The organism is Thermoplasmata archaeon, assembly GCA_015063285.1.
Lineage (GTDB): Archaea > Thermoplasmatota > Thermoplasmata > Methanomassiliicoccales > Methanomethylophilaceae > Methanoprimaticola.
The window spans coordinates 1-82256 of record SUST01000008.1; the positions used below are offsets into that span (position 1 = coordinate 1).

The 82256-nt window shown below is 51.9% G+C and carries 81 protein-coding genes and 4 tRNA genes; 29 read left to right on the forward strand and 56 right to left on the reverse strand.

All coding sequences use genetic code 11. The annotated features are described in order from the left end of the window. Window positions 1-199: 199 nt before the first annotated feature. Window positions 200-271, reverse strand: a tRNA-Thr gene (locus E7Z62_05795). A gap of 119 nt (window positions 272-390) precedes the next feature. Here E7Z62_05795 and E7Z62_05800 point away from each other — a divergent pair. Beyond that, window positions 391-1008 (forward strand): class I SAM-dependent methyltransferase, encoded by a 618-nt coding sequence (locus E7Z62_05800; GenBank protein ID MBE6522620.1) that lies wholly within the window; start codon window positions 391-393, stop codon window positions 1006-1008. On the opposite strand, the gene E7Z62_05805 is transcribed toward E7Z62_05800, so the two are convergent. From E7Z62_05805 to E7Z62_05815, 3 genes are all read right to left on the reverse strand, one after another. Next, complete coding sequence (locus E7Z62_05805) at window positions 1009-2406, reverse strand: hypothetical protein (GenBank protein ID MBE6522621.1); 1398 nt, start codon at window positions 2404-2406, stop codon at window positions 1009-1011. It lies immediately after the preceding gene. 87 nt (window positions 2407-2493) lie between these two features. Then, window positions 2494-4389 carry a cadmium-translocating P-type ATPase gene (gene cadA / locus E7Z62_05810; GenBank protein ID MBE6522622.1) on the reverse strand — a complete coding sequence of 632 codons (1896 nt, stop codon included), beginning with the start codon at window positions 4387-4389 and terminating at the stop codon, window positions 2494-2496. Between the two features lie 65 nt (window positions 4390-4454). Continuing rightward, on the reverse strand, window positions 4455-4673 hold the full coding sequence (locus E7Z62_05815; GenBank protein MBE6522623.1) for a heavy-metal-associated domain-containing protein: 219 nt from the start codon (window positions 4671-4673) through the stop codon (window positions 4455-4457). Between the two features lie 141 nt (window positions 4674-4814). Here E7Z62_05815 and E7Z62_05820 point away from each other — a divergent pair, with 141 nt between their 5' ends. Next, entirely contained in the window at window positions 4815-5183 is a 369-nt protein-coding gene (locus E7Z62_05820) for a winged helix-turn-helix transcriptional regulator (protein ID MBE6522624.1), read from the forward strand. A gap of 58 nt (window positions 5184-5241) precedes the next feature. Here the strand turns inward: E7Z62_05820 and E7Z62_05825 are convergent, their stop codons facing one another. The 3 genes from E7Z62_05825 to E7Z62_05835 form a co-directional block, all read right to left on the reverse strand. After that, window positions 5242-6060 carry a peroxiredoxin gene (locus E7Z62_05825; GenBank protein MBE6522625.1) on the reverse strand — a complete coding sequence of 273 codons (819 nt, stop codon included), beginning with the start codon at window positions 6058-6060 and terminating at the stop codon, window positions 5242-5244. 62 nt (window positions 6061-6122) lie between these two features. Further along, window positions 6123-6479: a hypothetical protein gene (locus tag E7Z62_05830; GenBank protein MBE6522626.1), complete on the reverse strand. Its 357-nt coding sequence runs from the start codon at window positions 6477-6479 to the stop codon at window positions 6123-6125. A gap of 152 nt (window positions 6480-6631) precedes the next feature. Next, a complete protein-coding gene (locus E7Z62_05835; protein ID MBE6522627.1) occupies window positions 6632-7156 on the reverse strand; it encodes a hypothetical protein in 525 nt (174 codons plus the stop codon). A gap of 130 nt (window positions 7157-7286) precedes the next feature. Here E7Z62_05835 and E7Z62_05840 point away from each other — a divergent pair, with 130 nt between their 5' ends. The 3 genes from E7Z62_05840 (at window position 7287) to E7Z62_05850 (ending at window position 11102) form a co-directional block, all read left to right on the forward strand. Beyond that, entirely contained in the window at window positions 7287-8693 is a 1407-nt protein-coding gene (locus E7Z62_05840) for an MATE family efflux transporter (GenBank protein MBE6522628.1), read from the forward strand. Between the two features lie 9 nt (window positions 8694-8702). Then, window positions 8703-10634, forward strand: a complete 1932-nt coding sequence (locus tag E7Z62_05845; protein MBE6522629.1) for a fibronectin-binding domain-containing protein — start codon at window positions 8703-8705, stop codon at window positions 10632-10634. 84 nt (window positions 10635-10718) lie between these two features. Beyond that, window positions 10719-11102, forward strand: coding sequence for a hypothetical protein (locus E7Z62_05850; protein MBE6522630.1), 384 nt, complete (start codon window positions 10719-10721; stop codon window positions 11100-11102). 60 nt (window positions 11103-11162) lie between these two features. On the opposite strand, the gene E7Z62_05855 is transcribed toward E7Z62_05850, so the two are convergent. Further along, window positions 11163-11239, reverse strand: a tRNA-Arg gene (locus E7Z62_05855). Window positions 11240-11275: 36 nt separating this feature from the next. Beyond that, window positions 11276-11467 (reverse strand): 30S ribosomal protein S17e, encoded by a 192-nt coding sequence (locus tag E7Z62_05860; protein MBE6522631.1) that lies wholly within the window; start codon window positions 11465-11467, stop codon window positions 11276-11278. Between the two features lie 227 nt (window positions 11468-11694). On the opposite strand from E7Z62_05860, the gene E7Z62_05865 reads away from it, so the two are divergent. Next, window positions 11695-11880, forward strand: a complete 186-nt coding sequence (locus tag E7Z62_05865) for a hypothetical protein (GenBank protein ID MBE6522632.1) — start codon at window positions 11695-11697, stop codon at window positions 11878-11880. Window positions 11881-11938: 58 nt separating this feature from the next. On the opposite strand, the gene E7Z62_05870 is transcribed toward E7Z62_05865, so the two are convergent. Both E7Z62_05870 and E7Z62_05875 read right to left on the reverse strand, forming a co-directional pair. After that, complete coding sequence (locus E7Z62_05870; GenBank protein ID MBE6522633.1) at window positions 11939-12598, reverse strand: FAD-dependent thymidylate synthase; 660 nt, start codon at window positions 12596-12598, stop codon at window positions 11939-11941. Continuing rightward, window positions 12588-13307 carry a conjugal transfer protein TraB gene (locus E7Z62_05875; protein ID MBE6522634.1) on the reverse strand — a complete coding sequence of 240 codons (720 nt, stop codon included), beginning with the start codon at window positions 13305-13307 and terminating at the stop codon, window positions 12588-12590. The genes E7Z62_05870 and E7Z62_05875 overlap by 11 nt, the downstream gene beginning before the upstream one ends. Window positions 13308-13416: 109 nt before the next feature. On the opposite strand from E7Z62_05875, the gene E7Z62_05880 reads away from it, so the two are divergent. Then, a complete protein-coding gene (locus E7Z62_05880) occupies window positions 13417-13701 on the forward strand; it encodes a hypothetical protein (protein MBE6522635.1) in 285 nt (94 codons plus the stop codon). Between the two features lie 50 nt (window positions 13702-13751). Then, window positions 13752-14408 (forward strand): HAD family hydrolase, encoded by a 657-nt coding sequence (locus tag E7Z62_05885; GenBank protein MBE6522636.1) that lies wholly within the window; start codon window positions 13752-13754, stop codon window positions 14406-14408. Here E7Z62_05885 and E7Z62_05890 read toward each other — a convergent pair whose 3' ends face one another. From E7Z62_05890 to E7Z62_05900, 3 genes are all read right to left on the reverse strand, one after another. Next, on the reverse strand, window positions 14409-16082 hold the full coding sequence (locus E7Z62_05890) for an acyl--CoA ligase (GenBank protein ID MBE6522637.1): 1674 nt from the start codon (window positions 16080-16082) through the stop codon (window positions 14409-14411). Window positions 16083-16178: 96 nt separating this feature from the next. After that, a complete protein-coding gene (locus E7Z62_05895) occupies window positions 16179-16853 on the reverse strand; it encodes a hypothetical protein (GenBank protein MBE6522638.1) in 675 nt (224 codons plus the stop codon). Beyond that, a complete protein-coding gene (locus tag E7Z62_05900; GenBank protein MBE6522639.1) occupies window positions 16853-17431 on the reverse strand; it encodes an MBL fold metallo-hydrolase in 579 nt (192 codons plus the stop codon). Before E7Z62_05900 ends, E7Z62_05895 begins: the two co-directional genes overlap by 1 nt. Window positions 17432-17503: 72 nt before the next feature. Here E7Z62_05900 and E7Z62_05905 point away from each other — a divergent pair, with 72 nt between their 5' ends. The 4 genes from E7Z62_05905 (at window position 17504) to E7Z62_05920 (ending at window position 20534) form a co-directional block, all read left to right on the forward strand. Then, window positions 17504-17725, forward strand: a complete 222-nt coding sequence (locus tag E7Z62_05905; GenBank protein MBE6522640.1) for a hypothetical protein — start codon at window positions 17504-17506, stop codon at window positions 17723-17725. Window positions 17726-17764: 39 nt separating this feature from the next. Next, window positions 17765-18037 (forward strand): metal-sensing transcriptional repressor, encoded by a 273-nt coding sequence (locus E7Z62_05910; protein MBE6522641.1) that lies wholly within the window; start codon window positions 17765-17767, stop codon window positions 18035-18037. 61 nt (window positions 18038-18098) lie between these two features. Beyond that, window positions 18099-19940: a cation-translocating P-type ATPase gene (locus tag E7Z62_05915; protein ID MBE6522642.1), complete on the forward strand. Its 1842-nt coding sequence runs from the start codon at window positions 18099-18101 to the stop codon at window positions 19938-19940. Window positions 19941-19961: 21 nt separating this feature from the next. Continuing rightward, on the forward strand, window positions 19962-20534 hold the full coding sequence (locus E7Z62_05920) for a methyltransferase domain-containing protein (protein MBE6522643.1): 573 nt from the start codon (window positions 19962-19964) through the stop codon (window positions 20532-20534). 91 nt (window positions 20535-20625) lie between these two features. On the opposite strand, the gene E7Z62_05925 is transcribed toward E7Z62_05920, so the two are convergent. The 5 genes from E7Z62_05925 to gatD all read right to left on the reverse strand — a co-directional run bounded on the left by E7Z62_05925 (window position 20626) and on the right by gatD (window position 24899). Beyond that, entirely contained in the window at window positions 20626-20817 is a 192-nt protein-coding gene (locus E7Z62_05925; GenBank protein MBE6522644.1) for a hypothetical protein, read from the reverse strand. A gap of 6 nt (window positions 20818-20823) precedes the next feature. Next, window positions 20824-21111 carry a hypothetical protein gene (locus E7Z62_05930; GenBank protein MBE6522645.1) on the reverse strand — a complete coding sequence of 96 codons (288 nt, stop codon included), beginning with the start codon at window positions 21109-21111 and terminating at the stop codon, window positions 20824-20826. Between the two features lie 20 nt (window positions 21112-21131). Further along, the gene (locus tag E7Z62_05935) at window positions 21132-21608 is read right to left on the reverse strand and encodes a hypothetical protein (protein ID MBE6522646.1); all 477 of its coding nucleotides are present in this window, start codon (window positions 21606-21608) and stop codon (window positions 21132-21134) included. A gap of 134 nt (window positions 21609-21742) precedes the next feature. Further along, on the reverse strand, window positions 21743-23611 hold the full coding sequence (gene gatE / locus E7Z62_05940; GenBank protein MBE6522647.1) for a Glu-tRNA(Gln) amidotransferase subunit GatE: 1869 nt from the start codon (window positions 23609-23611) through the stop codon (window positions 21743-21745). After that, complete coding sequence (gene gatD / locus E7Z62_05945) at window positions 23604-24899, reverse strand: Glu-tRNA(Gln) amidotransferase subunit GatD (GenBank protein ID MBE6522648.1); 1296 nt, start codon at window positions 24897-24899, stop codon at window positions 23604-23606. The genes gatE and gatD overlap by 8 nt, the downstream gene beginning before the upstream one ends. Window positions 24900-25015: 116 nt before the next feature. Here gatD and hypB point away from each other — a divergent pair, with 116 nt between their 5' ends. From hypB to truA, 3 genes are read left to right on the forward strand one after another with little or no spacing between them, the layout of a single operon-like run. Then, on the forward strand, window positions 25016-25666 hold the full coding sequence (gene hypB / locus E7Z62_05950; GenBank protein MBE6522649.1) for a hydrogenase nickel incorporation protein HypB: 651 nt from the start codon (window positions 25016-25018) through the stop codon (window positions 25664-25666). An 8-nt stretch (window positions 25667-25674) separates the two neighbouring features. Next, window positions 25675-26997: a phosphoribosylamine--glycine ligase gene (gene purD / locus E7Z62_05955; GenBank protein ID MBE6522650.1), complete on the forward strand. Its 1323-nt coding sequence runs from the start codon at window positions 25675-25677 to the stop codon at window positions 26995-26997. Next, the gene (gene truA, locus E7Z62_05960) at window positions 26994-27773 is read left to right on the forward strand and encodes a tRNA pseudouridine(38-40) synthase TruA (protein MBE6522651.1); all 780 of its coding nucleotides are present in this window, start codon (window positions 26994-26996) and stop codon (window positions 27771-27773) included. Before purD ends, truA begins: the two co-directional genes overlap by 4 nt. 28 nt (window positions 27774-27801) lie before the next feature. On the opposite strand, the gene E7Z62_05965 is transcribed toward truA, so the two are convergent. The 4 genes from E7Z62_05965 to pyrF all read right to left on the reverse strand — a co-directional run bounded on the left by E7Z62_05965 (window position 27802) and on the right by pyrF (window position 35592). Then, a complete protein-coding gene (locus tag E7Z62_05965; protein ID MBE6522652.1) occupies window positions 27802-28452 on the reverse strand; it encodes a hypothetical protein in 651 nt (216 codons plus the stop codon). A 163-nt stretch (window positions 28453-28615) separates the two neighbouring features. Next, a complete protein-coding gene (locus E7Z62_05970) occupies window positions 28616-29386 on the reverse strand; it encodes a hypothetical protein (GenBank protein MBE6522653.1) in 771 nt (256 codons plus the stop codon). Further along, window positions 29383-34842 (reverse strand): hypothetical protein, encoded by a 5460-nt coding sequence (locus tag E7Z62_05975; GenBank protein MBE6522654.1) that lies wholly within the window; start codon window positions 34840-34842, stop codon window positions 29383-29385. Before E7Z62_05975 ends, E7Z62_05970 begins: the two co-directional genes overlap by 4 nt. A 105-nt stretch (window positions 34843-34947) precedes the next feature. Beyond that, on the reverse strand, window positions 34948-35592 hold the full coding sequence (gene pyrF / locus E7Z62_05980; GenBank protein ID MBE6522655.1) for an orotidine-5'-phosphate decarboxylase: 645 nt from the start codon (window positions 35590-35592) through the stop codon (window positions 34948-34950). Window positions 35593-35644: 52 nt separating this feature from the next. Between pyrF and E7Z62_05985 the strand changes: the two genes are divergently transcribed. Continuing rightward, window positions 35645-36694 carry a radical SAM protein gene (locus E7Z62_05985; protein ID MBE6522656.1) on the forward strand — a complete coding sequence of 350 codons (1050 nt, stop codon included), beginning with the start codon at window positions 35645-35647 and terminating at the stop codon, window positions 36692-36694. Between the two features lie 80 nt (window positions 36695-36774). Here the strand turns inward: E7Z62_05985 and E7Z62_05990 are convergent, their stop codons facing one another. The 13 genes from E7Z62_05990 to E7Z62_06050 all read right to left on the reverse strand — a co-directional run bounded on the left by E7Z62_05990 (window position 36775) and on the right by E7Z62_06050 (window position 53021). Beyond that, window positions 36775-37203: a NusA-like transcription termination signal-binding factor gene (locus E7Z62_05990; GenBank protein MBE6522657.1), complete on the reverse strand. Its 429-nt coding sequence runs from the start codon at window positions 37201-37203 to the stop codon at window positions 36775-36777. A 5-nt stretch (window positions 37204-37208) separates the two neighbouring features. Beyond that, the gene (locus E7Z62_05995) at window positions 37209-37487 is read right to left on the reverse strand and encodes a 50S ribosomal protein L30e (GenBank protein ID MBE6522658.1); all 279 of its coding nucleotides are present in this window, start codon (window positions 37485-37487) and stop codon (window positions 37209-37211) included. Next, window positions 37484-38926, reverse strand: a complete 1443-nt coding sequence (gene rpoA2 / locus E7Z62_06000; protein MBE6522659.1) for a DNA-directed RNA polymerase subunit A'' — start codon at window positions 38924-38926, stop codon at window positions 37484-37486. The genes E7Z62_05995 and rpoA2 overlap by 4 nt, the downstream gene beginning before the upstream one ends. Before the next feature lie 2 nt (window positions 38927-38928). After that, the gene (locus E7Z62_06005; protein ID MBE6522660.1) at window positions 38929-41745 is read right to left on the reverse strand and encodes a DNA-directed RNA polymerase subunit A'; all 2817 of its coding nucleotides are present in this window, start codon (window positions 41743-41745) and stop codon (window positions 38929-38931) included. Further along, entirely contained in the window at window positions 41742-45356 is a 3615-nt protein-coding gene (locus E7Z62_06010) for a DNA-directed RNA polymerase subunit B (GenBank protein MBE6522661.1), read from the reverse strand. Before E7Z62_06010 ends, E7Z62_06005 begins: the two co-directional genes overlap by 4 nt. A gap of 2 nt (window positions 45357-45358) precedes the next feature. After that, complete coding sequence (locus E7Z62_06015; protein MBE6522662.1) at window positions 45359-45625, reverse strand: DNA-directed RNA polymerase subunit H; 267 nt, start codon at window positions 45623-45625, stop codon at window positions 45359-45361. A 113-nt stretch (window positions 45626-45738) separates the two neighbouring features. After that, a tRNA-Lys gene (locus E7Z62_06020) sits at window positions 45739-45815 on the reverse strand. A gap of 131 nt (window positions 45816-45946) precedes the next feature. Beyond that, complete coding sequence (locus tag E7Z62_06025) at window positions 45947-47761, reverse strand: ABC transporter ATP-binding protein (GenBank protein ID MBE6522663.1); 1815 nt, start codon at window positions 47759-47761, stop codon at window positions 45947-45949. Further along, window positions 47758-49515, reverse strand: a complete 1758-nt coding sequence (locus E7Z62_06030) for an ABC transporter ATP-binding protein (protein MBE6522664.1) — start codon at window positions 49513-49515, stop codon at window positions 47758-47760. The genes E7Z62_06025 and E7Z62_06030 overlap by 4 nt, the downstream gene beginning before the upstream one ends. Then, window positions 49512-49928 (reverse strand): MarR family transcriptional regulator, encoded by a 417-nt coding sequence (locus tag E7Z62_06035; GenBank protein ID MBE6522665.1) that lies wholly within the window; start codon window positions 49926-49928, stop codon window positions 49512-49514. Before E7Z62_06035 ends, E7Z62_06030 begins: the two co-directional genes overlap by 4 nt. 45 nt (window positions 49929-49973) lie before the next feature. Next, window positions 49974-50750: a methyltransferase domain-containing protein gene (locus E7Z62_06040; GenBank protein MBE6522666.1), complete on the reverse strand. Its 777-nt coding sequence runs from the start codon at window positions 50748-50750 to the stop codon at window positions 49974-49976. A 4-nt stretch (window positions 50751-50754) separates the two neighbouring features. Beyond that, window positions 50755-52158, reverse strand: coding sequence for a proline--tRNA ligase (locus E7Z62_06045; protein MBE6522667.1), 1404 nt, complete (start codon window positions 52156-52158; stop codon window positions 50755-50757). Window positions 52159-52160: 2 nt separating this feature from the next. Continuing rightward, window positions 52161-53021, reverse strand: a complete 861-nt coding sequence (locus E7Z62_06050) for a ribose-phosphate diphosphokinase (GenBank protein ID MBE6522668.1) — start codon at window positions 53019-53021, stop codon at window positions 52161-52163. Between the two features lie 86 nt (window positions 53022-53107). On the opposite strand from E7Z62_06050, the gene E7Z62_06055 reads away from it, so the two are divergent. Continuing rightward, complete coding sequence (locus E7Z62_06055; protein MBE6522669.1) at window positions 53108-53710, forward strand: DUF357 domain-containing protein; 603 nt, start codon at window positions 53108-53110, stop codon at window positions 53708-53710. Here E7Z62_06055 and E7Z62_06060 read toward each other — a convergent pair. Genes E7Z62_06060 through E7Z62_06080 form a run of 5 tightly spaced genes read right to left on the reverse strand, consistent with a single transcriptional unit; the run spans window position 53694 to window position 57106 of the window. Beyond that, entirely contained in the window at window positions 53694-54578 is an 885-nt protein-coding gene (locus tag E7Z62_06060; protein MBE6522670.1) for a hypothetical protein, read from the reverse strand. The genes E7Z62_06055 and E7Z62_06060 overlap by 17 nt on opposite strands. Next, window positions 54550-55749 carry a bifunctional phosphopantothenoylcysteine decarboxylase/phosphopantothenate--cysteine ligase CoaBC gene (coaBC, locus tag E7Z62_06065; protein ID MBE6522671.1) on the reverse strand — a complete coding sequence of 400 codons (1200 nt, stop codon included), beginning with the start codon at window positions 55747-55749 and terminating at the stop codon, window positions 54550-54552. The genes E7Z62_06060 and coaBC overlap by 29 nt, the downstream gene beginning before the upstream one ends. Further along, the gene (locus E7Z62_06070) at window positions 55746-56345 is read right to left on the reverse strand and encodes a dTMP kinase (protein ID MBE6522672.1); all 600 of its coding nucleotides are present in this window, start codon (window positions 56343-56345) and stop codon (window positions 55746-55748) included. The genes coaBC and E7Z62_06070 overlap by 4 nt, the downstream gene beginning before the upstream one ends. Window positions 56346-56399: 54 nt before the next feature. After that, window positions 56400-56810 carry a Toprim subdomain protein gene (locus E7Z62_06075; GenBank protein MBE6522673.1) on the reverse strand — a complete coding sequence of 137 codons (411 nt, stop codon included), beginning with the start codon at window positions 56808-56810 and terminating at the stop codon, window positions 56400-56402. Further along, window positions 56807-57106: a YggU family protein gene (locus E7Z62_06080; GenBank protein ID MBE6522674.1), complete on the reverse strand. Its 300-nt coding sequence runs from the start codon at window positions 57104-57106 to the stop codon at window positions 56807-56809. Before E7Z62_06080 ends, E7Z62_06075 begins: the two co-directional genes overlap by 4 nt. Window positions 57107-57159: 53 nt before the next feature. On the opposite strand from E7Z62_06080, the gene E7Z62_06085 reads away from it, so the two are divergent. Continuing rightward, window positions 57160-57975, forward strand: a complete 816-nt coding sequence (locus tag E7Z62_06085) for a hypothetical protein (GenBank protein ID MBE6522675.1) — start codon at window positions 57160-57162, stop codon at window positions 57973-57975. Here the strand turns inward: E7Z62_06085 and E7Z62_06090 are convergent. From E7Z62_06090 to E7Z62_06100, 3 genes are all read right to left on the reverse strand, one after another. Beyond that, window positions 57902-58726, reverse strand: a complete 825-nt coding sequence (locus E7Z62_06090; GenBank protein MBE6522676.1) for an MBL fold metallo-hydrolase — start codon at window positions 58724-58726, stop codon at window positions 57902-57904. The two genes, E7Z62_06085 and E7Z62_06090, sit on opposite strands and share 74 nt — an antisense overlap. A gap of 5 nt (window positions 58727-58731) precedes the next feature. Next, window positions 58732-59190: a CBS domain-containing protein gene (locus E7Z62_06095; protein ID MBE6522677.1), complete on the reverse strand. Its 459-nt coding sequence runs from the start codon at window positions 59188-59190 to the stop codon at window positions 58732-58734. Between the two features lie 163 nt (window positions 59191-59353). Then, a complete protein-coding gene (locus E7Z62_06100; protein MBE6522678.1) occupies window positions 59354-59701 on the reverse strand; it encodes a DUF2188 domain-containing protein in 348 nt (115 codons plus the stop codon). 129 nt (window positions 59702-59830) lie between these two features. On the opposite strand from E7Z62_06100, the gene E7Z62_06105 reads away from it, so the two are divergent. From E7Z62_06105 to E7Z62_06120, 4 genes are all read left to right on the forward strand, one after another. Continuing rightward, on the forward strand, window positions 59831-61480 hold the full coding sequence (locus tag E7Z62_06105; GenBank protein ID MBE6522679.1) for an ATP-grasp domain-containing protein: 1650 nt from the start codon (window positions 59831-59833) through the stop codon (window positions 61478-61480). Further along, the gene (locus E7Z62_06110; protein ID MBE6522680.1) at window positions 61477-62883 is read left to right on the forward strand and encodes an MFS transporter; all 1407 of its coding nucleotides are present in this window, start codon (window positions 61477-61479) and stop codon (window positions 62881-62883) included. Before E7Z62_06105 ends, E7Z62_06110 begins: the two co-directional genes overlap by 4 nt. Before the next feature lie 49 nt (window positions 62884-62932). Next, the gene (locus E7Z62_06115) at window positions 62933-63832 is read left to right on the forward strand and encodes an EamA/RhaT family transporter (GenBank protein ID MBE6522681.1); all 900 of its coding nucleotides are present in this window, start codon (window positions 62933-62935) and stop codon (window positions 63830-63832) included. Window positions 63833-63924: 92 nt separating this feature from the next. Beyond that, a tRNA-Lys gene (locus tag E7Z62_06120) sits at window positions 63925-64001 on the forward strand. 140 nt (window positions 64002-64141) lie between these two features. Here the strand turns inward: E7Z62_06120 and E7Z62_06125 are convergent. Together E7Z62_06125 and E7Z62_06130 are read right to left on the reverse strand one after the other, a co-directional pair. Next, the gene (locus E7Z62_06125) at window positions 64142-65134 is read right to left on the reverse strand and encodes a site-specific integrase (protein MBE6522682.1); all 993 of its coding nucleotides are present in this window, start codon (window positions 65132-65134) and stop codon (window positions 64142-64144) included. Then, window positions 65131-65343 (reverse strand): hypothetical protein, encoded by a 213-nt coding sequence (locus E7Z62_06130; GenBank protein MBE6522683.1) that lies wholly within the window; start codon window positions 65341-65343, stop codon window positions 65131-65133. The genes E7Z62_06125 and E7Z62_06130 overlap by 4 nt, the downstream gene beginning before the upstream one ends. 282 nt (window positions 65344-65625) lie before the next feature. On the opposite strand from E7Z62_06130, the gene E7Z62_06135 reads away from it, so the two are divergent. Genes E7Z62_06135 through E7Z62_06145 form a run of 3 tightly spaced genes read left to right on the forward strand, consistent with a single transcriptional unit; the run spans window position 65626 to window position 66953 of the window. Beyond that, window positions 65626-66249, forward strand: a complete 624-nt coding sequence (locus E7Z62_06135; GenBank protein MBE6522684.1) for a hypothetical protein — start codon at window positions 65626-65628, stop codon at window positions 66247-66249. Next, entirely contained in the window at window positions 66250-66684 is a 435-nt protein-coding gene (locus tag E7Z62_06140) for a type II toxin-antitoxin system VapC family toxin (GenBank protein MBE6522685.1), read from the forward strand. A 5-nt stretch (window positions 66685-66689) separates the two neighbouring features. Continuing rightward, a complete protein-coding gene (locus E7Z62_06145) occupies window positions 66690-66953 on the forward strand; it encodes a hypothetical protein (protein MBE6522686.1) in 264 nt (87 codons plus the stop codon). Between the two features lie 52 nt (window positions 66954-67005). Here E7Z62_06145 and E7Z62_06150 read toward each other — a convergent pair whose 3' ends face one another. From E7Z62_06150 to E7Z62_06170, 5 genes are all read right to left on the reverse strand, one after another. Next, window positions 67006-70197, reverse strand: coding sequence for a class I SAM-dependent DNA methyltransferase (locus tag E7Z62_06150; GenBank protein MBE6522687.1), 3192 nt, complete (start codon window positions 70195-70197; stop codon window positions 67006-67008). 638 nt (window positions 70198-70835) lie between these two features. After that, the gene (locus tag E7Z62_06155) at window positions 70836-72152 is read right to left on the reverse strand and encodes a hypothetical protein (protein ID MBE6522688.1); all 1317 of its coding nucleotides are present in this window, start codon (window positions 72150-72152) and stop codon (window positions 70836-70838) included. A 304-nt stretch (window positions 72153-72456) separates the two neighbouring features. Continuing rightward, window positions 72457-73344 (reverse strand): hypothetical protein, encoded by an 888-nt coding sequence (locus tag E7Z62_06160; GenBank protein ID MBE6522689.1) that lies wholly within the window; start codon window positions 73342-73344, stop codon window positions 72457-72459. Then, the gene (locus E7Z62_06165; GenBank protein ID MBE6522690.1) at window positions 73322-74599 is read right to left on the reverse strand and encodes a hypothetical protein; all 1278 of its coding nucleotides are present in this window, start codon (window positions 74597-74599) and stop codon (window positions 73322-73324) included. The genes E7Z62_06160 and E7Z62_06165 overlap by 23 nt, the downstream gene beginning before the upstream one ends. A gap of 241 nt (window positions 74600-74840) precedes the next feature. Continuing rightward, on the reverse strand, window positions 74841-75800 hold the full coding sequence (locus E7Z62_06170; protein MBE6522691.1) for a site-specific integrase: 960 nt from the start codon (window positions 75798-75800) through the stop codon (window positions 74841-74843). Between the two features lie 261 nt (window positions 75801-76061). Between E7Z62_06170 and E7Z62_06175 the strand changes: the two genes are divergently transcribed. Further along, window positions 76062-76391, forward strand: coding sequence for a hypothetical protein (locus E7Z62_06175; GenBank protein MBE6522692.1), 330 nt, complete (start codon window positions 76062-76064; stop codon window positions 76389-76391). Between the two features lie 133 nt (window positions 76392-76524). On the opposite strand, the gene E7Z62_06180 is transcribed toward E7Z62_06175, so the two are convergent. Beyond that, window positions 76525-77046: an ABC transporter ATP-binding protein gene (locus E7Z62_06180; protein MBE6522693.1), complete on the reverse strand. Its 522-nt coding sequence runs from the start codon at window positions 77044-77046 to the stop codon at window positions 76525-76527. Between the two features lie 40 nt (window positions 77047-77086). Between E7Z62_06180 and E7Z62_06185 the strand changes: the two genes are divergently transcribed. Together E7Z62_06185 and E7Z62_06190 are read left to right on the forward strand one after the other, a co-directional pair. Then, window positions 77087-77362, forward strand: coding sequence for a hypothetical protein (locus tag E7Z62_06185; protein ID MBE6522694.1), 276 nt, complete (start codon window positions 77087-77089; stop codon window positions 77360-77362). A 4-nt stretch (window positions 77363-77366) separates the two neighbouring features. Then, window positions 77367-78029: a hypothetical protein gene (locus E7Z62_06190; protein MBE6522695.1), complete on the forward strand. Its 663-nt coding sequence runs from the start codon at window positions 77367-77369 to the stop codon at window positions 78027-78029. Between the two features lie 578 nt (window positions 78030-78607). Here E7Z62_06190 and E7Z62_06195 read toward each other — a convergent pair. The 4 genes from E7Z62_06195 to E7Z62_06210 form a co-directional block, all read right to left on the reverse strand. Further along, window positions 78608-79144, reverse strand: a complete 537-nt coding sequence (locus tag E7Z62_06195) for a hypothetical protein (protein MBE6522696.1) — start codon at window positions 79142-79144, stop codon at window positions 78608-78610. A 30-nt stretch (window positions 79145-79174) separates the two neighbouring features. Then, window positions 79175-79486, reverse strand: a complete 312-nt coding sequence (locus E7Z62_06200; protein ID MBE6522697.1) for a hypothetical protein — start codon at window positions 79484-79486, stop codon at window positions 79175-79177. Beyond that, window positions 79483-80703 (reverse strand): hypothetical protein, encoded by a 1221-nt coding sequence (locus tag E7Z62_06205; protein ID MBE6522698.1) that lies wholly within the window; start codon window positions 80701-80703, stop codon window positions 79483-79485. The genes E7Z62_06200 and E7Z62_06205 overlap by 4 nt, the downstream gene beginning before the upstream one ends. A gap of 204 nt (window positions 80704-80907) precedes the next feature. Beyond that, window positions 80908-81510, reverse strand: coding sequence for a hypothetical protein (locus tag E7Z62_06210; protein MBE6522699.1), 603 nt, complete (start codon window positions 81508-81510; stop codon window positions 80908-80910). Between the two features lie 540 nt (window positions 81511-82050). Here E7Z62_06210 and E7Z62_06215 point away from each other — a divergent pair. Further along, window positions 82051-82256, forward strand: a 206-nt coding sequence (locus E7Z62_06215) for a hypothetical protein (GenBank protein MBE6522700.1), incomplete at its 3' end; no start/stop codon positions are given.

The window sequence follows — 82256 nt, forward strand, 5'->3', positions numbered from 1 at the left end:
TCGAGGTAGAAATAGACGCCCATAATCACACATGGATACACCACCAGAATCCCTATGACAGGCAGTAAGGCATCCATGAAGTCCACGGACAACAACATGATGACGGCCAATGATATTGCTATAATCGATAGAGTCGCCAGAATGTAGTTGCGCAAACGGGTGTCCATGAAGCTGTATGATATCGGAAAAATAAAAAGAGAGCCGTTGGAGGGAATCGGACCCTCGACCTATGCCTTACCAAGGCATCGCTATACCCCTTAGCCACAACGGCATGTGTATTCGTGGGTAAGTACAACTATATTATAAAAGTGATGGCTGAGTGATCGGTCCCGACGCCAAGATTTGGATTTAACATCAATATTGATATCGTTTCAGGTACATCCCGAAGGCATGACGGAAGACCTCAGCCAATGTGCCTGTCCTCACGGTGACAAAGGGAAGGAGACAATAGACGGGATGAATGAGGAGCATGTCCCTCAGATCACCTGGGGGCTGGTCAATCTTCCGGAAATCGAGCCAAAAAGGATCCTCGATATCGGCTGCGGCGGAGGGATCTTCACCAAGCTGATCCTGGAAAGATATCCCGAGGCCAAGGCCTGGGGGATAGACATCAGCGAGGTCTCCATCGATTATTCGAAGAGATTCAATTCAGAGCTCATAGAGGATGACCGCTTGGAGCTCAGCATAGGGAATGTCGCCGATATGCCCTATGAGGACGACTTCTTCGATCTGATAGTCTCCAACGCCAGCCATTTCTTCTGGCCCAATCTCCCCGAGAATCTCAAGGAGGTCTCCAGAGTACTCAGAAAAGGCGGTATTCTGTGCCTGACAGTCGGAATACACACCACCGACCCCGCCGTTATCAGCGGGTACAAACAACAGTTCCCCTCTATGACCATCGTATCCGACCACACCATGTTGGAATACATGGAAGATGCGGGAATGAGCTCGGAATACAAAGTGAAACCTGACAGCACCTTCTGCTGCTATATCGGAATCAGGAGATGATCAAATCATCTCAGGCCCGTCATCGTGACCGATGTGGGCCATTACATCTTTCTTAAGCTTACTATACTCTCTGTAAGCGAGATAGATCAGACAGACCGCACCGAACACATGGACTGCGACCATGCTGTAGATGATTCCCTCGAAAGGGTCGATACCGAAGTATCCGTATGCGGCCAGAGCATACAGCCCCAGCTTAACGAATCCCCAGAACATATAGTAGTACATCGGGATCTTCGCCCTCTTCATCGACTGGAGCATCGAAGATGCAACACCCATCATGGCACTGAATGGAATCAGGAATACCGATGCACGAAGCGTCCATACGAACATATCGAGAATCTCATGCATGGATTCCTCCTGCGTCATTATGGACATGAACGGTTCGGCGAATATGAACAGGATTATTGCGAATACGATACCGCATCCGATGACCAGCTGGGACGAGTAGATGAAACCGGTCTTCATCCTCTCCAGATCCTTAACACCGTATGCGGCTGAACACACTGGGAGCATCGCCATATCCACAGACCTGGCGGGGAGTCCTACCATTCCGATGTACCTCCATGTGTAGTTGTACAGCATGACGGCGGTGGTCCCTCCTGCTATGATCAGGAAGATCCTCTGGAGGAAGTCTGTGAGGTTGGATATGATCATCTGTATGGCCTTGGGGCCTCCAACACCAAGGACCTCCTTCATCGCCTCCTTGTCAGGGTGCAGAGTGGAACGGTTCATCGGGATTATCGTCCTGTTGCCCACATACCAATAGATTCCGATGCATATCGCGATGAGCGATGAAAGAACGGTGGACAGGCCAGCTCCGAACACGCCCATATCCATAACATAGATGAGGATGGGATCGATAATCATATTCAAAATCGCTGAAATTGATTGTATGATGGTTGACTTCTTCGCCGCCCCTTCTGCCCTCAGTGCCCCTCCCATAATGGCCAGAAGGGTTATGGTGGGGGACAGGACGATATACGGGATCATGTACTGAATAGCCTCTTCGCGAACGGCATCTGCACCCATGACATCTATCACAGGGTTCAGGAAAATAGCGACCAGAATCGAGGAGATGACCGCGAAGATTATTCCGAGTATCATCGAATTGGAGACCAGCTTGCCTGCGGCCTCATATTCTCCGCGTGCAAGACGGGATGCTGCGGTCGCCGTGACACCTGCGGCAACACCTATGCCGGCGCATGCCATGAGCCCATAGATCGGCACTATGGTCGATACAGCTGAAGCGGAGTTCACTCCGAGTCCCGACACCCAATATGTATCGACGAATTGGTTGATTTCCATTACAGCAAGGGCGATGAAGAACGGTAGGATCATAGCTCTGATGGCGGCCTTGGGCTCACCTAGCATCCTTTGAAGATCGCCCTCCTTGCTCATGCATCGTCATTCCAGTATGATATTTATAGTAACACGTTTTTGAAATTAGTAATAACTAAAATTCCCGGGTCTCCCCGGGATTGGTTTTCATCTCTTCCTGTACCTCAAAGCACGGGCCGAATTCAGGACTGCAGCTATCATCACACCGACATCAGCTATGATGGCCAGCCACATGTTGACGATTCCCACAGCCGACAGCCCTAGGAACAGGAACTTGATCAGGAGAGTGAACACGATGTTCTCATGGATGATCAGCATGGTCTTGCGCGAGATACCCATGGCGGTGGCGACCTTCCTCGGATCATCATCCATGATGACGACATCCGATGCCTCGATGGCCGCATCGGAACCGATCGCACCCATGGTGATACCGATATCCGATCTGACCAGAGATGGCGCATCGTTGATTCCGTCTCCCACAAAGGCGACCTTGCCGCTGGTATCCTTGAGTATCTTCTCCAGAAGCTCAAGCTTATCTCCGGGAAGAAGCTGACTGTGAACCTCATCGATCCCGATCTCCGCCGCAACCTTCTGAGCAACGGCATTCTGATCTCCAGTGAGCATGACGGTCTTCTTGATGCCCGCAGCCTTTAGATCCTTCATGGCCTGCGCGGACTCTTCCTTCACGACATCGGAGATTGTGATGCAGCCTGCATATCTGCCATCGATAGCGACATGAACGGTGGTCCCTGTTGCAGGAACATCCACGAACTCCAGTTCGAGCTTGTCCATCAGCCTCTTGTTTCCGACCGCAACAGGGATTCCATCGACCTTTGCGATCACACCCATTCCTGCCACATCCTCGATATCGGTTACCCTTGAACGGTCGATATCCATTCCGTGAGCGCGCACCAGACTGGCCGCAATGGGGTGAGGCGATGAGGACTCTGCCGCTGCCGCGAGCTCGATAAGCCTCTCGCGAGGAACGTCCTTGGTGATTACATCGGTGACCTCGAAAACTCCCTGGGTGAGGGTACCGGTCTTGTCAAAGACAACGGTCTCCACATCGGAGAGCATCTCAAGGTAGTTGGAACCCTTTACGAGTATGCCTTCTCTGCTTGCACCACCCAATCCTGCGAAGAATCCCAGGGGGATACTGATGACGAGAGCACAGGGACAGCTGATGACCAGGAAGGTCAGTGCACGGTAGATCCATTCCTCGACTGCGGTATCGAGGAGCTCGATGTCCGCTAGGAAATAAAGCAATGCAGGGATGACTGCCAGGAGCAGAGCCGAAACGACGACGAACGGGGTGTATACCTTGGCGAATCTTGTAATGAACGCCTCCGATTCAGATTTCCTGCTGCTTGCGTTCTCGACCATATCGAGGATCTTGGATACGGTGGATTCACCGAACTCCTTCGAAGTTTGGATCTTCAGAACCCCAGAGAGGTTGATGCATCCGCTGAGCACCTCATCTCCGACGATGACATCACGGGGGATGCTCTCTCCGGTAAGTGCGGAGGTGTTGAGAGAGGAGCTTCCTTCGACAATCGTTCCGTCGATCGGGATCCTGTCCCCGGGCCTTACCACGATGACGGTGCCGATCTCGACCTCTTCCGGATCCACCTCAACGAGTTCTCCGTCCTCCTCGATGAAGGCCGCATCCGGGCGGATCTCCATGAGCTTTGCGATGGACTGCCTGCTGCTGTCGACCGCGATGGACTGGAAGAGCTCTCCTATCTGATAGAAAATCATGACAGCGACCGCTTCATCATAATCACCGGTGTAGGTGACTCCGAGAATCATCGCACCGATGGTAGCAATGGCCATGAGGAAGTTCTCGTCCATTGCCTGACCGTGTGCGATTCCCTTTACGGCCTTTATCAAAATGTCATATCCGATGATGAGGTACGGAATCAGATAGCAGACGAAATACACCAACTTCTCTGTGTCGGGATCGTCGAACTTGAACAGACCGAATGCCGCACTCGCTGCGAAGAAGATGGTCAGAACTGCTGCGATGATGATCCTTATGAGCATCTTCTTCTGCTTCTTCTTTAGTTTAACCAAGGTTTCACCCCTTCAGGGTTTATTGTTTAGTGATGTCAGATTTCGATCTCGCAATCGCTCTCTACTTTCTTACAGTTCTTGAGAACCTGTTTCATGACGGCATTGACGTCTGCTCCATCCTCGAACTCGACTGACATCTTCTGCATGACGAAGTTCACGGATGCGTTCTTGACACCCTCGGTCTTCTTTGCGGCGTCTTCCATCTTGGTCGCACAGTTCGCACAGTCAACTTCTATCTTGTAGGTCTTCTTCATTTCATTCACCTTTCGCTAACAATTAAGCGTATGTTTAATTGTTATATTCTGTTACATATATAATAATGTGGATAGGAAGATAAATCCATTAAACTAATGCTTAATAATAAGAATAGTAATAACAGTCTGTTCAGTGGTACGATGACGGAGAACACATTGCCCCATGACCATGGGTCGATCAAAGATATTGAAGAATTCAGTAGACTCCTTTCCGAGAACAAAGGGTTCGACAATGTCTCCCGTACCTTGGCCCAAATGGTCGATGGTACGAGGATCCGTATCTTTTGGCTCCTCTGCCACTACGAGGGCTGCGTGATCAACATCTCAGCCATAATGGGGATGTCCAGTCCCGCGGTCTCCCACCATCTTCGCTCTCTGAAGGAGAGCGGGCTGATCGAAAGCAGACGCGTCGGTAAGGAAGTGTACTACAAAGCGGTCGATTCCACAGAGGTCAGATTCCTTCACCACATGATCGAGGACCTAATGGAAATCACCTGTCCCAAACTCTGATATTATCTTAGAATAAGATAGAAAAGTCCAGGGCAGACAGGACCGCCCTGGTTTTAGATCATGCCTTCTTCTTGGCAGGTGCCTTCTTTGCAGGAACTTTCTTAGCTGGAGCCTTCTTTGCTTTTGAGGGCTTATCCTTCTTGAAACACAGGAACCAATCGTAGCAGATCTTATCCGCTTCTTTGGTCTCGACCCTGTCCTTCGCGGTTCCGCAGGATCCGGGTGCGGGAAGGATGACATCATCTCCAGGCCTCCAATCTGCAGGAGTGGCGACATTGTCGGCGTCCGCTTTCTGCAATGCGAGGATGACCCTCTTGATCTCGTCGAAGTTCCTTCCGAGGGACTGGGGATAGTAGATCATTGCCCTGATCTTTCCGGCGGGATCGATGAAGAATACGGCCCTGACCGCCTGTGTGGTGGACACATGGGGTTGGATCATTCCGTACTTCTTGGCGACCTCCATCTTGATGTCTTCGATAAGAGGGAATGTGACCTCGATGTTCTTCATTCCTTTCCACTCGATGTCTTGGATCTTCCTAAGCCAAGCGATATGAGCGTAGATGGAATCCACAGAGAGTCCGACGAGCTGAACATTGAGTGCCTCGAACTCTTTCATCATATGACCGAATGTCATGAATTCAGTAGTACAGACGGGTGTGAAATCCGCAGGGTGCGAGAACAGGATGATCCACTTGCCCTTGAAGTCTCCCGGGAAGTTGATCTCTCCCTGTGTGGTGGTAGCTACGAACGAAGGTGCGTCATCACCTATCATCGGCGGCTTGTTCTGACAGCATTCGCATGTGCATCCGTCACAGCATTCGCATCCCTTGGAGTTGTCGCAGCAGCATTCATCATCACATTTTGCTTTCTTTGCCATGATATTACCTCGAATGCGAATCAAAGAGCATATTAGATATAATTCGCTATAAGAATGTTGGATTATTCATCCGTGTTACGAGGATTATGTATTGGACACTTCAATGCCCTATACACTACCTTGAACTCCGAATAAGAGATAACGATCATCAGCAGACCACCTATTATTTCCGACACTGTGACGCCCCAGTAGACCCATTCCATGTCATGCAGAGTGCACAGCCAGATTATGCCTATGAAGATTGCTTGACGTATGAAGATAGTTATCACGGAAATCTGACTTTTCCTCAGTGCACTGAGCAATGAGGAACCGAAAGTAATCAGCGCATAGAATATCATGAAAGGCACATAGATCCTCAAGACACGCACCAACTCATCATGCTGCTCGGCCATATCCCCTGAATAGCTGAACATGAACATCCAAAAGTAATGAATAATCTGAGTGTATGGTTGAAATCCGTGTCATTGTTCAAAACGTAACGTGCATACTCCACAAGACCAGGTACGCGATCTGACCAATACCTGTCAAAACCTTTCCTCAGTTCAGACACCATACTTGCACGCCCCTATAATTACAATTCCTGATTCATTATTGCATAGAGCCTCATATTCTCATACTCAATATCCATCTGATGGACAACACTCTCTGAGTCGAGATAGTAGATGACATCTACACCTTTATCCGTGCCTTTCCACTTGTCGTAATCGCCTTCCTTTCCAAAATAAGAGAATCTATCGGTCGGGATCCTTTCCGAATCAAACATGATGCTGTAGGAGAATTGATCTATCGGATGGACAGAAGTACTGTTGTTAGCTTTATACGTCATGACCGACGCAACAACCTTCTCTGATGAGAACTTCGACATTATCTTGCCTGAACAGGGAACACTCACGCCATCCTCCGTAATTGTTCCAAAAGCATCGTAAATTCTCTCCATCGAGAAGGCATCTTCATCCTGCATGTTCTGCAATGCAGAAACTATCAGCCAGCCGGAGACCGCCATACCCATGGCGAGAAGTACGACCACTGCTGAAAGGAGTAGCTTCTTCTGTTTCCTCCCGATGGTCAGTTCATACATCTCCGTGTCGTCAATCATAGGAATATATGGAAGCTGGTCGATATATCCACTTCTCTGCCTGAATCAGTGTTAATACTCTTTTTTCTTTGTTGCTAAGTTATTAACCTTGGTGACAAGCCTAAATTAAGCCTCTTTCATTGAAAAGGATATGCAAACTCGGGGCAAGAATATAGACAATCTGATGGGTTCTCCCCGCAGAGCCTTATTGACGATGTCACTTCCCCTATTGTTTGCGCTAATCGTCGAGAATCTACAATCTTTCATCGACGGAGTCTGGTGCTCAGGATTGGGATCGGATGCCATGTCAGCGATCTCCCTGTCCCATCCCATCTATGCAATGATTGCTGGAGTAGGCACCGGAATCGGTATTGGTGCTTCAGCGGCTATCGCCAGATTCATAGGTGCAGGCGACAGCGAATCCGCCGGGAATGCTGCCTCGGTGTCAATACTGCTCTCGCTGTTGCTATCCATATTGATGACCGTCTGTCTCTGGTTCGCGGCAGAACCTATAATCTCATTCTGCAGCAACGGCGAGAATCTTGAACTCTGTATGGAATACACCAGACCTATTCTGACATCTTCTTTCTTCTTAACCATGAACGCGGTTTGGGCAGGGATGCTCAGAGCAGAAGGTGCGGCAAGACGCTCCATGTTCCTGTCAATCACAGCATCGATCGTCAACATAATTCTGGATCCGATATTGATTTACGGCCTTGACCTAGGAGTGACCGGTGCCTCTCTGGCCACATGCATTTCGTTCATCGTGATAACGGCCATAGGGTTCTGGTGGTACCTTTCCGGAAAGACTTATGTCCGTCTCGATACCAGACGTTTCCGTATGCAGAAGGCAGCCCTTGTGGAGGTCCTCATAATAGCCGTTCCCTGCATAATAGAGATGATAATTCAGCCCATTATCATGGTGCCTCAGAATGCTATCATCTATGATGCGGGCGGAGAGGAGGGTTTCGTGTCCTACATCTATTCCTTCCGCTTCGTTACGATCACATTGATCCCTGTCGTGGCAATATCAAAATCACTCATCCCCATAGTTTCTGCTGGAATGGGTGCGAAAAAACCGGATATGATTCTTGAGAGCTGCAGACTGGCGTACAAATACACATTGATATTCGAAGCGTTCTGCACCGTTTTCATCCTGATCACAGCAGATTATCTCGTCATGGCATTCATGGGCTCCGAGAGCATGATGGCCATCCATGATCAGATGGCCTTGGCATTGCGTATCTTCTCCCTGACATGTGTCTTGCACACGTTCCGTATCCTCGGCAATTCTATCATGCAGGCCACAAGGCATGCCGCCACATCCAGTGCGCTCACCATCGCTAGAGAATTCGTATTCCTGATAGGGTTCGCCATAGCCGCCAACATGGTATTTGAAGCCATATACTGGTCATGCATCATCACCAATTTCGTAATGATGTTTATCATCACCCTGCTTGCCAAGTATTACCTGAAGGATATGATAGAAAGGATGCATGAAGATGAGATACCAAAGACTACCGTCCGATGCGACCTTTTATCTTATACATCCCTCTAACCCCCGACCATGAAGAAAGAGATGAGTTCCTTCGATGTCCGTTCCATAGCGACGGAGCTGTCCTCCCTGGAAGGCGCACACATGGACAAGATCTTCCAATGGGGTGCAGGGAACGTTCTGTTCCGCATCAACGTCCAGGGCGAAGGAAAGAAGGATCTCTTCTTCAAAGATAAGAAATGGCTTTATTCCCCGGCGAACAAACCGGAGACCCCAATCCAGCCGACATCCTTCGCCACTTACCTGAGGAAGTATCTGGACAACGCCCGCATAGGGAAGGTCAGACAGATAGGGTTCGACAGGGTCGTGGAGATGGAGCTCCTCAAGGCAGATGCAGAGTACAAGCTCATCTTCGAGATATTCGGAGGCGGTAACGTCCTTCTCGTGAAGGACGGAATCATCGACACCTGTCTCATCCAGAAGACCATGAGAGACCGTAAGGTTCGTCCCAAGGAACAGTATATCTGGCCTCAGCCCAGGTTCAATCCCATAGAGTCCTCCGAGGAGGATTTCAAAAATGCCTTCAAAGAGTCTGAAGCCGACTGCGTCAGGACGCTCGCGACTGCAGTGAATCTCGGAGGACAGTACGCCGAGGAGGTCTGCAAGCGTTCAGGGGTGGACAAGACACTGCCTGCTCCCGAGGTCCCCGACGATATGCTGTCCAAGATGTATGCGGAGGTCAAGGATATCGTCAACCACGTGATCGATGTCCCCGAGACCACAGCCTACTACAAGGATGGGAAGATCGAGGACTTCGCACCTATCCAGATGATCTCCCACGATGACCTTGAATCCAAAGGGTTCGGTAGCATGTCAGAGGTCATAGATGCTTTCGTCCAGCAGATGAAGGATGAGGAGGAAGAGGCCTACGTCGATCCCGAGATCAAGAAGCTCAACAGGAGGATCGCGAAACAGGAGGAGACCGTCCAGGAATACAAGGAGAGATGCGAAGAGCTGAAGAGAAAGGCCGAAGCCCTCTACTCCGACTACCAGAAGACGGCACAGCTGCTGGAGGTCCTCAACGAGCAAAGTCAGAAGCTCACATGGGAGAAGCTTAAGGAGGGAGCCATGAAGATATCCTTCGTGAAGAGCATCGACCCCTCCAAGAACCTGGTCACGGCGGAATTGGCCAATGAGACCGTCACGCTCGATTACACCAAAGGTCTGGATGCCAACGCATCGGACATCTATCAGCAGAGCAAGGACATCGGAGAGAAGGGGAAGCATGCCGAGGATGCCCTCAACGACAGCCGCGCCGAACTGGCCAAGAAGGAGAAGGGCCTTGCCAAGCAGAAGGCGGCCATGACCGGTAAGGCTCAGCCCACCAAACAGTTCTGGTTCGAGAGATTCAAATGGTTCTTCACATCCGAGGGCAAGCTGGTCATAGCCGGAAGGGACGCCCACACCAACGACGGTGTGGTGAAAAAGCACCTCAAGGAGAAGGACCTGTACTGCCATACGGATATCCACGGAGCACCTTCTACGATCATCAAAGACGGTGCATCCGCTTCCAACCAGGAACTTAGGGAGGCATGCCAATTCGCTACCGCCCAATCCAAAGGATGGGTGGGTGCGGTCACCGAAGGAAGCGCATATTGGGTGTATCCCGATCAGGTCAGCAAGACCCCCAACCCGGGAGAGTTCGTTCCCCGCGGAGCTTTCATCATACGCGGTAAGAGGAACTATGAATACCACCTGCCGCTGGAGCTCGTGGTCGGAGAGATAGAATACCAGGGAACCAGGAAGGTAATGTGCGGCCCTGCATCGTGCTTCAAGGACTGCGAGAGATACTTCGTCATCCGTCCGGGGAAGAACAAGAATCACATATCCGGAGAAATGGCCAAGAGGTTCAACGTACCTGAAGAAGAGATCTCGAGAATCATGCCGCCGGGAGAAAGCGAGATCGTCAAAGAGGTCTGGCCCAAGGAAGCGCCTGAAGAGTGATCTCATATCGCGATTCAATACCTGTTACACATTGGTAGATTAACTAAGGTCCATGGATTTATACAAAAGACTAGATTACATCACATGGACGACATAAGATACAAGATCAACGTCGTTGCAGCCATAGCGGCCGTAGGTGCGATCATCGCATTCATTGGGTGCATAATGTCATGGAATCAGTTCCCGAAGGCAGTCGGATTCATAGACATGGTGATCTACGGAGCGATGTCCTTCGTGGCCATTGCGAACATCAGGCCCACTACGAAGGCAAGGTCTGCCATCTGGAATGCATTCCTTGGGATCCTAGGAATAGCCGTCGCTGCAGTGAACTACGTACGCATAAACGATCTGGTCCCTGACGCATCATCCTTCATGGACGTCGGTCTAGGAATCTGGCTGACATTCGCTGGAATCATCGTGTTCACGATATTCAGCTTCTCTGACTTTATGTTCAAGTGGAAGCAGTGAAACAACTTCCCCATTCATCGAATGGGGTAATTTTCTACAATAATTGACATCAAAAGGGTATGGTGCCCGCGCCGGGATTCGAACCCGGGTCAAAAGATCCGCAATCTCACAGGATATCCAAGCTACCCCACGCGGGCAAAATCTGCGGTACCTTATGAAAGGTTAAGGCGTTTTCATGCCTCAGGGTGCGACAGGTAGCGGGTGATGTACCCGGCGATCCTGTTCCTCATCGTCACCGAAGAGACATCTGTGAGGGTTGCGACCATCTCCTTGTTGCCCTCGAAATCCTTGGTGAAAGCCTGAGGATATTTGTTGAGCAACTCGATGGAAACTCTCTTGATGTATGTGGGTCTGATTCTTCCCATATATCTCACCGAATGAACCCGATTAAGCCGATACCCTATATAATACTTATTTAACAAAAAAATGGGTTTTTTCAGGCTTGCCAAGACATTGGCCTGTATAAAACTGACTACTCGGTCGAAGGTCTTTAACATTCCGTTTTTGAACTATTTTTGCTTATCTAAATAAATTTAGGATATCCTATAATTTTAATATCTGCAGACTTATCGCCGTTTAGAAAGGTGATTGTTTGGACAAAGATTCGATAGCGCTACTGAAGTTCGCGATCGCGATCGTCATCATCGCTGCACTCCTCATCGTGTGGTTCGCAACCATCGGTGCACCCAGCAGCGAAGAAGAGGATGCGGTAATCATCGTGAACAGCGTTCTTGATGCTACAGCATCAAAGTCCGCTGCTATTGTCCCGGTATTCTGAACCTAGACGATACACAAACAGGGCCTCTGGCCCTTTTTTCTCCTTTTTCCAGATCTGTTCAGAGATCCTTCCTTGGACTGCCGCAGGTCTTCTTTCCTTCCGGACAGGGGCCTCTCACGCACGGCGGACCTGCGTTCTTGAAAATGATTGGCGAGATCTCCTTGCAGATCCTGAGCATCTGGTCGGACATCTCCCTGATCTCCCACTGTGCACGGTTGCAGCTCCTGAGCGAGAAGAAATGCAGGAGTTCGCGGGCATTCATGGTTATGGTGATGTTGGTCATGCATCCGTTCGGAAGAAGGTATCTTGCATCCTCTGCCGGTATTCCCATGGCCTCGAGCTTCTTGTATGCATCCCAAATCGTATCCATGACGGAATCATAGAGCTCCAGGGCATCGTTGTTGCCCTCCACGCTGTGAGGTGTGACGTATGATGCCTTGTCCATGGACACGTATCTTTGACTCTGCTGTGAGTATGAGGCCATCCTGTGCCTCACCAACTGATGCGTCAATGCACGGGATGCCCCTTCAACTGAGAATGTGAACACGGCATGCTCTATGACGGAATGATGGCCCATACCGACGATCCTCGACAGAGTCTTTTCGGGATCGATATCCTCGACGATGTCCGCTGAAGGCCTTTCGGAATAGCATGAGTTTCCTGCCGCCGCGCAGATCCTGTCCGCGTTCTGTGTGCATGCCAATAGTTTAACTTTCAAACGATTCCCTCCCGTCCCAGACCATCTGGCGTATCTTGTTGAACTTCTCACGGTCCATGATGTCGTTCAATCTTATCTTCCGTATGTGTTCGTCGTTGATAAGCTTACAGAGTCCTTCCACGTGCGCATCGCCTACTACGACGACCATGTTGTGGTATTTGCCCGTCAATGCATTGATCTGATCTGCCATGTAGACGTTCCTCTCATCGATCAGCTTGCGGACCAGAGTAGGGTATCTCTTCCTCATGTTCTCCACATAGTCCTCCTCGTTATCGGCGAACTTCTTGTGCGTGCTACGGACCTTCTTGATCCCTCCGAAGGAATCCTTGAAACTGGAAACCCTGTAACGGAACCTCTCTCCTGCGGACATCTCATCCCACATCTCGTTCATGACGCGCATGGCATCTGTGTCGATTGGGATTATCTCAGCGTTTACCAGCTTCCCTGTGTTGACGGCTGCCAGGAACTCGCTTCCGAGCTTGCTCCCGCTCTGTTCCGACATCTTCTGCTGATATTTGGCCGTATTAGCGTAGATGGTGGACATGTTCTGCTCGCCCTTGGGTTTCACCCCGTTGTAGTCGTTCATCATCGACTCGTAACGTGCCTTGTCCAGCTCTATGAGCACCGCATCGGGCCATGTGTTCTTCACTATGAAGGACACCGGTTCAGCGAGATTGAAAACGTGTCCCGTTCCGATGATGGTGATCATGACCACACGGATGATTGGATGGGATATAAGGGCAACGACAGACGATTAGGAGGACATAACGAAAAACTAAATCGAAAGACCTCCAATCCTCAGTTGGAGATATGGACCGATGGATCCGATCAAGAAGGACAAGATAATCACATTCGCAGTCGTCATCGCAGTCGCTGCCGTCATGATAGCCATGGCCGCGGTAGTCTATCTTCAGTCCGCTGGCAGCATCAAAGAAGAAAGCATGCTCATGATTTGCAGCATGTTTTCTGGCCTGATGTTCCTAATAATAGCTATCTACATGGTCTACAGCTACAAGACCAAAGCCTCACTCCAGATGTATAAGAAGCTGCGTGACGGCGACTTCAAGAATAAGAATGATGAACGCCCGAAATCCGAGGAATGAAGCCTCACCATCCTTTTTTATCGGACATCCTATCTCGGAGCGTGGTTTGAATGATGAAGTACGATCTCGTCTGTTTCGATATGGACGGAGTCCTGACCAAACTCAGGAGCTCCTGGTGCTGGGTTCACCAATGCTTCGATGTGGACAATGAACCTGCCTATCAGGCATACTGCAACGGAGAGATAGACGAATCGGAGTTCATGCGCAGGGACATAGGCCTCTGGACCGCGAAGAAGCCCGATGTGACCATCGACGAGATCACCAAGCTCTTCCAGGATATGCCCTTAATCGGAGGCATACAGGAGACCATCGCCTGCCTTAAGGAGAACGGCATCAGATCCGTGATCGTCAGCGGCGGCATCGACAAGGCCGCGCTTCTGATAAAGAACGAGTTCGGCTTCGATGACTTCGCTGCAGATGAGATATGCACCAACCCGGACGGGACCCTCACCGGAGAGGGCAAACTTATAGTCGATCTCAAAGACAAGGGGATCAACGTACGCGACTTCATCAAGAAGTACAACACGACCCCCGAGAGAACGGTGTCGATTGGCAATTCCTACACTGACATCCCCATGTTCAAGAACACGGGAATGTCCATAGCATTCAACCCCACAGACCATTACACGAGCGATGCCGCGACGTACACGGTCGTTTCAGACAACATCGCCGACGTTCTGGATTACATCCTGGTCGAAGAGGAATGATCATTCCTCGTTCTCGGTAAGGATTCCTTGTTCCAACTTGCGGTAGTCGACCTTCTTCAGCTTGGTCCTGGGAAGGGAATCCACGAACACATATTCACGCGGCTTCGCATAGGCTGCGATGTTCTCCTTCACGAAGGATTTGATCGATTCCAGCGTTTCATCGTCCTTAGGCACGCCACCCTTCAGGACCACGTACGCCTTGACCCTTGATCCCCTCTTCTCATCGGGGACTCCGACCACACATGAGATGTCCACTGCAGGGTGTCTGCTGAGAATCCCCTCTATCTGCGAGGGGTACACATTGTATCCGGATGTGATGATTATGCGCTTAATCCTGTTCTTGAAATAGATAAATCCATCATCGATGTATCCTACATCCCCTGTGTGAAGCCAGATCTTTCCGTCGTCATGCTTCACAAGGACCTCTGCGGTCTCCTCTGGGCGGCCATAATAGCAATCCATGAGGGACGGCCCGTAGATGCATATCTCCCCGTCCTCTCCGTCCGGAGCCTCCTCCGTGGTACCGATCTTCGTGATCTGGTAGGAGAATCCCGGGATCGGGACCCCGATGCTACCGGGCCTCTCATCGAACTTGGGCGTGATAGCAGTGGCCGCAAGGCATTCGGTACATCCGAATCCTATCTTCACCCTCCTCTCGCTCCCATGTTTCATGAGGAACTCATCCACACGTGCCTTGGACTCGACGGACATGCTGTCCCCTCCGCAGTACATTCCCTTCAGGAACGAGAGATTGGCGTTGACCAAGTACTTGTTGTCGATCATCTTCTCGTACATCGTCGGGACGCCGGCCATGTAGTTGATCTTCTTCTTAACGATGGTCTTGCAGAGCGAATCCAAAGTGAATGTGGGCATGAGGACTATCTTCAATCCTATGCAGATGGGCAGGTGAACGCAGGTACACAGTCCGAATCCATGGAACATCGGCATCTCCGCCAGCATCGTGGTGCCCTCTCCGAGAACCCCAGAGAGCTCGATCATTCCCCATGCCGTGGAATTGAATGACCTGCTGGAATGCACGGCACCCTTGTTGACGCCTGTGGTCCCTCCGGTGTAGAGGATCGAGACGGGCTCGTCTGCAGATACCTGCGGCATCTCGGTAGGGACGTGGCTGATATCGTCCTTCATCATCTTCGCCCAGCGTATGGTACCGAATCCGAGGTGTCCCTTGGGCATCCTCGCATCCTTGTTGACGAGTTCGGCGACCCTTGCGCTGACGTACGGCAGCATATCTACCGGCGATGTGACGATGAGCGTCTGGAATCCCTCGAACGAACCGATCTTGGGGAAATTATTGGCGAAAAGACCGAGCGTGATGGCCATCTTCGACTGCGAATCCTTGATGTAGTATTCGATCTCGTTCTTGGACGAGAGCGGGTGCACCATGACCGCTATGGCGCCGAGCCTACTCAATGCATAAAAGGCGACCAGGGATTGCGGGCAGTTCGGAAGACATACGATGACCCTGTCCCCCTGATACACTCCCATCTTCCTCAGGCGTAGCGAGAGGTCATCGACCTGTTTCAGAAACTTTTGGTAGTTGACCTTGTATCCGAAGTATTCGTAGGCGATGTTGTTCGGGTATTTCCCCGATGTATCCTTCAAGATGTCGTACGCAGAGAGGTTCGGTACGTCTATGGGTTCTGATGTAATCATTGGACTGCTCCTCTGGTCATACAGTGCTCGTACGTGACGTCTTCGCTCTGTCCCACCTGGTTATGCAATGTCCCAGCGTGTATTTATGAGCCTTGGTCACTCATCTTCCTCGAAGACGAAGTCATCGTAGTCCTCGTCATCCTCTTCGAGATCGAGGACGTCGTACCTCTTTTTCCTGATCTTTCCGTAGATCCTGGTGATGTCCCTGGCCTCCGCGACACCTTTCTTCACGAGGCTGTGCTTAGTCTTGATCGCATGGATCAGACAGTCAAAATCCTCGAAGGACAGCTGTGTACCGACAACGAACTCGTCGTCGGGCTCTGCCTCCACCCTGAGGGAGTATGTCCTGTCGTCATCGTTGACGGATACCTTGATGCTGAGGATGTCGAACTGCTTCACCCAGAGCTTCCTGACGTTGGTAGCCAGGGTCTTCTTCTTCAGTTTCCCGTCAAGTGTGTCGATGTGTGTGACGCAGACCCTCCTGCCGTCGTCGAGGAAGAACTCGTCCTCCTCCTGGATGATGTCGTTGCTCTCGATGGTCGTCCTGGTGGTCTCAGAAACGTCTCCGTCGCTGAATACCACGGGGACCTCGATGAGCTCGGGAATCTTGATGGTCTCCGAGGAGATACGGTTGCATACCGTGCACCTGAATGTGCCCTCTATGGAGGCCTTGCCCATCCTCCCCTTGAGGATCTCGTGCTCGGTCTCCTCATCGCAGTCGGGACAATCGAAATAGATCGTTTCGGGCATCTCTCTCTTCAACATCTTGATCACTGGTCCGCCATGAACGGGAAACCATGTCCCGGTATGACCACATCTGCGTAGTCCCTTATCTTCTTAATACTTTCCAATGCCTGTTTCTCGTCGGTGTTGAGCTTGGGCGCTATGTTCTTTGTGAAGTTATCTTCCAACGGGACAGCATCCCCTGCGATGACATAATGCCTGTCAGCATCCACGAACACAGACATCTCCTCTGGACAATGACCTGGCGTGTGCACAAGTTTGACACCCTCGCACAGTTCGAATACGTCACTGTCCACCACCGTGGCGCCTGGGATCTCTCTATCGGCGCCGCTGTGGACATAGACTTTAGCCTTGGGGAACATGTCCAAATTCTCGATGTGATCCTCATGGGTGTGGGTCAGAACGACTATGTCCACATCCTTGATGAACACCCCTATCTGCTTGAACGAGGTCTTCAGGAACGGCTTCATGTACTTCGTGCTGGGGTCGACCACGATGGTGTGCTTGGGGGTGCGGACCAGAACGGATGTGGAATCCGCCTTGAGTATCTTCCCATCGGGATCGCGCTCGAGATAGCCTACCGCCAGGATGTCCAATTGGATCATAAGGTCGTATAGGCATGGGTGAGATATAACAAGCATGTTGAATTGAAATAACTCCGAAACGATACGGGTAGCATGAGGATGGTCTTCTTCGTATCGGGACTCACATGTCAGGAATGCGCTGACAAGCTCGAAGCCCATATCCAGAAACAGCCGGGAGTCATCGGTGCAGCGCTAATGGTCACGGGAAAGTTCGTGATAGAGTGCGAGGAGGATAAGGCGGAGGCCATCGCCAATGAAGTATTGGTATCTGCGCCCAAGGCACAGGGGGCAGTTGTAGCCAAACGCATCCAATGAATGATACTTTTTATAAAGAGTGCCGATTAATCACGATTCATGAGAGAGTGTATGGACTCTGAAAACCTGCACAGGCGCCTCAAGAAGATTAGCGGACAGGTGGCTGCAGTTGACCGTATGATTGACGAGGATGTTCCCTGTGAGGACATCATGATCCAGATCAACGCGATAAAGAGTGCCATTCACAGCGTTGGCCAGATTGTTCTGGAGGGTCACATTAGGCACTGCGTCAAAGATGGTATAGAGCACGGTGATGCGGAGAAGACCATCGAGGAGTTCGCCGAAGTCATAAGGCAGTTCTCAAAGCTCTGATTTTGAAGAGTATTTATACCCTATACCCCCTATGGTATAGCGGTAATGTAAATTGACGTTAGTGGATACTTTCAAGTCCGAATGGATCGCATTGACAACAATCGGAATATGCATTGTTTTGGTATTACTGGCAGCTATTTTTTCAGATCTATGGTTCCTGCCGATCGTCGCTACGTTGATGTGCAGTATCACCATTATAAAGGAGATCATCTCAGACATCCGCAGGAGCGAGATCTCGGCAGTGATGCTTGCCACTGCAGCCCTGATAGCAGGACTCATTCTCGGCGAGTACATAATCGCGGCTGAGATTGCAATAGTGATAGCCATCGGAAGCCTTTTGGAGACCGTGGTGGCTGACCATGCCACATCCAGCATTCAAGCTCTCGGTAAGGTGAAGACGCAAAGGGCTCACGTGATAAACGGGAACAATATCTACAACCTTCCTCTCGAAGACGTCAGAGTCGGTAAGCACATCCGCGTCTATCCAGGTGAGATAATACCCCTAGATGGTATAATCATCCAAGGGGACACTTCCGTTGACAAATCGATTATGACCGGCGAGTCCATCCCTGTCGACGCTGGTATAGGTGATGAAGTGTTCTCAGGCACCTGCAACCTCAACGGGACCATCGATGTAGAGGTCACCAGATGTGATGCGGACGGCATGCTAGGTCACATGTCGTCTCTGCTCAAATATGCCGATGCAGGAAAGAACAGGATAGTTGGAGCAGCCGACAGGTGGGCAAAGTACATTCTTGTGGTTGCAGCCGTTCTGACCGTCGGTACCTGCCTGATCACAGATGACCTGCGCCGCGGAATGACCATCATGATGGTCCTGTGTCCCTGTGCATTCGTCCTGGCTACCCCTGCCGGAATCATGGCGGCCGCCATGAACATGGATAAGAACAACGTTCTTCTGAAGGAACCTTCTTCGATCGAAGGGATGAACAAAGTGGACATGATCCTCTTCGACAAGACCGGCACTCTGACCTCTGGAGTCATCCATTCCCTTGGATTCACAAACGTTTCAGAAGATATGTCCTCTGAGAGAATAGTAGGACTCGTTGCATCGCTGGAATCCCGTTCTGAGCATCCACTTGGGATGGCCATCTCAGCGGATTACGAACAGATCGGACATGTCGAAGAATTCACGGACATACCTGGAAAGGGTGTGAAGGGAATCGTTGACGGCATCCGCATAGCGGCCGGGAACGCCGACCTCATGTCTTCCGAATCACCGATAGGGTTAGAGAATGCCATGGCGGCTACGAAGGAATCTTCCTGCACCATAGTGTATATAGGTATCGACGACAGATGCGTCGGATTCTTCAGTCTTGAGGACACTTTGAAAGAATGCGCACATTCCACCGTAGAGGAATTGGAGGGAGAGGGACTCAATACCGTCATGCTCACAGGGGACAGCAAGGTCGTGGCCCAGAAGACCGCAGATCGCTTGGGGATCGATCTCATCGTTTGGGATTGCAAACCGGAGACCAAACTCAGTTCCGTGGAAGAGTTCGAAAGGACCGGCCGCACATGCATGCTCGGAGACGGTATGAACGACGCTCCGTCGTTGGGAAGAGCGACCGTCGGAGTATCGATGGGGATCATGGGCAACGATGTGTCCGTGAAGGCATCGGACATTGTGCTGCTGAATGATGACATCTCGAAGATCCCGGGAGTCTACAGGCTGTGCAAACGTTCCGTGAAGACGATATTTGCCAGCGTCATAATCGCAATGATCATCAGCGTCGCAGGTGCGGTCTTGGCCATATCGGGAACTGTGGACCCAATCATGGTCTCAACGGTGCACATCACCAGCTCCGGCATAGTGATGCTGGCCGCATCGACGCTGCTCTGGGCGAAGATATGGTCTCCCGAATATCAGGGCAAGAATCAATAAGCGGGCGGTACATCCACCATCATGGAATACGATCCCGAGATACGCATCGAGAGCGACCCCGACGTCTATCCGCCTTCGGACGACAGCATCCTCTTCATCCAATCGTTGGATGTGAAGGAAGGGGAGAAGGTACTCGAGATCGGATGCGGTTCGGGAGTGGTCTCCATACACTGCGCCAAGAACGGATGCGATGTCACCTGCGGCGACATAAACCCGAAGGCCGTGGAGCTGACAAGGAGGAACGCTGAACTGAACGGCGTATCGCTGGATGTCCATGAGACCGACGTCTATTCCGATATCAAAGACAGGTTCGATACCATCTTATTCAACCTGCCTTACCTTCCCGTCGATGAGGACGGCCTCTTGGCAAGGTCTTGGTCTGGAGGGCCTGACGGACTAGGTCCCCTCCCCGACCTCCTTGAAGGAGCGCCGGAGCACCTGACGGGAAACGGCAGGATAGTTATCGTCATCTCTTCCCTGATGGACACCCAGGCTCTCTGGGACCTCCTGGATAGATATGAAGTATCGACATTGGGTGAGCTCAAACTGTTCTTCGAGAAACTAGCCGTATTGCAGATCAAATCAAAAGCGTGAATGATTCGTTCTACTAATCACTGGTCTGGATGACATAGTGATCCTCAACAATGGACAGTCTGGTACAGTGATAGCGAGGTGAGAACACACATCAGGATTGTGAGATCTTCGTCCTCACATTGTCTCTGATATCCTCAGGTACTAATGCCAAGGCATCATCGAGTGTCCAGCCTTTCTCAACAAGCGTTTGTACAGTCTTCAAGTAATCCTCAACCTTCTGCTGTACTTGTTGCTGTACCTGTTGCTGTACCTGATCGGAAGTGAACAGCCCATTCTCTTCCATATAATCCTACATGCGATCGCACATTATCTCTTCGTCCAATGTTGTATCATCGATGATCATGGAAAGCTTAGTCACCCCTTTGATTAGATATTCTGATTTCTCAATATTATAGTATTCTCCTAGAAGTCTGATACGTTCAGAAGCATCGATATTCCTTGTAAATAGGATATTTAACAGGCCCAACATACCATCTTTGAAGTCAAATCTATCGCCTATGTTAACCTCTATGATTTCCATCAGATTACAATTGCTGTCGTTTGAAGTGTTATTCCCATAAATTGTATCTGCTACCATATGATGCCTGACTATCGAATTCATAGAATCCTTACGGGAGAAAGCATCAACCAGATACTATACACCTTATTCATCTTCTCATAATGCTCACCCTTGAAGTATTTGCCCTTCTGGTCATGGATCATAGTTGAAGTGTAGTACAAGGCACGGTTTCCCATAGGGTAGCCAAGTCTCCTCTTTGCCTGTCCCTCCAAATTAACTTCAATGTTTATAGGTTGATTTCCAGGTATCCTCAATTCAAATAGAACATCAAGCCTTATCCCTGAGCCGTCAGGAGTTGGCAATTCCTGCTCCAACTTAATGATTCTATCCCCTTCCTTCTCCAACGGAAGATAACTTTTGATCACTTCCGGTTCAAGACCATTCAGTTCGGTAATAAGCGGACCTAACGTGTGCGATAATATATCGGCCAGAGACATTACTTCTTTGAAAGCATTGTCTAATTTGTTATTCCTCAGTGTTTCCTTTTCATCAATACTGTCATTTCCCACTACCATTCTCGCAACTCCGAAGAATCGTTGGGAGATGATGCTATAATGCCATATTAGATTGTGAGCCGACATTCTAAGGTCTAGGGATGTGTGGTGAATACAGAAAAATATGCCTCCGGTCACCCGGAGGCTTTGTAGTTTCAAAGGACTTTCTTGATGGCTTCGGAAAGAAGCTGGTTGGCCTGCTTTCCGTCGATCTTTCCCCTCAGTGCACCCATGACTGGGCCCATGAGTCCACCGATCGCCGCCATGCCCTTCTCCTTGACGAAGTCGATACGCTCATTGACGATCTGCTCGATGATCTTCCTGGCCTCATCAGAGTCGACTGCCTCCAATCCGAGCTTCTTGATTGCTGCCTCGGCATCGGTGCCGTTGGCCATCTCCCTCAGTAATTTGGGCAGAGCCTCCTTCGCGAAGCGGTTCTGCTTGAGCATATCGAACACTTGGATGAGGTCGTCATCGGTGAGAGCGGTAGTGTCGATTCCGTCGTGCTCCATCTCGCTGTAGATGTTGAGGAACACCGTTGCGGCTACCGTAGCGAGGTCCTTGTTGCCTGATATGATCTTCTCGAAGCTCTCGTCATAGGACTCCCTGACAAGCTGCCTTGCCTGCTGGGCGTTGATTCCGTAGTCCTTCACGAGCCTCTCCTGGATCTGCTCGGGGAACTCCGGCATGTTGGCCTTGATCCTGTCCAGCCTCTCCTGCATGATGGTGATCGGAGGGACATCGGTCTCGGGATACATCCTGGCGGCTCCCGGCAGAGGCCTGGAGTACTTGGTGGTACCGTCTGGAAGCGGGTCCCTTGTCTCTTCGGGAACACCGATAAGACCCTGGTTGGCCCTTCCTACGGCGACCTCCAATGCCTCAGTGGCCTTCTTCTCCTTCGCTGCGCAGATGACGAATGCATCGAACTCCCCGGTCATTCCGAGGTAGTTCCTCAGCTCGTCGACGTACATCTGCTCGATGCCGTAGTTAGGCAGCTCATCCGAATGGAAGATTCCCTTGACGCCTTTGGTCCTTGCGTATCCAGCCATCTCGGAACCGAGCCTGAGGGTCTTGTTATCACCGTTCATGACACCGGCGAATCCGGGAAGCCTTACGGCGATGACCTTTCCCTTGTCGTCCAGTGCGCCCTTGATGACCTTGGACTCGCACGTCTTGAAGATCTCGGTCACATCGACTGGTTCGAAGGGAACGGCCTTCGTTCCCCTATCCCTCAGGATATCCCTGACGCGGATGAGCATCTTCTGCCTGTTGACCTCGTTCCTTACGTAATCGGGAATGAGCTTCAAGTCTCCGACTCCCTTGAGCTCGATACGTGCTCCGCCGGGGATTGAGATGTTGAGGTCCTGACGTATGGTTCCCAGTCCTCTCTTGACCCTCCTGGTGGCCCTGAGCAGGGTACCGAGTCTGAATGCGACCTCCATGACCTCTTCAGGTGTCCTCATGTCTGGTCCGGTTGCGACCTCGATCAGAGGTATTCCCAAACGATCGGTCCTCCAGAGGACCTCGCTGGTGTTCGCCTCGACCTTACGGCTTGCATCCTCTTCCAGACAGACGGACAGAATCGAAATCTTCCTGTCGCCGACATCGACGGAACCGTCTGTGGCGATCAGTGCCGTCCTCTGGAAACCGGATGTGTCCGATCCGTCGACGACGATCTTCCTCATGTAGTGGATCTCATCTATGATGTTCGCTCCGAGCATCTCGGAGAATGTGAGCGCGATGTCCATCGCATCCGGATTGCACTCGTGCGGGGGCTCTTCGTCCAACTCGACGAGACAAGAGGATCCCTGACAGCACTGGTATCTGTAACCCAGGTGCTTCTGGAACTGCATGAGCGCCGCTCTGTCGATCTCTCCCATCTCGGATGTGGTGGGCCTCTGCCTCCTGTAGATGGCCCCGGTCCCCTCCTCGTGGAGTACGCTGTCGCATGAGCAGAACAGCTTCTTTGTATCGAGCTGCTGGTGGATCTCGATACCACACATCATCTCGTAATCCTCAGACATCGATGGTCCTCCTGTCGCTCATCTCGCCTGCAAGAGGCGTCATCATGACTTTCTTCGCCTCTTCGGGAGAAGAAGTGTTGGCCAGAGCCCACATGAGTTTCACGTAGGCGGTCTCGGGGAGCATATCCCAAACCGTAATCACTCCTGCTGAAAGCATGTCCCTTCCGGTGTTGTAGACGTTCAGGTTCGTCCTTCCGTTGAGGCACTGGGAGGTCATGACTATGACCGTTCCGTTGTCGCATGCCTTCTTCAGAAGAGGGACCATGTTGGAGTTCACGTGTCCCAATCCGGAACCGGCTATGACAATCCCTTTGGACTTCATGAAGATGTCCTCGAACAGCGCGGGATCCATACCAGGATAGTACTGGAGCAGAACGCATGACTTCTCCATGGCGTTCTTCACCGTGACCTCTCCGGAGGTCACATCGTGACCCTCGATATGCATGTCTATCTTCCCGTCCTTGTCTATGTGTGCGACGGGCAGCACGTTGATGGAGTGGAATGCATCACGCCTGGAGGTGTGCATCTTCCTTACCCTTGTACCGATGTGGACTGCGAAGGAATCATCTCCGGAGGTGTCATGCATGATGACGTATACTCCGGACTTCTTTCCCTTGACGCAGAACCTGGCGCATGCCATCAGATTGCTGGATGCATCTGAGGAGGGACGGTCGGACGATCTCTGCGCACCGACCAATACGACCGGTTTCGGAACATCTCCGAGCATGAACGACAGTGCGGCAGCGGTGTATCCCATGGTATCAGTTCCGTGGGGGATGATTATACCGTCGGCTCCGTTGTCGATCTGCTTCTTGACCTCGTCGGCCAGCTGCTGCCAGTGGTCGACATCCATGTTCTCCGAGAATATGGAGAAGAGAACGGTCGCATCCACATTGGCGATCTCCCTGATCTCGGGGACCGCGTTGACCATGTCCGATGTGGACAATGCGGGGTGAACCGCTCCGGTCCTGTAATCCACATAGGATGCGATAGTTCCTCCGGTACCGATGAGCACAAGCTTGGGGAGTCCCTTCTGGAATTCCACTGGAGTCTCCTTCCTGACCCTCTCCACGGGCTTCTCAAGGACTTCGATCTTGGTCTCGGGTGTGATCCTGATACCGACGTTGTATCCGCTCTTGACCTTGATGATCAGTACGTCGGGTGCGCTGAACTCGTGGTGGGGCATCAGTGTTCCCACGGAGTTCCTGCCATCCTTGGTGACGGATAACTTGGACCCCTCGACTGCGCCGAGGGCTTCCAGCTGCTTTGAAAGCGAATCTGAGTACATGCTGTTCGGGAAACGATATCCGTGACTGTCTAAAATATATTGCGTGCGCGGGGGCGCTGTGAGAGCTTCCGTACGCAATAGTTACCCTTATTATCAGACAAGGGATATGACCAGACATGCACATAGTCCAGCCCGGAATGGAGATTGACGTTCTGAAAGAGAACGCCAAACTGGCCCACGAAAATTATCGCAAGCTCAAGGAGCACAAGATCAGATCCGTCGATTTCATGGGATCGATAGGTGCGGGAAAGACCGCCCTCATCATCAAATTGGCCGAGAAACTCAGGGCGAAGGGTGTCCGCGTATGCGCCATAGCGGGAGACGTCACCGGAGTGGATGACTACACTAGGTTCGAGAAATCCGGACTGAAGGCATTCAACTGCAACACCAAGAAGGAATGCCACCTGGACGCCCATCTGGTCAGGCACACTCTGGATGAGATAAATCTGGACGACTATGATGTGGTCTTCATCGAGAACGTGGGCAACCTCGTATGCCCGGCTGACTTCCCCCTGGGAACGGATTACAGAGTTGTGGTCATCTCCACCACGGAGGGCGACGACATGGTCAGGAAGCATCACGACATCTTCCTCCATTCGGACATCGCCATCCTCAACAAGATGGACATATGCGATGCGGTCGGTGTGGACCCCGATGTCATCGCAAGCGACTACAACAAGCTCACGGGCGGGCTGAAGAACATCTACAAATGCAGCGTCAGGAAGGACGAGGGTCTGGACGAGATCCTGGCAGCTTTGAATCTCTGAGGGATAGAATGAAGGTATTGGCAGTAGGCGGAGGCGGAAGGGAACATGCGGCAGTGGAAGCACTGTACAGATCTGGAGCGGAGATATACTCTGTCATGAAGAATGCGAATCCCGGAATAATCGCGAGATCGAAGAAGCACCTGCTCTGCAGCGAGAAGGACCTGGACAAGGTCTGTGCTTTCGCCAAGGAGAACGGTGTCGAGCTCGCCTACATCGGACCGGAGGCACCGTTGGAAGTTGGGATCGTCGATGCTCTCGAGGCAATCGGCGTGAAATGCGCAGCACCCACGAAAGCGGCCGCAAGGATAGAGACCTCCAAGACATTCATGAGGGAACTCGTGGACAAGTACAAGATCGAGGGCAACCTGGGATTCGCCCACTTCGACAACGCAAAGGATGCCGAGGCATACCTGAAGACCATCGACCACGAGATCGTTGTCAAACCCGTAGGACTCACAGGCGGTAAAGGGGTCAAGGTCCAGGGAGAGCACCTGCACAACATGCAGGAGACCATGGAATACATCAACGAGATCTTCGATGCGAACATCGGAGGAGCCGGTGTCATCCTCGAGGAGAAGGCCGTCGGTGAGGAGTTCACGCAGATGGCATTCGTCGACGGTAAAAAGATCGTCCCCATGCCCCTCGTGCAGGACCACAAGAGGGCCTACGAAGGCGATGTAGGGCCGAACACCGGAGGAATGGGCTCCTACAGCGACAACGACCATCTCCTACCCTTCATAACGGCTTCCGAAAGGCAGGCTGCCATCGAGATCATCCAATCCGTCATCGATGCGATGGCAAAGGAGGGATGCCCCTACCGCGGACCCATCTACGGACAGTTCATGCTCACCGTGAACGGACCGAAGATCATCGAGTTCAACGCAAGGTTCGGAGACCCCGAGGCGATGAACGTCCTCACCGCTTTGGAGTCCAGCTTCCAGGACATATGCTGGCAGATGGCAACTGGAACACTGAGAGACGATGTGAAGTTCTTCAACAAGGCGACCGTCTGCAAGTACATCGTACCCAAGGGATACGGGGTGAAATCCGAATCCGGACACGAGATCACGGTTGACGAGGAAGGAGTGAAGAATTCCGGTGCAGTGATCTACTACGCCAACGTGGACCAGAAGGACGGTAAGCTCGTCACAGGAACATCCAGGTCCATCGGGGTAGTCGGTATCGGAAAGGACATAGAGGAGGCCGAGCAGAACTGCGAGAAGGCGGTACAGTACATCAAGTGCGATGCCATCTTCATGCGTCACGATATCGGCACCAGGGCCCTCGTCCAGAAGAGGGTCGACCATATGAAGGAACTCCGTTCGGCATGAAGAGGGTCGTCGTCAAGATCGCCTACCTGGGCGAGGGTTTCAACGGTTCGCAGATACAGCCCACCGGAAGGACTGTTGAGTCGGAAGTCCTGAACAAGCTCATGCTTGTGACCAAGCTGACACCTGGAGAACTCGATCTGAAATTCTCGAGCCGCACAGACAGGGGAGTGAACGCACTCGGCAACGCGATTAGCTTCAACTCTATGTTCACCAACAATTCCACCCTGCTCAGAGCCCTTAACGCTGTGGGCGGGGACATCTTCTTCAGATCCGTCTGCGACGTACCCGATGATTTCAACGTACGCTTCGCAACTAGTAGGGTGTACAGATACATTCTCCCCGCCGAAGGCCTTGACATAGACCTCGCACTGGAATGCGCAGAGATATTCCTGGGAGAGCACGATTTCGCCAGGTTCTGCAAGCCCGATAACAAGCCTACGGTGGCGAATGTGGAAAGGATCGACATAGACGTGCGCGGGGACATCATGATCCTGGAATTCGAAGCACGCTTCTTCCTATGGAATATGATCCGCAGGATAGTGGGCGCCATCGCTTCAGTAGCCGGGGGAATACATGACCTTGATGACGTCCACAGAGCTTTGGATGACCTCCAGGAGATAAACTTCGGTGTGGCAAGACCAGATGCACTCACGCTGTTGGATGTAAACTATGATTGGCTTTCATTCGAAGAGGTCGACAAATCGTTGTTTGAGGAGAGGAAAACAGAGGAATCCTTCGTTCAGGACCTCCGCAGAACATTCTTCGAATCGTTATGAAAAAGGGGCAAAGCCCCTAATTGGTTTATCAGTTGGGGACAACCTGAGCAAGCATGTAACTGAACGTTACATCCTTGGATGTGTCATTCAACGTTATGATGGCATCAGAACCAGAAATACTGATTGAGATATCCTTCGTGAATAATGTGATAATGTAAAGGTAATTATCTCCAATATCCATCGTAATTGTATTGTCTTTGACACCAACAGTTGCAGTGCCTCCTGCAGGCGAGACACGAATCTTGTTATCAGAATTCAGATTGTACTCCCAAGCCTTATCGATGTTGGTTCCTGACGGCTCCAGATTGAAATGGAGTATCTTGGTAAAGGTATTGGCTGACTGAACGATCAGCTTAGGTTGATCGGCAGATTCCCATTGTGCGTACAGCTTGGTTCCGAGCATGACATTTGCGTTGGGGCCGTAGCTGGTTCCGGATCCATCCTTCTTATCGTTGTATCCTGTGCATACGTATCCGTCGCGTGTGAACAGGTTGTTGCCCAAGACCACAGTGCTTGTGCTCTTGATCATATCTCCCTCACTGGAAGTTCCGCCGTTTGCGTAGTAATAGACGTACTCCTTGTCATCGCCACCGCCGTTGCTGAACATTACTGCACAGCCTGCGACTGCGATAAGGGCTACTGCAACAACAGCGATGATCGCGATTGTTTTGTTGTCCATTTTTATTCCTCCTGGCGATTGATTGCCAAGTATCGTTAAGTCTGCAGGGCGCTATTAAAATTCAGTGGCCCAGATATCGGACGATCCGTTATTGTGGTAAAAGGAAAAGATCCTGCGGGAGACCCGCAGGCGGAAGGTTGCCCTCCCTTGATTTTTAAGGTTTTCAGCGCCTTGCCTTAGGCTTACCGTAGTTCTTGATAGGCCTGCGGTAGATGACGACAGCCCAGACGATGAGGGCGATGAGGATGATGAACGCCAGGACGACAACGAGTGTGTAGTTGTTGTCCTCAGTGTAGAACGTGTGCACCTCATCGAGACCTTTGATCATGGACGTTCCTCCGACAGCCTGGACACTGAATGTGTGCGCTCCGGGCTCGGGGTCCGCGATCCAGTCGTAGGAGACAGTTCCGGTTCCGTCAGCGGAAAGGGAAATGGTCTTGTAACTGTCATCGATCCTCTGGCCGTCCACGTAGAAGTAGACTCCGAACTCCTCGAGGTTCAGGGTGACATCCTCAGCCTTCAGGTTGACCTTCAGGACTATGGGGTTGACTGCCTTGAACACGTACTCGGAGGTGGTCTTCTTCTCGCCATCCACGGTGAAGTCAACGGAGAGTGTATACTCCCCGACCTTGCTGGGCACGCTGACCTTCAGGGTCTGCGAGACACCGCTGTCGAGACTTCCTACCGAGGGTGAGACGGCGTTGGCCTGTGCGTTACCGGACTTGTCGACGACCTTGGCAGAGTACTTGATGTCCTTGCCGACGTCGGCCTCGTCTGCGGTGAACTTGATGTCGAAGTCTTCACTGGTGGAGACCTTGTAGACGTTTGTTCCGTCATGGGTGATCTCTCCCGTGGCTGCGTCGACGCCTGCGGGCACGAAACAGAGTGCTGCCAGGGCCAGCAGGGCGACAATTCCGAATGCTACTTTATTCATCTGCGTGAGAACACACCCCCTCTCTTGGAGCCCATCCAAACAATGAGGATGAGCAGAAGGATGCTCACTCCGAGTATGAACCATACTCCGAGCGGAATTCCGGACTTCTGGTCCACTGCAGTGTCTCCGGACACTGTCATGGATTCGACCTCGACGTCTATGGTGGAAGGACTGATCGTCACGGATCCACCGGTGACGTCCGCGTTGACGGTGATCGAGGGCGCCTTGTCCATGTCTCCTCCGATCTTCATTACCTTGGCGTAGATGATGGTGGTGGACTGGGCTGCGATTATGAACTCGCTTCCGCTGTGCTCGATGTACTCGCCGTTCTGTGTCATGAGTGCGACATTGTATCCAGCCTCGGTGGTGACATCGATCTTGATACGGTCTGTCTGTCCCTCGTTGACGAAGGTCAGTGCGTACATGTACTCTGCTCCGGACAGCTTGTCCTTGTTGTCGCAGTCTGCCGCGGTCTTCATCGTGATGGACGACTTGTTGTCCCAAGTGGCTCCGTTCAGGACCTTCAGGGTCAGGCTGGAGCTTCCGTTGAAGTCGGATACAATGACCGACATTCCGACGGATCCGATTCCGGTTCCGTTAGGCTCGTAGGCTCCCTCGACGACGACCTCTTCCACGCTGTTCGCGGGGATGATGACCTGTACGACCTTATCGAGGACAAGGGCCGTTCCGGATGTCACTGCGTATGCCTTGACGGTATCGGTGTTGTTGTAGATCCTCAGACCGATCTTGGCCTTTCCGTCGTGGAACTCGGATGCGATGATGCATGCATCGAGATCGCCGTCAAAGTCGGCCACGGACTGGTTGGAGTACACGGGGATGTTCACGGTCTTGCTGCTGAAGTCTGTGACCTCGAGGTATCCCTCGAATCCGAACTTCTGGGATGCGATGGTCTTGGTCACTTCGGCGTAGAAGTCCGCAGATGTTACGGTCTCGGGGAGATCCACTGTGAATGCTCCGCTCTTGACCTCTGCAACGACCTTAACATCTCCGTTGTAGAGCACTGTGACCTCTCCGTCAGCGATGGCGCTGACGAATCCCTTGATCTCGTTGACCCTTCCCTCGGTCTTCATGTCCATGGATGCGGGTGCGCTGCCTCCCTCTGCGATGTAGAGGTATCCGTTCTTCATGTAGCCGGTGCTGGGGTTCTTCGTTGTGAGGAAGTACTCGCAGTCGTACTCGAAGTAGTAGATACCGTCCTTGTTGTAGTCGCTGTGGGATTTCTCTCCGGTGATCTCGAGATCGTCGAGTTCGTACTTGTCGATCTTGACGCCGTATACCTCGATGACGTTGAGTCCGTCGAAGACGGTCTTTCCGGGGTACACGTAGATGGTACCGTCGAAGTAGTATCCTGTGTTAGCGTTGATCTTCGCTGTGTACTGACCGGGTGCAAGCTCGGTAGGTCCGATGATCGTTGTCTCGGTCTCCTCTCCGTAGGGCTTGATGGTGATCGTGTAATCGTTAGCGATGGTGTGCTTGACGAGCTTCTCCTTCGCGATGGTGATGGTCGCGGTGACCGCTGAGGTTCCCTTCTCGAAGTTGTAGTTGAGTCCGGTAGCCTCGAATGCATCGTTGGAGATTGATCCGTTGTTAGCTATGACGGAGAGTCCGGTAGCCTCGACGGGTATTGCGAACGTTGCCTTTCCGGTCGTGTCGGTGACTGCGGGTACCGTCCATACGGTGGAACCGTAGCTCATCGTGACGCAGATCGGTGTGAAGGGCAGTCCGACGTTGGACTTGCTGGTTCCGCTTGCATACTGGTATGTGGCGGTGACCTTCCTTCCGTTCTCGAGCTCGAGGGCTCCGAGATCGGTGTCGCCCTTGACGCTGGCGTTTCCGAGGTAGACCCTGTTGCTGTCGGTGTATGCCCAGATCTTGTAATCCTTGGCGGGCAGCATGATCGCGAACTTTCCGTCCTTGTCGGTCTTGGCGGTGAACATCATATCAGAGTCGTAGAATGTGACGCTTCCCTCGGCCTCGATGCTTCCTGAGACCTTGTATGCCTTGGCGGTGTTGAGGGTCACGCTGCTTCCGGACTTGTACTCGGCCCAGTAGACGTTGCTTGCATCGACACCGTAGATAGTGAATGCATACATCTGCGCTCCGATGGAGGTGGGCAGGTACATCTTGTCTCCCTCGACTGTGATACTGAAGTTTCCTCCGTATGCTGTCAAAGGTGTGTCGACGGGGTTGGTGATTGTTACCTCGTTGGCCTCGTAGGCTGTGATGCTGACGGTCCTGTTGGTGTTGAGGATGAGCGATGTCGTACTGGCGCAGACATATCCGTCGGTGAGGGACACTGTGTAGGTTCCTCCGGCAGGCACTGTGATGACTGCCTTTCCGTCCTCGATGGCCGCGGAGTACTCGAGGTATGTCGTTGCGTTCATGGCGACGACGGTTCCGCTGGCGACGCTGTTTCCGAAGTAATCGGTGACAGTGGCGGTAATCGTGTAAGTCTTGGGGGAGATCATCAATGCGGGATTCTCTCCTGCGTAGAGTGTGACGGTTCCGCTGGCGACGGTGGCTGCAGTATCGTCGATGAGCTTGTAGCTGTACTGTCCGGGAGCGATGTGGATGTAGTTACCCTCTCCGTCCGTTGCGACTGCGGAATTCACGATTCCGAAGACGGAATTGACGTATGCCTTGAAGTCGCCCTTCTCGAGCACATACTTGTACTTGCTGTAGTCGATGTTGTCTCCGACGGTGATCACTGCCTTGAACTTGGCGGACTCCACCTGGACTCCTGCCGCTGTGGTGGTGGTCTGGAGGTCGACGTTTCCGCTCTTGAATGTCACCATGTAGTAGTCGTTGGGCACCTGTACGGTGAAGTTTCCGTCCTTGTCGGTCTTGGTCTCGGAGTAAACTGTAGTGGCTTCGTATTTGGAGTTGAAGCTCGTGACCTGAACGGTGATTCCGTCGAGGGGCTCGTTGTACTCGTTGACGACCTTGGAGCTGTACGTGGCGGATCCGAATCCGATTCCGGAGTACTCGTAGAGGATCATGGAGGACAGGTAGTTGATGGTTCCTCCGTTCTTGGACTGGAGCTCAACTGCCTTGTCGTGTGTGACGTAATTCCATCCGTCGTCCTCGCTAGTGGCGTTAGCCTTCTCGTTGTACTTGACATACCAGCTGACGATGTTGTATCCGGCCAGTCCGTATCCGGGCATGGTCTTGACGGTTCCGTTGCTGGAGGCCAGGTCGTAGAGGTACGAGAAGGATGATGTGTATCCCATGTACTCAGGGGAGGGTCCGATAAGGGCCTTCCACATGAATGTGTCGTAGAGGGCATCTGTGGCCATCGCGGGATAGTAGTTCGAGTAATATGTAATGAGGGAGTAGAACTGGGTTGCTGCTCCGTAGCTGTCGGTGGAATAACCGGCGAAGTATGCCATGGTGGAGAGCGAGTCTCCGTCGCCGTATGCGAGAGGTACCATGGATCCGTCGACGAGGTAGTATCCGATCCTGTCGCTGGACTGTCCGCAGACACTGTCGTATGCGTCCATGATCGCAGCGGTGCTCATCGTATCCGTGATGAGTTTGGTTGTGACGAGGTAGACTGCATTCTCCTCCATTACATCGGAGTTGATGTTTCCGTAGACGGATGTGTCCTTGAGGACCTCATCGACCGCGGAACTGGGGTCGTCGATGTACGCCTTGATCTCAGCGTAGAGACCGGGGTAATCCTGGAATGCCTGTGCGAAGTTGGAGTCGGTGTTGGCGCAGATCACACGGATGATCTGGGCTGCCGTTGCTCCGGCCGCTCCTTCAGCCAAGTAGATCTGGGCTGCTGCGGATGCTCCGTCACCGAATCTGTCGTTGACGGTGCTGTAACCGGCCGCTTCGACGTCGGCTGCTGTGTTGATCCAAGTGAGGACTGCGCTGTCATCGTCCATGAGCTTGAGGTCATCGTAGATGTAGGACATGGGGTATGACTCGCCGGTCTCGATTGTATATGTGGTGTTTCCGTATGCGAAGTATCCGTAATCCTCATTGCTGGAGATTCCTGCATCGACTGCGTAGACTGCTCCGGGCAGGATGACGAGGAATGCTGCGACCAGTACTGTGAGGAGGGGTACGGGCTTGATCATCTTTCTGAAGAGTCCGGGGAATCCGGCGTTCTTCATGCTTGCCCAGTATGCTTTGAGATCTACCCTGGACAGGATCTCGAAGATGACGATCGAAGAGGCCAATGCGAAGACAGGTCCTGCGACGACTGCTGCCCCGTAGGAGGTCCATGCGAAAAACCAGGGGACGAGGAGGAGCATCACGAGGAACAGCTGCTTGTGGGAGCGGTCCTTCCTTGCGTATACGTAGAATTCGTAGAGTCCCAGTGCGAAGGGCATCCACATGAGGAGCCATCCGTAGTATGAGGACATTGTAGAGATGGAAACACTGGTTCTAGCCAGTTCATCCATGAGGGGGTTGATGTAGGCATCATTGCCCACGAGGAGCGCTGTGCAGAGGTCAGAATCGATGAAGAAGAGGATGACCGCCACTGCTGCGAACGCTACGATGAATGCGGGGATCGTGAAGATCCAAGGCTTGCTTGAAACTGCCCTGAACAGGAATCCGAAGACCACCGCGACGAGAGTGATGAGAACAGGTCCGGAGAAAACCGCATCCCAAAGTCCCGCAGGGATGTAGTACACGGCACCGATGGCGACTCCGATGACCATGACGATGGAGTAGGAGTAGAGAGGTACCTTGAAATCCTTGGAGTTGAAACGGTCGAGAACGATCTGGATGACCATGACGATGATTAGAAGGACCAGGATCATGCGGAATCCGTTCCACGAAAGTGCGATGAGACCAAGGAAGAGGCCTGCGATTGCTGCTTCCTTAACGGCCAACTCGTTCTCGTTGACCTTCCTGACGAGTTTGATCATCATCAGGATGAAGAAAGCGAAGAGGAATGCTGTGAAAGCGAACTCAGTTCCGTTGGAGAACACAGATGCGCTGATAGGCAGGGCCATCAGGGCGTAGATGAGGGCAGCGACGACTCCGGTCGTGACTCCCTTGAGTTCCTTACCAACGAGATAGACGGGGAACACCGTGAGGGCTCCGAAGATGGGAGCGAGAACGGCCAGCGCAAAGGAAGCGCCTGCGAATGAACCGATTCCTGCAGCGATCATGTCGTACAGGGGCGGGTTGATATTGAGTCCCCCGATAGGGTAATTGGCTGCCGCATCAGAACCGAAGATGAAGCTGCCATTGAGTATGCTTTCGACTACATGCAGATGATATTGTGCCTCTGATCCGCCGGACAGGGCGAAGTCCCCGTCTGCGGAAACACCGTAAGCGAACACCGTTCTGAGGACAAACGCCAGCAAAGCGATGATGCAAACGGCAAGAGCACCGTGGTTCTGCAACCACCCAGCACCGCTTTCGCGGCTTACCCCTTCAGAAGGGGCGGTTGACTCTTTTCCGAATTTGCGCATTCTATAAGTCTCCGTCTTATGAATGGCGTTGATACTCGGTTACATATTAAAACGTTTAGCGCGTTTCTTTTATTATATTATAAGAGGGGTAAAGGGAGACCAGCGTCAGAGCGCTGTCCTTATGTCCTCTGCGAAGGCTAGGGCCGATTCGCGGGGGTTGTCGGAACCGTATATCGCACGGCCGACTATGGTGTACGTGGCGCCTGCACGTATCGCATCCGAGGCCTTGCCTCCCTGGGCACCGACTCCGGGAGAGAGTATCTTCAGATCGCCGATGATCTTGCGGATGTCTGCTATCCTCTCCGGACGGGTGGCGGGTGCTATGAAACCTTTGACTCCGCACTCCACCCCGAGCCTTGCCATCTCCTCGGCATGCTTCGCGGTGAACATCTTGCCTCCGGGGTGACTCATCTCAGTGACCGCGTAGATCTCGGCATCGCCGGCTGCATCGACGGCCGCCTTGAGGGAATCGTCACCTGTGAATGCATGCACTATGACTGCTGAAGCCCCTCTGGAGACAGCGTTCTCCACGATCAGCCTGACGGTGTTGGGGATGTCGGCGACTTTGAAATCGCATATGACATCAGAGAATTCGGACAGCTTGGTAATCATCTGGGGGCCTTCGGACAGGACCAGGGGCCAGTTGATCTTGATAGCATCGACCACATCGCTCACCAATTCGGCCACGTTGAGTGCTTTCTTACCATCGGTCTCGTCAAGCGCGAGAACAAGTCTGCTGTCCATCTTCATGCGTCCCGCATCCGCGCCAGTGATTATAAACTGTCGTGCCGTAACACCCGGCATGCTCAGGAAGATGGAATGCGGTTCGGCATGCAACGGACATGTGGCAAAAGGATGCGAACACTGCATCAACGGATCCAAGATGGTCCTTCTGGTTACAGGCCAGTGCAAATGGAACTGCTACTATTGTCCCGTCTCCCTGGAGAAGAAGGGCCTGGATGTCATCTACGCCAACGAGGCCAAGGTCACATCCGACGAGGAGATCATCGCCGAAGCAGAATCTATGGATGCGACGGGTACCGGAATAACCGGTGGCGATCCTCTTCTGGCCATAGACCGCACACTCCACATGATCAAACTCCTGAAGGACAGGTTCGGAAAGGAGCATCACATCCATCTCTACACCGCCACCTTCGACATCGACAAGGTGAAACAGCTGGAGGAAGCCGGTCTGGATGAGATCCGTTTCCACCCTATGGTCGGAGCATGGACACACATGGAGGACTCCGGCCTGAAGGATATCATCTCATCCACATCGATGGATGTGGGGATCGAGGTCCCCGCAATCCCTGGCAAGGAGAAGGAGCTGTCCGCTCTGGTCAGATATGCAGACTCCGTCGGTGCGAAGTTCATCAACCTCAACGAATTGGAGTTCTCAGAGAGCAATTGGGATATGATGGCTTCCCACGATTTCGAGGTGAAGGATGATATCTCCTCAGCGGTCAAAGGTTCCCACGAGACCGCGATGGCCGTCATGAAGGAGAACAAGAAGATCAACATCCACCTCTGCTCATCCGCATTCAAGGACGGGGTGCAGCTTAGGAAGAGGCTAATACGCCGCGCTCAGCACATCTGCACGGACTATCAGGCGGTCACAGACGACGGCACATTGGTCAGGGGATTCGTGTACTCGAACGACCTCGATGCGGTGGTCTCAAAGCTGCGCGAACTGGATGTTCCAGACATACTATTTTCGGTATTGGAGAACAAGGTCGAGGTTGCTCCTTGGGTACTCGAGGACATAGCCGACGAACTAGGCTTCAAGTGCTATATCTCTGAACAATACCCCACCGCGGACGGCCTCGAGGTTGAGAGGACTCCGCTCAATTGATCTTGAAAAGGAAAATGGTTTGAGAGTAAGAGGTTTGATTGATTCCCAACCGCACGATCGGCAGATCGTAAGGGGGACCGTCAGTCCACGCTGATGCTCTGGATCTCGTGATGCCTGTTCACGATGTCCCTGGCGATGCGCAGGTTCTTTCCGGCCTTGCCGATGGCGCGGCCCTTGAGCTTGGGATCCACTGTGACTGTGGCGTGAGTTATGTTTCCGCGCTGCTCGATAACGACCTTCTGAGGACCGTAAATGTGGAACACATTCTTCACAAACTGTTCCGGATCGTCAGAGTACTCTACGACCTGGATGTTCTTTCCGGTCTTATCCTTCAGCTTGATCACATGCTCTCCCTTCTTTCCGACAGCGACGTTGCCCTGTCCTTTCTCGACGACGAACACGAGTTTGTCCTCAGTGTCCATACAGTCGATGGCGTTTGCCTTGGTGATCTGCTCGAAGAGAGCGATGTACCTGAGCGTATCCTCGGTAAGTACGATATCTGCGGACATGTTCCTCACAGCGTTAAGATGTTGGAGCTACCTTTGTCAATGATTGCAAGGGCAGAGACAGAGAAGGGTTTTCCGCACAGAGCACCGAGCTCCATGTTGTTCCCGTCGTAGATGTGAACCTTTACGTTCGCGTCCTTCAGGTCCTTGCTAGGACAGTTCCTGGCCAGGATGATCATCTGGGCCTTTCCGTCCTTCACTGCTTTCATAGTCTGATCCAATCCGAACTGCACCTTTCCGGTGGTGATAGCGGATTTCAAAGCTCTGCTAATGTCTACTTCGCTCATTCTTTATCCCCCTTTTTCTTGGGTGTGTAAATAAGGTTTACAGCACCGGTACCTAAGGTGACCGGCTGTCCAACTATGATGTTCTCGGTCACACCCTCAAGGTGGTCGACCTCTCCTACCATAGCTGCGTGCAGAAGGTGCGCGGCGGTGATCTCGAAAGCTGCCCTGGCGAGAACCGAGGACTTCTTTCCGGACACTCCGTGCCTTCCGATTGCCTTCACATAACCGTCGTTGGTCATGAGATCGGCGACAAGCATGATGTGACGGATGTCGACATCAAGACCTGCCTCTCCGAGAGTTCCCATCGCTTCGTGGATGATGGAGTTCCTGGCCGCCTCGATTCCGAGGACGTCCGCAACCTCCAGGATGCTGTTCGTCATGACGTTCGGTGCATCCACTCCCTCGACTGCGAGGACCTCTTTCAGATTGCTTCCTTCAGTGACGATCTTCCAGTAGCCCTCTGTCTTGGACAGAACGGCCCTGGTGATTCCGTCGATACCTTTGATCTTGGCTGTCTTAACGGCATCATACATCGCCTGGAGTTTCTTGTAGGAAGGCTCGTCGGACTGGATCACGATGTCGTATCCCGACAGCTTGACCATTCCGCGGACTGCCTTCACTTTGTTCAGTCTGTCAACGAGCTCGTCCACCTCGATGTGCCTCTCCTCCATCTTACGGATGTTCGGCCTGACGATGAGCGTCATGTTGGTGATGTCCGTGTCGATGGTGGCGACGTCCAGGATGGATGTCATCTCGATGTTAGATGCGACGAGACGCGCGACGCTCTCGTCCTGAGCTGCGATTCCTTCGAGAGGGATGTCCATCGAAGGGGTACTGGGGATGCGCCTTGCATCCACGATCTCGATCAGACGGGGAAGTCCCTGGGTAACGTTGATGTTAGCGACTCCGGCGTAGTGGAAGGTACGCATGTTCATCTGGGTACCGGGCTCTCCGATAGAGTGGGCCGCCATGACTCCGGCGGACTCGTTCTGGTCCATCTTGTGGCGTTGATACATGTCGTAGGCCCTGACGATGAGCTCCCTGCACTTGTCATCGGGTACGTCGTGGCCCTCGATGCGTGCCGCGATGTCGACGATGATCTTCATGGGGAGTTCGATGCCTTCCTTCTGCATGATCGCCTTGAGCTTCAGCTCGGTCTCGTTGTAGGTGTAGAACTGTGTGACCTCCTCCATAGGGGTGACCACAGTCTTCTCCTCCTCCTTCTTCTTGGTGGACTTCGCCGAGGTGGTTCCGCTCTTCTTTCCGACCTTGGACAGGACGGACTTTGCCTCCTCTTCGGTCATTCCGAGCTCCACGAGCTCGGACTCGTCCGCACGGCTGATATCGCTCAGTGTGCTGAACTTCGTGAGCAGGAGCGTGGCGGATTCCTCGCTGATGTTCCTCTTAAGGAGTGCGTTCATGGTGTCTTTCTTTGCCATTATCACTCACCTCCTCCGTCGTAGTCGATGTCAAGGTCGTCCATGTCCTCTCCGTCTCCCTCTTCCTCGATGTATTCCATCTCGTCCTTCTCGAGGGATCCGTAGTCTCCGCCGACGTCCTTCTCGTTGTCCTGGATGAAGTCCTCGGCCGCGTCGCCAAACACCTCGAAGAACAGGTCGTCGAGGTCGATTGCCTTACCCCTGACGGTCTTGGCGGGATCGACTCCGTCCTCTCCGTACTTGAACTGGACGACGGTTCCCACGGTGTTCCTTACGGTTCCGTCGGATGTCAGCTTGAGGTCCTCCAGAGCGGAGACGAGCCTCCTCTGCATGTATCCTGACCTGGAAGTACGGACAGCGGTATCGACCAGTCCCTCTCTTCCTCCCATTGCGTGGAAGAAGAACTCGGTGGGCGTGAGTCCGGACTTGTATGAGTTGGAGCAGAATCCCCTGGCGTATGCCCCGAGGTCTCCCTTCTCGAAGTGGGAGAGCGTCCTGTTCCAATATCCTCTGGACAGCCTCTCTCCACGAACGGACTGCTGACCAACACAACCGGCCATCTGTGACAGGTTAAGCATCGATCCACGGGCTCCGGCCTTCGCCATGATGACAGCGGGGTTGTCCATTCCCAGGTATTTTCCTGCGATGTCTCCTGCCTCATCACGGGCCTCTCCCAGCTCCTTCATGACGCTGACCTCGAGGGTCTCCCTGAGAGAACGTCCGGGCATCTGCTGGAGGGTTCCGGAACGGTATGAGTCCACCAGAGCAGTCACCTTGTCGATGTGCTCGTTGGTGTTGTTGCTGATCTGGAGGAGTGCCTCCTGAGGGATATCCTCGTCGCTGATACCGGTACTGAATCCGTGGTTCATCAGTGCACCGAGGGCGAGCCTGGTGACCTGGTTGATGAACTGGGCGGCCCTATCAGATCCGTAGTCACGTGCGATACGATCGAGGATCTTACCCTTGCTGTTTCCGATTGCCTTGACGTCGATGGTTCCGCAGATCAGCTGACCGTCGCGGATGATGACGTATCCGTCGTTGGGGCAGTTTCCTTTCTTGCACTCTGCACGGTTGTTGCAGTTGCAGATGTTCGCCCTGAAGCTTGTGTTGAATCCTTTGGGAAGGATTGTCGAGAACAGCTGCCTTCCAGTCCAGTACTTCTCTCCCGTCTCCTCGTCGATGAAGGGTTCGGGCATGGGGACATCGTCCAGTTTGAACATGATGTTCGCCGCCTCCTCCGCGTTGAAGCGGGGGTTGAAGTGTGTGAGGAAGTAAGCTCCCGTGATGTGGTCGTGGATCGCACCGATGATAGGTCCTCCGTACCTGGGGGACAGGATGTTCTCCTGGACCTGCATGATGATACGTGCCTCTGCACGTGCCTCATCGGACTGCAGTACGTGGAGGTTCATCTCGTCTCCGTCGAAGTCTGCGTTGTAGGGAGGACAATCGCACAGGTTGAACCTGAATGTCTTTCCCTCCATGACCTTGACGCGGTGCGCCATCATGGACATCCTGTGCAGCGAAGGCTGCCTGTTGAACAGGACGACATCTCCGTCTACGAGCTGTCTCTCGACGGTGTATCCGATGTCGAGACCCTCGGCGACCTCCTCGGCGTTCCTCTCGGTGATCCTGATCTTCCTTCCGTCGGAACGGATGACGTAGTTCGCTCCGGGGACGTAGGGGAAGTCCAGCTTATCCGCCATGGGACCGCGCCTGACGATCTCCCTGACCTTCTCGATGTTGTACTGGTTCACGCGGAGGGGAACGGTGAGTTCCCTTGCTGCGAACGTAGGTACTCCAACATCGTTGATGGAGAGCAGCGGATCGGGCGAGATGACGGTACGGGCGGAGAAGTTGACACGCTTACCGGAAAGGTTGGATCTGAAACGACCCTCCTTACCCTTAAGCCTCTGCTCGAGCGTCTTGAGGGGACGTCCGGACCTGTGCCTCGCGGGCGGGATACCGGATGTCTGGTTGTCAAAGTATGTGGTGACGTGGTACTGGAGAAGCTCCCACAGATCCTCAACGATCAGCTGGGGTGCTCCTGCATCACGGTTCTCTCTGAGCCTCTGGTTGATCCTGAGGACATCGACCAGCTTGTGGGTCAGGTCATCCTCGGACTTGTCTCCTGCCTCGAGTGTGATCGAGGGCCTGACGGAGACAGGGGGCACTGCGAGGACTGTAAGGACCATCCACTCCGGCCTGCAGGTCTCGGGGTCGATTCCCAGGGCCCTGAGATCCTCATCGGGGATCCTCTCGAGCCTCTCGCGGACCTCTTTGGGTGTGAGCTTGTGGTTGTCCTCGACCTCCCTGAATGTTGTGGGCTTGTCGAGCTTGATCTTGATCTGCGTCTCGTTACAGTAGGGGCAGACGGCCTTTCCGGATGCATCCTTGGCGGTGTCCTTCGTGAAGAGCTTCTTCTCGATGGTTCCTCCTCCGAGCTCCTCCATCTTCTCCATGCTGTCCATGCGGTCCTTGATCTGTTCGGGGGACAGCATGAGCCTGCCGCACTTGCAGCAGGTGGATTCCAGCAGCATCTTGATGTCCTTGATGAATCCGACGTGGATGACGGGCAGTGCGAGCTCGATGTGTCCGAAGTGTCCGGGACACTCGTCGACCTTGCATCCGCAGGTCTTACAGCGGATTCCGGGCTCGATGACTCCCATATGGGGGTCCATGAGTCCACCGGGGTAGGGATAGCCCTCGTCGTTGTACGTGTCGGGCGTGATGACCTTGATGGCGGACATCTTCCTGATCTCCTCGGGGGAGAGACAGGAGAACTTGATCGATCCGATCCTCTTCGTGATTCCGTATGTCATTTCAAATCCTCCAGCTGAAGCCTCATGGCTACACCAAGGGACAGAAGCTCATCCATCAGCAGCTTGAAAGCGTAGGATGTCTGAACCTGGTAGATGTTTGTATTATTCTTACAGACAGGACAGTAAAGGGATCCATGCCTGTCCATGATTGCGATGTGTCCGCAGGACGGGTTGCCGCAGATCCACTGCTGTGTTCCATCCGACTCGTCGAGGAGACGGTCCTTGATGACCATGGATACTCCGTGACCGATCAGACAGTCACGCTCCATCTCTCCGAACCTGAGACCTCCCTGCCTGGAACGACCCTCGGTAGGCTGCCTGGTAAGGATCTGGACGGGTCCTCTGGACCTGACGTGCATCTTTCCGCTGACCATGTGGTGCAGCTTCTCGTAGAAGATGACTCCGGTGTATACCTCTGCCTGAATCATCTTTCCGGTCCTTCCGTCGTACATGATCTCCTTTCCGGTGTTCTTGAATCCGTTCCTGACGAGACCGTCACGGATGGACTCCTCGTTCTCTCCGGAGAACGCTGTACCGTCGATGGTGCGTCCCTCCATCGATCCGACCTTACCTGCGATCATCTCGAGGACGTGTCCGATGGTCATACGGGACGGGATACCGTGGGGGTTGACGACCAGATCGGGTGTCACTCCGTCCGCGGTGAAAGGCATGTCGCACTGGTCGACGAGCCTTCCGACGACTCCCTTCTGTCCGAACCTCGAACAGAACTTGTCACCGAGTTCGGGGATCCTCTGGTCCCTGACCTTGACGCGGACGAGCTTGCGTCCGTCGAGGTCCTCTGTGATCATGACTGAATCGACGTATCCGCTCTCTCCGTGCCTGACGGTGACGGATGTCTCCCTCCTCTTCTGAGGTGTGAGGAAATCGGTGTCCTCCTCGTTGAACCTGGGAGGCGATGTCTTTCCGACGAGTACGTCGGAGCTTCCGACCTGGGATCCGGGAAGGATCAGACCGTCGTCGCCGAGCATGGAGTACTTGTCCTCCTCACGGGCTCCGGTGACGTCGGGCTGGGGGATCTCGAACGCATCCTCGGTTCCTCCGGGGTAGCGGTGCTCCTCAGCGGAGTAGGACCTGAGGAAGGTGGATCTTCCGAGACCTCTCTGCACGGAGCTCTTGTTCATGACGAGCGCATCCTCGATGTTGTATCCGTGGTATGAGAGGACAGCGATACAGAAGTTCTGTCCTGCGGGCCTGTGCTCGTAGTGCATATAGTTCATGGTCTGCGTCTGGACCATGGGCACCTGCGGGTAGTGCATCAGGTGTCCCCTGGTGTCGGGCCTGATCCTGTAGTTGGAACAGGAGATTCCCAGAGCCTGCTTACCCATTGCTGCACCCATTGTGATACGGGGTGCGGAGTTGTGCTCGGGATAGGGAACGATACCGCATCCGACTCCGATGATGATCATCGGGTCGACCTCCATGTGGGTGTACTTGGGGTCGAGCTTGCTGGGCACTGTGAACTCGTTGTCGCACCATCTGCACTTCAGGACCGCATCCTCATCCTTTCCGGGGTTGGTCCAGTCTGCGTCGGTGACAGAGAGCGCATGACCGCAGCAGGGGCACCTGGAAGGCACGTCGTAGGGGTCGACGAGGACAAGTGCGTCCTCCTCTTCCTCTGCATCGATCCACTCGATGATTCCCTCGCGGAACAGGTCGTTCCACCTGATCTTCTCCTCGCGGATTCCCTCGATGTGTTTCCTTGTAAGTGCCAGCCTTCCGTTCTTGACGATGAGGAGAGGCCTTCTGAGACGTCCCTCATCACAGTTGATTATGACCTCGTTGGTCTCCTGATCGAAACGGACATTGATCTGTCCGGAGATCAGACCGCATCTCCTGCGCTCCCTGATCTCGTTGACCAGCTTCTTGGCGTCCTCGTGAACTCCGACAAGGTCTCCGTTGACGTATACACGGGTCTCGTCGGATGTCTTGACTGTCTTGATTCCCAGCTCCCTGAGCATCCACCTGATGTCCATCTCGGGGATTCCCTCCGAGATCTCGATGATCAAGGCGGCGTTCTTCACCAGACCGCAGTTCTGTCCTTCAGGTGTCTCCGAGGGGCAGAGTCTTCCCCACTGTGTGGGGTGCAGGTCACGGGCCTCGAAGTGAGGCTGACTCCTGGTCAGGGACGATGTCACCCTCCTGAGGTGAGACATAGCGGACAGGTTGGATGTCCTGTCGAGAAGCTGCGATACTCCTGCACGTCCGCCGACCCAGTTTCCTGTGGCGAGAGCGTGGATGAGCTTGTGTGTGAGCAGCTCGGTCCTGATGGAGGAACGGATGGTGTTGATGTCGAACTTCTCGTTCCTCTTCCTTCCCCAGCTCCTCTCGAGCTGGTATTTCAGGTCCTTCATGAGGCTGCTGAAGCTTGTCCTGAAGAGATCCTCCATGAGGTCTCCGGAGAGCTTGAGCCTCTTGTTTGCGTAGTGGTCCTTGTCGTCCTCCTTCCTCTTCTCGAGGGAAAGTTCGAGGACGGAACGTGCTACGCGGCCGAGGAAGATTGCTTTCTTCTTCCTGTCTTCGATTGAGTCTCCCAGGTGGGGGAGCAGTGAACGGTCGAGGATGGACTCAACCTTTTTGGTCCTGTATTCCTTCGCCTGACCGGCAGCGAAGTTCCTCTCAAGGAACAGGATCGCGTCCTCGGTTGTGTGGAATCCGTTGGGCGCGTATGTCTTCTTATCATAAGCGGTCTCGATGTTGGCGTACACGGTGTTTGCCATGAGCTCATCGGAGACGATGGTCTCGTAGATCTCCTGATCTGATTCCATTCCGAGCGCCTTCATCAGTGCGATGAGGGGGATGGAACCGGAGACAGCGGGAACGGAAACGGAAAGCATTCCGTCCTTCTTCTTCTCCACGAGGGTCAATGCGCGGTAACCGTCCTTCTGTGAGAAGACCTTGGCAACTTCGACTGCCGCGCCGTATTTCTCATTGTACTCGACCATTACTCTGTTGGGTGCGAGATCCTCCAGCGTGATGAGTACCCTCTCGGTACCTCCTACGATGAAGTATCCTCCGGGCTCCCTGGGGTCCTCTTTCTCCATGACGAGCTCCTGCTCGTACTCCTCGGGGGTGAGAGAGCGCTCAAGGTGGTGCTCCAGGTTCTCCTTGTAAAGGCTGCATCCCTTGGATTTGACCATGATGGGCAGGTCTCCGACCCAAAGCCATCCGGATCCCTCGGGGGAGTCGATCTCCTGTCCGTCCTCGAAGATCTCAAAGAACACTTCGACACGGGATGCGTAGTTGAACTTTCTGAGCCTGGCCTCCATGGGGGTAGTCCAGTGCTCGCAACCGTTTGCCTCTTTTACGTAGGGCTCGCCGACACGGATGGTGGGCCTTGCGTTGACGTCGATGTGGCCGTCCTCATCCCTGGTCCTTCCGATACGGATCTCGAGGTTCCTTCCGCCGGTCCTCTCGGGGTCCAGCTTGATGACTCCGCGGGTAGCGTCGTCTGTGGGGACCCTGATGTCGTCGACGATCCTCTGCATCCTGCTGTTGGGGTTGTCCTCGGTCGCGAGGAAATCGTTGAAGGACGAGAGGTGGTGGTTCACAATGTTGTGTTCCGAGAAGTAGAGTTGTACTAGATCCCTCATCTTCATCCCCTCGTTACGAGCCTATACGCCACGAACTCCTGGGCGGTCTTGCTCTTCCTTACGATCTTTATGACGCGGCCCTCCTCGATGGGTCCGTGGATACTCTCCAGGACTTTGACTCCGGGGTCGCTTTTTCTTATCTTGGGAAGCTGCTCAAGTTTGATTCCCTTCCTATCGAGAACCGCTTGTGCCTCCTCTTCGGACAAGAGGTGATGCTCAGGCACTAGGCAGTGCGTGAGTACATTGAACGAGATGTTTTCTGTTGCCAAGTTTTCACCTACTTTTGTTCCAGACCGGTCATCTGGCGAAGACGTTTGATTTTGAGAAAAAGTGTGTGCCTTTCCTCATACTTGATCTGCCGTCGATCTCTCATGAAGTCCATTGGCGGGCCTGAAGGGATTCGAACCCTTGACAGCCTGATTAAAAGTCAGGTACTCTACCTAGCTGAGCTACAGGCCCTTATGGATAGCTTTCAAGCTTGTAATTCGGGTGCAATAGATGGTATTATTAAAAGGTTGCTCCCCCTATAAGGCGCGTATAATACAATATAGGGGAGAAAAGAGTGAGGTTTATGATAAAACCTCCGTTTTTCAGTCCATCTCGGTCTCCTCGAACTGACTGTCGTACAGGTCCTGATAGAATCCGCCCTTCGCGAGCAGCTCCTCGTGCGTACCCTGCTCGATGATACTGCCGTTTCTCATCACGATGATGAGGTCGGCATCCTTGATGGTCGACAGCCTGTGGGCGATCACGAAGGATGTCCTGTTATGTGCCAGATCATCCATTGCCTTCTGGATTATCAGCTCCGTTCTGGTGTCCACAGAACTCGTTGCTTCGTCCAAAATGAGCATAGGGGAGGTGTCCAACATCGCACGGGCGATGGTCAGCTGCTGCCTCTGGCCGGCGGACAGGGTATCGTTATCCTCAAGGACAGTATCGTATCCGTCAGGAAGGGACATGATGAAGTGATGGATCCCCACCGCCTTGCAGACCTCCTCCAGCTTCTCGTCTGAGATGTCTTCTTTGTTGTAGACCAGATTCTCTTTGATGGTCCCCTCGAACAGCCAAGTGTCCTGGAGGACCATGCAGAACTGCTCATGTACGTTCTCCCTGGTGAGGTCCTTGATGGACACGCCGTCTATGAGTATGTCCCCGCTCCAGACCTCGTAGAACCTCATCAGCAGATTGACCATGGTCGTCTTCCCCGCACCGGTGGGCCCGACGATCGCGACCTTCTGACCCGGTTGGATGTCAGCGGAGAACCCGTGGATGATCTCCATATCGGGATTGTATCCGAAATGTACGTCCCTGAACTCGACGTGACCTTTGGCCTCTATCCTCTGGACCTTGTCCGACTCGTCCTCGAACTCCTCCTCGTCGAGGAATCCGAAGATCCTCTCGGCCGCGGCCGCCACGGACTGCATTACGGTAAGACCCTGCGACATCTGCTGCAGAGGGTTGGTGAATAGCCTGATGTAGATCATGAATGCGACGATGACCCCTATGGTGATCTCTCCGTCGAGGACCATCATCGCTCCGACGATACAGACCATGACGTATCCGAAGTTCCCGATGAAGCCCATCAGGGGCATCATGGTCCCTGCCATGAACATGGCCATGAAACCGCTGTGCTGAAGGTTGCTGTTGATGTCATCGAACTCCTTCTTGGCCCTCTTGTCGCCGTTGTAGGACTTGACGATGCTGTGGTTGTTGTACGTCTCGGTGATGTGGCCGTTCATGGCCCCCAGATAGTTCTGCTGGGCCTCGAAGTACTTCTGCGACCTGGACATGATCAGGGCCATCAGTATGAATCCGATGATGGTCGAACCGACTGCGACACCGGCCATGGTCAGGTTGGTGTACATCATCATGATCAGGGACCCTAGAAACTGCGTGATGGCCACGATCATGGTGCTCACGGAACGGTTCGTATCCTGTCCTAGCGAATCCGCATCGTTGGTCACACGGCTCATCAGGTCCCCTGATTTGGCGCTGTCGAAGTACTTCAGCTGGATGCGGTCAATCTTCGCAGAGATGTCATTACGGAGGTTACCCGCGGTCCTCTGGGCGATGGTGGCCATAATCAGTCCCTGCACCAACGATATGACGGCGCTGCTTCCGTACAGAATCAGCAGCCAGACGGCAATAGACACTATCGCATCCATGTCTATGTCGCCGCTGAAGAGCCCATCCTTGATCAGGTCGGTCATGTCGCTGAGCATGTTCGGACCCAACAGGGTGAGCACTGTACCGACTATGGCGAAGATCACCGCGATGATGAACAGGGGCTTGTACTTACCCATGTACTGGAAGAGTCTGGCCCATGCCTGTTTGAAGTTCTTGGGCTTCTCCGTGGGCATACCAGGAGCATTCCTAGGTCCTCTCCTTCTCTCGGGCGGACTCATCTTACCAACTCCTCCTCTGAGAGCTGAGACCTGGCGATCTGATGGTATACCTCACAGTCCTTCAGCAGCTCCTGGTGTTTCCCGATGCCAACGATCCTTCCCTCGTCGAGGACGATGATCTTGTCGGCATCCTTGATCGTACCTATCCTTTGTGCGACTATGATTGTGGTGACTCCGGCCGTCTCCTTCTTCAATTGGCTTCTCAGGAGGTGGTCGGTCTTGTAGTCCAGGGCGGAGAACGAATCATCGAAGATGTAGAACTCCGGCTTCCTGCATACCGCACGGGCGATGGACAGACGCTGCTTCTGCCCTCCTGATAGGTTCGTACCTCCCTCTGCGACGGCACCTTGATACTGGCCTTCCATCTTCTCCACGAACTCGGTCCCCTGTGCGATGGCGATGGCTTTCTTCACATCCTCCTCGCTGCGTTCAGCCTCCGTGTCTCCGTAATTGACGTTCGATGAGACGGTGCCGTTGAACATGACGGCTTTCTGGGGAACGTATCCTATCTTCCTGTGCAGATAGTCCTGGTCGTATTCCTTTACATCCACTCCGTCCACGGTGATCTGTCCGGAGTTCGCATCGTAAAAGCGAGGGATGAGCTTCACCAGAGTACTCTTACCGGACCCGGTGGAACCGATGATCGCTACGGTCTCTCCCTTGTCCACATCGAACGATATGTCCGTGAGCGAATCCTGAGGGGAACCGGGGTAAGCAAACGATACATTGCGGAATGATATGCAACCCTCCATCTCCGGAGGGGACTCCCTGACACCTCCGTCCAGAACGGTGGGCTCGGTCCTTATGACCTCATCAATACGCCTGGCCGCGACCATGGCACGGGGCAGGACCATGAACACGATGATCAGCATCATGAAGGCCGCGATGACCTGCATCGCATACGACGAGAACACGATCATATCGGAGAAGGCTGCATATCTTTCGAGCATACCTTCAGTCCCCGAGATTATGACGGCGCCCATCCAGTAGATCGCCAGACCAAGAATGCTCATTATCGCCGTTATCACTGGCATGAGGAACGCCAGAGCGCGGGTGACGGACACGTGTGTATCAGTCAGCCTATCGTTGGCCTCCCTGAACTTGTTCTCCTGGTAGGCCTCCGCGTTGTAAGCATGGACAATACGAATCCCGCTCAGGCCTTCCTTCGTTATGCGGTTGACATCGTCGTTCATCCATTGGATCTTCTTGAAACGGGGGAAGGTGAACCACAGGATCACTCCTATGAATACGATCATGACCAAGAGACAGATAAGGGTGACCTCCACCCATCCGATGTTCTTGGTCGAGATCTTCATCAAGGCCAGAATTGCCATCATCGGTGCCCTGAGAGCCACCATGAGTCCCAAGATAAGGGCCATCTGGACCTGGTTGACATCGTTGGTGGAACGGGTGATGAGACTGTATATGGAGAATCTGTTGATCTCAGCGGCGGAATACTTCTCGACCTGGTTGAACTGGCGTTCACGCATGGTCTTTCCCAGGTTGGTTCCTATGTTAGCGATGATCAGTCCAGCTATCACCGCGGTGACCAGACTTCCGGCAGCACAGGCCAGCATCCACTTACCCTGTTCCATGACCTCCTCGGAGGTGCCTCCGCGGGTCATGATGTTCGTGATCTCCGCCATATAGCCCGGGATCTCCAGCTCCAGCCAGACTTGAATATAGACGAGAACGAGCGTCACCGCCAGCAGGAGCCAGTCGATCCTCCTGAAATAATTGAAGATCAGCTTCATGCCTCCTTGACCGTATTGGAAATCTTCTGTAGGATTACCATGAGCGTATCCATCTCTTCGGGGGTGAGGTCCTTCAAAAGGCCCTTCCAGGCATCGTCCATAATGACCTTGATCTTATCGACGACAGCCTTCCCTTCCTCTGTAAGATATAATGAATATTCACGGCCTTCTGCCCTATCCTCAACAAGGCCCGCCTCGATGAGTTTGGAAACGGTACGCGTGGTGTGCGCCTTGTCGACCATCAGGATCTCGGTGAGTCCCTTGAGGGATATGCCCTCGTTGTATGCGATCTCGCCCAAGAACGGAGCTCCCGACGGCGTTACTCCCAGTTCCTCGAACTTGGGGCCTGTGGTCTTCTCCAGATAGGTCTTGATGACCCTGGGGCTGCAGATGCGTTCGTTCTCCTTTTCCATAACGCAGTTGACTAATCAACTCGTATATATAGTTGACATATCAACTCATGGATTTCCTGAAGTTTTGCGTGCGAAAATGAGATAGCCCGTATGACCGAGCATCTCGAAGGACGGCCTCACTCCGCCGGGGTGGACCTCTAGACCGCGCTGCATGTTCTCCAGGGCATAGACATTGGAGTAACCGTGCTCGCGCAGTGCATTGACGATTGATTCGGCCTGATTCATGTTGGGGACGTATGCACAGAGCCTACCTCCGGAACGGAGATGCTTCTCCAGATTGTCCAGCGCCAGCCACGGATCGGGCATGTCCATGGTGAGGGCATCTGCCTTCCAATCCACATCGACGGACATGTCCCTTGCGTCGCCTATCTGATAGCTCCAGTACTTATCCAGACCGACCCTGGATACGTTCTTCTTGGCGCGGAGCGCGTTCTCCTCCTTGAATTCCAAAGTGAGAACCTGCCCGGTGGGAGCTACGGCATGCAGAAGTGCTGTGGTCAGTCCGCCGGATCCAGCTCCGACCTCGATCACCCTGTCGCCGGCCTTTATGTCGCAATGCATCAGGATCGTGGCGGCATCTTTAGCGGAAATGATCTGAGCGCCCCTGTCCAGGGATTCCATGAGTTCGAGCACACCGGGTCTGAATACCCTGTAGTCGCGGCCGACGATGGTGACCTTATCGCCCTCCTCAAGGTCCTTGAACCTGCTGCCGTCGATGGCCCCCAGGGACTGGACCTTCATCATGCCGTAGACCACTTTGAGCCATACCCTCTTGCCCGAGGTGTCCTCGAGGTAGATGTACTCGTCCTCCTGGAATGCCATGGGATCACATCGTGTGGGCTGCGTATGCGGGCTCTTCGGTGTCCTTTCCGCAGATTATGCACTTGCCCTTGAACTCCTCTTTGTGATAGGGCCTTCCAAGGATCTTGAAACCGGTGGTGTCCTCGAACTTGTGACCGCACTCGTCACATCCGCACCATCCGAACCTGAGGATCTTGTCCTCGGGGATGTTCTCAATGGAATCGATGTCCTGTGTGCGCTGCTTCTGGATCTCGTTGGCCCTGTTGAACATGTTGTCAGAGATGTCGTCCAGGATGAGCTGTACTCCGGGAACGAGGTTCTCTATCGAAATGGTTCCCTTCTCCGCGGTGTCCCTCCTGAAGAACGATACGACCTTGTTCTCGATGTCGCGTCCTCCGAGCTCGAGCCTGAGAGGTACACCTTTCATCTCCCACTCGTAGTACTTCGCTCCGGGACGGTCGTCGCGGTCGTCGAACTTGACCCTGAATCCTGCCTTGGAGAGGACGGTCTCCATCTCCTTGGCCGCGGCCAGAACGGTCTCCTGATTATCCTTCTTGAAGATGGGGATCAGGACGATCTGGTAGGGTGCGATTCCGGGGGGCATGATGAGTCCCTGGTCGTCTCCGTGGACCCCGATCAAGGCCCCGACCAGCCTCTCGGACATTCCGTAGGTGGTCTGATGGACGAACTTGTGCTCCCCGTCCTTGTCCTCGTAGGTGATCTCGTAGGGCTCGGAGAAGTTCGTCTTGTAGTGGTGGATGGAACCCATCTGGAGGGTCCTTCCGTTGGGCATCGACGTATCGATACCGACTGTGTAATACGCGCCGGGGAACTTGTCCCACTCGGTACGTATGAGTAGCGTGTAAGGCAAACAGATCTTCTTGGCGATCCTGGAGAGGATCTCGATGTCCTCCTCGATCTGCTTCTGCGCATCGTCGTAGTCGACGTGGCAGGTGTGCGACTCGAAGAAGTGGATCTCACGGACCCTTATGAAGGGCCTGGTCTGCTTTGTCTCGTAACGGAACGTGTTGACGATCTGGTAGGTCTTGAGGGGAAGGTCCTGGTGGGATCTGATCCACAGTGCGAACATAGGGTACATCGCTGTTTCCGATGTGGGCCTGACGACGAGCCTCTCGTCGAGCTCATCCAGTCCTGCGTGTGTGACCCAATAGACCTCGCTGTCGAATCCCTTGATGTGCTCCTTCTCCTTGGCGAACTGACTCTCGGGGATGAGCAGGGGGAAACAGACCTCGTCATGGTTGGTGGCGTCGAACTCCTCGCGGATGTAGGTGTCGATCTGCCTCATGATCCTCCAGCCGTAGGGGGTCCAGACGTTCATTCCCTTGATGGGGTACCTCTTGTCGGAAAGGCCTGCCTTCTCGACGATGTCCAGATACCACTCTGCGAAATTCTCCTCCTTGTTGGTCATCTTCATCCCTTCCTGATGGCATCGGCGATGAGTCCGGCTACGGAGATGTCCGACTGGGAGCTCTCCAGTGTGTTGCAGCAGAGGACCTTGTCCAATGCACTGTGCGTGAGCTTCTGGATAGCATCGTTGACGAAGACCCCGTGGGTGCAGGCTACGGAAACGCTCTTGGCGCCAGCGTCCCTGAGTGCCTGTGCGGCGGTCATGATAGTACCGCCGGTGGAGATCATGTCGTCCACGATCAGGATGTTCTTGCCTGCGCAGTCCATGGTGGCGGGGGCGATCTTGACCTCCGTTCCGGAAAGGCGGGTCTTGTTGAGATGGTCGTAGGGCTTGCCCATCCTCTCTCCGACATCCTTTGCACGGTTGGCCGCTCCGATGTCAGGTGAAAGGACCAGGTCGATTCCCTTGTCCCTGAAGTAGTCTGCGATGACAGGTGCCGCCTTGAGGTCTGTGTGCTTGCATGTGAATGCATCAAGCACAGCTTCCTTGTGGATGTCGACGGTGATGACGTGATCGCATGCCAGCGAATCCAGTAGTTTGCACATGAGGATTGCGGATGCAGGTTCTCCCGGGTTGAAGAGCCTGTCCTGCCTGGCGTATCCGAAATAGGGGATGACCAGTGTGACCTTCTTCGCCTTGAGGCCCTTGACGATGTCCTGAAGAAGGAACATCTCCACAAGTTTGTCATCGGGGAAGGTGTTCTGAACGATGACGACATCATCGTTGAACTCTTCGCTGTCGACCCTTGTGTAAACCTCTCCGTCGGGGAACTTCCTCGTGCCTGCCTGTATGTATCTGCATCCGAGGTTCTCTGCGATCTGCTTCGCCAGGACCTCCGATGTGGACCCGCCAATTACTATCATGTTCCCATGGTAATCCGTTCCCCTTAATATGATAATCGGGCGCGCGTCGCGAGAAGTATAAAACCGTCGCCGAACATTCACCGACGATGAGGAACGACATCGTCACCGAAGAACTCACATTGAAGACCCTGGACATGCTGGACGGGGCCCGCAAAGGTCTGGAGCTCATCCCCAAGGAAGGTACAATGCTCAGACCTCTGGCGGAGAGCGGGTTGGAGATGGTCGACTGCTATCGTTCAGATGCCTCGGATTTCATAAAGGCCAAGGACCTGGTGACCGCGTTCGCTGCCATCAACTACGCTCATGCATGGATAGGATGCTTCGGCAGGCTCGGACTTTTCGATTCTAAACCCAGAGACGAACTGTTCCTGAAACTCCCTGAATGCGGAACCGAGGACGGATGCAGGATCACCGAGGAGAAGATGGCCAAATACCTAGACATCACCACCCGGGCAAGGAAGAAGGTGAAGATAGCATCGCCGGTCAGGTCGTTCGACCGCAGGCTCGCGATAGAGTTCATGGACACATCGGATGATTTCTTCAAACAGGCTGTGGAATACCGCAGGGATGATGACTTTGTTAGGGCGTTCGCAGCGGTGAACTGCGCCCACGCATGGCTTGACGGGGCTGCGAGGATCGGTCTGTTCGATGTGGAAGAAGATGATGTCCTCTTCACTCTGTACGAGTGACCTCAATAGGTCCGGAGAATGACGAGGTTTTGAACAGACTGGCACTTGGGAACATATCACGTGCCTTTTCCATCGGTATGTCGGAGTAGATGCTGTTTCCGAGCATGCACATTCCTGCATGACCCCCCTCTTGTTTTATCGCCCTCAGCGCAACCTTGATTTCCTCGGATTCCAGACCGATGTATTCGGAGAACTCGTTCGCAGCGGAGAATAGCCCCGGGATCGTACGTTCTGAGGAGAATCTCCCCATAGCTACATCCCCGGCCTCCACTATCTTCTTCATCTCCTTCTCATCGCTCAGTACGGATTCGGTCCTCAGGGGTTCCTTGAAAACGATCAGCGTCAGCTCTGGGAAGGAGAGGTTCGAATCCGATGTCCTGCCGGATATCCCCTGTACTCCTGCCGCATCTCTTATCGGTACACCGTAACCGGAATTGATCGCTGCCAGATCCCCGAGGCCTCCGCCCAGGGTGCATTCCGCCTTATGAGCGGCCTTGACCGCTTCGAACCTGTCCATGCCTGACAGGGATGCCGCACAGAGTGCAGCAGCGAAAGTGCCCGACGCACTGGCACCGAACCCTTGTTCCAAAGGAAGACCATGTTCTAGGCGGATATCGAATCCTTTTCCGATGTCCATAGATTCTATCGCCAGACGTGTGACCGGAGCATCCGATTCTGCTCCATTCAGGAAGATGCGGACCTTCTCGTCATCCCTTGTTTCCACTATCGCGTTACAGCCGAGGCTTGTCCTGATCCCGAATCCGAGAGAACCTGTCCTCAGCACATCCTCAGACCTGACCGGTCTGAACACGCATGAAATATGCCCAGGGACGAAGACCTCAGCTCTCATAGTCTCCGAAAAGGTCATCCAGGATTATCTCCGAGTTGTGAGCCTTGGTACCCGAGATGTCTATTGCGGCATCCTTGGTCACAAGTATAACGCTCGAATCCGACTTTCCTGCGGAACTGGTATCGTTAGCGATGACAGCGGTCAAATCGTACTCGTCCAGACGCTGACGGGCCTTATCAATGAGCTTCTCCTTGGTCAGTCCTGATTCTGCCTTGAATCCGATGACCGTTCCGCACTTCTTCCTGATGAGCGGGAGTACCTTCTGCACCGGAATCAGTCCGAGGTCGAATCCCTCTGAACTGGTAATCTTTCCGTGGTCGATCTCCTCGGGCTTGAAGTCAGAGAGCGCCGCAGGCACGATCACTATGTCGTGGTCTATGTCGTTGAGCATGCTGATCAGATCCGAAACGCTGGAGAAACGCTTCACATCGATGTAACCGGGAAGCTGAACGCTGCATCCGCCCATCCAGAGATCCACTTCCGCGCCTCTCCTGAAGGCTGCCTCGGCGAGCTTCACAGCCATGAGTCCGGATGACCTGTTGGTGATGACTCTCATCGAATCTATGGGTTCCTCGCTGCGTCCTCCGATGACCAGGACCCTCTTGCCCTTCAGATACGCATCCCCTACGATCCTCTCGACGCTGTTCACAATCTCTTCTGTGGATGCCACCTTGGCCCTGACCCCATCGAGCCTCGGGCCTATGAACGCGATCCCCCAGGACTTCAGCTTCTCGATGTTGTCGCTCACGGCGGGGTTGTCGAACATCGCCTGGTGCATGGCCGGTGCGATGGCCACAGGCACGCCTTCCCCTATGGCAACGCTGGCCATGGAGGTGACCGTGGTATCGTCGATACCGTTGGCGATCTTGGAGATGGTGTTGGCCGTTGCCGGATAGATCAGAAGGAGATCGGCCGATTCCCTGTCTCCCAGGAGCGTGATGTGCTCTGTGAGTCCGGTGAGCTCGGTGACGGGCTGGTTTCCCGATGCGAAGTACAGGGAATCCGGTGTCACCAGCTTCTGGGCTTCCTTCGTCATCACAGGAATCACGTCCGCTCCGCGTCTGATAAGTTCCCTGATCGTTCCGAAGCACTCGACGGCCGCTATGCTGCCGGTTATGCCCATGACTATGGTCTTTCCCTCGAGCGATGCGCTCTTCTCACAGTAAATCTCGTCTGCCGGATGTGTCATCTTATCACCTTCTCCACTATCTCCATCGCCTCTGCGAAGACCTGGTCCTGCGTCTGCGATGCGTCTATCACGCTGAATCCGAACTCCTTCGCCAGACGGAGATAGTTCTCGCGGACCTGATTCTGGAAATCGAGCCTCTCGAACTTGCTTATTTCCTCTCCGCGGACGCCCACCCTGTCCATACCGACCTTGGGATCGATGTCCAGCAGTATGGTGGCATCCGGTCTGCCGATGAATTGTCTGTTTATGTCGATGAGCCAATCCCTGTCGGAGGCGTCGCCGTCCAGCTTCGCTGATTGGTAGGCCACTGTGGATGCGAAGTACCTGTCGCAGAGCACTACCTTCCCTTCGGATACTAGTTTTGTTATCTGTTCGGTGTGGTCGTTGCGGTCTGCGACGAACAGTAATGCCTCGGTCCTCTGCGAGATACTGCCAGCGTCCCCGCTGCGTATGAACGCCCCGATCCTCTCATGCGTGGGCTCGGCCGTCAGGACGACCTCGATTCCCATCTCCATGAGCTGCTCGGAGATCCTCCTGCACAGTGAGGTTTTTCCTGCGCCGTCCGCGCCTTCGAAGACTATGAAAGCTCCGCTCATCGGCACGTGAATGGGTTGAGCTGATAAGTAATGTCGGTCGGATGTTCGAATTATTCAAGGATGTTGAACCGATTCCGAGCGCTCCTCGAGAAGCCCGAAGACTGAATCCAGGGATTCGACGTCCTTGGAATACATCCTTGTTAGAAAGGCCAGGTCGGAACGTATGGAATCGTCGTATCCGACGCCCAAGGAACGGAGATTCTCCCTGAGGCTGTGGGCAAGGTTCCCTCCCCTGCCGTCCCAATCGGTAAGGATAACGGCCTCCTTACCTGATCTCCAGACGTATTCGGCAGCCTTTACAGGTCCGCCTCCGCTCTGCACGCAGTAGATGTCGCCATGGATGTTCAGGTTTGCCAGGGCAGATACATCCTTGTTGCCTTCGACCAGTATCACATGGTCATCAGAGAGTTCCGAGAGCCTATCCAGAACTTCCTGGAGTTTCTCAAGACGCTCCTCGTCGTTCATTGCATCGCCTTCTCGATGGCCTCGATGATGGCCTTCGGATCCCCTGCGATGGTGACGGTCTTCTGATGGCTTGTCATGCCTGCGGTAACCGAGGACTTGCAGCCGGTGACCTCCTTGAAGTAGGATTCCACCTCCTTGTTAGCCCTCCCGTCCAGCGGAGGAGACTTGACCCTGAGGATCGCACGCTTCCTCCATTCATCGAAACCTTCCAGACCGGAACGGTTGGACCTTGGAGAGACCATTATGTCGAATTCCAAACGGTCCCCTTTGTCCCTCGAGACATCCGCGACTCTCATAGCGTACCCGTATCGACGAATGAATTAATACATCACTTGAATATAGCCCATCGATGAGTCCTGTGCTCCAGCCTATGACCTACGAGGAACTCTCCCAAATCTACAGGGAGGAGAAGAACGGTAAGGCTTTGATGCCCTGCAGACAGGATATGTACAGGGCTTTCGCCGACCTTCTCACCAGGCTGCGCCAGGAATATGATAGGGAGATCGCCAAGGACCCCGATTCCATCATGGCTGAAGGCGCCAACCAGAAGCGGAAGAAGGCAGAGACGCAGATCAAATACATTGTGAGCCTAAGGGCCCGGAAGATCTGCAACAAGGCGGTGCTCTCAGCTGACGGGAACATCGAGGAATTGAGCGCATTGACACCCGAGGAACGCGACTACTATGAGAGAGTGGTAGCACTTTCCAAAGGACAGCTGACGCTCGTGGACGGATACAGAGGGAAGAAGACGGTCAACACCCTCATCGATGAGGAACCTCTCACACCTGCCCCGGTCATACCCGATAGGGAACCCGAACCCATGCCCGACCCCTCCGAGGCTGTTGCCAGCGGTGTAGAGGATGAGTTCCCTCCGGTCGTCGAAGAACCTGAGATGTTCGATGACAACACAGAGGAACCATTCGACGAGGAACCTGAGATACAGCCCATCCAGCAGCCTGCGGAGCCTGAAATCGTCACTACCGAGGAACCTCATGAGACGGAATCGGATACAATGGTCATCCGTGTGCTCGAGGACCTGCCCCCGTTCGCCGGTCCGGACAGGGATTATGAACTCCACAAGGAGGATATCGTCACCCTTCCCAAGGCCATGGCAGCAATACTTGTGAACTCTCAGAAGGCCGTGGAGATCGCTCCCTCACTTTGAGAGTGCGGGTGTCGCCGGGGAACTCCAGACAGTCGATCTTTATCCTCTTTATTCCCGTGACGTCGGATACCGATTGTCTTGCCGTATCCGGAGTGTTGTTCGTCTTGCTGAGGTGGGCGAGGAAGATCTGCCTGTTCTCGCTCTTGTCCATGGTGCGCCTGATCGCGCGTGCGGTATCGACGTTGTTCATATGCCCGTGGTCGCTTCCGATCAGGGATTTGAGACTTGGGGGGTACGGACCGTTGACAAGCATGTCCATATCATAATTCGCCTCGATCACGGCGACGTCCGCAATCCCCAGAGCATACTCGATCTGTGCGCTCAGCTTCCCTGTGTCGGTGGCCACCAGGACCTTCTTGTCGTTGTCCACCTCGGTGAAGTAGCAGTTGGGCTCCACAGCATTATGAGAAGTCGCCAGAGGCGTGACGTGGAACTGACCTATATCGATACATGAATTGGACTTGTACACCCAATGCTGGACGCTGCCCAGATGAGATTCGTTGAACGTGGCCTCATTGGCCACTACGGGAATGTCCAGCTTCCTGGCCGTCGCACCGGCACCGGAGACGTGGTCAGAATGCTCATGCGTGATGAGGATGGCCTTCAGAATATCCTTGTCAATGCCCTGGCGGTCCATGAGCGATAGGATGCGCCTGCAGCTGATGCCGGCGTCGATCATTATGGCCTCGCCGTCGTTCTCTATTATCGTGCAGTTGCCATCGCTTCCGCTGGCCAGTACGTGGACCTGCATGGTCCTCAGGCCTTTTTCTTGTAGAGCGCGAAGATTATGTCGCCTCTGGAGATGATTCCGACAAGGACGCCCTTCTCGAGAACAGGGATACGGTTGATGCCGAGCCTGAGCATGATCCTGAGCACCTCCATGATGGATGCGTCGGGAGTCGTGGTCATGACCGAACGGACCATGATGCTTGACATCTCGATGTTAGATATCTCCTCTGAAGCCTTCTTGAGATTGTCATCGGATTCTGCGAGGGAGTCCATAGAATAGTCGAGAAGACTGTCCCCTCCGATGTTGTTCTCCAATCTGGACTGGTATTTCATGATGACAGTTAGGATATCGTTCTCACTAACGAAACCGAGAAGATGGTTCTTGTTGTCGACGATGGGCGCACCGGACATGTTCTCCAGAGCGAGCCTGGTTGCCGCCTTTTTGATCGTATCGTCAGGACGCAGGGTCGGAACCTCTGTCGTCATCAAATCCCTAACCTTTAGCTTTGTCATCGGAAATCCTAATCCAGTGAGGACGATATAAACATTGGCCAACTACGATTTGAAAAGGTGTGGAATCAATCGGATAAAGGGATTCGGAGACCGCCCGGACAGAGCGGCCCCCAGTATAATCTGGCACTTAGCAGCGTCAGTGTTTCTTCTGGATCTTTCCGTCCTTCTTCTGACGGATGATGTGAGTGCCCTGATTCTCGGCCACCTGCTTGGCGTACTCCTCTGCCTCGGCCTTGGTGTCGAATCTCTTCAGAGCCCTCTTCGCCTTAGTCCTCTTGACCTGCCATCCTCCGTCGGGGTGGGGCGATACGAAGTAGGGTCCGTTGCGCTCATCATCGTCGTCGATCTCTTCTTCCTTGGCGGGTTCCTCTTTCGGAGGGTTGACTTCGACGGGCTCCTCCTTCAGCTTCTCTTCTTTCTTAGGCTCTGCTGCCGGAGTCTCCTCCGGTTTCTTCTTGTCTTTCCTCTTAAAGAATCCGAACATAGGGGACGTATCGTTTTACAATAGAAAAATAGTGCTGTTTACAATCAGTAAAGTGTGCATCATTCCAGAATAGCGGCCCAACATCCTCCCACATAAACAGTTTTTATCTGTGTTAACGATTTGTAAACTATGGATTACATCGCAGTTGTCGAATGTGTTTCCTCGGGAATTCTCTACATCGACGAGATAATCGCCCATGGGTGCAAACCGTTGATCGTCAATACCAACATCAAGACGAATGATCTGGACAATTACAGGAGGATGCTCCGCGAAATCCTCAAGGACAAGGCAGAGTTCCTGGACGAGGGCGAGGACTTCGATACCCTGGTGGAGAAACTCCGCAGATTCAAGATAAAAGCGGTGTTTCCAGGAAGCGAATACGGAGTACGTCTGGCGGATCGTCTGACCTCAGCTCTGGGCCTCAAGGGGAACGATGAGAAGACCACATATCTCCGCTGCACAAAAGCTGGTATGCATGAAGCCCTGGGCAAAGCTGGAATCCGCAGGATTGAAACTGAAGAAGTGAACAGCGAATCTGATATCGGAGAATTCTGGAGAAAGAACAATCTTGACAAATGCGTTCTTAAATACTCCGAATCGGCGGCAACCGTCGGTCTTAAGATATGTTCCTCTGTAGATGAGGCGGTCGAGCACTACAGGCTCATGAGGAGTACTGCAAACTACAAGGGCGATATCGATTCCGACATCTTGATTCAAGAGTACATCTCGGGTACGGAGTACATCGTGAACACACTCAGCTGTGACGGCAGACATATGCTAACTGACGTTTGGTCATACGCCAAGATACAGGCCGGAGACGGTACCCTGGCCTATGACTACGCAAAACTCGTCAAGGACCTGGAGCCGGGCCACATCGACATGATCCGCTACGCATACAAGGTGTTGGATGCAGTGGACATGAAATGGGGGCTCTGCCATATCGAGATCAAGATTGATCGCAAAGGACCCGTTCTGATAGAGACGAATGCACGTCCGATGGGTCTGGCGATGACCGCGTCGTATTTGGACGAAGTGCTGGGGTATCACCTGACCGACCTGGCCATAGAGACGTACTTCCGTCCTTCGGCCTTCAACAAATATATCCACAGGGTCTACAACCCGCCAAAATACGCACTGATGAAACTCCTAATCGTACCTGAGAAGATCAAAGGCAGCTTCGGACCCACGTTCCTCTTCTCCAATCTCATCCGCAGCACCAGAGAGATACTGTTCTTCGGCAAGGAAGAGGTATCCACCTACCCTCGTACGATAGACCTTGAAACCTGCCCCCTCGTCGTGAAGATGGTCAACCAGGACTACGGCGCTCTCATGAAGGACTATGAAATGCTCAGACAGATTGAGTCCAATTACTTCCATCTGCTATACTCCAGCAACAACAACGTCCCTGCAGTGGAGCCCCACACTGACATAGAGGGCATAATCAAGACCCTGTATCCGAGCTGGAGATTCTGCGTTGTGACGGATGAGGGTGTGTCGATAGCCCAAAATGGAAAAATGACGGAATTGGATAACTGGAGCATATTCGACGGTGCGATATACGCCAAATGTGGTAAAGACACCACAGAAGAAAGATGCCGCACCATATACAGGACGATTCTGACAGTCAGATCCGGAGGGACGTTCATCATCGTTCCTGAATCGTTCAGCGCCATGGAGGATGGTTCTGTTATCGTCGAGTTCATCATGAATATAGCCGGCGTGCATGTCATCGCCCCGTCGTACGACTCCAACGGTTTGATCTATGGTCTGAAGAAATGAATGAAAGTGACCTCCCGAAAGGTACGCTGCTTACGCTGATAATCGTGTTCCTAGTCGCATTAATAGACGGCTTGGATGTCAGCATAGTCTCGATCGCCCTTCCCACCATCACCGAAGATATGGACGTCACATTATCCCAATCTTCTTGGTTCATATTCTCCTATGTGCTCGGACTTGCTGCCCTGCTACTGCCCTTCGGAAAGATGGCAAAGAACAACCGCGTTAAAAGATTCATTATCTGGGGGACCATCATTTTCGGCGTATCATCTCTGATGTGCGCCCTGTCTACAAACTTCTGGATGCTTGTCGCATTCAGACTCATACAGGGTATGGCGGCGGCCATGATGAGCTCCGCTCTGCCGTCCATAATAGTGCACATGCTCCCTGTTGACCGCAAAGGGCTGGGCATGTCCGTCATGGGCGCATCTTCCGGTATCGCCCTGATAGCTGGACCGGTCCTCGGAGGTTTCCTCACCTCCACATTCTCTTGGCATGCGGTGTTCCTCATCAACGTACCCATATGCCTGCTTATCGTTGTAATGGTATCCTACCATCTGCCATCCGACGGCACTCCTGACCGCAGCAAGGACCCTTCATACATAGGAGGTCTGTCAGCGATGATATTCATCGGCTCCATGCTGACGATTCTGGAGGATCTCGGGGACCCCGACCTCAACACCGTAGGAAAGATCGTGTGCGGGATACTCATGGTAGTATCGCTGATCATCCTCATAGCCGTCACACGCCGCGATATGAGCAGAGCGGTCATCGCTCCGAAGATGCTATTCAATTCGGAATATTTCATAGTGGGAATGTCGTTCCTGTTGTGCACTATCGTGGTGGCCGGAGCCAACTACCTTCTGCCATACATGCTTCAGGAATACTGGGGCATGGAACCGATGCTGTCCAGCCTTTACCTTTCCGCCATCTCGGTGGCCATGGTGATCACCGTCCTTCCTGTCGGCGGACTCTGCGACAGGTTCGGATGTAAAGGACCGGTCATGGTCGCGGTCATCATGAGGTCCCTGTTCTGCATCCTGATGATCGTGATGGTAGTGGATAATGCAGAGCCGTACCTGCTGTTGCTGCCTTTGATAGCGTTCGGAGTATCCCATGCATTCTCCGGAACCGCCCAGCCTACCCGTATGATCCATCATGCTACCCCGGGATATGAGGATGAAGCTACCAACTTCATGCTAGTGGTCAACTATGTGGCCAGCGCACTCGGGTGTGTGCTATTCGCTCTGGTCTATTCCATCACTTCAAATGCGGACATACATACCGAATACCTGCCTGCACTCGCCAACGGTTTCATAGGCACCATGTGGTTCTCCCTGATCCTCCTGCTGGGTGCGATGATATGCACCCTCATCGTGAAGAACAAGATAATCAAGAAAGAATGACTAGCCAGTTGCAATAAGATTATATTATTGAACTCTTCCCCATGCAATAATGAAGGAATTGATCAACAGTGGCAACGCGAAGCTCATGATGATCCTCGCGATGTCCCTGTTCGGAACATTGGGTGTCTCCACCTATTTCATCGACCTGCCTGCCAGCATCATCGTGGTAGGCCGCGGTCTGATAGGTGCATCGTTCCTTCTGATCCTGATCCGCTTCAGCGGGTCCAAGCTCTCCAAGGACGACATCTACGGGAACATGTTCACACTGACATGCTCGGGTATCTGTCTGGGGCTGAATTGGCTCTTCCTCTTCGAAGCATACAAGAGCATAGAGATATCCGTTGCCACCGTCCTGAACTACCTTACTCCGGCCATGGTCATCCTGATCGCTCCCCTGGTGTTCAAGACCAAGCTTACATTCATAAAGCTCGGATGCGCGTTGCTTGCGCTACTGGGATTGGTTTTGGTCACAGGCATACTGGAGAACGACACGGAGGACATCAACTACTACGGACTGATCTGCGGAGTTCTCGCTGCAGTCTTCTACACCGGACTGGTGGTCTTCAACAAGAAACTGAAGAGCATAGGCTCCTACGACAGGACCTTCGTCCAGCTGCTCATCGCCGGTATCGTCGTTGCGGTATACAGCCTATTCACGGTAGACTTCGGTTCGCTCCATCCTGATACGCTGTCCATCGTACTGCTGGTCGTCATCGCAGTTTTCCAAACAGCCATAGCATTCACGCTATACTTCGGATCGCTTGCTCATCTAGATGCCCCGACCGCCGTGATGTACGGTTACATAGAGCCTGTCATCAGCATAGCCCTCAGCGTCATCATACTGCATGAGGATCTGGGCATCATCGGATGGATCGGCGCGGCCCTGATCCTTGGCTCGACCTTCCTTTCCGAGATTCTGAGCAGAAGAAGGGAGCGCCAATCCGCTTGATGATGCTGGCCGTTGATGATTCCCGGTTCTTGATGCCTTTATCAGACAGACATCTTTATTTACAAGAAGTCACTAACGTGATTTCACTCAGTGGGCCTGTAGCTCAGCTAGGTGGAGCACTCGACTCTTAATCGAGGTGCCAAGGGTTCGAATCCCTTCAGGCCCGCCACTTGTATAGCCAGATACCTTGAAAATAATTCTATCATTTCGCTGGACGTTGTTCCGTATCCTCCGTAATGTGTGTACAATTGTACAGTACGTTCAAAATCAATCCTGTTTGGGTAAGGGTACCCAAGACGGGAATTACCCTCAGGGGTAAGACCTGTCTTGGATGAGTTTCTGCATCACGGCATCCTTCAATTTCCACTTGTCTAGGATCTCGTTACAGGCACCGTGCTCGCTCTTATCGCAGTAGTGACGCTGTGTCGTATTGATGGTCGAATGGCCAAGGACCAGGGACACATTGTGTATGTCTTGCCCTTCATCCAAAGCCTTCTGTCCGAAGGTACGGCGGCAAGTGCGGAGATCGAACTTGAACCCGACATCCTTCTCCACCGCAAGCTTCAGCTTCTCCACCTGGTTGTACCCGATGAACTCATCCTTGCCGCGTATGGGAGGGAAGAGGGCATCGGACTGCCTGCCGGCCATCTGCAGCTTCATCCTCCTGGCCTCGAGATAACGACTCATTATATCCAGACCATCCGGATGGATTGGCGCCCATCTGGGGGAACCGTATGTGCCTTCGCCCTTGACGTGCTCAGCGAAGATCTTCCCGTAATCGACCCCTATCACAAGGTTGTTCAGGTAGGCCTTACGGAGCTCCTGAGGACGGAGACCGGAACAGATTGCAAGGGTGACTATGGCGTAAGCCTCTGTCATCTTCCAATCCAAAGGAGAGACTTCCTTTGCCTTCGCAAGTATGCAGTCGATCTGATCATTTTGCAACGCATCATGACGCCTGTTGCACTTCTTGGGAACATGCGACGGATACTTCACCTTGAACTGATGGACAGCATCATTGTCGAAGTAGGTCAGCATCTGCTCCAGACATTTTAGATCGGTCCTGATAGTTGCGGGAGCCAGACCTTCGGATTTGCGGTAGCCCATAATCACATCGATGTCCCTGGCGGTGAACTTCTTCGGATTGGACGTTTCCAGATCTCCATTGGCCTTCAGCTTCTCCACGATCTCTCCAAGATGGTTGAGCTTTCTCCTGACAGAATCATAGGTTATCTGCTCAAGATGTCCGCGCTGTGCGGGCATGAACTCTTTCATTGCATCGGTGAACGGATAGCGTGTCATCTTATACACCTCAGATTGTCCATCTCCTTCCTCTCCATGTCGGATGCAAACCTCTGGAAAGCCTGGAAGATCCTGCGTTCATCCCTGTTCAGGTACTTCGTCTCAAAATTGCGGAGGAAGGAGGCCAGAATGCTTGCGCTCACAGCCCTTCCCACGGATTCCTCTATCTGGGCCTCGATAACCGAGGCCTCCATATTATCGTTGACCATATCTCAATTCTCCTTAAGTCCGAATTTCGGGTCCCCGGATAGCGCATGCTGCGCGCCATCCTCACCCACCTCCTCGGAAGCGGTTTGTTCGTCTGCTAGTAGCCCTGTAAATTCATGCCTATGGAGCTGGAGCCAGAGCCTGTACTCCCACTCATCCATGTACACCATACTTATCAACCTCCTTAGTTTTGTAATTGTTTCATTACTTTTTTATTATTTAATGATTTTTCCATCACGAATAATTTAATAGACGGCTTAAACATAACAAATGATGGTGAATGAATGGGAATTCTTTCAAAAACGGACAACAGCAAGAAGAATGCTAGCATCATGGTAAGGATGCCTAGCAGCCTATCGATGATGATAGATCTGTCCGTAGGAATCTCATACACGTCCAGGCCGGATTTCGTCATAGATGGAATTAGGAGATTTATCCACTACATCAACAACGAGGAAGCTGCGATAATGCTATACCTCCAGGAGAAAGAGGATGCGGCCAAAGATGTGAAACTTGAATTCTACCATGAGACCATCAAAGAGAAGACCGAGATGTACCGCAACATGGTCAGCAGTGCATCCGCAAAGTCCAAAAGAAAAGATGTAGATATCCTCCTGAGTCTCCCGAAAGGACTGGCATCCCAGATTGACAGGATGGTGGAACGCACGGGATGCTTCCGCAATCACCAAGAGTTCATCAAAACCGGTTCGGCATATTTGATCATACTCTTGGGTGTGGACAATACCAATGACATGCTCACGACGAACTTCCTTGAGAGCAACCAATCCACGAAGGATCTGAAGGAACAAATAGAGAAAATGAGAAAGGAGATGGAAGAGATAAGGAAGGGGGCGAATCCGTTGATCAACTTCCCTCCAGAACCTGATGATGAACAGGAGAGTGATTGAGTGAGGATCTATCTTGACAACTGCTGCTATGGGCGTCCCTATGACAGCAAATCTCAAATTAGGATACAATTGGAGTCCGATGCGAAACTAGCAATCCAGCATCGGATTGAAGCGGGTAAGTACGATCTGGTCGCCTCCTCATTCCTTCTGGATGAGAACAACAAAAAGACGGATGTTAGCGTGAGATCCCACATATTCGACTACATAGATTCCAATATGAAGGTATTCGTTCAAGAAGACGAGGATCCGGAACTGAGGAAACTAGCTAGCGAAATTGAAGAGACCGGCATTAAATCCTTGGACGCATCCCATCTTGCTGCAGCGATCTACGCCGAATGCAACTACTTTATAACTACGGATGACCGTATTCTCAAATACAAGACGGACAAGATCAAGATCGTCAACCCAGTACAATTCATCACGGAGGAGGAGTGAATCAGATGTATACAGATGCTGAAGTAAGAGACATCGGAATGGCTTGCCTTGTAAAGAAACTCGGCAAAGTAGATACAGAACGTTTCATCTCCGGATTCATCAAGGACAGCGGAGACTATACACTAGCAAGAAGAGAGCTGTATGACGACATGACCTTGGATGAGGTCTTCGAGAGCGCTTCCAACTACATGAAAGAGCATCCTCTAAGTCCGGAGACAAAGGCTCGTCTGGATGCTTACAAGAAGGCGCAGTCTTCGAAAAATCAATGAATCAGATGATTCAAGACGGGTAATCTGGTGACTAACCAAACAGATCACGCTTTTATTGATTCATTTCAGAGAGCAGATATTGAGTTTCTGTTTCAGAAAGTCCGTAGGCTTTGCAGACTTCCAGATCTATCTGTTTCTGAATCTCTTCGTCCCCATGATTCAGCATGATCTGCTTTACAAGTTCTTCTATGATAGCCTTATTGCTTGGTGACATAGGAACTGGAATGTTCTCAACATACTGCTTCTTCCATCTTCTCGTTCCAGCACCTGAAGTAGCAGTAATGAATTGGAAATACCAGGACACTAATGACGAATTGAGAATACCTAACAAATAGTATGGATTCTCAACAGCAAAGAAAAAAACAGAAGCTATAGGTTCTACCTCCTGTTCAATGAGACAGAAACGACCTCTGTCTGCAAGTTCTATCCATCCTATCTTTAACTCGTGTAATTCGTCCATGAAGGCACAGTTACGAAGATTATATGGCGTGTCTCCCTTATCATATCTCTTTGTAAGCGCTTCAATATGCGGATTCAAATAATCTTTAATGGCTGGATACTCATCTACGTTTATGCGAGATAATCCTTTTTTCTTATCTCCATTATGAGGGTTAATCAGCCAAAACAACTGATTCTTGTGAACATAATGATCCATATCTCTCCCTCTAAGTGTTGGAGAGATAAGATTTGCCGATCTGGGATCTTTAGCTACAATAGCATCCATCTGAGTTTTATCGATAACAAATACCTCATCAAGACCTGTTGTTATGCCCCTGTAAATATTGATACCCCAATTTTTCAATTTGACGCCATTGCTTTCGATTACATCCTTTACAATTGCCTGGTCAGCATCTTGTATTGCCCACAATGAATTTACTGCAAATGTATTCATAAGAGCTTGTTCCGACACCAATTTCCATAGATCATAATCATCAGATTCTGAATGTATTTCACAGGATTCCATTGATACTTCATCGACTGCTGTCAGATCCTTCGTCTTCTTGTAAATCAAGATTCCAGATTCTACTGTCGCACTCTTGAATACCTTCATCTTGGACAGATTGATTATCGATTGCGGTTCCGTCTTCTGGATGAAGAAATTGCGCAGTTTGGAACCATACTTCGCCTTCATCCATGAATTTGAGGTTATGTATGCAAGCATTCCCCCATCACGCAACAGCGACAGGCTGCGCTCGTAGAACAAGCAGTAAAGGTCGCCAGTACGGTCGAACGTCTCATAGCCTGCCAATTGATACACTGGATAGGGCTTAGTGTCCTTGATATTCTGCAATGCTACATAGGGCGGATTGCCTATGATAATGTCGAAGCCACCCTGTTCGAAAACATCATTAAAAGATATGGTCCAATGGAACGGATACAGGCCTACGAAATCCATCTGAGACATCGACAGTCCTTTCTGAGCGAGCTTGTAATTCATCTCGACGCTCAACTGTACTGAAAGCGTCATGCTCAGATCATTGATTTCCTTCTGGAGACTGTGTGATTCCGGACCGGACATATTCCTGAAGGCTTTGATCAATTGGTCACGCTGGGATACCAGATCCTTGACGGGAGCGCTCATCCCCCTGATCGGGTAATTATCGAGAACTGTCCCTTTGAACTCATCATTGGGGTTGACAGAACCTATCAGAGCATCCCCGTGATAAACATTGTAGTCGATGTTCGGCAGAGAATCGTATGATGACGGAAGATAGGAATCTGCAACCCACAACCACATACGAAGCTTGGCTATCTCGACAGCCTTACCATCGAGATCTACACCGAAAATGTTGTTAGAGAGTATATCCTTCTTCAATTGCACATCGGTTTTTCTCAAACCAGCCAATAGGTTGAAATTGAAATAGATGCGGAACAGAACATCCGCCGAGGACAGCAGGAATGCACCCGAACCGCATGCATTATCACAGATCTTGAGCTTCAGCAACACATTGTCATATATCTTCCTCAGAGTTGTATCCCTCAGAGCGTAAACATCATCGATCGTCTTGATATCATCGACGTCATTCGATGGATAACCGTCAGCCAACATGTACTCTCTGATACGTGTCAGCAGGACCTCATGAATGGTCCTGGTGGACATGTAAGATGTTATCTGGCTTGGTGTATAGAATGAACCTGATTCTTTCCTTTTATCCGTGTTCATGGACATCTCAAAGATATATCCGAGAATCTCAGGATCCATAGTGTTGACTGAGCCGTCCCTGCTGCTCTCCAAATCAAAAGTACTGAGGAAATTCAATACTCTCTTGAGGGTTGCAGCTTTGATTCTGAATGTACTATGGAACTGTTCAGGACTGCTTGGGATGAACAGACTACCGTTCAGGTAGGGGACCTTACGGAATATCGGGTTGAGGGAATCACGACGATCCTCAGGAGTGTTGAGGACGTTGAAGAACAACACCTTCATCTCCGTGAATAATCTGTCATCGCTCAGTGATAGGAGGTAATCTATAACAGACTCCTGGATAACGCCTTTGTTCTCCAGAAATTTGATGAATATTAGGCGATTCACATAAATCTGGGCGATTTCTTCCTTCGCAGTCTGACCTAAGGTCCCCATCTGATTGTCGATGGAGTGTGTCAAGGATTCATTCTCCGGAATTTTGACAGTGTGGCCTTTGCCATCGCTATATGTACCGCCAACCATCAAAGCGAGGTACCAGCGATAGAATCTGTTTGTGATTTCCTCTTTATTCTGGACTACGACTCTGTTTCCAAAAAAGATGTCATTCACAACGTCGAAATCCTCAGTTATATCGAACTCAGCGACAACATTGGCAGTATTGTTAACAAAAATCCATCTGCGCCCATCCGTTGCGATAGCATTACCATATTCAGTAACTCCTTCATGAAGCAACATTATATCTTTGGCCTGATTGACAGCGCCGTCTGTCTTCTTTGCATAGAGATCTGCATTCAAGGGTTTGGCCTCGACAATATATCTCTTACCGCACGGTGTTGTTATCGTGAGATCGGCAAAACGGCGATGGGATTGTACAGTTGTGAACTCGCGTTCTCTCTCATCGATGCTGCAACCCATTTTCTCTAGAATAGGTACTATGAGGTGATCTATAGTGAATTCTTCAGGTTTCTGGGCAGTACCAATGTAAGCAGAAACCAATTCTTTGGGAGATGAATGAAGAAAAACTGAATCTCTTCCTTCTTGGGTTAGTGATTCCTGAAAATCCTTAAACAACTGATCGACAAACTGTGTTGTACCCATAACCTTCTCCCGATTACGCGACGTGTTTTCAAATGTATAAAACTTCTATCCAATCATTAGTTAGTCAGTCATTACCATTGGAAATGCAAATCAAGAATAACCTAGTATGTATGAAGAGAAAACAGCCCCATTTATTGAGCACAATCATTCTGGGTTTTCCTAAATCGATTCATAATACGCTGCGAATGTTTCTTTAGGACCTTTGGTAAGACGTATATCGTTGCCCTTCACCAATACGGTTACCGGGAGTCCGAGGAATAACGTTTCCTTAAAAATGGGCTCCCATACATCATATCCATCCCAGGTTCCGATGCATTTAACATCCACGACCGCAGAATTATATCTGCTCTGAGAGAATTGGAGGATCCTAATCTTATCGATGAACTTAGTATCGATTACCTTTTCCGCATCCGAAATAATCGCATTCTTTTCATCAAAATCCTTATGCCGCTGAATCATTTTCACTCCAATCGCCCCATAAGTTTCCTTTTAACATTACAATATACATGTTATTGAATCAGGTACTCTTCTTCACGATTATTGCCGTTATACGAGTAAGAATCCTGCTACCACGGCCGCAAGGCCTGACATAGAATTACAGTCGTCCGAAGCCTTCACAAAATCATCGAACCATCAGATCAACGATGATGTCTCCCGAACAACACTGCAATCACTACCAATGCAACTACGAAGACTCCGATTAATAAGAATATTGTATCTGAATTGGAATTATCAACAGACATCCAATGAGCATATACTGTCGAATCCTCTTTGAATACATATGATGTGTCTATCTTCACGCCGCCGGATGAGGAAGTATACCAACCTTCGAAATTAAATGTGTCTCTGGAAGCTGTAGGCAACCAGTTCAAAATTCCTTGACCATTAGTAGTTTTTGATGCTGTTTCACAATATCCCCCATTAGGATCAAACGTAACTGTTAGAATAATACCATCAATCCAAATAGCAAAAATCGTACAATTGTTATCAAATACGGTTGACGTAGTGACCTCAGTCAACAATCCTTCCTTAGATAGACTCCAGAACATGAATGTCGAACCATCTTTTTTAGGTACAGGCAGAGATTGTAACCTACGATCTGAATTGGTGTCCATAGTTGATACAGAGGAAGTACCTCCGTTTGGATCGAACGTAATAGTTACACCCTGGATTCCGTAATATAAACTACCATTTCCTGTACCTTTCCAAGTCTTTCCAGCAAGATCTGAAGCGTTTTTCTCAATCTTATTTCCATTTAAGAAGAAATCTACACCTCTGAATGCTTTCTCATCTATAGATTGTAGATTATTCGAAAAATGAACCTCTTCCAACGCTGTACAATAATAAAATTCCATAGATCCCAGATACTCAATATTAGGCATGTCGACATATCTCAAGGAATAACATTGATTAAAAGACTGATTCAATGAAGAACATTTTATGTATGCATATGTAAGGTTGTTACAACCGTTAAACGCCCCTACGCCACCCATTGTTGTGTTCTCCGGTATTGTCACGGACAACAATCCGGATGAAGAAAATGCAAGATAACCAATTAGCAACGTACTATCTGGTAAGTCAACACTAATAAGCTTATCATATTGTTGGAATATATAAGCGCCAATTCCATTTACGCCATCCTTAATGACGACGTTCCGTATTTGATCCTTATAATCCTCCCAGGGTGGACGATTAGTGCCATCATAAGCATTATCAAAATCTCCTGTAGTATGAAAAGTACTATCGCCATATGGGGCAATAGTAAGCGTATCACCAGTCAAAGACCAAGAAGTACTCTCGACAATACCTCCTTCAGAAACTTCACCTTCTATGCCGTCAACTATTACAAAAGACGATAACAATGCTACAGAAAAGAGAAGTAAAAATGCAACTGTCGTTAACTTTGCATTCTCGTATAAGCGGAGGTTAATCATCGAATAGATAAGCGGGGCCATAGTATTTGATTGTTCCACAAAGAATGATAAGGGTTGAATGAAGATTATCAATTCATCTTAAACAAGTTTTAACTCAGGTTATCTCTATCAAGTCGTGGTCCGAATCCCGCTTCGCTGCGCTCGCGTGATTCGTCCTAGGTCGGGCCGTGGCCTCGGCAGAGCCTCGGCCGCCCGACCGTTGTTGTAACGTGTAAAAGAAAAGCATAGATGCCTGCCTGGCGGGTCCGTGCCTGGGCCTTACGGCCCTGCGGCACCGGACCGCCGGCAGGCGGTTGATAGGGATATCTCCTACGTTGATGTGCGTTCAGCGACCGAAAAGACGGCCGAAAAGGGATCTTCTTCTCACAGGGAGCATCTGAATCCCTTTGAACGCAGGCCTTCTGCACTGAACGAGAGAATCGTCTTCCAGCATATCTAGATAGATTTCGGTGCATTGAGCGTAATCGAAACTGAAGCCTATATCCTCCTCTACCTGATGTTTGAGCTCCCTGGATTCGTCCGGACTGATGTAATCGAAGAGAGGATTGGATGATGGGAATAGTGGCCTCGGTGTGGAATTGACGAGACCGAGCAGATAGGTCTGATCGATGTATCTGCCGACAACCGGAAGTCTGTTGAGATCGAGACGTTCATCCCTTTCCATTCCATCCCTATCGATGAATCTGATGCGGTAGTTATTCACACAGCCGTTCTCGAATACATTGCGCAGCTTCGCCTTGCGGAGCATATCCGGATGTATGCCGAATACTATCGCCAGCATGACGAATGCGTATGCCTTCACAAGATGGCTGCCCTTGACATCCTTGGAATTGTGAAGGAATATCTTCCTCAGGGCCTTGTTGGAATTCTCCCTTCTCTCTTCCAGATCCTTTCTCTTGAGTTCCTCCAGATATTCCTCAACTGAACAGTTGTCATTGAAACGGAGATAACCATCGAGATACGTAAGGTCCCTGGAGATGGTGGATTCCGATACACCCTCGGACCTGCGCTCTTCTATGAAACATTGAATGTCCTTCGGGGTGATACGAGATGGGTTGTCGGATTGTATCACACCGTTCTCTTTCAGGAGATGCAGGATCCTGCCGATGTTATGAAGATGGTTCCTGTCTGTAGATGACAGCTGATCATTGGAACTATCGGAGCCCGTTCCCAGAAACTCCTCGACCCTGTCATTGAACGGATAACGCGACATGTCGACCTCCAGCGTTCTGTTCCGACATAATCTGTTTGAATCTCTGAATGGACCTCTGCTCGTTGACAGCGGCTACGAAGTTGTACTCGTAATCGGCCAGGGTCCTGATGCGCTTCCATTCCGAGGGACCTTCTTTCTTCGCCTCAGGTAGCATCCCGACACGGTCCTTGAAACCCTTGCCGAACGATACATCCCTTGTCCTGAAGCATTTATTTCCCAAGTGTGTGAACAGCATTGTGCGTTTGTCCTTATCCTGGACGGAGTTGATGTCAGGCACATCCTTGATAGAATTCTTCCCGCCTTCCGTGAGACACTTGACCAGATACTTGAACGGGTATGTGATGGCATCCCTGCCGGATCTCGATCCCTCTTCGGAGACTATGCCCTCGAAATCGATGAAACCATGCTTCCAGATAGGGTTCTGATCTACAGCCCTGCGGTAATCGGTCCTTGCGAGCTTCCTCATCAGAGGTCCTTTCCCGATCCTGTTGAGGATCCTCTGTTCGAACAGCCTCCAAGAGATCTTCCCATCCTTACCCTTATGACGCTCCACCATCACAGGTTCGTCAAGGATGAAGATGAGATGTGGGGCAGGATAACCGGAGGATTGCGCCTCCTTGGAAGTCAGGGTGCCGTGCTTCCCGAAGATCTTGCTGATGTTCGCATTGAGGCTGTTGATAACGTTGAACGTGTATTCGACCCCCTCTGTCGGAGTGGAGCGCAGAGCCGCCCAGGCCTCCTCGCATGTGAACTTGGACCTATCGAAGTTGACCGTACATAGTAGAAGTCTGGTCATCCTCCTGTTACGGAATCCCTTGACGGGGTAGTCGAAGATCTTACCCTCCAGAGCATTCTTGAGGGCATCCCTCTTCTTGGTCTTCCTCGTCGCGTATACGACGTTACCCCTCTTCGCAGATTGGGCGAATATGATTTCGCCGGACTCCAGATTGACGAATTTGTTGTAATCCTCAGATTCGATCCAATCCAGAAGGATTGCCTGCAGATTGGAATCAGTCATCGAACTCTCACCGCGGACGAGCTGCGCAATGAGCTCATCCTGAACGAATGGCCAACATCCCGATTCGTCGGTACGGCGCTCTATAGCTGGTAGCTGTTTGAGGACCTCGGACAGCCTCACTCCGTTCTTCTTCGTGTTCTCCCTGACCACATCGGGATCATAAGTGGTCAGATTTTCCTGCCTTAGAGGACCCTCCGGAGAGGCCTCGGGCGATTCGGCTAAAGCAATAGAATTCAATAGAAATTATACGGATGTACGCTCGGCGCTATTATACCAGAAATAGGCCTCATAGAAATTTTTCAGACATGCTGGCTCAGTTGGGTTCTAGCCCCTTCAGGCCCGCCACTTGTCTAGCCAGACACCTCGAAAAAAATTCTATTGGTATCGGATTTTCACGCTCTTTTCGTACCACCGCGCCTCGTTTCGAGTGTAAGTGGACTCGAATCCATGTTCGACTGTACAATTGTGTGCATCCAAATCAGGCCCCTTTGGAATCCCAATAATCCCTCATGTCCTGCGATGCATCATGGAGATCCTTGTCGGCGTATTCGCGCTGAGTAGTGGCGACGGAGGCATGGCCCATGACGAGGGAAACATCATGGATCGGCTGACCGTCCTTGAGCGCCCTCTTGCCGAATGTGCGCCTGCACTTCCTGAGGTCGAAGGTGATCTCCAGATCCTCCTCCACCATGGACTTGAGGGTACGTATCCTGCCATAGGAGATGTATCCCCCGTCGTGCTTGATCGGAGGGAAGACCGCATCCTCATTCTTACCTGCCTCCCTGAGCCTGAGGGTCCTCGCCTCGAGGTATCTCTTGAACACAGGGACGCCGTCGGGACGGACGGGAATCCAGCGTGCGACGCCGTAGGACTTCTCTCCCTTGACGTGCTCCGCATAGACCTCCATGTTGCCGTCGTCGAGGAATCTGATGTTGCTCATCGAGAGCATCCTGAGCTCCTTCGGTCTGAGGCCGCCGCATATCGCAAGAGATACGAGGCCGTAGGCCTCCATCTTCTCCCAGTTTCCAGTGCTGATCTCCATCGCCCTATCGATGATCCTCTTGATGTCCTCCTCGAACATCGAAGGTCCGCGGGTGTGGTACCTCTTGGGGATGTGCGCCGGGAATTTCTTCTTGAACTTGGTGACGGCCTCGTTATCGTAGAACGATAGCATCTTGTCCAGATTCCCGAGGTCCTTGTTGACCGTTGAGGCCTTCACTCCGCTCTGCTTCCTGTAACCGACGAAACGGTCTATGTCCTCCGGCGTGATCCTCTTCGGATTGTCGGTGGAGACCATACCCTTCTCCTTCATCTCGTGGAAGATGCGACCTATCTGCCTGAGGCGCCTCTCGAACGTCTGCATGGTTGTAGGCTCAATGTGGCCGGCCTCCATCGGCAGATACTCGTCGAGGCATTCCGTGAAGGGATACCTTCCCATGGGTCACACCCCCTTTCCATCCAGTTCAGTTCCGGGAACTGACGTTTCGCTGCACGCCATCCCATCCACCTCCCCGGAAGCTGTTTGTTCGACCGCTAGCAGCTCAGTGAGCTCGTTTCTGTGAATGGAGAGCCACAGATTGTACTCCCACTCGTCCATATATGTCATTTTTTAACTCCTACCAAATCACATAATTTGGTTATTTGGTAATTACACGGGGAATTATTTATAAATTTCCACCATCTAACCATTTTTGGTAATATGACATTCTTAGGGTCTGTAAAATTGGATTCAGCGAAGAGATTCACGATCATCAAAGAAGTGGCCGAGATCCTCCAGGTGGAGCAGAACGACCACATCATGTTCTATCTGGAGAACGGAGAGGTCGTGATCAGGAAGGTTCTGCCCATGATGGGCAAGGGCCTCAAAGGCCTTCAGGAGGATTTCGACGAATGGGTGCGCAAGCGCAGGATCGAGATCTCGATGATAGCCGACCCCGATGAACAAGCGGTAGCAACAGAGCAGCTGGAGGAAGAGATACGGGAGCACGAGGAGCATGTCGCGATTATGAAAGAAAACGGCATGATCTGATTCCATCGATGAAGCGGACGAGACGGCTAGTACCGATCTACAGGAGGTCGGATGATTTAATCGAGCACCCATCCTTCCTTAAACCGATCGGATCGGGCCGTAAACTATTCCGCTTCATACCCTCGGAATCGCATCAGTATTCCATGATATCTTCATCACCCATGCCGAGAGCACCTACCGAGTTTTCCGGACACATATTACAGCCACGTTCTGGACCGGAATCACTGCAAACGAACTGACTGTTCCACAACTCCGCATAGGATCCATTGGCTGCCAGCAACGATTCGTGCGTACCTTCCTCAATTATCCTTCCATCGTCCATGACCACAATCCTATCGCATCTGACCACAGATGATAGACGGTGGGCTATCATTATGACCGTCCTATGTTCGGGATCCGAGAAGATTTCATCGAGCACTTTCTTCTCCACCAGCATGTCCAGGCTGCTGGTGGCCTCGTCCATTACCAGGATGTCAGAATCCTTCAGGAACGCCCTCGCTATTGACAGCCTCTGCCTCTCGCCTCCAGACAGGTTGGAACCTCCCTCTTCCAGGTAAGTCTCGAATCTTCCTGGCATCTTCGATATGAAGGGCATGCATTGGGCCCTCTGACAGGCATCGAACATTTCTTCAACCGTCGCATCGTCCTTTGCCAAGCGGAGATTGTCCGATATCCTCCCCGAGAAAGCAAGGGTGATGACAGAAGAAGAGATGGAATATGAAGGCGGATTGTGGAATTTTATTGCTTCAGCGGCCCTTTTCGGTGCATCGCTAGTATGTGACTATTGTGGGTACAAAGAGGCTGCCATTGCCTGTTCTATAGGGAGTTGTGCATTATCCTTCGGTTTGGGAGCAGCAACTCTTGCTACAACCACAGCGACAACAGTAACAAAAGAAGTAGCAAAGGCTGTAGTTGACACGACAGTAGCACCCGGGGCCAAAGCAGTTTATTACGGAGTAAAATATCGCTGATATAATGAAAAGGGTGCTTTCGCTAATTGAAATATCCTTCGGGGTAGTACTGTTAATTGTAGTCATATTGACTTCTTACTACTCCAAGGACTTCATAGCGATTGCATCCATATTCCTTTTTTGTTTCTTTGGAATTCCGTCTATAATGGACGGAATTCATAGATTCAATAATACAGAAGAAGGAAAGAATCGTTCTGTTGCTATGATTCTGTCTTTAATCCCAGGGGCAGGCCATGCATATCTTAACTGCTGGAGAAGATCCATTTATTTTAGCTTGATCACTATCGCATTCTTTGTATTACTGGCTACATTCGTATGTGACCATGAAGAATTGAAGAAATATTCTCCGCTTGGCATGTTATTCTTCATCGTTTTTGGCTGGTTCGCTAGTTCTCTGGATGTTCAGAGATTGGCGGATTCGATAGGTCTGCGTTATGATGGTACCCAGTTCGAGATGAGAATCAAGAATTATGATCTGTTCGATCGCATATTGATGGTGATTGGAATCTCGGTTTGGTCAATTTGCAATTTAATATACTACCTAGACTTGGCAGACGGATCATACACCATCCTTCCGGTCATGTGTACGGTGATCGAGCTCGCTTTCCTTTCTTACTATATGACAATGAGATACAAAGACAAGAGATGTAAAGATGAAGAAAGATGAAGAAAAAGATACCCCGAAAGAAGAAGAAAAAGAGTCGCATAAAAAAGGCTACACGGATTTGGCATTCATAGGATCGGTAATAGAGACAATAGTTTCCTTCTTCAAATGACGGCCTTATACAAATGATACTTCCAATTCACCAAAGTCAAAGGGCAGAATAAAAACTTAACCAAACTGTGCATGGATGATCACAGCTATCGAAGAATATAGAACGATGACATAGAATAGGTTTTAGACCAGGTTTATGAAAAAAAAATTCGGAATCTCCTATTCACGATAACCTTTCGTTAAACCCTCTCCATCATCTCTAAGCTATCGCTTCATCATCAATCGGTTTTAACTCAGGTTATCTCTATCAAGTCGTGGTCCGAATCCCGCTTCGCTACGCTCGCGCGATTCGTCCCGGGTCGGGCCGGCGCCTCGGCAGAGCCTACGGCGCCCGACCCTCCATTCTACATATTCATCAAAAATCCCACTTACGGCTGGCCCGCGCCCCCGCTCTCGGCCCGATGGCCGTCGAGCAGGGTGCGCTGGGCACAGCGACCGATTTAGATGACACTGACCTGTACGGGCGAGAATCAGAAAATATCCCTGATCCTTCCGACTATTCCCTTCTTCGGATAGGAGTAATATATGTCCGGCATATGGTTCCTCGAAGATTGTTCATAATGCTCCGGATCATCGGATACCTTCCTCTCTCTGAACAGACGCTGGCAGATGCGATAATCGAATTCGGTACCGACATGGTTCTGGACTTCCTGTTTGTACCTGTGCATATCGTTAGGGCTAATGAATCTGAATAGAGGATCCGCCGAAGGGAACATGGGCATCCTTGTTGTCAGCTGATTCCTGTATACCAGATGCTTGATGTACCTCTCGATTATAGGCAATCTCCTGAAATCCAGCTTGATGTTGTGCAAGGTGTTGTCGGCGCCTATGAATTCCAGATTGTAATCCATAATGCTCTGACTGGCCAGACCATGGATCAGAACAGATCTGCGGATACGGTCGGGAGTCGTCCCGAGGACTATTACAAGGATCACGAACGAGAAAGCTCTCAGCGGATCGTTTGGAAGCTTGTCGGGTCCGGAGATTATCCTGAGGATCCTGTCCAATGCCGCCTTCGACGAATCCTCGGAACGGCCCTATTCCTCCGTGAGGATAATCTCCGCTGCATCGTTGTCATGAAAGGCCAGATAACCGTCGAGATACTGGAGGTCCCTCCTGACCGTGCTGGCCGATACTCCGTCGGATATGCGTCTTTCCGTGAATTCCCTGACATCATCTGCCGTTATCCGAGCAGGGCTGTCCGAGGGGATCTTGCGTTCCGTCTTCAGCTGATGGAACACCCTCCCGAGATTGCCGAGACGGCGTCTGGCGGATTCACTGGATTCTTCCGTCATCTGCAAGGACCCGACATAATCATCGATATTGTCCGAGAACGGATACCTGCTCATGTGACCTCCTGTCGGGTGATTTCCGCTTTCTGCTGCCTGAGGATATCGGCCATCCTGTCGATCGCTTTCTGTTCTTCGAAGGCCTTAATGAAATTGTGTTCGTACCCCGTGATGGTCTTGATGCGCTTCCATTGGCTGGGTTCGTCGGACTTCTTCTCCGGGAGCATCCCGATACGGTCCTTGAATCCCTTGCCGAATGAGATGTCCCTCGTTCTGAAGCATTTGTTGCCCAGATGTGTGAAGAGCATCGTGCGTAGGCTCTTGTCCTTCACCGAGGATATGTCCTTCAGATCCTTGATGGAACTGGACCCGTCCTCCGTGAGGCACTTGACCAGATACTTGAACGGATACGTCAGAGCATCCCTCCCCGATTTGGATCCCTCTTCAGTTACGATGCCCTCGAAATCGATGAAACCGTATCTCCAGATGGGGTTCTTAGCAATTGCATCCTTATAGCTGCCTCTGCAGAGCTTCCTCATCATATCCCCCTTGCCTATCCTGTTGAGGATGTGCGGGTCGCATACCCTCCAGGATACGCGGCCATCCTTCCCGACATGACGCTTGACCATTACCGGTCTGTCAAGAACGACGATGATGTGAGGGGCGGGATACCCGTTGGCCTGCGCTTCCTTGGCAATCAGGGTCCCGTGCTTTCCGAAGATCTTGGTGATGTTCGCATTCAGCTTGTTCAAAAGATTGAAAGGTGTTTTCGATCCCTCGATGGGGGTCGAACGCAACGATGCCCACGCCTCCTCCATGGAAAGAAGATACTGTGCGAATGTAGGTGTGATCAATAGTAGCCTCGTCATCCTCTTATCATGGGAACCCGGGATGGGGTGATCGAACACCTTGCCGTCCAGGGCGTCTACCAAGGCATTCCTTTTCTTCATCTTCCTGACCGCATAGGGGACGTTGCCCCTTTTGGCCACCAGAGCATAGACGAATTCGCCCGATTTCTTGTTCCTGAACTTGTTGTAATCCATGGATTCCACCCAATCCAGGAATTCAGCCTGCAGCTCCGGATCCAGCATAGAAAGGTCTTCCTCCACGAGTTCGAACATGAATTCCTGAGACTCGTGGGTCCAATCGCCGGATTTATCTGTGCGGAAGTTGGGCTTAGGAATACTTTTGAGGACGTTACCAAGAGTTGATGTCCTGATGCTTCCCAAACGGGCATCGAACGTAGCTGCCTCTGAGACAGGTGGATTCGTTATCAAATAAGTTTTCGCGGGGTGACTGCGAGCATTCTATCCGAGGAAAAAGGGTACCCAATAGACTCTTTCAAAGCATATGCTGGCAACACTTACATTCGAGCCCCTTCAGGCCCGCCACTTGATTTTATCATCCTCGGACAACTGTTCCTTCGAGTTTCCCATTGGGACGGTTCTTTGATTGTGAAAACATCTTAGGATCGCCAACATTCAGGAGAACATCAGACGGTACACGTACATCGTCAGCGGTTCTCCGGCATACGACATACTGCCTGAGCCTATCCTCTCGGCACCCATATGGTCATAGAATCCGTAATTGCAGTCCGTGTCGGAGTAGAAGAAGATGCCTTTCTTTCCTGCCTCGGTGACAAGACGCTTGGCCTCCTCGACAAGAGTGCGCCCGAGACCGTAGCCCTTGGCATCTTTGCATAAGATGAGCAGCGACAGTTCTGCCAGATCGGAGGACTTGTATTCTTTGACGAATCTTCCGTACATCTCTTCCAGTTCATGATCCGCTTTCAGGAATATCTTGAAGCTGGGGTTGTCGGAAAGGACCTCCTCCAGCTCCTTCCTGCGTACAGATACGTCGATCGAACTTGGGCCCATACCCTTCAGGACCAGTATCCCTTTTGGCTCTCCGTCGACGGTGGCTGTGATGGCATGGTTCGCACCGTTCAGACATTGGACCAGATAATACTCGGCGATAAGCAGACCGCTCTCTTTCGTATACGTCGAGAACTTCCATTCGAGGTCTATCGCCTCGGACAGCACCTTGTAATCCTGCGGTATCGTATTCCTCAGTTCTACGGCCATTCTTCTCACCGACACGGAGGGACAAGATCCCCCATCCATCACACCTGTTCACACGGACTCAACATTCTTAATCCTAACTTTGACACATCTGCCTATAATCATTTTAAAAAACGGGAACCGACAGAATTTGACACTTGTCATTAATGAGCGGGATCGAACCGGCGGAGGACATCTCTGATCGGACATATCAGGCGATATGATACGGATCGACACTCATTCTTGATTTGAACCATATCGGGAATCAGATACCAGCAGACTGTTCATCCATTATGTGTTCCCAAAGGCATCAACTGTCAAATTTTGTTCCGTATCATACGGAAATGATCTGAGTCCTCGGACTTCTGGACCGATACGGATCATATGTCGAATGAAGTTGTTTCAAGGGATGGGAAATGCTTTGTACGATCGCCGCGCAGCACAAGCGATGTCAACCCATCGATTTCGCGGTATTCATTACGATGAACATAAACATGCATTTTCTGAACCAGGACCGACGGACCGGACGCACAATTATGTTCTAAGGATACAACTCATCCGACGATGTGCTATAAAGTCGTGAAGATGAGGATCGAGCCCGATTCCTCTCAGAGGAAGGTGATAGACGATACGATCGATTACAACAGGTACGTCTTCAATTTCCTGATCACGGCTAACAAACTGACCTATGCTAAGGAGGAGAGGATCCTATCTGAGTTCGAGATGAACAACCTCTGCACCAAATTAAGGAAGAGATGGCCTTGTTTCAG

Coding starts and splice junctions, on each gene's coding strand:
- E7Z62_06010 (MBE6522661.1), bottom strand. CDS start 45,356: ATGAGGGATCTAGTACAACTCTACTTCTCGGAACACAACATTGTGAAC.
- E7Z62_05910 (MBE6522641.1), top strand. CDS start 17,765: ATGAGAGAGTGTATGGACTCTGAAAACCTGCACAGGCGCCTCAAGAAG.
- E7Z62_05925 (MBE6522644.1), bottom strand. CDS start 20,817: ATGGAAGAGAATGGGCTGTTCACTTCCGATCAGGTACAGCAACAGGTA.
- E7Z62_06060 (MBE6522670.1), bottom strand. CDS start 54,578: ATGACCTTTTCGGAGACTATGAGAGCTGAGGTCTTCGTCCCTGGGCAT.
- E7Z62_05920 (MBE6522643.1), top strand. CDS start 19,962: ATGGAATACGATCCCGAGATACGCATCGAGAGCGACCCCGACGTCTAT.
- E7Z62_06175 (MBE6522692.1), top strand. CDS start 76,062: ATGACATTCTTAGGGTCTGTAAAATTGGATTCAGCGAAGAGATTCACG.
- E7Z62_05965 (MBE6522652.1), bottom strand. CDS start 28,452: ATGGACAACAAAACAATCGCGATCATCGCTGTTGTTGCAGTAGCCCTT.
- E7Z62_05890 (MBE6522637.1), bottom strand. CDS start 16,082: ATGATTACATCAGAACCCATAGACGTACCGAACCTCTCTGCGTACGAC.
- E7Z62_06125 (MBE6522682.1), bottom strand. CDS start 65,134: ATGACACGCTATCCGTTCACCGATGCAATGAAAGAGTTCATGCCCGCA.
- E7Z62_06110 (MBE6522680.1), top strand. CDS start 61,477: ATGAATGAAAGTGACCTCCCGAAAGGTACGCTGCTTACGCTGATAATC.
- E7Z62_06070 (MBE6522672.1), bottom strand. CDS start 56,345: ATGAGCGGAGCTTTCATAGTCTTCGAAGGCGCGGACGGCGCAGGAAAA.
- E7Z62_06075 (MBE6522673.1), bottom strand. CDS start 56,810: ATGAACGACGAGGAGCGTCTTGAGAAACTCCAGGAAGTTCTGGATAGG.
- E7Z62_05880 (MBE6522635.1), top strand. CDS start 13,417: ATGGATCCGATCAAGAAGGACAAGATAATCACATTCGCAGTCGTCATC.
- E7Z62_05800 (MBE6522620.1), top strand. CDS start 391: ATGACGGAAGACCTCAGCCAATGTGCCTGTCCTCACGGTGACAAAGGG.
- E7Z62_06155 (MBE6522688.1), bottom strand. CDS start 72,152: ATGGCCCCGCTTATCTATTCGATGATTAACCTCCGCTTATACGAGAAT.
- coaBC (MBE6522671.1), bottom strand. CDS start 55,749: ATGACACATCCGGCAGACGAGATTTACTGTGAGAAGAGCGCATCGCTC.
- E7Z62_06050 (MBE6522668.1), bottom strand. CDS start 53,021: ATGATAGTAATTGGCGGGTCCACATCGGAGGTCCTGGCGAAGCAGATC.
- E7Z62_05875 (MBE6522634.1), bottom strand. CDS start 13,307: ATGATCACCATCATCGGAACGGGACACGTTTTCAATCTCGCTGAACCG.
- pyrF (MBE6522655.1), bottom strand. CDS start 35,592: ATGAAGATGGACAGCAGACTTGTTCTCGCGCTTGACGAGACCGATGGT.
- E7Z62_06095 (MBE6522677.1), bottom strand. CDS start 59,190: ATGACGACAGAGGTTCCGACCCTGCGTCCTGACGATACGATCAAAAAG.
- E7Z62_06090 (MBE6522676.1), bottom strand. CDS start 58,726: ATGCAGGTCCACGTACTGGCCAGCGGAAGCGATGGCAACTGCACGATA.
- truA (MBE6522651.1), top strand. CDS start 26,994: ATGAAGAGGGTCGTCGTCAAGATCGCCTACCTGGGCGAGGGTTTCAAC.
- E7Z62_06150 (MBE6522687.1), bottom strand. CDS start 70,197: ATGGGTACAACACAGTTTGTCGATCAGTTGTTTAAGGATTTTCAGGAA.
- E7Z62_06145 (MBE6522686.1), top strand. CDS start 66,690: ATGTATACAGATGCTGAAGTAAGAGACATCGGAATGGCTTGCCTTGTA.
- E7Z62_06190 (MBE6522695.1), top strand. CDS start 77,367: ATGAAAAGGGTGCTTTCGCTAATTGAAATATCCTTCGGGGTAGTACTG.
- E7Z62_05935 (MBE6522646.1), bottom strand. CDS start 21,608: ATGGTAGTGGGAAATGACAGTATTGATGAAAAGGAAACACTGAGGAAT.
- E7Z62_05970 (MBE6522653.1), bottom strand. CDS start 29,386: ATGAATAAAGTAGCATTCGGAATTGTCGCCCTGCTGGCCCTGGCAGCA.
- E7Z62_06170 (MBE6522691.1), bottom strand. CDS start 75,800: ATGGGAAGGTATCCCTTCACGGAATGCCTCGACGAGTATCTGCCGATG.
- gatE (MBE6522647.1), bottom strand. CDS start 23,611: ATGTCTGAGGATTACGAGATGATGTGTGGTATCGAGATCCACCAGCAG.
- purD (MBE6522650.1), top strand. CDS start 25,675: ATGAAGGTATTGGCAGTAGGCGGAGGCGGAAGGGAACATGCGGCAGTG.
- E7Z62_06055 (MBE6522669.1), top strand. CDS start 53,108: ATGAGGAACGACATCGTCACCGAAGAACTCACATTGAAGACCCTGGAC.
- hypB (MBE6522649.1), top strand. CDS start 25,016: ATGCACATAGTCCAGCCCGGAATGGAGATTGACGTTCTGAAAGAGAAC.
- rpoA2 (MBE6522659.1), bottom strand. CDS start 38,926: ATGGCAAAGAAAGACACCATGAACGCACTCCTTAAGAGGAACATCAGC.
- E7Z62_06100 (MBE6522678.1), bottom strand. CDS start 59,701: ATGTTCGGATTCTTTAAGAGGAAAGACAAGAAGAAACCGGAGGAGACT.
- E7Z62_06085 (MBE6522675.1), top strand. CDS start 57,160: ATGAGTCCTGTGCTCCAGCCTATGACCTACGAGGAACTCTCCCAAATC.
- E7Z62_06080 (MBE6522674.1), bottom strand. CDS start 57,106: ATGAGAGTCGCGGATGTCTCGAGGGACAAAGGGGACCGTTTGGAATTC.
- E7Z62_06115 (MBE6522681.1), top strand. CDS start 62,933: ATGAAGGAATTGATCAACAGTGGCAACGCGAAGCTCATGATGATCCTC.
- E7Z62_06185 (MBE6522694.1), top strand. CDS start 77,087: ATGACAGAAGAAGAGATGGAATATGAAGGCGGATTGTGGAATTTTATT.
- E7Z62_06105 (MBE6522679.1), top strand. CDS start 59,831: ATGGATTACATCGCAGTTGTCGAATGTGTTTCCTCGGGAATTCTCTAC.
- E7Z62_06035 (MBE6522665.1), bottom strand. CDS start 49,928: ATGGAAAAGGAGAACGAACGCATCTGCAGCCCCAGGGTCATCAAGACC.
- E7Z62_05990 (MBE6522657.1), bottom strand. CDS start 37,203: ATGTCCGCAGATATCGTACTTACCGAGGATACGCTCAGGTACATCGCT.
- gatD (MBE6522648.1), bottom strand. CDS start 24,899: ATGTACTCAGATTCGCTTTCAAAGCAGCTGGAAGCCCTCGGCGCAGTC.
- E7Z62_05820 (MBE6522624.1), top strand. CDS start 4,815: ATGACGGAGAACACATTGCCCCATGACCATGGGTCGATCAAAGATATT.
- E7Z62_06130 (MBE6522683.1), bottom strand. CDS start 65,343: ATGGTCAACGATAATATGGAGGCCTCGGTTATCGAGGCCCAGATAGAG.
- E7Z62_06040 (MBE6522666.1), bottom strand. CDS start 50,750: ATGGCATTCCAGGAGGACGAGTACATCTACCTCGAGGACACCTCGGGC.
- E7Z62_05975 (MBE6522654.1), bottom strand. CDS start 34,842: ATGCGCAAATTCGGAAAAGAGTCAACCGCCCCTTCTGAAGGGGTAAGC.
- E7Z62_05900 (MBE6522639.1), bottom strand. CDS start 17,431: ATGATCCAATTGGACATCCTGGCGGTAGGCTATCTCGAGCGCGATCCC.
- E7Z62_06200 (MBE6522697.1), bottom strand. CDS start 79,486: ATGAGCAGGTATCCGTTCTCGGACAATATCGATGATTATGTCGGGTCC.
- E7Z62_05885 (MBE6522636.1), top strand. CDS start 13,752: ATGATGAAGTACGATCTCGTCTGTTTCGATATGGACGGAGTCCTGACC.
- E7Z62_06005 (MBE6522660.1), bottom strand. CDS start 41,745: ATGACATACGGAATCACGAAGAGGATCGGATCGATCAAGTTCTCCTGT.
- E7Z62_05995 (MBE6522658.1), bottom strand. CDS start 37,487: ATGAGCGAAGTAGACATTAGCAGAGCTTTGAAATCCGCTATCACCACC.
- E7Z62_05825 (MBE6522625.1), bottom strand. CDS start 6,060: ATGGCAAAGAAAGCAAAATGTGATGATGAATGCTGCTGCGACAACTCC.
- E7Z62_06030 (MBE6522664.1), bottom strand. CDS start 49,515: ATGAAGCTGATCTTCAATTATTTCAGGAGGATCGACTGGCTCCTGCTG.
- E7Z62_05835 (MBE6522627.1), bottom strand. CDS start 7,156: ATGATTGACGACACGGAGATGTATGAACTGACCATCGGGAGGAAACAG.
- E7Z62_05830 (MBE6522626.1), bottom strand. CDS start 6,479: ATGTTCATGTTCAGCTATTCAGGGGATATGGCCGAGCAGCATGATGAG.
- E7Z62_05845 (MBE6522629.1), top strand. CDS start 8,703: ATGAAGAAAGAGATGAGTTCCTTCGATGTCCGTTCCATAGCGACGGAG.
- E7Z62_05985 (MBE6522656.1), top strand. CDS start 35,645: ATGCTCAGGAAGATGGAATGCGGTTCGGCATGCAACGGACATGTGGCA.
- E7Z62_05815 (MBE6522623.1), bottom strand. CDS start 4,673: ATGAAGAAGACCTACAAGATAGAAGTTGACTGTGCGAACTGTGCGACC.
- E7Z62_05805 (MBE6522621.1), bottom strand. CDS start 2,406: ATGAGCAAGGAGGGCGATCTTCAAAGGATGCTAGGTGAGCCCAAGGCC.
- E7Z62_06135 (MBE6522684.1), top strand. CDS start 65,626: ATGGGAATTCTTTCAAAAACGGACAACAGCAAGAAGAATGCTAGCATC.
- E7Z62_06045 (MBE6522667.1), bottom strand. CDS start 52,158: ATGACCAACAAGGAGGAGAATTTCGCAGAGTGGTATCTGGACATCGTC.
- E7Z62_05850 (MBE6522630.1), top strand. CDS start 10,719: ATGGACGACATAAGATACAAGATCAACGTCGTTGCAGCCATAGCGGCC.
- cadA (MBE6522622.1), bottom strand. CDS start 4,389: ATGCTCATAAGGATCATCATCGCAGCAGTTCTGACCATCTTCTTCGCA.
- E7Z62_06210 (MBE6522699.1), bottom strand. CDS start 81,510: ATGGCCGTAGAACTGAGGAATACGATACCGCAGGATTACAAGGTGCTG.
- E7Z62_06025 (MBE6522663.1), bottom strand. CDS start 47,761: ATGAGTCCGCCCGAGAGAAGGAGAGGACCTAGGAATGCTCCTGGTATG.
- E7Z62_05930 (MBE6522645.1), bottom strand. CDS start 21,111: ATGGTAGCAGATACAATTTATGGGAATAACACTTCAAACGACAGCAAT.
- E7Z62_06160 (MBE6522689.1), bottom strand. CDS start 73,344: ATGTCGCGTTATCCGTTCAATGACAGGGTCGAGGAGTTTCTGGGAACG.
- E7Z62_05860 (MBE6522631.1), bottom strand. CDS start 11,467: ATGGGAAGAATCAGACCCACATACATCAAGAGAGTTTCCATCGAGTTG.
- E7Z62_05840 (MBE6522628.1), top strand. CDS start 7,287: ATGCAAACTCGGGGCAAGAATATAGACAATCTGATGGGTTCTCCCCGC.
- E7Z62_05905 (MBE6522640.1), top strand. CDS start 17,504: ATGAGGATGGTCTTCTTCGTATCGGGACTCACATGTCAGGAATGCGCT.